General features: G+C 31.0%; 111 protein-coding genes (2 of these 111 cut by a window edge). 45 read left to right on the forward strand and 66 right to left on the reverse strand.

Going from position 1 to position 115,343, the window contains the following annotated elements:
- The 3 genes from DK442_RS18075 to DK442_RS18085 all read left to right on the forward strand — a co-directional run.
- Window positions 1-474, forward strand: the 3' portion of a protein-coding gene (locus DK442_RS18075; RefSeq protein WP_109437304.1) for a LytTR family DNA-binding domain-containing protein. The gene continues 222 nt to the left of window position 1, outside the view; 474 of the gene's 696 nt are visible here — the last part of the coding sequence; its start codon lies beyond the left edge, outside the window; its stop codon occupies window positions 472-474.
- 188 nt (window positions 475-662) lie between these two features.
- Window positions 663-1,583: an ABC transporter ATP-binding protein gene (locus DK442_RS18080; RefSeq protein ID WP_109437305.1), complete on the forward strand. Its 921-nt coding sequence runs from the start codon at window positions 663-665 to the stop codon at window positions 1,581-1,583.
- Between the two features lie 31 nt (window positions 1,584-1,614).
- On the forward strand, window positions 1,615-2,730 hold the full coding sequence (locus DK442_RS18085) for an ABC transporter permease (protein ID WP_109437306.1): 1,116 nt from the start codon (window positions 1,615-1,617) through the stop codon (window positions 2,728-2,730).
- A gap of 212 nt (window positions 2,731-2,942) precedes the next feature.
- Here DK442_RS18085 and DK442_RS18090 read toward each other — a convergent pair whose 3' ends face one another.
- The 9 genes from DK442_RS18090 to DK442_RS18130 all read right to left on the reverse strand — a co-directional run bounded on the left by DK442_RS18090 (window position 2,943) and on the right by DK442_RS18130 (window position 14,849).
- Entirely contained in the window at window positions 2,943-4,076 is a 1,134-nt protein-coding gene (locus tag DK442_RS18090) for an alpha/beta hydrolase-fold protein (RefSeq protein WP_109437307.1), read from the reverse strand.
- 125 nt (window positions 4,077-4,201) lie between these two features.
- Window positions 4,202-5,062, reverse strand: a complete 861-nt coding sequence (locus tag DK442_RS18095; RefSeq protein ID WP_109437308.1) for a hypothetical protein — start codon at window positions 5,060-5,062, stop codon at window positions 4,202-4,204.
- Window positions 5,063-5,091: 29 nt separating this feature from the next.
- Entirely contained in the window at window positions 5,092-6,810 is a 1,719-nt protein-coding gene (locus DK442_RS18100) for a PD40 domain-containing protein (protein ID WP_160114251.1), read from the reverse strand.
- Window positions 6,811-6,841: 31 nt separating this feature from the next.
- A complete protein-coding gene (locus DK442_RS18105) occupies window positions 6,842-7,747 on the reverse strand; it encodes a PD40 domain-containing protein (RefSeq protein WP_109437844.1) in 906 nt (301 codons plus the stop codon).
- 31 nt (window positions 7,748-7,778) lie between these two features.
- On the reverse strand, window positions 7,779-8,708 hold the full coding sequence (locus DK442_RS18110; RefSeq protein ID WP_109437845.1) for a PD40 domain-containing protein: 930 nt from the start codon (window positions 8,706-8,708) through the stop codon (window positions 7,779-7,781).
- Window positions 8,709-8,850: 142 nt separating this feature from the next.
- A complete protein-coding gene (locus DK442_RS18115) occupies window positions 8,851-10,683 on the reverse strand; it encodes a serine hydrolase (protein ID WP_109437310.1) in 1,833 nt (610 codons plus the stop codon).
- Window positions 10,684-10,874: 191 nt separating this feature from the next.
- The gene (locus DK442_RS18120; RefSeq protein ID WP_109437311.1) at window positions 10,875-12,695 is read right to left on the reverse strand and encodes a serine hydrolase; all 1,821 of its coding nucleotides are present in this window, start codon (window positions 12,693-12,695) and stop codon (window positions 10,875-10,877) included.
- A gap of 37 nt (window positions 12,696-12,732) precedes the next feature.
- Complete coding sequence (locus tag DK442_RS18125) at window positions 12,733-13,923, reverse strand: serine hydrolase (RefSeq protein WP_109437312.1); 1,191 nt, start codon at window positions 13,921-13,923, stop codon at window positions 12,733-12,735.
- A gap of 8 nt (window positions 13,924-13,931) precedes the next feature.
- Window positions 13,932-14,849, reverse strand: a complete 918-nt coding sequence (locus tag DK442_RS18130; RefSeq protein WP_109437313.1) for a DUF5050 domain-containing protein — start codon at window positions 14,847-14,849, stop codon at window positions 13,932-13,934.
- 250 nt (window positions 14,850-15,099) lie between these two features.
- Between DK442_RS18130 and DK442_RS18135 the strand changes: the two genes are divergently transcribed.
- A complete protein-coding gene (locus DK442_RS18135) occupies window positions 15,100-16,788 on the forward strand; it encodes a histidine kinase (protein WP_109437314.1) in 1,689 nt (562 codons plus the stop codon).
- A 4-nt stretch (window positions 16,789-16,792) separates the two neighbouring features.
- The gene (locus DK442_RS18140; RefSeq protein WP_109437315.1) at window positions 16,793-17,491 is read left to right on the forward strand and encodes a LytTR family DNA-binding domain-containing protein; all 699 of its coding nucleotides are present in this window, start codon (window positions 16,793-16,795) and stop codon (window positions 17,489-17,491) included.
- Between the two features lie 93 nt (window positions 17,492-17,584).
- Here the strand turns inward: DK442_RS18140 and DK442_RS18145 are convergent, their stop codons facing one another.
- The 3 genes from DK442_RS18145 to DK442_RS18155 form a co-directional block, all read right to left on the reverse strand.
- Entirely contained in the window at window positions 17,585-18,439 is an 855-nt protein-coding gene (locus DK442_RS18145) for a LamG-like jellyroll fold domain-containing protein (protein ID WP_109437316.1), read from the reverse strand.
- 195 nt (window positions 18,440-18,634) lie between these two features.
- Window positions 18,635-19,531 (reverse strand): PD40 domain-containing protein, encoded by an 897-nt coding sequence (locus DK442_RS18150; RefSeq protein ID WP_109437317.1) that lies wholly within the window; start codon window positions 19,529-19,531, stop codon window positions 18,635-18,637.
- A complete protein-coding gene (locus DK442_RS18155) occupies window positions 19,528-20,427 on the reverse strand; it encodes a DUF5050 domain-containing protein (protein WP_160114252.1) in 900 nt (299 codons plus the stop codon). The genes DK442_RS18150 and DK442_RS18155 overlap by 4 nt, the downstream gene beginning before the upstream one ends.
- A gap of 227 nt (window positions 20,428-20,654) precedes the next feature.
- Between DK442_RS18155 and DK442_RS18165 the strand changes: the two genes are divergently transcribed.
- The 7 genes from DK442_RS18165 to DK442_RS18195 all read left to right on the forward strand — a co-directional run bounded on the left by DK442_RS18165 (window position 20,655) and on the right by DK442_RS18195 (window position 28,214).
- Window positions 20,655-21,713, forward strand: a complete 1,059-nt coding sequence (locus DK442_RS18165) for a sensor histidine kinase (RefSeq protein WP_160114253.1) — start codon at window positions 20,655-20,657, stop codon at window positions 21,711-21,713.
- A gap of 1 nt (window position 21,714) precedes the next feature.
- Entirely contained in the window at window positions 21,715-22,422 is a 708-nt protein-coding gene (locus DK442_RS18170; protein ID WP_109437321.1) for a LytTR family DNA-binding domain-containing protein, read from the forward strand.
- A 305-nt stretch (window positions 22,423-22,727) separates the two neighbouring features.
- Window positions 22,728-23,279, forward strand: coding sequence for a toxin-antitoxin system YwqK family antitoxin (locus DK442_RS18175; protein WP_109437322.1), 552 nt, complete (start codon window positions 22,728-22,730; stop codon window positions 23,277-23,279).
- Complete coding sequence (locus DK442_RS18180; RefSeq protein ID WP_109437323.1) at window positions 23,269-23,964, forward strand: SCO family protein; 696 nt, start codon at window positions 23,269-23,271, stop codon at window positions 23,962-23,964. Before DK442_RS18175 ends, DK442_RS18180 begins: the two co-directional genes overlap by 11 nt.
- A gap of 384 nt (window positions 23,965-24,348) precedes the next feature.
- Window positions 24,349-26,631 (forward strand): lytic polysaccharide monooxygenase, encoded by a 2,283-nt coding sequence (locus tag DK442_RS18185; protein ID WP_109437324.1) that lies wholly within the window; start codon window positions 24,349-24,351, stop codon window positions 26,629-26,631.
- Window positions 26,632-26,931: 300 nt separating this feature from the next.
- Window positions 26,932-27,543: a DEAD/DEAH box helicase gene (locus DK442_RS18190; RefSeq protein WP_109437325.1), complete on the forward strand. Its 612-nt coding sequence runs from the start codon at window positions 26,932-26,934 to the stop codon at window positions 27,541-27,543.
- Between the two features lie 26 nt (window positions 27,544-27,569).
- The gene (locus tag DK442_RS18195; RefSeq protein WP_109437326.1) at window positions 27,570-28,214 is read left to right on the forward strand and encodes a thiamine phosphate synthase; all 645 of its coding nucleotides are present in this window, start codon (window positions 27,570-27,572) and stop codon (window positions 28,212-28,214) included.
- Between the two features lie 324 nt (window positions 28,215-28,538).
- Here the strand turns inward: DK442_RS18195 and DK442_RS18200 are convergent, their stop codons facing one another.
- Window positions 28,539-30,746: a T9SS type A sorting domain-containing protein gene (locus DK442_RS18200; RefSeq protein WP_109437327.1), complete on the reverse strand. Its 2,208-nt coding sequence runs from the start codon at window positions 30,744-30,746 to the stop codon at window positions 28,539-28,541.
- 253 nt (window positions 30,747-30,999) lie between these two features.
- Between DK442_RS18200 and DK442_RS18205 the strand changes: the two genes are divergently transcribed.
- Window positions 31,000-31,899 carry an EamA family transporter gene (locus DK442_RS18205; RefSeq protein ID WP_109437328.1) on the forward strand — a complete coding sequence of 300 codons (900 nt, stop codon included), beginning with the start codon at window positions 31,000-31,002 and terminating at the stop codon, window positions 31,897-31,899.
- A 91-nt stretch (window positions 31,900-31,990) separates the two neighbouring features.
- On the opposite strand, the gene DK442_RS18210 is transcribed toward DK442_RS18205, so the two are convergent.
- From DK442_RS18210 to DK442_RS18230, 5 genes are all read right to left on the reverse strand, one after another.
- Window positions 31,991-33,121, reverse strand: a complete 1,131-nt coding sequence (locus DK442_RS18210; RefSeq protein ID WP_235010987.1) for an MBL fold metallo-hydrolase — start codon at window positions 33,119-33,121, stop codon at window positions 31,991-31,993.
- A 114-nt stretch (window positions 33,122-33,235) separates the two neighbouring features.
- On the reverse strand, window positions 33,236-33,811 hold the full coding sequence (locus tag DK442_RS18215) for a TetR/AcrR family transcriptional regulator (protein WP_109437329.1): 576 nt from the start codon (window positions 33,809-33,811) through the stop codon (window positions 33,236-33,238).
- A gap of 197 nt (window positions 33,812-34,008) precedes the next feature.
- Window positions 34,009-35,181, reverse strand: a complete 1,173-nt coding sequence (locus tag DK442_RS18220) for a serine hydrolase (protein ID WP_109437330.1) — start codon at window positions 35,179-35,181, stop codon at window positions 34,009-34,011.
- Window positions 35,182-35,284: 103 nt separating this feature from the next.
- Window positions 35,285-36,424 (reverse strand): AraC family transcriptional regulator, encoded by a 1,140-nt coding sequence (locus tag DK442_RS18225; RefSeq protein ID WP_109437331.1) that lies wholly within the window; start codon window positions 36,422-36,424, stop codon window positions 35,285-35,287.
- A gap of 139 nt (window positions 36,425-36,563) precedes the next feature.
- Entirely contained in the window at window positions 36,564-37,310 is a 747-nt protein-coding gene (locus tag DK442_RS18230) for a trypsin-like peptidase domain-containing protein (protein WP_109437332.1), read from the reverse strand.
- Window positions 37,311-37,518: 208 nt separating this feature from the next.
- Here DK442_RS18230 and DK442_RS18235 point away from each other — a divergent pair, with 208 nt between their 5' ends.
- The 3 genes from DK442_RS18235 to DK442_RS18245 all read left to right on the forward strand — a co-directional run bounded on the left by DK442_RS18235 (window position 37,519) and on the right by DK442_RS18245 (window position 40,266).
- A complete protein-coding gene (locus tag DK442_RS18235) occupies window positions 37,519-38,547 on the forward strand; it encodes a sensor histidine kinase (protein ID WP_109437333.1) in 1,029 nt (342 codons plus the stop codon).
- A gap of 1 nt (window position 38,548) precedes the next feature.
- Window positions 38,549-39,250 (forward strand): LytTR family DNA-binding domain-containing protein, encoded by a 702-nt coding sequence (locus DK442_RS18240; RefSeq protein WP_109437334.1) that lies wholly within the window; start codon window positions 38,549-38,551, stop codon window positions 39,248-39,250.
- Between the two features lie 146 nt (window positions 39,251-39,396).
- On the forward strand, window positions 39,397-40,266 hold the full coding sequence (locus DK442_RS18245; RefSeq protein ID WP_109437335.1) for a M48 family metallopeptidase: 870 nt from the start codon (window positions 39,397-39,399) through the stop codon (window positions 40,264-40,266).
- A 215-nt stretch (window positions 40,267-40,481) separates the two neighbouring features.
- On the opposite strand, the gene DK442_RS18250 is transcribed toward DK442_RS18245, so the two are convergent.
- The 3 genes from DK442_RS18250 to DK442_RS18260 all read right to left on the reverse strand — a co-directional run bounded on the left by DK442_RS18250 (window position 40,482) and on the right by DK442_RS18260 (window position 43,873).
- Complete coding sequence (locus DK442_RS18250) at window positions 40,482-40,673, reverse strand: cold-shock protein (protein ID WP_109437336.1); 192 nt, start codon at window positions 40,671-40,673, stop codon at window positions 40,482-40,484.
- A gap of 228 nt (window positions 40,674-40,901) precedes the next feature.
- On the reverse strand, window positions 40,902-43,259 hold the full coding sequence (locus DK442_RS18255; protein ID WP_109437337.1) for a TonB-dependent receptor domain-containing protein: 2,358 nt from the start codon (window positions 43,257-43,259) through the stop codon (window positions 40,902-40,904).
- Between the two features lie 2 nt (window positions 43,260-43,261).
- The gene (locus DK442_RS18260) at window positions 43,262-43,873 is read right to left on the reverse strand and encodes a YceI family protein (protein ID WP_109437338.1); all 612 of its coding nucleotides are present in this window, start codon (window positions 43,871-43,873) and stop codon (window positions 43,262-43,264) included.
- Window positions 43,874-44,093: 220 nt separating this feature from the next.
- On the opposite strand from DK442_RS18260, the gene DK442_RS18265 reads away from it, so the two are divergent.
- Window positions 44,094-45,161 carry a sensor histidine kinase gene (locus DK442_RS18265; protein WP_109437339.1) on the forward strand — a complete coding sequence of 356 codons (1,068 nt, stop codon included), beginning with the start codon at window positions 44,094-44,096 and terminating at the stop codon, window positions 45,159-45,161.
- A complete protein-coding gene (locus DK442_RS18270; RefSeq protein ID WP_109437340.1) occupies window positions 45,151-45,849 on the forward strand; it encodes a LytTR family DNA-binding domain-containing protein in 699 nt (232 codons plus the stop codon). The genes DK442_RS18265 and DK442_RS18270 overlap by 11 nt, the downstream gene beginning before the upstream one ends.
- 60 nt (window positions 45,850-45,909) lie before the next feature.
- Here DK442_RS18270 and DK442_RS18275 read toward each other — a convergent pair whose 3' ends face one another.
- From DK442_RS18275 to DK442_RS18315, 9 genes are all read right to left on the reverse strand, one after another.
- A complete protein-coding gene (locus tag DK442_RS18275; RefSeq protein ID WP_109437341.1) occupies window positions 45,910-46,560 on the reverse strand; it encodes a ubiquinol cytochrome C oxidoreductase in 651 nt (216 codons plus the stop codon).
- An 85-nt stretch (window positions 46,561-46,645) separates the two neighbouring features.
- Window positions 46,646-47,512: a LytTR family DNA-binding domain-containing protein gene (locus DK442_RS18280; RefSeq protein ID WP_109437342.1), complete on the reverse strand. Its 867-nt coding sequence runs from the start codon at window positions 47,510-47,512 to the stop codon at window positions 46,646-46,648.
- A 113-nt stretch (window positions 47,513-47,625) separates the two neighbouring features.
- A complete protein-coding gene (locus tag DK442_RS18285; RefSeq protein WP_200825133.1) occupies window positions 47,626-48,516 on the reverse strand; it encodes a DUF5694 domain-containing protein in 891 nt (296 codons plus the stop codon).
- Window positions 48,517-48,611: 95 nt separating this feature from the next.
- Window positions 48,612-49,658, reverse strand: coding sequence for an AraC family transcriptional regulator (locus DK442_RS18290; protein ID WP_160114254.1), 1,047 nt, complete (start codon window positions 49,656-49,658; stop codon window positions 48,612-48,614).
- A 109-nt stretch (window positions 49,659-49,767) separates the two neighbouring features.
- Window positions 49,768-50,871, reverse strand: a complete 1,104-nt coding sequence (locus tag DK442_RS18295; protein ID WP_109437344.1) for a type 1 glutamine amidotransferase domain-containing protein — start codon at window positions 50,869-50,871, stop codon at window positions 49,768-49,770.
- A gap of 204 nt (window positions 50,872-51,075) precedes the next feature.
- On the reverse strand, window positions 51,076-51,780 hold the full coding sequence (locus DK442_RS18300; protein WP_160114255.1) for a LytTR family DNA-binding domain-containing protein: 705 nt from the start codon (window positions 51,778-51,780) through the stop codon (window positions 51,076-51,078).
- A complete protein-coding gene (locus DK442_RS18305) occupies window positions 51,758-52,609 on the reverse strand; it encodes a sensor histidine kinase (RefSeq protein ID WP_160114256.1) in 852 nt (283 codons plus the stop codon). Before DK442_RS18305 ends, DK442_RS18300 begins: the two co-directional genes overlap by 23 nt.
- Window positions 52,610-52,964: 355 nt before the next feature.
- Complete coding sequence (locus DK442_RS18310) at window positions 52,965-54,233, reverse strand: amidohydrolase family protein (RefSeq protein WP_109437347.1); 1,269 nt, start codon at window positions 54,231-54,233, stop codon at window positions 52,965-52,967.
- Between the two features lie 149 nt (window positions 54,234-54,382).
- Entirely contained in the window at window positions 54,383-55,345 is a 963-nt protein-coding gene (locus DK442_RS18315; protein ID WP_109437348.1) for a hypothetical protein, read from the reverse strand.
- A gap of 90 nt (window positions 55,346-55,435) precedes the next feature.
- On the opposite strand from DK442_RS18315, the gene DK442_RS18320 reads away from it, so the two are divergent.
- Complete coding sequence (locus DK442_RS18320) at window positions 55,436-56,269, forward strand: type II toxin-antitoxin system RatA family toxin (protein WP_109437349.1); 834 nt, start codon at window positions 55,436-55,438, stop codon at window positions 56,267-56,269.
- Window positions 56,270-56,338: 69 nt separating this feature from the next.
- Here DK442_RS18320 and DK442_RS28290 read toward each other — a convergent pair whose 3' ends face one another.
- The 4 genes from DK442_RS28290 to DK442_RS18335 all read right to left on the reverse strand — a co-directional run bounded on the left by DK442_RS28290 (window position 56,339) and on the right by DK442_RS18335 (window position 59,105).
- Entirely contained in the window at window positions 56,339-56,554 is a 216-nt protein-coding gene (locus DK442_RS28290; RefSeq protein WP_143918500.1) for a hypothetical protein, read from the reverse strand.
- 136 nt (window positions 56,555-56,690) lie between these two features.
- Complete coding sequence (locus DK442_RS18325; RefSeq protein WP_109437350.1) at window positions 56,691-57,929, reverse strand: NADH:flavin oxidoreductase/NADH oxidase family protein; 1,239 nt, start codon at window positions 57,927-57,929, stop codon at window positions 56,691-56,693.
- A gap of 47 nt (window positions 57,930-57,976) precedes the next feature.
- Window positions 57,977-58,459 (reverse strand): DUF962 domain-containing protein, encoded by a 483-nt coding sequence (locus tag DK442_RS18330; protein ID WP_109437351.1) that lies wholly within the window; start codon window positions 58,457-58,459, stop codon window positions 57,977-57,979.
- Window positions 58,460-58,484: 25 nt separating this feature from the next.
- Window positions 58,485-59,105: a TetR/AcrR family transcriptional regulator gene (locus DK442_RS18335; protein WP_167571954.1), complete on the reverse strand. Its 621-nt coding sequence runs from the start codon at window positions 59,103-59,105 to the stop codon at window positions 58,485-58,487.
- Window positions 59,106-59,314: 209 nt separating this feature from the next.
- On the opposite strand from DK442_RS18335, the gene DK442_RS18340 reads away from it, so the two are divergent.
- Window positions 59,315-60,706, forward strand: a complete 1,392-nt coding sequence (locus tag DK442_RS18340; RefSeq protein WP_109437352.1) for a right-handed parallel beta-helix repeat-containing protein — start codon at window positions 59,315-59,317, stop codon at window positions 60,704-60,706.
- A gap of 3 nt (window positions 60,707-60,709) precedes the next feature.
- On the opposite strand, the gene DK442_RS18345 is transcribed toward DK442_RS18340, so the two are convergent.
- From DK442_RS18345 to DK442_RS18370, 6 genes are all read right to left on the reverse strand, one after another.
- Complete coding sequence (locus DK442_RS18345; protein WP_109437353.1) at window positions 60,710-61,057, reverse strand: DoxX family protein; 348 nt, start codon at window positions 61,055-61,057, stop codon at window positions 60,710-60,712.
- A gap of 9 nt (window positions 61,058-61,066) precedes the next feature.
- Window positions 61,067-61,927, reverse strand: a complete 861-nt coding sequence (locus tag DK442_RS18350) for an SDR family oxidoreductase (RefSeq protein WP_109437354.1) — start codon at window positions 61,925-61,927, stop codon at window positions 61,067-61,069.
- 53 nt (window positions 61,928-61,980) lie between these two features.
- Complete coding sequence (locus DK442_RS28800) at window positions 61,981-62,532, reverse strand: TetR/AcrR family transcriptional regulator (protein WP_109437355.1); 552 nt, start codon at window positions 62,530-62,532, stop codon at window positions 61,981-61,983.
- Between the two features lie 106 nt (window positions 62,533-62,638).
- Window positions 62,639-63,142, reverse strand: a complete 504-nt coding sequence (locus DK442_RS18360; RefSeq protein WP_109437356.1) for a hypothetical protein — start codon at window positions 63,140-63,142, stop codon at window positions 62,639-62,641.
- An 84-nt stretch (window positions 63,143-63,226) separates the two neighbouring features.
- A complete protein-coding gene (locus DK442_RS18365) occupies window positions 63,227-63,787 on the reverse strand; it encodes a TetR/AcrR family transcriptional regulator (RefSeq protein ID WP_109437357.1) in 561 nt (186 codons plus the stop codon).
- A 324-nt stretch (window positions 63,788-64,111) separates the two neighbouring features.
- Window positions 64,112-64,834 (reverse strand): aspartate/glutamate racemase family protein, encoded by a 723-nt coding sequence (locus DK442_RS18370; RefSeq protein WP_109437358.1) that lies wholly within the window; start codon window positions 64,832-64,834, stop codon window positions 64,112-64,114.
- A gap of 130 nt (window positions 64,835-64,964) precedes the next feature.
- On the opposite strand from DK442_RS18370, the gene DK442_RS18375 reads away from it, so the two are divergent.
- Complete coding sequence (locus DK442_RS18375) at window positions 64,965-65,855, forward strand: LysR family transcriptional regulator (protein ID WP_109437359.1); 891 nt, start codon at window positions 64,965-64,967, stop codon at window positions 65,853-65,855.
- Between the two features lie 114 nt (window positions 65,856-65,969).
- On the opposite strand, the gene DK442_RS18380 is transcribed toward DK442_RS18375, so the two are convergent.
- The 7 genes from DK442_RS18380 to DK442_RS18410 form a co-directional block, all read right to left on the reverse strand.
- Window positions 65,970-66,341 carry a DoxX family protein gene (locus tag DK442_RS18380; protein ID WP_109437360.1) on the reverse strand — a complete coding sequence of 124 codons (372 nt, stop codon included), beginning with the start codon at window positions 66,339-66,341 and terminating at the stop codon, window positions 65,970-65,972.
- 27 nt (window positions 66,342-66,368) lie between these two features.
- Entirely contained in the window at window positions 66,369-66,812 is a 444-nt protein-coding gene (locus tag DK442_RS18385; protein ID WP_109437361.1) for a nuclear transport factor 2 family protein, read from the reverse strand.
- Window positions 66,784-67,452 carry a peroxiredoxin-like family protein gene (locus DK442_RS18390; RefSeq protein ID WP_109437362.1) on the reverse strand — a complete coding sequence of 223 codons (669 nt, stop codon included), beginning with the start codon at window positions 67,450-67,452 and terminating at the stop codon, window positions 66,784-66,786. Before DK442_RS18390 ends, DK442_RS18385 begins: the two co-directional genes overlap by 29 nt.
- A gap of 92 nt (window positions 67,453-67,544) precedes the next feature.
- Window positions 67,545-68,411 carry an AraC family transcriptional regulator gene (locus DK442_RS18395; protein WP_109437363.1) on the reverse strand — a complete coding sequence of 289 codons (867 nt, stop codon included), beginning with the start codon at window positions 68,409-68,411 and terminating at the stop codon, window positions 67,545-67,547.
- Between the two features lie 190 nt (window positions 68,412-68,601).
- The gene (locus tag DK442_RS18400) at window positions 68,602-70,779 is read right to left on the reverse strand and encodes a S9 family peptidase (protein ID WP_109437364.1); all 2,178 of its coding nucleotides are present in this window, start codon (window positions 70,777-70,779) and stop codon (window positions 68,602-68,604) included.
- A gap of 78 nt (window positions 70,780-70,857) precedes the next feature.
- The gene (locus tag DK442_RS18405; RefSeq protein ID WP_235010988.1) at window positions 70,858-74,493 is read right to left on the reverse strand and encodes a M1 family aminopeptidase; all 3,636 of its coding nucleotides are present in this window, start codon (window positions 74,491-74,493) and stop codon (window positions 70,858-70,860) included.
- A gap of 33 nt (window positions 74,494-74,526) precedes the next feature.
- On the reverse strand, window positions 74,527-75,396 hold the full coding sequence (locus DK442_RS18410) for an ABC transporter ATP-binding protein (protein ID WP_109437365.1): 870 nt from the start codon (window positions 75,394-75,396) through the stop codon (window positions 74,527-74,529).
- 210 nt (window positions 75,397-75,606) lie between these two features.
- On the opposite strand from DK442_RS18410, the gene DK442_RS18415 reads away from it, so the two are divergent.
- Window positions 75,607-76,623, forward strand: coding sequence for a sensor histidine kinase (locus DK442_RS18415; RefSeq protein WP_109437366.1), 1,017 nt, complete (start codon window positions 75,607-75,609; stop codon window positions 76,621-76,623).
- Window positions 76,620-77,345 (forward strand): LytTR family DNA-binding domain-containing protein, encoded by a 726-nt coding sequence (locus DK442_RS18420; protein WP_109437367.1) that lies wholly within the window; start codon window positions 76,620-76,622, stop codon window positions 77,343-77,345. The genes DK442_RS18415 and DK442_RS18420 overlap by 4 nt, the downstream gene beginning before the upstream one ends.
- A 114-nt stretch (window positions 77,346-77,459) precedes the next feature.
- On the opposite strand, the gene DK442_RS18425 is transcribed toward DK442_RS18420, so the two are convergent.
- From DK442_RS18425 to DK442_RS18435, 3 genes are all read right to left on the reverse strand, one after another.
- A complete protein-coding gene (locus tag DK442_RS18425; protein ID WP_109437368.1) occupies window positions 77,460-77,684 on the reverse strand; it encodes a hypothetical protein in 225 nt (74 codons plus the stop codon).
- Window positions 77,685-77,766: 82 nt separating this feature from the next.
- Window positions 77,767-81,387 (reverse strand): M1 family aminopeptidase, encoded by a 3,621-nt coding sequence (locus DK442_RS18430; protein WP_109437369.1) that lies wholly within the window; start codon window positions 81,385-81,387, stop codon window positions 77,767-77,769.
- A 70-nt stretch (window positions 81,388-81,457) separates the two neighbouring features.
- Window positions 81,458-82,327 carry an ABC transporter ATP-binding protein gene (locus tag DK442_RS18435; RefSeq protein WP_109437370.1) on the reverse strand — a complete coding sequence of 290 codons (870 nt, stop codon included), beginning with the start codon at window positions 82,325-82,327 and terminating at the stop codon, window positions 81,458-81,460.
- 200 nt (window positions 82,328-82,527) lie between these two features.
- Between DK442_RS18435 and DK442_RS28655 the strand changes: the two genes are divergently transcribed.
- Both DK442_RS28655 and DK442_RS18445 read left to right on the forward strand, forming a co-directional pair.
- Entirely contained in the window at window positions 82,528-83,715 is a 1,188-nt protein-coding gene (locus DK442_RS28655; RefSeq protein ID WP_235010989.1) for a sensor histidine kinase, read from the forward strand.
- Complete coding sequence (locus DK442_RS18445) at window positions 83,708-84,412, forward strand: LytTR family DNA-binding domain-containing protein (protein WP_109437371.1); 705 nt, start codon at window positions 83,708-83,710, stop codon at window positions 84,410-84,412. Before DK442_RS28655 ends, DK442_RS18445 begins: the two co-directional genes overlap by 8 nt.
- A gap of 45 nt (window positions 84,413-84,457) precedes the next feature.
- Here DK442_RS18445 and DK442_RS18450 read toward each other — a convergent pair whose 3' ends face one another.
- The 3 genes from DK442_RS18450 to DK442_RS18460 are packed head-to-tail and all read right to left on the reverse strand — an operon-like array spanning window position 84,458 to window position 86,340.
- A complete protein-coding gene (locus DK442_RS18450) occupies window positions 84,458-85,372 on the reverse strand; it encodes a DUF5777 family beta-barrel protein (protein ID WP_109437372.1) in 915 nt (304 codons plus the stop codon).
- Window positions 85,362-85,910 carry a YceI family protein gene (locus tag DK442_RS18455; RefSeq protein ID WP_109437373.1) on the reverse strand — a complete coding sequence of 183 codons (549 nt, stop codon included), beginning with the start codon at window positions 85,908-85,910 and terminating at the stop codon, window positions 85,362-85,364. Before DK442_RS18455 ends, DK442_RS18450 begins: the two co-directional genes overlap by 11 nt.
- The gene (locus tag DK442_RS18460; protein WP_109437374.1) at window positions 85,903-86,340 is read right to left on the reverse strand and encodes a hypothetical protein; all 438 of its coding nucleotides are present in this window, start codon (window positions 86,338-86,340) and stop codon (window positions 85,903-85,905) included. Before DK442_RS18460 ends, DK442_RS18455 begins: the two co-directional genes overlap by 8 nt.
- Before the next feature lie 439 nt (window positions 86,341-86,779).
- Between DK442_RS18460 and DK442_RS18465 the strand changes: the two genes are divergently transcribed.
- From DK442_RS18465 to DK442_RS18515, 11 genes are all read left to right on the forward strand, one after another.
- On the forward strand, window positions 86,780-87,886 hold the full coding sequence (locus DK442_RS18465) for a LytTR family DNA-binding domain-containing protein (RefSeq protein ID WP_109437375.1): 1,107 nt from the start codon (window positions 86,780-86,782) through the stop codon (window positions 87,884-87,886).
- A 290-nt stretch (window positions 87,887-88,176) separates the two neighbouring features.
- Window positions 88,177-88,869 (forward strand): hypothetical protein, encoded by a 693-nt coding sequence (locus DK442_RS18470; RefSeq protein ID WP_109437376.1) that lies wholly within the window; start codon window positions 88,177-88,179, stop codon window positions 88,867-88,869.
- 24 nt (window positions 88,870-88,893) lie between these two features.
- A complete protein-coding gene (locus DK442_RS18475; protein ID WP_109437377.1) occupies window positions 88,894-89,598 on the forward strand; it encodes a hypothetical protein in 705 nt (234 codons plus the stop codon).
- Window positions 89,599-89,634: 36 nt separating this feature from the next.
- Window positions 89,635-90,354: a collagen-like protein gene (locus tag DK442_RS18480; RefSeq protein WP_109437378.1), complete on the forward strand. Its 720-nt coding sequence runs from the start codon at window positions 89,635-89,637 to the stop codon at window positions 90,352-90,354.
- A 528-nt stretch (window positions 90,355-90,882) separates the two neighbouring features.
- Entirely contained in the window at window positions 90,883-91,734 is an 852-nt protein-coding gene (locus tag DK442_RS18485) for a hypothetical protein (RefSeq protein WP_109437379.1), read from the forward strand.
- A gap of 84 nt (window positions 91,735-91,818) precedes the next feature.
- Complete coding sequence (locus tag DK442_RS18490) at window positions 91,819-92,187, forward strand: hypothetical protein (RefSeq protein ID WP_109437380.1); 369 nt, start codon at window positions 91,819-91,821, stop codon at window positions 92,185-92,187.
- A gap of 4 nt (window positions 92,188-92,191) precedes the next feature.
- Window positions 92,192-92,614 (forward strand): hypothetical protein, encoded by a 423-nt coding sequence (locus tag DK442_RS18495; RefSeq protein ID WP_109437381.1) that lies wholly within the window; start codon window positions 92,192-92,194, stop codon window positions 92,612-92,614.
- A 19-nt stretch (window positions 92,615-92,633) separates the two neighbouring features.
- Complete coding sequence (locus DK442_RS18500; protein ID WP_109437382.1) at window positions 92,634-93,179, forward strand: YceI family protein; 546 nt, start codon at window positions 92,634-92,636, stop codon at window positions 93,177-93,179.
- A 1-nt stretch (window position 93,180) separates the two neighbouring features.
- Complete coding sequence (locus tag DK442_RS18505) at window positions 93,181-94,095, forward strand: DUF5777 family beta-barrel protein (RefSeq protein WP_109437383.1); 915 nt, start codon at window positions 93,181-93,183, stop codon at window positions 94,093-94,095.
- 32 nt (window positions 94,096-94,127) lie between these two features.
- A complete protein-coding gene (locus tag DK442_RS18510) occupies window positions 94,128-94,526 on the forward strand; it encodes a hypothetical protein (RefSeq protein ID WP_109437384.1) in 399 nt (132 codons plus the stop codon).
- Between the two features lie 157 nt (window positions 94,527-94,683).
- A complete protein-coding gene (locus DK442_RS18515; protein ID WP_109437385.1) occupies window positions 94,684-96,249 on the forward strand; it encodes a M28 family peptidase in 1,566 nt (521 codons plus the stop codon).
- Between the two features lie 115 nt (window positions 96,250-96,364).
- Here the strand turns inward: DK442_RS18515 and DK442_RS18520 are convergent, their stop codons facing one another.
- Both DK442_RS18520 and DK442_RS18525 read right to left on the reverse strand, forming a co-directional pair.
- A complete protein-coding gene (locus tag DK442_RS18520; RefSeq protein WP_109437386.1) occupies window positions 96,365-97,063 on the reverse strand; it encodes a LytTR family DNA-binding domain-containing protein in 699 nt (232 codons plus the stop codon).
- Window positions 97,064-97,071: 8 nt separating this feature from the next.
- Window positions 97,072-98,739, reverse strand: coding sequence for a histidine kinase (locus DK442_RS18525; protein WP_109437387.1), 1,668 nt, complete (start codon window positions 98,737-98,739; stop codon window positions 97,072-97,074).
- A 176-nt stretch (window positions 98,740-98,915) separates the two neighbouring features.
- On the opposite strand from DK442_RS18525, the gene DK442_RS18530 reads away from it, so the two are divergent.
- Both DK442_RS18530 and DK442_RS18535 read left to right on the forward strand, forming a co-directional pair.
- A complete protein-coding gene (locus DK442_RS18530) occupies window positions 98,916-101,291 on the forward strand; it encodes a TonB-dependent receptor domain-containing protein (RefSeq protein WP_109437388.1) in 2,376 nt (791 codons plus the stop codon).
- A 20-nt stretch (window positions 101,292-101,311) separates the two neighbouring features.
- Window positions 101,312-101,863, forward strand: coding sequence for a GIN domain-containing protein (locus DK442_RS18535; protein WP_160114258.1), 552 nt, complete (start codon window positions 101,312-101,314; stop codon window positions 101,861-101,863).
- Window positions 101,864-101,944: 81 nt separating this feature from the next.
- Here the strand turns inward: DK442_RS18535 and DK442_RS18540 are convergent, their stop codons facing one another.
- Together DK442_RS18540 and DK442_RS18545 are read right to left on the reverse strand one after the other, a co-directional pair.
- The gene (locus tag DK442_RS18540) at window positions 101,945-102,790 is read right to left on the reverse strand and encodes a DUF4440 domain-containing protein (protein ID WP_200825134.1); all 846 of its coding nucleotides are present in this window, start codon (window positions 102,788-102,790) and stop codon (window positions 101,945-101,947) included.
- A 30-nt stretch (window positions 102,791-102,820) separates the two neighbouring features.
- Window positions 102,821-103,156: a DUF6249 domain-containing protein gene (locus DK442_RS18545; protein WP_160114259.1), complete on the reverse strand. Its 336-nt coding sequence runs from the start codon at window positions 103,154-103,156 to the stop codon at window positions 102,821-102,823.
- Between the two features lie 135 nt (window positions 103,157-103,291).
- On the opposite strand from DK442_RS18545, the gene DK442_RS18550 reads away from it, so the two are divergent.
- The gene (locus DK442_RS18550; protein WP_109437391.1) at window positions 103,292-103,852 is read left to right on the forward strand and encodes an RNA polymerase sigma factor; all 561 of its coding nucleotides are present in this window, start codon (window positions 103,292-103,294) and stop codon (window positions 103,850-103,852) included.
- 1 nt (window position 103,853) lies between these two features.
- A complete protein-coding gene (locus DK442_RS18555; RefSeq protein WP_109437392.1) occupies window positions 103,854-104,336 on the forward strand; it encodes a hypothetical protein in 483 nt (160 codons plus the stop codon).
- 12 nt (window positions 104,337-104,348) lie between these two features.
- Here DK442_RS18555 and DK442_RS18560 read toward each other — a convergent pair whose 3' ends face one another.
- Together DK442_RS18560 and DK442_RS18565 are read right to left on the reverse strand one after the other, a co-directional pair.
- Window positions 104,349-105,455, reverse strand: coding sequence for a D-TA family PLP-dependent enzyme (locus DK442_RS18560; RefSeq protein ID WP_109437393.1), 1,107 nt, complete (start codon window positions 105,453-105,455; stop codon window positions 104,349-104,351).
- An 11-nt stretch (window positions 105,456-105,466) separates the two neighbouring features.
- Window positions 105,467-106,969, reverse strand: coding sequence for a serine hydrolase (locus tag DK442_RS18565; RefSeq protein WP_160114260.1), 1,503 nt, complete (start codon window positions 106,967-106,969; stop codon window positions 105,467-105,469).
- 131 nt (window positions 106,970-107,100) lie between these two features.
- On the opposite strand from DK442_RS18565, the gene DK442_RS18570 reads away from it, so the two are divergent.
- A complete protein-coding gene (locus tag DK442_RS18570) occupies window positions 107,101-107,607 on the forward strand; it encodes a MarR family winged helix-turn-helix transcriptional regulator (RefSeq protein ID WP_109437395.1) in 507 nt (168 codons plus the stop codon).
- 29 nt (window positions 107,608-107,636) lie between these two features.
- Here DK442_RS18570 and DK442_RS18575 read toward each other — a convergent pair whose 3' ends face one another.
- Complete coding sequence (locus DK442_RS18575; RefSeq protein WP_109437396.1) at window positions 107,637-108,797, reverse strand: MFS transporter; 1,161 nt, start codon at window positions 108,795-108,797, stop codon at window positions 107,637-107,639.
- A 2-nt stretch (window positions 108,798-108,799) separates the two neighbouring features.
- On the reverse strand, window positions 108,800-109,378 hold the full coding sequence (locus tag DK442_RS18580; protein ID WP_109437397.1) for an HD family hydrolase: 579 nt from the start codon (window positions 109,376-109,378) through the stop codon (window positions 108,800-108,802).
- Between the two features lie 90 nt (window positions 109,379-109,468).
- Between DK442_RS18580 and DK442_RS18585 the strand changes: the two genes are divergently transcribed.
- Entirely contained in the window at window positions 109,469-110,041 is a 573-nt protein-coding gene (locus DK442_RS18585; protein ID WP_109437398.1) for a Crp/Fnr family transcriptional regulator, read from the forward strand.
- A 71-nt stretch (window positions 110,042-110,112) separates the two neighbouring features.
- Here DK442_RS18585 and DK442_RS18590 read toward each other — a convergent pair whose 3' ends face one another.
- The 5 genes from DK442_RS18590 to DK442_RS18610 form a co-directional block, all read right to left on the reverse strand.
- Complete coding sequence (locus DK442_RS18590; RefSeq protein ID WP_109437399.1) at window positions 110,113-110,319, reverse strand: hypothetical protein; 207 nt, start codon at window positions 110,317-110,319, stop codon at window positions 110,113-110,115.
- 126 nt (window positions 110,320-110,445) lie between these two features.
- Window positions 110,446-111,138, reverse strand: coding sequence for an SCO family protein (locus tag DK442_RS18595; protein ID WP_109437400.1), 693 nt, complete (start codon window positions 111,136-111,138; stop codon window positions 110,446-110,448).
- Window positions 111,104-111,715 carry a toxin-antitoxin system YwqK family antitoxin gene (locus DK442_RS18600; protein ID WP_109437401.1) on the reverse strand — a complete coding sequence of 204 codons (612 nt, stop codon included), beginning with the start codon at window positions 111,713-111,715 and terminating at the stop codon, window positions 111,104-111,106. Before DK442_RS18600 ends, DK442_RS18595 begins: the two co-directional genes overlap by 35 nt.
- Window positions 111,702-112,484: a YHYH protein gene (locus DK442_RS18605; RefSeq protein WP_370444668.1), complete on the reverse strand. Its 783-nt coding sequence runs from the start codon at window positions 112,482-112,484 to the stop codon at window positions 111,702-111,704. The genes DK442_RS18600 and DK442_RS18605 overlap by 14 nt, the downstream gene beginning before the upstream one ends.
- Before the next feature lie 53 nt (window positions 112,485-112,537).
- Window positions 112,538-112,843 (reverse strand): EF-hand domain-containing protein, encoded by a 306-nt coding sequence (locus DK442_RS18610; protein ID WP_109437403.1) that lies wholly within the window; start codon window positions 112,841-112,843, stop codon window positions 112,538-112,540.
- Between the two features lie 191 nt (window positions 112,844-113,034).
- On the opposite strand from DK442_RS18610, the gene DK442_RS18615 reads away from it, so the two are divergent.
- From DK442_RS18615 to rlmF, 3 genes are all read left to right on the forward strand, one after another.
- Window positions 113,035-114,060, forward strand: a complete 1,026-nt coding sequence (locus DK442_RS18615; protein WP_109437404.1) for a sensor histidine kinase — start codon at window positions 113,035-113,037, stop codon at window positions 114,058-114,060.
- Entirely contained in the window at window positions 114,053-114,724 is a 672-nt protein-coding gene (locus DK442_RS18620) for a LytTR family DNA-binding domain-containing protein (RefSeq protein WP_109437405.1), read from the forward strand. Before DK442_RS18615 ends, DK442_RS18620 begins: the two co-directional genes overlap by 8 nt.
- 191 nt (window positions 114,725-114,915) lie before the next feature.
- Window positions 114,916-115,343 carry the 5' portion of a 23S rRNA (adenine(1618)-N(6))-methyltransferase RlmF gene (gene rlmF, locus DK442_RS18625; protein WP_109437406.1) on the forward strand. It continues 427 nt past the right edge of the window, so 428 of the gene's 855 nt are visible here — the first part of the coding sequence; the start codon lies at window positions 114,916-114,918; its stop codon lies beyond the right edge, outside the window.

Here is a 115,343-nt window from a genome sequence, read left to right on the forward strand (position 1 = left end):
GTGATTTTAACTACGGCCTATTCTGAGTATGCATTAGAAAGTTATAATTATGGTGTTGTAGATTATTTGTTAAAACCGATAAAACTTGAACGCTTTTTAAAAGCCATAAATAAAGTTTCGGTTTCAAAAATAAAAGACCCTAAAAAAAATAGTGTAAGTGAAGAACTTCAAATAAAACATGATGGTATGCCTGTAAATATTTCATTTACATCAATTCTATACATTCAGAGTTTTGGAAATTATTTAAAAATATTTACAGATTCAAGAATGTACCTTATCTCTGAAACGCTTATTAATATTACTACATTATTATCTGAAAATTTCCAACGCACACATAAATCATATATTTCCAATTTGGATAGAGTTACAAAGGCAACCAAAACATATGTGTTAATCGAAAATAATAAAGTCCCTGTGAGCGCTATGTATAAAGTTATTGTTTTTAAAAAATTGGAAGTTTTAGCAAAATTATAACGTAATTACTTTTTATTTCATACACATCATACTTGCCTCCTGTCTTATATCATTGAAATTAATTAAGATACAATTCATTTTTTTATCTAACATACAATTCATCCTTAAAAAAATACAATTCAGTAAGATGATTTCAATAGATAGTAATGCGTTCACGACATTTGAGTAATCAATAAGCGTAACTATCTATGATCCAAGTACAAAATCTTTCCAAATCATTTCAAAACGTACAAGCGGTAAACGATATTAGTTTTACCATTAAAAAAGGAGAAATCTTCGGATTCTTAGGCCCCAATGGTGCTGGAAAATCTACCACGCTCAATATGATGAGTACTATTTTAAAAAGTGATACAGGAACTATTCATATCGATGGTAAAAATAGTATAGAGAATTCTAAAGAATGTAAACATTTGATTGGTGTCGTACCTCAGGAAATATCTTTATACGAAGATCTTTCTGCATATGAAAACTTACTGTTCTGGGGTAATTTGTATGGAATTCCTTCCAAAGTATTAAAAGAAAGAATTCATACAACCCTAGAATTAATCGGATTGTTAGATCGGAAAAAAGATTTGATCAAAACCTATTCAGGGGGAATGAAACGCAGAATAAATATTGCCGCGGCGTTATTACATAATCCTAAAGTATTGTTTATGGACGAGCCGACTGTGGGCATCGATCCCCAAAGTAGAAATCACATTTTTGAGGTCATTGAAACCTTAAACAAGCAGGGAATAACCATTGTCTATACAACACATTATATGGAAGAAGTAGAGCGTTTGTGTGATCGTATTGCCATTATAGATTCTGGAGAAATCATCGCACAAGGAACTCAATCTCAATTGAAAGAATTGGTGCAGACAAAAGAAAACATTCTGTTCGAGTTTGATTTCCTTTCTGAAAGCAATTTAAATCAACTAAGAAAATTACTTTCTTATACCATGACACAAAATAAAAATAAGTTATTAGTAGAAAGTACCGTGAAAGAACTTTCTAATGTGATCACAGCATGTAATGAATTACAATTAAGCATCAAAGACATACAACTAAACAAAGTAAACTTAGAAGCGATCTTTTTAAACCTCACAGGAAAACAATTAAGAGATTAACAAGCATCAATCCATTACAAAACCAACCATCATGATCATTACTATTTTAAAAAAAGACCTTAGACTGTATTTCTCAGATAAAAAGGGAATTCTAATTACCTTTTTATTGCCTATTATTATGATTACGTTATTTGCATTTGCATTTGGCGGTGTTGGAAAAAAGAAAAGCGCTCCAAAACCTTTAGGGGTTTTAGTTGTGGATAAAGATGCCACAACAGCTTCTCAAGAATTGATTGCAAAATTGAATACTATGCAAACCATTCGTTTGATTCCTTCAGAAGAAGAGAAAGCTTTAGATCTTGTCAGGAAAGGAAAAAATGTAGCTGTTTTAATTTTTGAAAAAGGATTTTCTGATGCTGTCGTTGCTGATGTAGCTTTACCCATCGAATTAAAGTATGACGCAGCAAGAGATATACAAATGCGAATTGTGCATACAGTGTTAAAAGAAGGGTTCAGATACCATTTAGGAAAAATAAATGTGATTAACAATGTAAAGTTAAAAACTACTTCGTTAATAAAAGAGAGTTCTACCAAAGCGCATCCTGGTTTAGTACAAGCCGTAGGAGGAACAGCAATTATGATGTTGTTATTTAGTATAGCCGCTATTGGCGGTGGATTGTTAGATGAAAAAGATGCAGGGACTTTAAAACGTTTGTTAATTGCTCCTGTAAAACCATTACATATTTTATTAGCAAAAATGGGAACGGCCATGGTGGTTTCTATTTTACAGTTAACTACCATGTTTGTTTTTTCTTGGCTGGCATTTGGATTACCAATTTTTATGGATACATTCTCATTGATAGTGTTGATTTTATGTATCTCGTTTGCAGTGTCTAGTTTTGGAGTTTTCTTAGTATCTACAGTAAAAACACGTCAACAATTACAAGGAATGAGTACCATTATTATCATTCTGATGTCTGCTATTGGAGGAAGCATGATTCCGATTAGTATGATGCCGGTATTCATGCAAAACATTGCAGTAATTAGCGTAAATTATTGGGGAATTGAAGGTTTCTTTGATATTTTTTGGAGACAATTACCATTGATAGCCATTCTTCCTAAAATGGGAATTCTACTAGCCATTGGTCTTGGAATGACTTTGGTTTCCACAGTATTATTTAAGAAAAATATTATTGCGATAGAATAGCCTGTCCAAAATGCATTGTCAGATACACCTCTATAGTTAGGGTGTTACCCTTCGGGTCGGGCTATCACTTATACTCCTCGCTTCGCTGTGGGGTATCCGTTCTATCCCTAACACGGGCTTCAATCGATGCTTTCTTTTAGAGGATAAGATAAGGTTGCTATAGCACCAATGTTATTATTTAATTTATAAGTAGTTTATCTATTTGCAATTGCTTATTTGATTTTAATGACTGTTCTTGTCCTTGAAGGATCAGTATCAAACTGGCTAGAGAAACTAATCACATTACCCTTTTCATCTCTATTAAAATGAAAATCAAAATACCTTCCTAAAATCGCAAATTCAGTCTCGTTAATCACTTGAATTTTCGCTCCCTGGACATCTCCTGTACGAATTAAGGTCAATTCTCCATCTCTAATGATGATCTCACGAACATAAGCCCCATCTTGATAGGTGCCGCAATATTGTTTTAATACTTTTTCTGGTACTTTAATAGCAGGTCGCTTATAAGCAAACCTCATGCCTTGATTCATAGCCTCTGCTTCTCCTCCCAAATGCCCCATATTTTCAATCATTCGGAAATCTAAAGTTAAATGATTATAGTTATGCCTTTTTATTTGATCAAACATCTTAATCGCCTTTGGCATATCATTATATTCACTGTTTAAAAATATTACGTTGGCGTGTAGACTTTTATTTTTTTGATAAAACGTTTCTTCCAATTGGTATGGATAGTCATCATCCCACCATAAAGTAGGGTTATTAATAATATAATTAATAAATAAGGAAGGTTGTGTAAACAGTGTATAATGAGTAAATAATCCAGCAAATGAAGTTCCTGCCAACGTTCGATTTGTTTTGTCTGATCTATAATTACGATCTATTAGCGGGATAATTTCATCACTCAATACCTTTAAAAATGTTGATGCTCCACCAGAAGTACTTATTCTCTCTATCGCTGTAGGGGTTAAATCTCTTGTTCTATGTAAGGTTGGGCTTGTCTTTGATCCACTATTAGTAATTCCAACGATAATTATTTCGGGGGCGAAACCATCATCCCAAATACCTTTATAAATGTGTGTAGTAATGCCAAATATGCGGTAGCCGTCCAGTGCATAAAATACAGGATATGTTTTTGTTGGATCATTAATATAGTTTTCAGGAAGATTAATATGTAATGTATAATCACTATTGTTAATTTCAGATCGAAAACGAATAGATTCGGTACCAACTATAAACAAATCTTCTGGTTCTTTTGAAATTACTTGAGCATTACTTAATTGAGAAAGCAAGAATACAAAAAGAATGAGTGTATAAATTATATGGACGTGATTTTTGAGAATTTTCATTTTTTAATTTAGAGTATTTATTGCAGGGTTTATCATTGCTTTGGAATATGTATTCGCAAAGGCGTATAAAATGCCTTAGTTTTTATCTTAACTATTTTGTAATGTTAATATTTTAACTTGGTATGTTACTGAGGTCTAAGTGTTTCAATAATTTTAGTATCTACCCAATAGATATCTGCTTTATCACCACCATATGATCGAACAAAGAAAAAGTACTTTCCATCTGGTGTTATAGTGCCATAGGCATCTTCATATTTTGTGTTTATCTGATCTCCTAGATTGATGGCAGTTCCCCAAGAACCATCTTGCTGTCTGAAACTAATATATAAATCGCTATCCCCAAATCCGCCTTCTTTTTTATCATCCCAAATCAAATAGGACTCATCTGGTGCAATAAAAGGATGAGCATTCCAATTTCCCATGTCAATATCTACTACTTTAGGTTTTTGATATATACCATCTATGAGTCGTGAATAACGAATTGGGGCTGTTTCGGTTGCTTCATCAAAGTAAGCAGTTCCTTTATCAGAAGTAGTAAAGCGCATAATAGGGATATCTTGAAAAGGAGCTCCAAGTTTTTTTGTTTCAGACCAACCAGATTTAGTACGTTCTTTATATTTTCTTCCTAGATGCATAATGGTACCATTAGAAGAAATAAATGGTTCACCTCCTCCAGGCTCTACAATAGATTCAGTCCATTCGTTGTTCTTGTATTGAATGACAACTAATGTATTATTTTTATAGACTCCACCTCTTCTACGAAAATAGAATTCCTTTAAATCAGGAGTAAAAGCATAAGCGCCTTCTCTAAACTCAGTTCGGATAATATCAGGTGCAAAAAGTTCGGGTATTATACCTGGTGACTTTTGGCCAAGATAGCGATTTTCTAAGGCTGGAAAATCAGGGTTGCTTACATTATTCTGTTGAGCGCAGACAGGGTTTAGGGATATTGCCCATATTAATACTAATAATTTCGTTATTTTCATCTTTCTTCCTATTATTATATAAGTTGTTATTAAGGCCTGAGTGTATCAATAATTGCTGTGCTCACCCAAAACTTTTTTGATAGACCTGTTGCTTCGTCATATCTACCAAAAATTAAAAACTTGCCATCGGGAGAAACGGTAGGGCCACCTTCGCACAATTCTGTATTTATTTCGGACCCCAGGTTTTGAGCTTCAGTCCAAGTACCATTTTTATTGAAGCTGATGTATAGGTCACAAGCCCCAAAACCAGAGTCACTTTCACTATCATATATAATATAGCTTTCATCCGGTGAAATATATGGGTGAGCGGTCCATTTACCAATACTGTTTATTTCATCACTCAATCTTTCAACATGTACATATTTACCTTCCTGATTGATTGCGACATAAATACCTTCATTCTCAGGCTTATCTATATTCTCCCGGGAAGTGAAATAAAGATTTCCATTATTTGCAGCCGTGCTGCGCATGATAAACCTGCCTTCAAATGGTTCTTTCATTGGGATGGGTTGTCCCCAACCGTCGGCATTTTTTTCTATGTACCATTGACGTAATGTTGGAGATTCTGTAGTTTCGTTAAGTGGTCTTGTGCTTCCAAAATAGAGTCGGTCTCCTTTTGGGTTAATGTGAGGATGGAAATCTAAAATTTCTTCGTTGGTTGAAAAAAATGCTGGTCTGGGTTCTGACCACTTACCATCAACTAATTTTGAAGTATAGATGTTATGACTTCCTTCTTGTTTTCTGCGTGCGAAAAATAATTCTGTCATTTCCTGATTAAAAGTGATTGTGCCTTGAAGAAGGGAGTCAACCGTGATAATACCTTCTCCAAATACCAAAGGGGTATCAGAGGGGATTTGAGGGCTTAGTAAAGCGAGGTTCGACCTTTCATTGTTATTAGGTCTGAGATTCTCAATAATCTGAGCATCTACCCAAAATATATCCCCATCTCTGTCTCCCCTATTAAAGAAAAAATATTTTCTGTCTGGTGTTACATATCCTCCGGATTCCCAGGAATCGGTATTTATTTTATCTCCCATATTAATAGCAGTTCCCCATGAACCGTCTTGCTGTCGAAAACTGATATACAGATCAGAATCACCATATCCATTGTCTTTTTCACTATCCCAGATTAAATAGGACTCATCTGGTGCAATGAAGGGATGAGCGGTCCATTTACCTGTGTTAATCTCCTTACCGAGAAGTTTGGGTTCTTCACGCTTACAGTCCTTGAGCGTTGATATGCGGATTACATCGTTGCTTTTATAATCATCAAAAACATAGGTACCCTTGGTGGATGCCGATAAGCGCATAATACCCCAATCTTCTCTGTCAAACATGGGGCCAAGACTTTTCACCTCTGACCAACCAGTCTCGGTACGTTCCATATATTTGCTACCCAAGTGCATGATCTTACCATTCGGAGCAATGATGGGTCGACCTACTCTGGGGCCTACCACAGATTTTTGCCATTGATTGTCTTCTAATTTATAAACAACTAAGGACCAGTTTTCCGTTTTGACGTCTTTTCTGGTAAAATAAAATTCTTTCATGTCAGGTGTGAAGAAAGCACTTAGGTCGCGATGCTCTGTCGAAACAATTCCAGGAGCGAATACTTCAGGTGTTAAACCAGGTGGTTTTTGCCCAAGATAAGGTCCCTCCAAGAGTGGAAAACTAGGTTCACTTTCCATATTTTCTTGAGCAAAGACAATATGAAGCGATATAGCATATATCAATAGTAGTAATTTCATTGTTTTCATGTTTCCTTCTTTTTATTATGGATCATTCTTTGGGGCTAAGATTCTCAATAACTTCTGTGCTCACCCAATAAATGTTTGCCAGTCCAGGTTCTATATCTCGTTCATCCCTACCAAAAAACAAATACTTACCATCTGGAGTGATTCTTGGCCCTTTTTCATTAAAACTAGTGTTTATGGTATTCCCAAGATTTATGGGTTTTGTCCACGTTCCGTTTTTCTTTTTAAAATAGACATACATATCATTATCCTTTCTTCCTTCTTCATCTTTCTGTGCGGTTACTATCAAGTAATCTTGAGATGGCGAAATGAAAGCATGATGACCAAATTCCAATGCAACTTCATGGATTTCAGGAAACTCACCATTTTTATTAGGTGCATAATATGTTTTGAGTTTTGATAGATTGAAATAATAAAGATCACCGTTTTTAGCCTGATTAGGAAAAAACACCAGATCGTCATTTATAGGAGAATCAAGCAGAATTGCATCACTCCAGAAATCTCCTAAACGGTTTACATACCAAATTTTCTCATCCTTAAAAACAGAGTCTAAAGCTGTGAAATAGATCCTTTTGCCATCAGGACTAACGAATGGATGCATTTCTTCATTTTTTTTCCCTTTAGTAAAATTTGCTCTTTTTATTGGAGCCCAATTTTTGTCTTCGAGTTTTGAGAAATAGATAGATGTTTCGTCGTCGTCATTATCAGCTGCAAAATACATTTCAGTCAACTCCGAAGAAAACGAAACGGTCCCTTCAAACCTTCCATTAATTGAAACAATACCTGGAGCAAAAATTTCTGGAGTTAAACCTGGTGGTTTTTGGCCAAAATAAGGTCCCTCTAAGAGTAGAAAACTAGGATCGTTTTCGATATTTTCTTGAGCAAAGGCAGTATGAAGCGATATAGTTAATATCAATAGTAATAATTTCATTGTTTTCATGTTTTCTTCTTTTTATTATGGATCATTCTTTGGGCCTAAGATTCTCAATAACCTCGCTATCTACCCAATAAAAATTTGATAATCCACCTTCTTCGTTATATCTCCCAAAGAATAAATAGTTACCATCAGGAGTTATACTTGGGCATGTTTCATCGAAATCAGAATTTACGGTATTCCCAAGATTCATTGGTTTTGACCAGGTTCCATCTTTCTTCTTAAAATAGACATAGATTTCACTGTCTTTTCTTTGATCATCTTCTCTGTTTTGCCCATTTACCACTAAATAATCTTGAGATGGGGAAATAAAACCGTGAAAACCAAATTCAATTCCAACTTCGTGTACTTTGGGGAATTTATCATTTATTTTAGGTGCATAATACATTTTTCGTTTTGACAAATTTGTATAAAAAATATCTCCGTTTTTCGCTTCATTCGAATAAAAAACTAAATCATTATTTATAGGGGAGTCAAGTTCTCTGGCATCACTCCAGGAATTCTCGGAACGCTTTACATACCAAGTTTTAACTGAAGATTCATGGTGAGGAGATGTAAATGAATCATGAGCTGCAAAATGAATCATTGTACCATTAGGACTCACAAATGGATGCATTTCACCCACTTTTTTGCCTTTTGTAAAATTTACTTTTTTAGGACTTGTCCATTTTTTGTCTTCGAGTTTTGAGAAATATATACTTGGATCTTGGTCTTCATAATTAGCTCCAAAATATAATTCTTCTAAATCAGGAGAAAACGAAATACCATGTTCATATCTTCCATTAAGTGAAATAATTCCAGGAGCAAAAATTTCTGGAGTTAAACCTGGCGGTTTTTGGCCAAAATAAAGGTTTTGTACAATTGATGAATCATTATCTTCAGAGTCTTGTTTTTTACTATTGCAGGCATTTAAAAATAGTGCCCCTACAAGCAGCAAAATAGAATACGTTTTTCTCATTGTATAAATTTTTAAAATGCTTTGCGGTCTTTCAGATAAAATGTGAATGTTTTCCAACTGCCAGAATGAATGATTTTTAATATTTGATGCATTTTTAATCACTAAACATTTTACCATATATCATTTCAGATTCAATTTTGTTTCATTTACTTTTTTGTAATTCCGTAAGTTTATGTTTAGCACCATTATTTTGGGGGTTTAATTCAAGGGATTTCGTGTAATTTAAAATTGCCAGGTCAATTTTTCCTGCTTTCATACAGGCTTCTGCATAACTATCGTATACTTTATAACTATCAGGATAAAGCATGATATTTACTTTGAAAACATCTTGTGATAATTTCATTCTATCTGCATGGAAAAAATCATAACCTATATCATTTAAATAATCTTCAGTTACAGTAAGATAGGTTGAGTCATGTTCTTTTAAGACCATATATGCATTAAGTGCTTTGTCAAAGTCACCTTCAAGAAGGAATTCTATAGGTTCTTTTTTATCAGTATCCATCTTAACAAAAGTTGAAGCTATTGTTCCATCGTTTCTATTCAGGTAAATTAAATTGAGTGTTTGGTTTTCAGAATCTGGCTTGAATTGGATAAGTCGACTAGAATTTCTTTTAACAAAACTACTATCCGAGACTTTGACTAATTCTTCCGCTTCTAGGTCAAGTATATTTTTATAGAGCAGTTGATTGTCTTTTTGAAAAACTTCAACAATCCTACCATTGGCGTTATATCTACCAGTAATTTCATCGACTAAAGACTGTTCAACTTCTATTTTTTTATGTATTGGAACAAACTTATCCCACTCATAAGCCATAGCAACAGCGCGAATCACTTCAGCATTAAAAGCTGGAAACGTAGAATTGGTCATCACAACCACACCATAACCTTTGTCCCTATGAGCCATAATCTCAGCATAAAAACCTCTATTCCATCCGTGATGCCTTAAGTAGATTTCATCATTTCTATTAAAAAGCTGAAAACCTAAGCCTAGTGTAAATGACCAACCAGGATTATTACCCACTCCATATGGTGTGCCCATTAATGCTGTCAGACCTTTTGATAATCCTTTAGTACGCTTATCGTTTAGGGTTTGCTGTACGTTAGCTATAAATTTTGCATAGTCCTCGGCAGTTGTCCATAATCCATTTGAAGCCATTGAAGGATAGATGTTTCTCCTTCCTTTTACCATAGAACCATTTTTTAAATACCCTGTAGCCGCCTTTGCTAATTGTGCTATTGTTAGCGATTGATTAAACGTACTATTGTTCATTTCTAAAGGTTGTAATACGAGTTTATCCATGATTTCTGGGAATGTTTTCCCCTCCACATCCAGCATCAATTGCTGAATAGGCACATAGCTGGTATACGCAAAACGAACACTTTCTTCAGGTTCTTTATTTGTAGTGACTGGCTCGTTTTTAGCTGGAGAAGTTCCGTTTAAGATCTCTACAAGTGTTGGAATTTTTTCATCAATACTATATCGTCCTGTTCCACGAGGATATATTCCGGCAGAGTGATTCAAAAGATTTTTGATAGTAACTTTCTTGTCTTTGGTAAATTTATTTTCTGGTATTTTCCAGGATTTTAAATAACTGTTAACATCTTCATCTAAGTCTAATTTATTTTCTTCTACAAGACGTAATGCACCATAGGCTGTTACAGGCATACTAGTTGCTGCTGCCTGGAAAAGAGTTTGTTTTGTTACAGGAGTGTTACTTTCTTTATCAGTTACACCATAGCCTTTTGACCAAGCAATTTCACCATTATATATGACTGCAATACTCACACCTGGAATTCCGTAATGTTTCATACGTTCTTCTATAGACCATGTTGAATCGCCTTCTATATGTACCCGAGTTGTAAGACCTGTTTCTACCTTTTTAACTAAATCAATGGTAGTATCAGTATTTGATTCTTTCGTACATGATTGAAAAAGAATAATAATGAAGAGGACTGAGATAATATTTTTCATTGTTTAAGTTTTTTAAAATGTTTGGTAATGATTCAACTAAATCAGTTACCAAAATGAATAATTTTTAATTTTTGCAGGTATGTTTCAAAATGCCCAATTCACATTTTCACTATAATTACTGTTTATTTAGTTATTTTTTACCATGCAGATTATCATCCATAAACCAGTATTAAGTTTGATGGACGTTCATCTTATTGACTTTTTTGTAATTCCTTAAGCGTATGCTCTGTACGGTTATTTTGAGGGTTTAATTCAAGTGATTTCGTATAATTTTTAATTGCCAGATCAATTTCTCCAATTTTCACACAGGCTTCTGCATAACTTTCGTATACTTTGAAACTATCAGGGTAGAGCATCATATTCACTTTGAAAACATCTTGTGATAATTTCATTCTATCCTCACGAAAAAAACGATAACCAAGATCATTTAAGTAATCTTCGGTGACTGTAGGATGAATAGGGTCATGTTCTTTTAAGGCTATATATGCATTAAGTGTTTTGTCAAAGTCACCTTCAAGAAGGAATTCTACAGGTTCTTTTTTATCAACATCCATCTTAACAAAAGTTGAAACTGTTGTTCCATCATTACTATTAACATAAAGTAAATTGAGCGTTTCATTTTCAGAATTTGGTTTGAATTGCATAAGTCGACTAGCATTTCTTCTAACAAAACTACTATCTGAGACTTTGATGAGTTCTTCCGCTTTTAGGTCTAGTATATTTTTATATAACAGTTGATTGTCTTTTTGAAAAACTTCTACAATTCTACCATTGGCCAGATATCTACCAGTAATTTTATCAACTAAAGATTGTTCAATTTCCATTTTTTTATGTACAGGAAAATAATTATCCCATTCATAAGCAAGAGCAACAGAACGAAATACTTCAAAAACAAAAGCTGGAAGAGGAGTATTGGTCAACACAACCACACCATAGCCTTTGTCCCTATGAGCTGTCATTCTACTATAAAATCCTGTACTCCATCCGTGGTGTTCAAAATAGACTTCATCTTTCTTATTATAAATTGAAAAGCCTAGTCCATATTGTCCATAACGATTTTTTGAAGATGGTGTAAGCATTAATTCCGTCATATCTTTTGATAATCCTTTATTATGATTATTATCTTTTAGGATTTGCTGTATGTTGATTACAAATTTTGCAAGATCCTCTGCAGTTGTCCATAATCCGTTTGAAGCCAATTCCGGATAGATATGCCTTTTACCTTTTACCATCGAACCGTCTCGTAAATAACCTGTTGCTGCTACCTTTAATTGCTCTGTGCTAAGAGATTGATTAAACCTACTGTTGTTCATTTCTAAAGGATGAAGCACTAATTCATTCATTAGTTCTGGGAATTTTTTACCTTGAACATCCATCATCATTTGTTGAATAATCGTATAGCCACCAGCTGAAATCCAAAGATTTTCATTAGGTACTTTATCTACGATGATTGGATTTGAATTGGCTGGGTGAGTTCCATTTAATATCTCTATAAGCGTAGGTACAGGTACATCTGTACTATACCCCTGAAAATCGTGCACGTTTACTCCGGCAGAATGACTCAAAAGATTTTTTATGGTGACTTTCTCTTCTTTGGTAAATTCACTATCAGGCAATTTCCAGGATTTTAAATAACTGTTAATGTCTTCACTTAAAGTCACTTTATTTTGGTCTACAAGACGTAATGCACCATATGCGGTTAAAGACATACCAATCGTTGATACTTGGAAAAGTGTTTTATCAGTCACAGGAACTTTACTTTTGGTATCCATTACACCGTATCCTTTTGCCCATGCAATTTTACCATTATTGATGACAGCAATACTAACACCTGGAATTCCATAGTGTTTCATTCGTTCTTCTATAGACCATGTAAAATCGCCTTCTATGTGTACCCGAGTTGTGAGACTGGTTTCTACCTTTTTAATTAAATCAATGGTAGTATCAGTATTTGATTCTTCTGTGCATGAAAAAAGAATTATGATCAAAAACACTGAGGTAATATTTTTCATATTTAGGTTTTTATATTGATTGATGCTCCTCTCACTATTACTTAATAAAAGCAGGTAAAACCCTTGTTGCTGTTACAGATACAGGATCATCAACATTTCTATGGGTAGTGGTCACAACAACAAGATCAAGCTCATCAATGACAATGATAGTTTGCCCGCTACCACCCCTTGCCGCTTTGCTCAAGTAGTTTTTATTTCCTATGAGCATATCGGCTTGCCACCAGAAATAGCCATAAGCCGTACCAGAAACACCACTAGGAATGTCGTCATATTCTTCACTTTGATCGACAATTTTACTAGTAGATCTTGCAATAAAAGCTTCTGGTATCAGTTGTTCGCCATGCCATTTGCCTTTGTTTGCAGTTAATATGCCCCACTTGACCATTTCGCGCGATGTCATGCTAGAGCCACTTCCCGATCTTGGCAGGCCGCTTACATCAGTTAGCCAATGATAATTTGTGATATTCATTTTATTGAGGAGTTCGTTTTTGATAAAATCTTTGGCAGATCCAGGTACAACTGCATCGATGACTTGCATGACTAACCTTGGGTCGTCTTTATATTTAAAAATCTGAGAATCTGAAGTAATAGGTGCAGTGTGTTCAAGAAAAACCTGAACATGTTTCTGGCCTTTTATAAGGTCTGAATTTTCCTCAAGTTCTTTCCTTTTATCTTTATTGATATCGATACCAGATCGCATCGTCAAAGCCTGATGTAGTGTTATCTTCTCTACACCTTTAACAAATTTTGATGAATCTAAGTCTTTGAGAAAGCTTATCAATGGTTTGTCTAAATCGGCCATGGTCAAATACCCCAACTGGATAGCACGACCTAGTGCCAAGCTGGTGTAGGTTTTAGTTGCTGATGCTTGTGGATGTGGTAGATTGATACGTCCACGTAAATAATAGGATTCAAAAATCAGCTTCTTTTTGTGGGCAATAAGAAAACTATCAAAATTGCCATATTTGTTGTCGGCGATCTCCTGTGCTAACTTAAGAATAACTTCTTTATTACCTCCGTTGACACCCAATTTGCCAACGGGGATACCGTCTTTCCTATGGGTTGGTGTGGTTGTGATAAAGGCTTTTTTAAGGTAAGGAATATCTTTGAATGAAAGCTTGGCTTCGGCAACTGTAGCCTCTGGTGGGTTATTATCACTTCGTTGGGAAAAGCTACTATTTGCTAGTATAAGAAAAATTAAAAGTAGTAATCCAGCTTTGTTTATCATGACTTTTATTATTTAATTGTTTTTAACCATGCAGCTTGTGAACCATGGGCTATAATTTTTCTTATAGAAGAACCATCCTTGTTCATGATATAAATAGTTCTATCTTCTCTTCCTTCACCGGTAGCAGTTGAAAAAATTAGTTGAGAACCATCTGGCGACCAGGATGGGTACCAGTCATCAACATCATTATATGTTAATCTTTTTTGATTGGAGCCATCTATGTTCATTACATAAACTTCAAAATTTCCATCTCTATTAGACATAAAGGCAATTTGATCGCCATCAGGAGAAACCTCAGGATGCCATTCTTTAGCATTATTATGTGTCAACTGAATGATGTTTTTTCCATCAATATCAGCTATACTTATTGCACTGCTCTTGTCTTCGAATTCTCGAGAAAAGACAATTCTACCATCTGGAGTAAAATAAGGGTTACTTCCTTTTAGGGACTTTATCTGGGTCTGTTTGCTACCATCTGAATTCATAATCCAAATTTCTGGATGCCAAACTCCTTCAGAATCTTTGTACTCTCTAGCAAAAACAATTTTTTTTCCATCTGGAGACCAATCAGGTGCATTATCCCATTTATTTTTTGCATGTGTCATTCGTTTTCTATTCGTACCATCAATATTCATAGTATGAATAGACCAGGTTTTTTTGTCATCGTATTTACCATAAAATGCAAATTGCTTTCCGTCAGGAGACCAAGCTACATAACCACCGTTCTCATTTGTACTTTTAATAGTTGATTTACCTTTTACGCTACCTGAATAAATTTCTATGTTCCCTGTTTTTACTGAACTATAGGCAATTGTATAGAATGTTAATTTAGATTTGTCACTTTTTTGACATGAAGCAATAAAACCAAGTAATAAGAAGATTATAATGTATAACTCTCTTACTTGTTTCAAATTTGTAACTTTCATATTCTTTTCCTTTATATATTTAAAGTGTTCCTTCTGGTTGTCTCATTTTTTACAAACATGAATACTCAAAGCGATTCGTAATCGGTTATTATACCCTTAATTGTATTTTTTTGATATTTTGTACCTTGCAAAAGATGTTTTTTTCTCTCGAGTATACAATTTAAATTTTACCAACTGCTCTATACCCTAATGAACAACTCTAAAAACAATTACATAATGGTTAGCTTGCATTTGTAAAACTGCATTAAAAATGAACTTGAAATCTTTGCCCAATTTCCTTTTAATATGCTTGGTACTACTTGTAACTTCTTGTTCTCAACCCCCGGTATTTATAGAACACCAAACCCTATCTCGAATAGGTGATCGACCAGAATGGGCAGCTAAAGACTGGAACGATGAGGACTGGGATGAAAGAAAGGCGGTATTAGAGTCTGGTGAGGTGTATTGGACCCGAACTCCCATTGATATTCTAAAAGTATCAAAGCCGTTGCATCCGTACGCAATTCGCCCTTATATTTATGGGGAGTATGAAGTCTTTTGGGATGGGGTTATGATTGGAAAAAATGGAAATCCCGGACAAGAGGAAGCACTTGGTCCAGAAGGTGAAATGTTGACTACATTTATCATTCCTTCTCATTTGACTGAAGTGGGTAAACATATGTTAGCCATACGGTCAAGTATCTATTATTTCCCGGATCATGTGGGTATGAGTGTAGATATAGCTAACTATGATGATTTATTAACCGAGAGACTCATCGAGACTTCTTACATGCACATTTTTGCGGGTGCATTTCTAATCGCTTCGATCTACTTTCTTTTCTTATTCCTAAGTAATAAAAAAGAGTACCCCATGCTTATTTTTAGTATTAGTTGCTTTCTCTTTTTTGTCTTAAATCTTGCAGAATTCATTACAACCTATGTTCCTATCCATTATGCATATCATCATATACGCTTAGAGACCAAGGCTGCTCTGATGTTTGGTATCTCTTTTTTGATTCCACTCTATTTCTCTATGCAATTTCCTTATCCCAAACGAAAATTTTCCTTGCTTGTTTATGCAGGAGTTCTATTTTTTATTTTTTTTATCAAACATAATTTCCTTGATTTTACTACCCGTAACATGGCTATAAGCATGTGGGTGTTTTCTTTTGTGATTGTGGTTTATGCCGTTTATAAAAGAAAAAAGGGGGCTAGTCTTGTAGTAATGTCATTGTTACTATCCTTGCTGATAAATTTTGTTACTTCCTTTAACATAGGCCTTTTTGTAGGTTTTAGTCTTATTCTTCTTGGAATGTTTTATTTACTTTCTCACAGGATTAAAGAACAACGGCTTGCGTATGAAACTTCTCTGGTTCAATCTACACGTTTGCGTCTGGAATTACTCAAAAAAAATATTCAACCTCATTTTCTAATGAATACCTTGACTTCACTAATAGATTGGATAGAAGAGGCACCTAAGAAAGGAGTTTTGTTTATAGAAGCCTTAGCCAAAGAATTTGATCTCTTTAATCAAATTGAAAATCAAACATTGATCCCTATTGCTCAGGAAATAGAACTTTGTCGTACACATCTTGAAATTATGAAGTACAGAAAAGAAATCAACTATTCTTGGGAAGAAGAAGGTATAGATATCGCGCAAAAAATACCTCCAGGAATTCTTCACACACTATTAGAAAATGGAATTACGCATAGCTTACCTCTGGATGATAATAGTATTAAATTTAAGCTTGTTTTTGAGTCGAATAATGATTATATATGTTACACATTTTTAACGTTTGCAGCTAATGAGAATGAGAAACAAGAAATAAATAATAGAAAAGAAGGTACAGGTCTTAAATACATAAAAGCTCGGTTAACAGAAAGTTATCAAGAACAATGGGACTTAACTTCTGTACCAACAAATCATGGTTGGAAAAACACCATAAAAATATATTCCTAAGGAGATGAACATTTTAATCGTTGAAGATGAATCAAGAATCGCCAAGAGAATCGAACGAATGACTCGTTCTATTTTTGGGAATACTTTACAATCGCTAACGCATATAAGCACACTTCATAGAGCCTTGCAGTTTATTGAAAATAATACATTGGATCTTGTTCTATTAGATTTGAACCTTAACGGACATAATGGTTTTGATCTGCTAACTACCGCGGTTTCTGGATCGTTTCATACTATAATTATTTCTGCATACAAAGACCAGGCAATTACAGCTTTTGAATATGGGGTTTTAGATTTTGTATCTAAACCTTTTAACAGAGAACGGTTGGAACAAGCCTTAAATAAAGCCATCACAAAAGAAAAAATAGAAACAAATGAGGTTAAATTTTTAGCTGTAAAAAAAAGACACAGGATACAGCTAATACCCATTGAAGATTTACTTTATGTAAAAGGAGCTGGCCCCTATACTGAACTCTTTTTAACTGAAGAAAAAAAAGAATTACATGATAAATCACTCGAAAAGCTAGAACAGCTGTTATCCTACTCTTTTGAACGAATCCACAAGTCATATTTAGTAAAAATGTCTGAGATAAAGGAAATTATTGTAGAGTCGGGAAGCAAATATATAGCTGAGTTAAAAAATGGTGAACGTATCCCTATCGGAAGAACTAAATATAAAGACATAAAAGCAAAATGGCTTTAAGATATCTTTGATGATACTCCTAAAAAGGTTTTCTCTATAATGTTATTTTTGGAAAATTATAAAATAGTTAATGCTTATTTCATACACCTTCTATTATTTGAATAACGTTTTTATACTATTTTTTAGTTCGAAAACAAATTTTACTTCTTTAAGATCTAATGGCTTATCAAAAACAGTAAGTTCATCCATCATGCCAATATAACCTAAGCCTAGCATGATTTTTGCCTTTTCTTCTTCCCAGGTAAAAGGGTCATTTACATCTTTTATAACACCTTTGAGTTGACCGTCTAGGTATAATTTGCACGTAGATTTATTTGTATTCACTTCAGAATATGTGATGACAATGTGTGTCCATTTTCCGCTTTTAAAAGGAGGTTGTTTTACCGTAACGGTACGTTTTTTCACCTTGGTTTCGTCATTTTTATTCTCTGGATTCCATACTTCTAAATCACCCATAACACCTAATCTAAATTCTCTTGGTTTGTCATCTGTAAAATCTACCCATAAAGCAGCATCATTGAACTTATGATCAGTGATGTTAATTGGATCACAATACCCTGGAGCTAAATCTACCTCAGGGTCTAATTGTAACCAAAACGAGACGGAGCCACTCCAAGATGTTGGACTATAATTTAAATTTTTAGAACCGTTATAATAAATAGCAGCTGTATTTTTCTTTTTAAAATGAAGCGCATCACCTGTAAGACCTCTATTCTTTGCTAAAACCACATTAGTGTTGTGTAAGCCAGGTCTTGCTTTATCTGTTTTATTATAATTTTCTGCTGTATATATCTTTGCATCCCCAACAGATACATCTGCGGATAGTTTTCCGTCAAAAGAACTGTAAAAAAGCACATGATCTTTTAATTGTTTGTTTTGCGAAAAAGAAATACTTGTAATGAGAAAAAAGAATACTGTAGATATTGATAAAAGCACAGTTGTTTTCATAGTTTTTAGCTTTTAAACCCTATTTATTTGATTTCAGTTGCTACAAAATTATGATGAAGAATTAGATTTAAATCGTTTTGAAGTTGATATAAATAAAATTGTAACTGAAATAATTTCAGCTACAGGGTTATATTTATAACTACTAAGGGTAAAAAAGCAAAGACTTTAAGTTTACATATTCTACTTGAGCAATTATTATAACTCATGTTTAGGTCTCAGTGTTTCAATAATTTGAGCATCTACCCAAAATATATCTACATTATCATAGTTCTCTGGATTCATATTTCTATTGAAGAAAAGGTATTTACCATCTGGTGTTACACAGGCAACCGCTTCCCAACCCTCAGTATTGACTTTGTCTCCCAAGTTAATAGCGGCACCCCATGAACCATCTTGCTGTTTAAAGCTAATATAGATATCAGAATCACCATATCCACTATCTCTTTCACCATCCCATATCAAATAAGATTCATCTGGTGCAATAAAAGGGTGAGCATTCATTCTGCCGGTATTAATCTCTTTACCAAATGGTTTTGGTTTTTCACGTTTCCCGTCTATTAATCTCGAATACCGAATAACGCCATCTCCATTTGGCATGCCTATCTCATCAAAAACATAAGTACCTTTTGATGATGCCGTAAGACGCATAATTTGTATCTCTTCGAAAGATGGGTCAAGTTTCTTTAACTCTGACCAATCTCCAGTCTCAGTACGTTCCCTATATTTTCTTCCTAAATGCATGGTCATACCATCAGGAGCGATAAAGGGAGTTCCAACCCTTGGTGATACAACCGATTCTTGCCACTCATTATTTTGATATTGAAAAACAACAAGTTCTTGTTTTTTAGTTTCCTTACTTTCTCTAATAAAATAGAATTCCCTTATATCTGGTGTAAATACACCGCTGACTTCCCAATCTGCTGTGGTAACTATCCCTGGAGCAAAAGGTTCAGGTGTTAAACCCGGTGGTTTTTGACCAAGATAAGGTCTTTCTATAATTGATGAATCATGATCTTTTGAATGTTGTTTTTTAGTACAGCCATCTAAAAATATAACTGATATAAGTATTAGAATAGAATATGTTTTTTTCATGGTTTACGAATTTTTAGCCAGGCCTGACCACCAGCATTCTGTATAAATTTCTTTACTGAAGAACCATCGCTATTCATTATATAAATATGAGCGTTTTCTTCTTTATCATGTGAGGTGTATAGTATTTGAGAACCATCTGGAGACCAAGTGGGTGTAGAATCACGAACATCATTAAAGGTTAATCGCTTCTGATGAGAACCATCTATATTCATTACGTAAATTTCATGATTTTCATCTCTATTCGACATAAATGCTATTTGCTTACCATCTGGAGAAACCTCGGGATGCCAATCTTCAGCGTCATTATTAGTTAATGTAGTCATAGCACTACCATCAGCGTTTGCGATACAAATTTCACTAGTATTTGTTTGAGAATGAAAGACAATCTTTCCATCTAGAGTAAAGTAAGGCCCTCCCCCATTTAATGATTTTATTTTGGTTTGTTTATTACCATCTGAATTCATGATCCAAATTTCTTCTGTCCAAACCCCTTTATCATTTTTATAACTTCTTGAAAAAGCAATCCTTTTTCCATCGGGAGACCAGGCAGGAGAACTATCCCATTTGTTTTTAGCATAAGTCAATCTCTTCCTACGAGTACCATCAATATTCATTGTATGTATAGACCATGTTTTTCTTCCATCATGATAAGCATAAGAAGCTATACGTTTACCATCAGGTGACCACGCCGCATATCCATCATTCCCTGGTCGATTGGTAATTTTTATTTTTGATGTAACTTGACTATTGGTCAAATAAATTTCTCCATCACCAGATTTTTTTGAGGAGTAAGCAATTGTATATTGCGTTGATTCAGGTTTTTCATTACTCTGACTAGAAGTAATCTGGGCAAAAAGGAAAATGGATAACGTATATATGATTTTCACACATCTCATATTCTTATTTTTGATATTTATACACAAACTTATCTAATAGTATAAATGAAAAATTAAAAAGTAGACTAATGATATTTTCTAGCATATATATATTCATCATTAACAGAAAATTTGATACATCCGTAAGAAGTGTAAATTGAGCAAGAGATGATTGAGATTCGTCTTTTTTTGAAGAGATTCTAGATTCATATTTTATATATTTATGAACTATGGTCAAAAAAAAGAACTTGATCGATTGGATCATTCAGAATAGAGTTGTTTCACACCTTATATTTTGGGTTTTATTGTTTATAAGTTTACCCATATTGGCTGCATTAAATGATGGAAGTGTTAAAAAAACTGTGATTAGTGGTTTAAGTTTTTTACCTGCCCAATTATTAGCGAGTTATTTTTTAGTCTATTATCAGGTCCCTAAACTTTTATTTAAAAAGAAATACCTCAAGTTTGGCGTGTCTTTTTTGATATCGGTATATGTACTTTTAGTACTATCAAAGCTTTTGAACATGTATCTGACCGAAATTTTTGCTCCTAAATATTTTGAATATAAAAGTTTATTCGAAATCATAACAGCACCATTTCACCTGGCTGTTGTTTATTTTCCATCCGTTTATGTATTCGTTTTTTTAATGTTTACAACTAAGGCATTTAAGGACCGTTTTGAAGAACGTCATCAACTTGAAGTTTTACAAAAGGAAAAGGCGAATACCGAGCTCAAATTTTTAAAAGCACAAACAAACCCGCATTTTTTGTTCAATACGTTAAATAATTTATATTCACTAACATTAGAACGATCAGAAAAAGCACCTGAAGTCGTTTTAAAACTGTCAGACATGTTAGATTATATGCTATATCAATGTAAAGATGCTGAAGTTCCGTTAAAAAAAGAAATTGATTTCATACAGGATTACATCGATTTGGAATCACTACGTTATGGCAATAAGTTGACATTGGACTTCACACACCACCTTCATTCCCCTAACGTAATGATTGCTCCTTTGATCCTTATATCATTTGTAGAAAACGCTTTTAAACACGGCGCGAGTAATAATCTCAATAATTCAGTAATTAAAATTGAATTAACAACTAACCAGGATCAACTTTGTTTTAAGGTTTTTAATACCTTACCTCTGAACAAACAAAACGATATAGAAAATGAATCACATTCTGGAATTGGGTTTTCCAATTCTCAAAGACAACTAGAACTTAATTATAAGAATAATTATAATCTGAAAAGTACCAAAACAGATATTGATTTTCAGATAATATTAAACATTAACTTAAAGTAATATGGGAATAAAATGTATGGTTGTAGACGATGAACCACTAGCCATTAAGGTACTTGAAAAACACATAATGCAAGTACCAGACCTTGAACTTGTATCAACATTTGATAATCCTATAACTGCCGGAGATTTTCTTCAAAACACTGCTATTGATCTTTTGTTTTTAGATATCCAAATGCCTGTAGTTACAGGTATTGACTTTATAAAAAATACGACTATACAACCAAAAATCATATTAACAACTGCTTACAGAGAGTATGCTCTGGAAGGTTATGAATTGGATATCATTGATTATTTATTAAAACCAATATCTTTTATTCGGTTTTATAAATCTATTAATAAATACAAGGCTCTGAATACAAATATTGAACCCATCGCTCACAAATCCTCTGAAATAGATACAATATCAGATCACATCTTTGTTAATTCAAACAAAAGAATGATTAGAGTAGAGTTTAACAACATTTTATTTATTGATAGTATTAAAGATTATGTAAGAATACATACTGCAGACGATACCATAATTACAAAAGATAAAATAAGTTCTTTTGTAGAAAAACTACCTTCCTATTTTTTAAGAGTTCATCGTTCTTATATCATTAATACTGGAAAAATTGCTTCTTTGACCTCAAAAGATGTAGTCTTACTTGGGGGTATGGAAATTCCGATTGGTGCCTCCTATAAAGAAATTGTCAACCTAATTAAGAATTGATAAGGCTCCATTGTAATTCTTAAAGCTCTGCCCTGTTCTGGTCCAAGTTTTTTGAGATCATTTTTTTGATGTTATATCTGGGTAAAACCCTACACGCCAGCTGACTCTTTTACTAAAAAAGTCTGTTAATTCTTTTCTATACGTTGTGCCATATTGTTTTAAGAAATCGTGTACCAAAATGGGTTTTGCTTCCCTTCTGTTATTTCAATTATACTCAGCATCATGATTCCAAAAAAACTACAAAACATTATAATATAAAAATGTATTTTTAGTTTACTAAACTGATAAAACAATTCAATATTTTAATGTCTGCTATTCTAAAAACAAGATATTTATTTCTGATTTTTTTGCTTTATGCTTGTAATTCTGAGGTTAATGATTTGAATATAAATGATAGAAATTTAACTCTAGATAATGGATACATATATTATAAAGACAAGCTCTATTCTGGAACACTTTTTTCTAAAATTGATACACTTACGGTAAATGAAATAACATATTTAGAAGGAAAGAAACATGGTAAAGAACAAAAGTTTTTTTTTAATGGTAAGTTAGCAGTATTAAGATTTTATACTCACGGTAAAAAATCTGGAACCCATAAGGCTTGGTGGAATAACGGCCAACTGAAATTTGTAAATCATTTTGATATTAATGGAAATCCAATAGGAACACAGCGTGCATGGTATAGTAATGGAAAACTTGCTGAAGAATTAAACTATACCAATGGTAAAGAAGATGGTACACAAAAATTATGGGATTTTAATGGCAAGATCAAAGCAAATTATCAGGTATTAAACGGTGAACGCTTTGGGTTAATTGGTTCTTTAAATTGTAAATCTGATAATTATGTTGATTAAAAGAATAGGTATAGTTGTATTTTTTTTTGGTAGTTTTTTGATTTCGTGTAAACAGGAAACAGCAAAAAAAGAAATTGAAAATAGCCATGAAAGAATCAAAATTGCATCAAAAAAAGTAGATAAATTGCCCTATTATAATACTCCTGATTTTGCTCCTTCTTGGTTGCCTAGCGAAGATGAACTAAAAAAGTTTCATAAAATTCCGGATTTCAAATTTAAGAATCAACTGGGTAACGAGATCACTAACGATAATTTAAAAGGCTATATTTATATAGCCAATTTCTTCTTTACCACGTGCCCAAGTATTTGTGTAAAACTTACTAATAATATGCGCAAGTTACAAAAGATATATAAGGGTGATGATGAGATCAAATTTATTTCTCATACGGTTTTTCCAAGTTATGATACTGTAGAGGTTCTTAAAAAATACGGTGAGCGCGAAGACGTAAATTCGGAAAAATGGTATTTAGTAACTGGGGAAAGAGAAAAGATCTATAAATTGGCGAGAGAATCCTATTTTGCGGATGAAACATATAAACAAACCAATGATAAAAATGGTTTTATTCATACCGAAAATTTAATACTTGTAGACAAACATGGTCATATTCGAGGGGTTTATAAAGGCACCTTACCAGAAGAAGTTGAACGTATTAAAAGACATATTGAAATTTTGAAAAAAGAATGATTATCCCTAAAACGTTATTAGTTATAATATATCTTATCAAAATACACTGAGCATCTATTTAATTTCTATAAACTGTAAAAGAAAAGTAGTGTGTTACAATCTCTTTTCCTCTCATAACAAGAAGACAGATATAAAAATTAATATTAAGATAAGAAAATACTATTTTAAAAATCTGATAGTTTTTTAATTATTATTTTAAAGTTTAACTATGTTTATAAAGGAGTTTGTACTTTTAAGTTGTTAAATTATAATAGGAGCTCGTGAATCTCTTATCCTCCTAGAAAATTTTGTATAAAATGGATAACCAATTAAATAATCAATGTTCTTGTATTGTTTATAGTCTTAATTTTTACACATAAATTTTTAACTTAAAACCTTAGTAGTATGATAAAACATGAACTAACTAACAAAACTCGCTTTGGGATTAATATTCCGTTTAAAAGGTGGTTTTCGCATACTTTGATTTGCGCCACTTTTTTATTAGCCCCGATTCAATCCATCCTTACTCATGGCACCGTAACAAATCCACCAAGTCGTGTCTGGATTTGTTTTCAGGAAGATCCACAAAGTCCAGATTCTCCTGCCTGTGAAGCATCGATTATTGGTTGGGGAACGCAAGCATTTTATGACTGGAATGAAGTTGCACGAATGGATGCCGGTGGCATGCATAGAGAAATTATAGCTGATGGTAACCTGGCCAGTGCCGGACGACCAGATAAGTATGGTGGATTAGATCAGGTAAGAAATGATTGGGTCACAACATCGGTTACTCCAGGTCCATATACTGTAACCTGGACCAATACAGCTCCTCATCAAACCTTGTATTATGAAGTATATATAACAAAAGCAGATTGGACCCCTGATCAACCTCTTACTTGGGACAGTCTGGAACTTCTAACACGCACAGATCCAAGACCGGCTTCAGCTACCGATAATATAGATGTAGTGTTGCCACAAAGAACAGGTAAACATGTGATTTATAGTATTTGGCAGCGTTCACTTACTCCAGAAGCATTTTATTCTACCAGTGATGTTGATTTTGGAACTGCATCATTACCAAATAAACCACCAGAAGCTAAATTTACTAGTGATAATGGTCGTTGTGGAGGTCCTGATGTTACTTTTGATGCATCTGATTCTACTGATCCTAATGGCGATACATTAACATATACATGGGACTTTGGAGATGGAACTACTGCCCAGGGTGTTAACGTTTCTCATACTTATACTGGTTTGGATAACGCTACCGTAACATTGACAGTTAGTGACGGTGAATTTAGTAGTGGTTCTGTAGAAACTATTGGTTTAGTTGTAGATCCAGATTGTAAGGAAATTCCTTGTCCTTTTGACACACCTATACAAACAGCGTTACCATCAATAAATGCATCATTTAATAACGTATTTATTTTAGGTGATGAAGGCCCTGATTTAAGCACCTTAACTGATTTTACTATTAATTGGGATGCTATTAATAATGGATTATATCAATTATCTATGAATACTAATAATGGTATCCCTAGTTGGTGGAATAATTTGTTAGAAAGTGCTACTCATACTTTTAATACAGCTAATCCAGAAATCACACTTACAAATACTGGTTTTGCAGGCTTAGATGGTTCTTATTATGTAACTATCGATCAAGGTAATTTTGTCATGGTTTCGCAAACCGATGGGTTTACTATTTATTTCAGTTCATCTAGCACAGCTCCTGATTGTGAAAGTGTAGTAACTACACCAACAAATAATGCTCCAGTGGCTTCATTTATAGCTTCTGTCTTAACAGGAACTGATCCATTAGAAGTAAATTTTGATGCCTCAGGATCCACTGATGCCGATGGAGACGCACTAACATTTAATATTGATTATGGCGATGGGACTTTTGGTAGAGAACCAATATCTACTCATACATATTCAGCAGGAGAATATACCGCTACTCTTACAATAAGTGACGGAAAAGGTGGTGCAGCTACGGCTTCAGTTTCATTAGTAGTTGATGGAGATATTATAGTAAACCCTCCAAGTAGTGATTGTGCCTTCGAAACGCCATTAAGTACTCCTTTGGAAACTATATTCACATCATTCAATAATGTTCACGTTTTAGGTACCGGTGGTCCTAATATGGAAAATGTCACCAAGTTTACAGTAAATTGGGATTTAGCAAACAATGGTTTGTATCAATTTTCATTTGACCTAAATATCACTCCATGGTATATTAATTTTTCTGAAAATGTTCAAAACTTTAATCAACCAAATCCAGCAATTTCTATAACTGGTACAGGTATACCTGGATTAGATGGAGATTATTTTGCAGCCATTGATAACGGAAACTTTGTGTTAGTTGCAGATGGTTATAGTATTTACTTTAGCAATACAGAAGCAGTTCCTAATTGCGATCCTAAAGTAACGACAACGAAAGATGATGAACTTTCTTTTATATTGTCCCCTAATCCGGCAGTTGAAAAAATTTCAATACTAAACAAAACAGATCTAAAGGGTAATGTAATCACTATCCTTGATATTACTGGAAAGAAAATAAAGTCTTTATTGGTAAGTGAAAGTACTAAGAGTATGACTATTGATATTCCCGGACTTAAATCGGGATTATATGTAGTAAGAATTTCTGACCGTTCAGGTTCCAGTCGTACACTAAATTTAATAGTGGACTAAGGTCTTGTTTGAAAAGAATTCAAACTGATTTAAAAAGGTGATGAGAGTATACTACTCTCCATCTTTCAACAAAGACAACCTTTTAATTTTTAAAAGGTTGTCTTTATTTATATAATTTATCTCTAATCCACTTATGTAATTATTTTATTAGACAATTATCTTTTTATATAATATTTAAAAGCTTTATCAATAGTTACGTCTGGTAAATTAGGAATTAAGCCCATCTATTTCGTTTCTAGGTAGTATATTTGTCTCGATTATTATAAATATTTACACTAAACGGTCATCTCTTTAATTCCTATGCCTTTTAAAAAATTACATTCTGATATACAAGAGAAGCTAGAGTATCTAGATATAATCAAACCTACTCCTTTTCAGAGTAGTAGTATTCCTGTAATAAAAAGTGGTGCCAATGTTTTTTGTACAGCCTCAAAAGGTAGTGGAAAAACAACTACGCTTATACTTACCACATTACAAAAATTGAAATGTGAAGCAGTTGGAAATGCTCCAAGAGCGATAGTCCTTGTTGAGAATAAGGAAAGAGCCATGGAATTATATGATGCATTTTTAATGTATACTAAACATAATTCGTTACGAGTTTATGTAGGGTATGAACAACTTCATGTTGATGTGCAAAAATCAGAAATCTTTATGGGTATAGATATTCTTATTTCTACACCTAAATCAATGAATAAGTTGTTTTTATTAAATGGAGTAAATATCTCTGAATTAAAGATATTTAGTATAGACGATGCTGAGTTTCTAATTCAGAATTTAGCATATACTGCACTTATGTCGATTACTAAAAGTATTAAAAAATGCCAGTTTGTACTATACTCAGAACAAATGCACCCAAAACTAAAACGTTTTGAGTCGTTTTTTATGGAATACTCCAAAATAGTTTCCATTTAGGTATATCCAATAACCAAAAACAAGACATGATTATACCTAAACTACATTATATATCCCAGGGAAACTCTCCAAAAGAACATCTGGAAAATATTCAAAAAGCTTGTACATCTGGTATAGAATTAGTGCAATTACATTTAAAAAATGCTTCAGAAAAAAAAGTTTTAAAGCTAGCCAAAGAAGCAAGAGAAATCACATCTCATTTTCAAACCAGATTAATTATTAATGATCATTATACAATAGCAAAAGAGATTAAAGCTGATGGTGTCCATTTAGAAAAAATAGATTCCTGCCCTACTATTGTCAGAAAGTATTTATACACTTGGCAAAGTATTGGCGCAACAGCAAATACTTTTCAAGATTGCAAAACATTAATTGGTAAAGAAGTTGATTATATTGGTTTAGGCCCTTTTAGAGATACAATAACCAAAGATAATTTAAATCAGGTTTTAGGTTTAAATGGTTATATTACAATTATAGAGGCCTTAAAAACAGAAACACCAATTATTGGTTTTGGAGGCATAACAACAGAAGATGTTACGTACATATTAGAAACAGGTATTTCTGGAATTGCTGTATCCGGAGAAATTACAGGTAATTTTAATACCATAAGAATATTTAACCAATTATTAAACGCATCTTCAACAGAAGAACAACGTTATACATTTAAGTAAAACTTATGCTATGCTCGATTGCTTTTTAAAATCAAATAGCTGTTGCAATATATTTTACACATCAATTTACTCATGTGGAATTGTTTCTATTAAACGTATTTAGGATACAAGTGAAATAAAATGCCCAGTAGTGGGTATTTTGGTAAGAATAAATTATCTCATTTAAAGTTTATCAAATTAAAAAACAAGAACGTAAATAACCTGAAGTCACTAAATAGTGTTTGAGGGTAGTAAATTACCAGTCACTTTACTCATAAAAATAAAAGATGCTTCAGTTTTATAATTGAAGCATCTTTTGGTGAAGAATTAAGTGTTGGTTAATTATTATTTGACAATTAGTTTTTTCACAACATCTTTGCCGCCTTCAGATTGAATTTTTACAACATAGATTCCAGAACTAAGCTCCATGTTATTAGCAGAGAAATTATTTACACCTGGATGTAATCTAGCTTCATATTTTTTCTGTCCAATTGTATTATATATACTAATTAGTATTTCACTAGTGCTTTTTGAGTTTACATGAAGAGAAAATTGATCACTTGTCGGGTTAGGCGTCATTATAATAGTATTCATACCTTCATCATCTGTACCAAGTAAAGCTTCTTTATTGTCTAATTGAGCAATAACTTCTTTGGCAGATAATGAACCGTTACAAGATCCTTCATAAATTTTAACATTAGAGAATAACGAATTGTTTCCCGATCCCCCATCGTTATCATTAATAAATACTAACCTATCCATTGCTCCTGTATAGAAATTACCGACCGGAATTACGTACGTAGTAGTACCTGATGAATAATTGTCAAAATTGGTTACTCCATAATTCTGAGTACCATGTACTTTGAAATAACGTGACGAGGTTAACGTATTGTTGTTTTCAAATCCTATGGCATGAATCTCACCTTGAGAAGTACTGCTAAAATCAAATTCGATCACTGTATTAGCTGTTACCATGTAATCAAGGCCAATGTATTTCCAGGTATTATTAGATAAGGATAAAGCAGCTCCACCACTTTCTATAGAAAAATCCCCTACATTATCTTGATTTGAGAATCCTGTGATTGTAAAATTATTGAAATCCAATGCCTCACAATCTGGCGTAGGATTTGGATTTCCAGAACCGTCCTGAATCATAATAGCATCAATAGCAATATCACTCTGCCATCCATTATTACCAGAACCTGTTATAACATTAAATCGTAACTGAACATTAGCGTTACCGGCAAAATTGGATAGATTTACACTAGTAGAATTCCAAGTATCTCCTTGATTTCCTGATTCACTAAATACATTTGACCAATTTCCTGAATTATCAGTTCTTGCTTCAACCGTTAAACTATTAATCGCACTACCAAACATATGATATTGAAAGGTAAGCGTAGGAGTAGTTAAACTACTAAAGTTAAGGCAAGGGGAATTAAGTATTGCTCTTTTATTTGGGAAACCGGCATTATTACCAGAAGCCTCTACGTAAAGGTAGAAACTACCGTCTGCTCCATTAGATGGCCCTGTACTATTTGAAGGTGTACCCCCAGAGTCTCTTGTCCAATCAAGATCATCGCTACTTGACTGTGACCACTGTCCCAAATCACTTTCAAAACTTTCACTATAAGGGAAAGAAGATACATCTCCAGAACACGTTTCACCTGTAGGGGGTGTAGTAGTTGGATCTATTTCTCCATCGATATCAAATCGAGAAAAGAACTTCCATATTTCTTGAGAAGTGTTTACATTTCCACCATTCCAGCTGTGTCCTTTTCCTTGAACTTTAATAAATTCTGCTGTTGTACCATTATCGCCGTTATCCCAAATAGAACGTGTTGATCCTCCTCCTAATTGAATAACTTCTGGTGTAGCATCCCCATTGTTGACGCTTGACCAATATTCCATAACATCTTGTATAGGTTCATTGGAGCCGTTACCGTTTATCGAAATAGTACCATCATTAGTCCCCGTTATTTGTAATACCGCAGTTGGATGTTGTGGTTGACATTGGTTGTTGTCGATCCATCTTCTTGTCATACTTCCTGCTACAGAAGCTACAGCTGCGATTCTTGGACTTAATTCGCAAGCTAATCTATAACTAAAAAAGCCGCCATTTGAAAATCCAGTTGCATAAATACGTTTTTCATTAATATTAAAATCTGACTGAATTTTATTAATTAGTGCATCTGAAAATCCTAAATCATCCTCATTACCACCAAAATTGTTATTTATTGCCCATCCTGAGAAAAAACCTCCCAGACCTTGAGGTGTAACAAATATAAATTGATTGTCTTCAGCTAGCTGTCTAAAATCACTTTGGTTATATTGTGTATTGATATTGTTGGTAAAACCATGATAATTTAGAATTAATGGAACGGGTTTGGTAGCATCATAACTTTGGGGAACATAAAGACGATATTGTCTTGTCTTTCCATCATGTTGTAATGTTGCATTTATAACCTGTTGTGCGAACGCAGAGACAGTAGTTATAAATGTAATGGCTAATAGCCACAAAGATTTTTTTGTAAACGTTAGTTGAGTTTTCATTTTTAGGTTTTAAGGTTAATTGATTTGTATAAAAAATATTATGCATGGATAATACTTTTGCAATATTCGGAAAAAAATAACATAAATAATGATTATATTTAAAATAAATGTTAATTTTTTACACAATCATAATTCAAGTAGAAATCCTGTAACGGGTATTACATTGTCTTTCATAAATAAATTTATTTAGATGTTTACAAATAGTTAACCAGTATAATGATTCCAAAATATACTAAAAACCTATATTCGCGCCATGTGGATGTATTTAGGCTTATTGGCAGCACTTTTTTTGGGATTACACAATTTATGTAAAAAACATGCAGTACAGGGTAATGAGGTTTTTCCTGTACTTTTAGGAACAATTGGGTCTGGTTTTTTATTACTTCTTCCGTTTTTTATAGGTTCACTCTATTTTCCAGAATATACACAACAAATAGGATTTCATATTACATCTATTTCATGGAAAACTCATGGTTTTATTTTTATAAAATCAATGATTATGACAACATCCTGGGTTTTGGCATATCAAGCTTTAAAACATTTACCTATAACCATTGTCACTCCGATACGCTCTGCTGGTCCTTTTTTTACCTTTATTGGTGCTATTTTAATTTATCAGGAAAAGCCTAATTTTTTACAATGGATAGGTTTTTTTCTCATTATTTTTTCGGTAGTATTATATTCTAAAATTGGAAAAAAAGAAGGCATACATTTTAAAAGAAATAAATGGATATTCGCTATTATTGGTGCAACGTTTTTAGGAGCTTCCAGTGGTTTATACGATAAGTTTTTAATTCAGAGTTTGGCATTGAATCCACAAACCTTACAATTTTGGTTTTGTACTTACACGGTGTTAATTTTATTAGGGATTTTATCTATTACATGGTTCCCTCGTGCCGAAAAACGGAAAGATTTCAAGTGGCGTTGGACTATTATTGCTGTTGGTATTCTATTGCAAGCAGCTGATTATTTTTATTTTAAAGCCCTGCAAGATCCTGATGCACTAATTATGCTATTATCTGCGATAAAACGAAGTCAAATATTAATTGCCGTGGTTGTTGGAGGACTTATCTTTAAAGAAAAAAATAAGCGTAAAAAATTAATTCCATTATTTGGTATTATGATAGGTGTATTTTTGATTTTGTATTCATAAATTGATAAAACGAACAACACATTATTCCTAATACTTAGCTATTTTTTAAACCACAATCAATACAAGTTTTTTTGAATAAAAGCATAAGTTATCACCACCAGACTTGATTGACTATATTTTCGTTGTTTAATACAACAGTTTCACCAATTCTTGGGGCTACAATATCAATATTCAATTCTTTTGCTTTTTTACTAAGACGTTCAATCGGATCTGTCCAGGCATGCATTGCTAACTTAAAAGCTCCCCAATGAATTGGCATTATTTTTTTCGCTTTTACATCTAATCCAGCTTGCGCAGTTTCTTCAGGGAACATATGTACATCTGGCCACATTTCATTGTATTGACCACACTCCATCATGGCAAAATCAAAAGGACCATACTTCTTCCCTATTTCTTTAAAATGATTCCCGTAACCACTATCGCCACTAAAGAAAATATTGTCGGTTTTGGACTGTATTACCCACGAACTCCATAGTGTTTTTGTTCTGTCCGTAAGTCCTCTCCCAGAAAAATGTTGAGCAGGTGTACATATAAAATTTAACTTTTCCAACCTGATTTCTTGCCACCAATCCAATTCAATAATTCGCTCTTTTTCTACTCCCCATTTCTCCAAATGCACTCCGACGCCCAAAGGAGTATAAAACATCTTTACCTTATTTTTTAGCTTTTTAATCGAATCATAATCTAAATGATCATAATGATCATGAGAAATAAGCACAGCATCTATTTCAGGTATTTTTTCAATCTCAATAGGTAATTCTTTACTAAAACGCTTACTTCCTAACATAGGATGTGGGGCCGGAACTTCTCCAAACATTGGGTCTATTAAGATATTTTTAGTATCAATCTGTAATAAAAAGGCAGAGTGTCCAAACCAAATAAGACGCGTGTCGCCAATATATTTTACAATATCCAGAGAATCTATTTTTTGTACCGGAAGGTTTTCCTTTGGAGTAGTTTGTGATTGTGGTTTAAAATAGCCTACCAAGCTTTTTCCCATATCCCTAAAACTCATATCCAATTGTACTTTGGCTATATTTACGAATCTATCCTCTTTATAATTTTCTGATTTCTCATATATAGCTTTCTGTTCTTTGGTTGCTTTTCCTCCAAATTGAGGACTTAAATTAATAAACAATATAACGACTAATATGACGATTCCTATGAAGATTCCTATACCTATGATCATTCGCTTTATATATTTTAAAAATTTATGTTTCATTTTATTTTTTAATGTTGAAGTCTTACATGATACTTTCTCCATAGTTATGTTTATGAATATAAAGTAAAGCCGCTTATTTAAATCGAATATTTATTCTTTTTTAATTTAAAAAAATTAACTTTTAATAGCGTCCCATGCGAATGAGAACATTAAATCTATATCCTTTTTATTAAGCTTTAATTTTTTATCGATTATCAAGTTAACGGTTTCAAGCAAAATAGCTCCCATAGTAGATTCTAATATTTCATTACTCACATTTTTAATTAATCCTTCTTTTTTACCAAGCTCAAAAAGATCTGTTCCTAATCTACTTTTTGTTTCTCTAACTGCTTCTGGAACTTTGTCATAGTAAGGAGATTTTTTTACTTGCGTAATAAAATTCATCTCCTTGCTATGGTTAATACTAAAGTTAACCCAATAAACCCATATTGCTTTAATCTTCAATTTAAAAGGGAGGTCTGCCGTAATACTGTTACTGCTTCTTTTTGTCTCTCGTTCTATAAGCTCAGTTGCGATTGATATGATTAAATCTTCTTTGTTTTTATAATATACATAGAGCGTTGAAACAGAAATACCTATTTTTTTTGCTAATGTTGCCATTTTAACACCTGCAAAACCTTTTTCGAAAACAATATCCAAAGTGCTTTCTACAATAGCTAACCGTTTTGTTTCATCTTTTACTCTCACCATACAAACATATGAACAAAAACGAATATTTATTCGCTTATATAGTGTTTTTGTAATTATTTAACATTTAAACATAAGCATCAAAGTATATGTATTGTACTCCCCTCCTCCACTTAACAAGAGCACAGAAGGCATAGGGAACGAGTAAATAACTTTAGTGAGAATATAATTTTAATAGGATATATTGATTCAAAATCATTCTATTTGAGTTCGTTATAGATATTATAAACTAAATTAGAAAGTTCTTGATTTACACTAATTGCAGATTCATTCGTAAAAATTGAAATGCCTATTTTCTTTTCTGGATAAATAACCAATACATTTTTTGCTCTTGAAATACCTCCATCATGTCTATAATGCACATCGTGATTTTGATTTTTGATATTCCACCAGTAATAACCAATCCAATAATCTGTATCAATTTCATACAACTTTTTATGAGATTCTTTAACGATTGCGTCATTTTTAAATTGATATCTGATATATTTTAACATATCAGTAGTTGTTGATTTTAAAGCACCTTCTGCTCCCCAAAGCGTCTTAGCCAAATTAGTTTCTGGCCTGGGTTTTCCCAATAAATAACCATTGGCGAGCCTATTTCTTTTATCCCTTGGAGTATGAAAATGCGTATCATACATGTGTTGCTTTTCAATTATTTTGGAGATAATCAGCTGTTGAAAGGGCTTTTGATAAACTTTTTCTAGAATATACCCCATTAAATTTGAACCAAAATTAGAATAATTAAATGTGTTTCCAGGTTTTTCTGTTAAGTTGATTTTAGATAAGTCTTTAAAAAACTTCTCTTTGGTCTGTTTGTTTTCAAGTTTGAGATATGTATTGTTAAATTCTATTTCGCTTAAATTTGATGATATTTCATTCATTTCTTCATAACCGCCAGGTAACCCACTGGTATGGGTTAACAGGTGTTTTATTTTTATGGGATCACCTTTATATTCTAGATTTGGGTATGTTTGAGGTAAATACCTTTGTATATCATCCTCTAAATTCAATTTTCCTTCTAGAACAGCCTTTGAAGCTAATGTACCAGTAAATGTTTTTGTAACCGAAGCGATTTCATATATTGTTTTATTTGTAGGCGTATCTCCCTTTCCTTTTGTTAACTCTCCATAGTGAAAATTGTATGAAACATTATTTATGTATAATCCAATTGATAAGGAATTTATTAAGGGATCTTTTAATGTTTTTTGAGCATTCTTATCTATAATTTGTTTTACATGTTTACCTATAGAATCATTATATATCTCTATAGATTTATTACAATTTATAACGACACTTTTAATTTTTTTGTTTTGAGATTTACAACTAAAAAAGATAAAGAATAAGATTACAGTTTTTGTAAATAAGTTTTTCATTTCGTAATAGTTTTGATTAACACAAATGAAAATATATTGTGTAAAAAAAGAGTTCGATTACATAAAGTCGAACCCTTTTTTTTAATCGAACTATCTTTATTTATTATTCAATATGGCTTCTTTTTTTATACTCAGAAGGGGTTACGCCAGTTTCTTTTTTAAAAGCCGTGTAAAAAGAAGATTTAGAATTAAATCCTACATCATACATAATTTGTTGTATGGTTAGCTTAGCGTTATTTGAATTTAAAAGCATTTTTTTTGCTTTCTCTATTCTAAATTGATTAATGAAGTCAAAAAATCGTTGATTTAGGTTATGATTAATTAATACGGATAGGGTGCGATTGGGTAATCCCAATTGTTCAGCAAGTTTTTGTAGTGTTAAAGTAGCGTCAAGATAGGGCTCTTCTTTCTTCATAAATATTAATAATCTATTGATATCGTCCTTCGCATTCTTATTTACAATATGTACTATATTATTTTCCTTTACTATTCCTTTTATCGATACATGCTTAGTATTAATATTTCTAAAAAGATTTGGGTAATACATACTTTTTAAGACAATCCAGGTTAAAAAAACAAGTAATACCAATGTGAGCATTATTCTTAAGGTATTTAAAATCTCAATATTAGTTCCATAAAATTTATAAGCTTGTTTAAAAAATGAAAAGCTGAAAATAATACTTAATATAATGAGTAATTGATACAACCATTTATAATTAAAAGCAGATTTGTTAGAATAGTTCTCTAACAATAATTGCTTATATTTTTTTAATTCTATAAACATGACTACTAAATAAAAAAAGGCTACAAGAAGACCAAAAATGATAGATAGTTTACCTTCTATGGTAGTATTCAAATTTTTAAGCAAGAAATCTCTTGTATTTTGATCAGCAAAATAAAACCTGGGAGAAAATAGTAGTATTTGAATTAAAAAAGGTAATGTATGCAATAGATATTTGGGTTTATATCTAAAATCCGAATATATCGAAGCCAGTAGATATAAAAACAATAATGGGCTGGTAAAAAATGCAATATGATCTCGAAGCATTTCTAAAACCACTGGTAGTGTAATATATTTTGAATAAAAAAATACACTAATATGAATTGCAAAGATTAAAAAATAAATACCTAAAAATGTATTCGCCTTTTTATTAGATGTTTTAACTGTTAAAACAAATAATGCCAGCAATAGAGAAATAAAAAGGATGAAAATTGTCGTTATTCCTAAAATTGAAAAGTCCATCTTAATGTATATGACAAATATAATTTAATAATGTCAATTCATTTTATATCCATTCTGCTACTCTCCTATTTTTTGTAACAACATTTCAGCAAGTTCGATCCAATACCCTCACGTAAGAAATATATCAAGTTTATAGTTCTTAATCCAAATTAGAAATGAATTTAAAAGCATTTTTTATATTGGTAGCTTGTAAAAATACCTCTTTTGTTTTTTCATCTTCACCGCCAGAAGAAACTAAACCTATGATTCTACCTTTTTTATCTACTATTGGTGCTCCACTTAGACCTCCTAAACTTTTGGGACCTTTTATTTGTATAAGATTATGGTAATCTCCTTCGGTTGTGTCAAATGTATACTGGTATACACGTTGCGCTCCAATACTATCCTTATAAGACCAACCTATAGCGTATACATACTCTCCTTTTTTAATTGGTTTTTTTCTAAATTTCAAAGGTTTATGGGATGTCTTATTTTCTTTTACAGAAAAAACTAACCAATCATTATAAGTATCCCAATTTGTATCCATATAATTCCAGGTAAGTGAATCTTTTTTATTCGTACTTAATAACTTATCTGCAATTACATATCTAGTACTATCATTTTTAGGATACATTCTCCATTCTTTTAAATTTCCCTCAAAATCAACAAATTTCATATGATCTGTCTTGGCAATCATTAGAATATGCTTTGCTGTAACAGCATAAGTATTGTTTTTGTACTGTACCAAAAATCCATTGGAAGCATTTGGATTATCAAATGATGAATCTGTATAAGCAACATTATTGATTAAGCCAATTGGAGTATTTTGTAACCTTTTTACAGATGAACAACTAATTAAAGTTATGGCGACGAGTGTCGTGATTATGATCTTCTTAAGTACTAACATGTTTTCATTGATTTTTTAGTCGAAGCTAATTTCAGAAATAATAACAGATACATTTTAAAAAATTGATGAAACAAAATTAAGTGACTATGTATAGCTATAAACTTCCTGTTTTTAGGTTTGTATACAGTTAATCAAGTTCTGTATACTAGTATTGCCCAAACAGCGGTTTATTTGATGAGAAGGTTATAATTTTATTATATTACCAGCTATGAGTTTTAATACTAAAAAAGCCCTTGGACATATTCTATTTTGGGTTGCAATTTTTCTTTTTTATATTTTTTCTGTTACTAGTTTTGAGTTGTTTGAACAATCTATAGAAACAACTTTGTTTAAACTTCCGTTATTAATCATAGCTGCTTACACGTTTAATTATTGGCAAATACCAATCTATTTAAAACAAAAAAAATATATCGCTTTTGGAGTATCCATGATTTTTGTAATTGCAGTATTAACATTACTATTTCGTCTTATTGGATATTATCATTTGGATAAATATTGCGCAGATGGTCCTTATCCACTGATTAGTTTAGAAGATTTTCCTTTTCATATGTTATCTTTTCATTTTCCAGCATTGATTATGTATTTCTACAAGACTAATAAAGAGCAAGAATTAGAAAAAGAAAAAGTATTTCAGTTGGAAAAAGAAAAAATAGCGACAGAACTTAAATACTTAAAAGCACAATTAAACCCACATTTTTTATTTAATACTCTTAATAATTTATATTCTTATGTCATTACCAAATCCCCGAAGGCCCCGGATATGATATTACAACTTTCTGAAATTTTGGATTACATTTTATATAAAAGCCAACGAATATCAGTTCCTATAATAGAAGAAATTCATGCTATAGAGAATTATATAGCGTTAGAACAAATTAAATATGAAGAAAGGTTAAAAGTTATTTTTAAAAAAGACATCATTGACCAACAACAAAAAACAACTCCTCTTTTGTTATTATCTATTATTGAAAATGCATTTAAACATGGAGTTAGGGACAATATTACCAAACCAGAAATAAGAATTGTACTTGAACAATTTGACTCACATATTGAGTTTAGCGTTTGGAATACAAAAACAGATAACCAGTACAACAATAAAACTGATGAAAATAAAAGCGGAATAGGGCTAGCTAACATTCAGCGACAATTGGATTTAATCTATCCAGGAAAACATAATTTAGAGATCGATGAATCTAATGCTTTTTTTAACTTAAAGTTGACTTTAAAAATAAATTAATATGGTACGATGCTTACTTGTTGATGATGAATCTCCAGCAATTGATTTACTAAAAAATCATATAAAAATGCTTACTGATCTAGAAATTGTTGCTAGTTGTTATAGTGCCGTTGAAGCTTTTGAAGTCATAAAAAAAGAGAAAATTGATTTATTGTTTTTGGATATTGAAATGCCTGTCTTAAAAGGTTTAGATTTTCTAAAAGCTGTAAAAAATCCCCCAAAGGTAATCATCACTACAGCATATAGAGAATATGCGATACAGGGATATGATTTGGATATCGTTGATTATTTATTAAAACCTATTTCTTTTGACAGGTTTGTAAAAGCTGTTGATCGTTATTATGAAAGAACACAATCCCCTATTTTGACTATAACTCAAGAGGAATCTAAAGATGCATTTTTCTATGTAAATGTTAATAAAAAACATATTAAGATAATATTTGAAGATATTCTATATATCGAAAGTTTAAAGGATTACGTCAAAATTCATACTGTTCATCAAAAATTAGTAGTAAAAAGTAATATTGGTAAAATAGAAACTCAACTTCCTTCAACGCTTTTTTTACGTACGCACCGTTCCTATATTGTAGCAATTAACAGAATCACTGCATATACCCAAAAAGATATAGAAATAGGTGAAATAGAAATTCCTGTTGGGTCCAGTTATTCTTCAAAAGTTTTTTCGCTATTATCACATACCTAAAGACGAATACCATTTTATAGACTATAAACATACTACTTAGATACTTTTATATCTTTTATCGTTATTTAATTTATCATGATCTATTTTTAAAAAACAGTAAGCATATCTTATATAATATTGGTTAAAATTAATTAATATATATAGATATGAATAAGGTTAAGCAATTAGTTGTTTTTTTAATTTTATTAAATTTTTTTTCCTGTCAATCTCAAAAGACAGGCCGCGAAATTGAAGATGAATTTGTTCAGAAATATGCTCCAGCTAATTTAAACACGCATGGATTCACTTTAGCTGTAGATTCAAAAGTCCCAGAAGTACATCAGCTTTTTAATGACTTAGAAGCAAATTTCTATTTTTATGGTGATAAAGAGGAATTCGAAAAAAAAGCAGCAAAAATATTAGAATTGGATCCTGATTATCCCAGTGGTGTTTTGATGAGTGGTTTTTATGTAACAGATCCAGAAGAATATAAAAAGATGGTTACCAAAGCCTATAATCTCTCTAAAAAATCAACATTAAAATCAGAGCGGGATATCATGCAGGCAGAATATTCGCTTTTGGTAGAAGAAGATTATTCAAAAGCTCAAAAATATTTTCAAAAGGTAGTAGATATGTATCCTGATAGTGCTGCAGCCATATGGTCATTGGGAATGGCTTATTATTATGCAGATGAACTGGATAAAGCTTTAGAATGCTATAAAAAGAGCACCGAATTAATTCAGGATTTACCCAAAGGATATGAATTTATGTCTGTTATATATTATCAAAAGAAGCAGTATAAGAAAGCTTTGGAATATCTAGAAATAGCAAAAAAGCATGGTGCAAAATCCGAAAATGACATCTATTTTTCAGAATACGAAAACATTGTATACTACAAAAACGGTTTTTATGATAAAACCATGAAATCTATAGAAAAAGCATACACTTATGGAGAGTATTATAAAAATAGTGAAAGCTTAAAAAAGACGTATGATGTTGCTAAAGCAAAATTAGACTCGATTCAATCTTCAAATTAACGGTTATTAGCAATAAGTAATCATCTAAATATCCCTCAAAATGAAATTCGAGGGGTATTTAATTTTATACCCTATCCCTTTTTAATCAAAGTCCTACTTATGCCATTATTAAATATATACAAATATAGTATCACATAAATGTGATTATAACATTCGGATAATAAAAAAAGCCCATCAATAGATGGACTTTTTAATTAAACTTGAAAGTATATGTATTAGATAACTTTTACGTTCACTGCATTTAATCCTTTGTTACCTTCTTTTAGATCAAACTCAACTTCATCGCCTTCACGAATTTCATCTACTAATCCAGAAATGTGTACAAAATGATCTTTGTTAGCACCTTCTTCAGTGATAAATCCAAAACCTTTGGCGTCGTTGAAGAATTTTACTGTTCCTTTACTCATTGTAATGTAATTAAAATTATTATATTATTTATTTCGCAAAGGTGGTGCTATTAATTTGATTTACAACTAATTAATTCATTAATTTTTAAATACCAGCAAAATTAGTTTATAATGCGCTAAGAGATAGGTTATAAACCTAACCTTAACTACTCCTTAAAACACAAGATGAGTTGTGCAAAAAGGAGTAGATTAGATAGCTACATCAAATAAATAGTACTTTAAAAAAGTTTATAATAGTTTATCTGCTTTTACATTTTTATCACGTTTTTTACGTTTTAAGCTCTTATTCTTACCACTTCCAAAACGATATGTAATTCCTGCATAAACAGAGCGAGTATCTCTTCTAAATTCGCCTTCCTGGATAATGGTTCTATAAGTTTCAAAAGCAAAACGTTGCGTTCTAAAAATATCATTAAAATTAAGACTTAAAGTTCCCTTGCCTTTGGCAAAATTGTAACGTGCACCTGCATTCATAAAGAAGTTTTCTTTTAGCTCATACTGCAAAATTTCTTGTCTGCCACTAAAGAATGTAAATAATTGAAACGTAAGATTTTTAGTAGCTTTAAAGCTGTTATTAAGTTTAGCGTTCAATAAAGTGTTGTTGACCTGTACACTTTCACCTTCAATAACTCCTTTTTGAGTTCTTGAATAGATATCAAAACTACTGTTAAGACTCCACCAATTAGTGAGACGATAATTCGAAGAAAATTCAAATCCATAAGCATCATTGCTATCAAAATTATCATAATCAATGATCAATAGGTTCGGATTATTTTCATCAAAAAAACCTCTTCTATTTATTTCGTCACTAATTCTCCTGTAAAAACCACCAAAGGTAAAACTACCCTTAGCTAATTTTCTACTATAGTTTAACTCTATCGAATTAGTGAACTGCGGAACAAGACTAGGGTTACCTGTTAATATAATTTGTGGGGTGTTTAATTGTCGTATTGGATTAATTTGATTTAAAGATGGACGATCTATACGTCTGCTAAAACTTAATTGATACGTGTTTTTTTGATCCTCATTAGGAGTATATTTCAAAAATCCTGAAGGGAATATATTGAACAATTTATCAGTAAAATTAAATGGGTTTTCTCCAACTTCATCAAACTGCGAATCAACATTATAATCCTCTAATCGTAAACCGATATTGTATTGCCATTTATCTAATGTTTGACCAAAAGTGGTATAAAAAGAATAGATGTCTCTATCATAAAAAAAGGTGGAATTATTAAAATTAGGATTACCTGTGATATAAGAATTGTCGGTACGGCGTAAACGTGTTTCTAAACCTAATTCTAACATGGTGTTTTCTGAAAGCGGATTTACGTAATCTAGATTTATTGTAGTGTTGGTTCTGGTGTCTTCAATTAATTCTTCATAGTTCTCTACAGGGTTGTTACCTGTAAAACTAAAATCATATTCTTTATCGCTATCTAAAGTATTATAATCTACTTCGAGCTCAATAGTATGTCCTTCTTTTGCAAATACATGCTTAAAATCGGCATTGTACGTTGCGTTGACATTGTCACTGTCAGTAATATCCCGCTGTGTGAAATTTGCAGATGGATTATCAAAAAAATTGATTATCCTGTTACCATCAATTATTGTTTCAAAGAGATTTTGATTCGTATAAATAGATAGGGTATTCTTATCATTGATCATATAATCAAAACCTAATTTGAATAGATGTGATGTATTCTCATTAATATTATCTGTTAACTGATTATTGTTTTCTACCGTTCTGGTAACTATTCCATCTGTAGTGCTTTTACCAAGTCTATTGTTATAGCTACCATAAAAATTAGTTTTACCTGCCCTGTAGTTTAGACTTAAAGAATTGTTATACCTGGCTCGTTCTCCATAAGTAATCCCAGAATTTATTGATCCATTAAATCCTAAATTGGTGTTCTTTTTTAAACTTATATTAATAATACCACTCATACCTTCAGGATTGTACTTGGCAGAGGGATTTGTTATTAATTCTATAGTTTTGATCGAAGTAGATGGAATCTGCTGTAAAAGTTCACGAGAACTTAAATTTGTTGGTTTTCCATCTACAAGGACACGAACATTTTCATTTCCACGAAACGAAATATCTCCATCTTGATTTATACTCACTGAAGGAATATTTCCCATGATATCACTAGCAGAAGCTCCAACCGTCGTTAAATCCTTACCAACATTAATTACTTTTCTATCTATTTTTTGTTCGATGGTAGAACGTTCGGTTACAATCTCAACAGATCCTAAAGCAACGGCATCTTCTTCAATGTAAAGACTTCCTAAATTTACTTTTCTATTTGATTTGTCAACATTTATGGCTTTGGTTATCGTTTTATATCCTATAAACTGAATTTCGAAATCATATGTGTTATATGGTATTTCTTTTACCGAAAAAAAACCTTGTTCATTAGTGATACCTCCTGTAGCAATATTACTACCTGATTTAAGGACTACATTGGCATATGGTACTGGTTCTTGAGTGTTCTTATCTAATACTGTTCCTGTAACAACTCCCTTTTGACCATAAAATGATATAGAAAAAAGGAAGATACATATTATGTATAAATGTTGTTTCATATTTATTTTTTCTTAGTTAATTGAATTTCTGCTATAAGGTCAACTTCACTACCAAGAGCAAATTTTGCAGGAGCATAATTGGTTCCAACATTAAAATCTTCACGTTTAATTACACCAGTGACAGTTATAAATTTATTTTCGGTTTTAAATCTTGGATGTACATAGCTACCATTATCTACAGCTTTTAAAACAATAGGTTTGGTTACTCCTGTCATGGTAAAATTTCCTTTAATTTCATATTCATTGTCTCCAGTTTTAGTAATCCCTGTACTTATAAATTTTATTTCAGGATGTTTTTCTGCGTTAAAGAAATCTTTAGTTTTTAAGTGTTTGTCTCTATCTGCTTGATTAGTGCTGATAGAAGCTGTTTGTATGGTAATGTTAATGGTAGATATTTCGTCTTTTTTTTGAATGAATGACCCCGTATATGTCTTAAACACTCCTTTGATTTCACCAACCTTGAAGTAAGAGACACCAAAATTAATGTTAGAATGGTTTGGATCTATTTGCCAAGTAGATTCTTGAGCAGTTGTAGAAAGTGATATTAAATAAAAAGTAAAGCATAAGAATACTATTTTGCTGATAGGTAAAATTGATTTTTTAATACATTTCATTTGAGTATTTTTTTTGATTTGAAAGCTAAATTAGAAGTAAGCTTTACACATTTTAAATAAGTGGTTAGAAAGGCCATAAACGATGATAAAAGACCTACAAATGATGTTCTAAGCTTTTGTCTACAGATACTGTGTTTTTGACATCACTAACCTATAGTTGGTAGGTAATTTTAAAAAAGGTATATTTAGATGTATACCTTTATAGTCTAAAGCATGTTTTATGGTACAAAAAATTCAAAGTTTCCTGGAGGTTTCAAAATTTAAATACCTTGTATTTGGATTGTTGATTTTTGCTTTTTCAGCTTCTACTTCTAGTTGGTACTATGCCACGACCAATGAATTGCTTATCACGTATAGTATACGAGTGACTTTGCAGATTGCTATGGCTTTTATAATTCTGGAGTTTTTGATTCCACAACTTTTAAATAAGGATAAAAAGTTGGCTTTCGGAATTTCAATCACAATAACGTTATTAGCCTTTTATATTATTTGCACATTGATTCATATGAATTATTTTGAAGTTACCTTTCCCAAAACTTATGTGAATTATATAAAACGTTTTAATGACCCTTCTTTTACTGGTAGATTAATGAGTATAGGAGAATTTGTATTTAAAAGCTTGTATTTACTCTATCCAACTATATTATTATTAGTTTTAAAATTATATGTAGAAAAGCAACGTTTGCTTAAATTGAATGAACAAAAGAAAACAGCAGAGCTTGTTGCACTAAAAAATCAATTAAATCCACATTTCTTGTTCAATACATTGAATAATTTATATGCGTTAACCTTAAAAAAGTCTGATGCTGCTCCTAAGGTTATTCAAAAATTATCAGAAATTCTAGATTATATTCTTTACCGATGCAATGATGAATATGTATCTCTAGATAAAGAAATAGAGCTCATTGAGAATTATTTATCTTTAGAAAAGATTCGATATGCAGATAGAGTAAAAATTTCCTTTAGTAAAAATGTAACTGGTCGGGAAAAAGTAGCTCCTTTACTATTGCTCACGTTTGTAGAAAATGCTTTTAAACATGGTGTTGCTAATGAGATTAATCAAGCCAACATCAACATCAATATATCCAAAAATAAGGAGCAACTTGTCTTTAAGGTAGAGAATAGTAAACCCGTTAATATGAAACCTGTTGTCCAGAAAGAATCAATTGGTCTTCAAAATATTAAAAAACAACTAGAGTTGCTATACCCAAAAGCATATGATTTGATTATCGAAAATAAATCGAATTCCTTTTCTGCTAATCTAAAATTAGATACATATGAAATATAGATGTCTAGTCATAGATGATGAGCCTTTAGCTAGGGAACTTGTCGAGACCTATCTAGAGAAAATCCCAAATTTTGAACTTGTGGCTTCTTGTGCAAGTGCGATTGAAGCTAGTTCTATTCTAACAGCTGAAAAAGTAGATTTACTTTTTTTGGATATTGAAATGCCCGCTTTAAAAGGCACCGATTTTTTTAAAAACCTGGTGTATAAACCACAAGTTATTTTTACAACTGCCTATAGGGATTATGCAGTAGATGGTTTTGAACTTAATGCAGTAGATTATCTTTTAAAGCCTATATTTTTTGAACGTTTTTTCTCTGCTATTCAAAAATTTCTTAAACAGCAAAAAAACTTAGAAAACACTGATAATATTGCTGTTAATGATGACAAAAGTAAATACATATTCGTTAATAAAGCCAAAAAGCAGATAAAGGTGGTTTTTGATGATATTCTCTATGCAGAAAGTTTAAAAGATTATATAAAAATTCATTTATTAGAAGAAACGCTTACCATAAAGGAGAGTATTTCTAACTTTGAAAAACGAATAGATGACCGTTTCATTCGTTTACACCGTTCTTATATTGTAAACAGTGAAAAGATCACTGCATATACCAAAAATGACGTTGAAATAGGTAGAATAGAAATCCCTATTGGTAATGGTTATAAGCATAACATGCATTATTTTAAGTAATTTCTGGTTTAAAAATCACTGTATATATAGTAATTATTATTTTACACGTATCTCTTTATTTTATGATGATTTTACTTTTGTGGGTTTAAAAATTAAATGAACTACAAAGCATTGTATAATCGTTATGATTACTGCAATGCTATCAGTAATTCCATGTGGTTCTCCGATAACAAACAATATCATTTGTAGTACTAAAGGAGACAGAACAATCAATGCTTTAATATTATTTAAGCGACTCCAGGGAATATTTGTATTCGGTAACTTCCTATCCTTATAGATTATAGTAACCAATAATAACATAGAAGCAATAGCTAATGGAATTATAATGGTAGAAATTGAAACATGAATATTTAAGGTATCCCCATGAAATACGGTATCTCCATTTTTGATAATATCATATAATAAATTTCCAAAACTATGAAACCACCACCAAATTATAAGAACATAAAATATTAAGCGATTTTTAACCCAGTTAAAGGAATAAAAGAATAAAAAATACAGAAAGGCAAAAACTATTAAAATGGTATAATCTAATGTCAATCCTTTACCAGAGAATGAAATCCCATAATAACTCATTCCCCAAGAATAAGATTTACCATCAAATAAGGCTCTTAATAAGGGAAGCCATGTGGTTATAAATGTTAATCCTACGCATAAAGATAGAATATTAACTAAATTATTTCTTGATCGTATCGCAATTGGTGTTTTCATAATAATGTAATTTAAAGCCAGTTAAAATTACATCTTTATGATTGTCAATATATCCCATTTCTACAATGCTTGTGGCAAAATTCGTCTATTTGTGGTGAGTGGCTATAATTTCTTTTAAAGGTGATATATATGATCTGGAAACAGGAATAGGCTTTTTAACATTTGGTAAAAATAATTTCATCTGATTACCATTTCCTTTTACTTTTATTATCAGATTTATATTTACCAGATAAGAACGATGACATCTCACTACGGTCATTTCTTTTAGTTTGGATTCTAATACTTTCATAGTAGTACGAAGTAATTGTTTTTTTACTTCATTATTCAATAAGTGATATACATTTACATAATTATCTTGCGCTTCGATATATAGTAATGTATCTAATCGTAAAATAATAGAATCATTTCTATTGTCAGATTCTATTGTAATCAATTGTGTTTCTTCTGAAGGATTGAACGTTGGTTTATTTAATAAAATCCTGTAAGCTTTTTTGATTTTGATATAATTATAATATATATAGATTAGGCTCATAGGGAGAATAGCCATTAAAGACACGTCTCTTATAAAGCCAAAAAAACTAGACCATTTCCAATCATGAAAATTTCCTATAACATTATAAAAAAGGTAAATCCCAAAAGGTAAGAGTATGAATGACAAACATAAACGTGTCAAAATTGTAACTCCAGTTTTTTTCTTAATACAATAAGGCATTATAATAAACTCATGTATTGATATTATAATTCCACTTATTAAGCCAAATCCAACAGATCCCAATAGAAAATCTAAACTAATATGATGAGTCGGATCATAATTATTGACTCCAAAAGGCTGAAAAATGAGTAAAAAAAATGAAACATATAAAGTAAAAAAAAGAATAACTCTCCATTTCTCATTTCTCGTTTTAATAATAGAAATAGTATCTTTAGATAAAAGCGTTACATCAGTTTTCATATCTAGAAGGGTATTTCAAAATTAAATCTTATTAATCATTCTTCATTAAGGATTTTTTTAATAATTCTCCTGTTGTCGCAATAATAGTACCTATGATTTAATCAAAAATTTCATTACAAATAATCATTTATTTTCATTAGTCGATATTCTGGTGAAGAGTCAAAGAAAATATTTAATAGGTTCATATGGCCAGAACCATAAATTACCAAGATGCGATCATCTGATTTTGCATTAATTCGTTGAATATTTCTAAAAATCCTTAAATTCCGATTAAACCACCAACTCGTTACAAAGTCCGGTCCAAACTGATCATTTTCTTCTGTTTCATATTTAAAAATACCAATTAAATAGTCTCCCAACCCTTTTTTAACATGTTCATCTGTATTGATTCTTTTCAATTCAGCTAAAATACCTTCGGTTTTAAACACTTTTTTTTCATTCAGCCATGAATTTAAAATGGTATCCGGATTATTATAAAAATAATCCATAAATCTTTTCTTGGACACTGTATCATTTTCATAGACCGCTTTTCTTACATCTTCATAATCTGTTCCCCAAGCATCTACACAATATAATTGTTTTAAACCTAGACGTTTTGATAGTCTAAATCCTATTTGCTGTTCCTCACTCCTACTTAATTTATGTGTTCCATTTACATAGGCTGTATAGAGTGAATCATATTTTTGTTGTTTTTTTGGTTGTCTCTCAATAACAATTATGGTAGGTTTAAATTTTTCTAGTTTATCTACAATTAGTTCTATTTCTTCTTGGTATTTAGGTTCTAAAACATCAATTTGATCTTCTTTTGATGTTTGATCGACGTCTAAATTTGGAAATTTAAAATGAAAAGAACCTAATGTAAGGACTTTAACTTGATTCGTTTCTATAATGTTAGCACTATGACTGTCATTAGAAATATCGTTAACCTCGGTTGATTCTTGATTATTTGCTTGACTACAAGAAAATAATGTAAACGCTATTAATAAAAGTAATATATCTTTCATTTTAGTATATTCTTGATCCTTCTAGGATAAAGATTACCAAATTTTGAAATTGTTACACTTTATAAAAAACTCTGTCAAAGACAACACTTCAAAAATTAAACTTGATTTTTTCTGTACGATGATGGTGTCATGCCTTCAAATTTCTTAAAGGCACTATTAAATGAAGAAAGACTACTAAAACCTGTATCAAAAGCAATTGACGAAATGGTGAATTTATGATTTTTTGTATTTAAAAGAAATTTCTTTGCTTCCTGGATTCGATAATAATTAATAAAATCGTTAAAATTTCTTTTGGCATATTGATTAATTATGGATGATGTAAGTTGTGTGCTCTTTCCTATCATTTTGCTTAATTTTGCAAGGGATATATCGGGTTCTAGATATACCTTAGTATCCACAATTAATTTAGACAGTTCATTAAATAAGAGATCATTATTATCCTTAAAAGCATTACCATCTAGATCAATAGCTTTCAATTTAAATGCTTTATAACTTAAAAAATAGATGATTACAGAATATACAATAGGACCAACGACATAAGGTACAGTTTCATCTAATATATTGAGTACATAAGATGCCCATATTGCTATAAAACCAATACTTAAATACCTTAGCCAGTTAAAAATAGCTTTTTGAGATTTTGTCTGTAATTCTTGTCTTTGTTTTTGCTTAGCTAATTTGAAAGTTTTCCAACCTAAAATAATATAAATGATAAAATGTAGGTAAATGAAAATAAGCCCACTAGAAAAAATAATAATAACCAATGTGCTATTTTCATACCATTGTCTATTTACAAAAAGACTAGAGGTAAAAACTGTAGCAAATGGAATGATTTCTAAAATATAAAGTTTAGGTAGCTTAAAATTAGGGCGAGTCATTCCCAAAATATACCATCTAAAAAGTGGCCCAATTAATAAAAGAAATGACAACCCTACAAAGATAAATATAGGTTCTAAATCATTCCCAAAATTCAACATCACTGATTTACCAATTCTAAATGCCATAAATACCAAAATCAATCCTAGCATAAGATTAGTTAATGTTTTTTTCTTTTTAAACACCATCAAATAAAAGGCGAATAATATCCCATGCAATAGTCCAGCACTACTAATAATAACAAGTAATATATCAGAAAAATTCAATAGACTTTTTTTTCAAATGTAGCAATATTTTAAAATTCTAAGAAGCTCATGCCAATTGATGAGTTCATGTTTAAAGATAAGATTAGCATTTACTTTATTAAACAAATTTCTAAATATTTTTTGATTTACTTTTTGCATAAGATGTTAAGCCAACAAGATTAAAAAACCTTCCAATATTACCTCTCATAGCAGCAACAACACTATGCGATGCGATAAGTTGTCTGGCCAGAGGTTTGTTTTCTGCAACACAAATTTCCTCAATTAGCTTTTTGGCTTCATGAGATCCTTTGGTATCATATATTTTCAAGACCATCATAGCATTTTCTTCTGGTGTAATTTCTCTGTGTTTTGGGGTATATCCTAATTCTTTAACCATCGTTTCGGCTAATAACCATGTAGACCAAGGATTCTGCCCTGTCACCAAATTTTTATCATGGCTAATATTCTCCAAATACATACTACCTTCGTTAAACTGTGCACCTTGTGCTACCAATTTATCTTGTAGAAGAAATGGAAATATAACCTTGGCATCCGGTATAAGCAATAATTCTTCTTCATTTGTGAAACCACTAACAGTTTTATTTTTTATTAATGGATGACCATTATCAAGAGTCACATTAACTAAAGCTGCAGGTCCATGACATACAGCACCAACAACTTTATTAGACTGATATAAGTCTCGAACAATATGTTGAATAGATTTATTTTCTGGAAAATCAAACATTGCTCCTTTTCCTCCAGCAAAAAACACACCTTCATACGTTTCTGGAATAATATCTTTTACCGGAATGGTGTGTTTTACTTTATATTGAGCTATACTATCGTTTAAGAAAGCATAATCAAACTTTCCCATATCTTCATCATCAATTACAACCGGTGGTTCGCCTCCTAACGGACTGGCTATATCAACCTCAAAACCATTCGCCTCGAATACGTAATATGCACGTGATAATTCGGTTAATTCATAACCGGTACTTTTATCAGTATTTCCCATAATATCTGTGCTCGTAACTATTGCTAGTATTTTTCCTCTTTTTGGGGTGATATCTTGAGATAAATAAGGTAAGTCAGATACTTGTGTTGTAGATACATTTTGATTCATTTCTCCAGATGGTAATAGACTAATAAACCACCATCCGAAACCAAAAAGTAAGAGAATTACACTAGTGAAGGAGATAAGTATCCATTTAAGGATTGGACGTTTTTTAAGCATAGCATTAATTTTTAGAATTATAATGCGAAGTACTATCTAAGAATTGATAAATACTGTCGAAATGATAATTCCGTCGGATTAAATTATATATTAAATACCCTATTTATGAGTCAGAATCTGGGTTATATCTTTTTTGGAAGCTTAATTGTGTAGAGACAATTGGATAAACTAATTTATAGGGGCTCCCCTTCTGGAACTGATAATCTATAAACGTTCGATTAAATTATTACCTATAATCATCTGATATACCTGACTGCGAAGAGATCTACTAATTCTTATTTTATGTTTATCAATATAAATTAAATTGCCTTCAAGTTTTTTAATATGTTTTAATCCTACTAAGTAATATCTATGAACCCGTATAAATTTTTCTTTAGGGAGTTCTTCTTCTATCTGCCTTAATGAAACCAAAGTAAGGTGTTTATCATATGTTGTGTGAATCAAAACATAATCTTTGGCTGTTTCAATAAATAATATATCATCAATAAATACCTTAATAATCATTCCATCACACTTAATGAAAATATGGTTTTTATCATCTTTATATTCAATTACTTTGTTGTTAGTTACTGTAGCTTTGTTCACCGCTTTTAAAAACCTTTGGTAAGAAAATGGTTTTAGTAAGAAATCTACAACATTAAGATCAAATCCATCTAAAGCGAATTCTCGATGTGCAGTGGTAAAGATAATTTGTGGAGGATTTGAAAGTACTTTTATAAGCTCTATCCCAGTCATATCAGGCATTTGAATATCTAAAAACATAATCTCAACAAAATTATGTTTTAAAAACTCTATAGCTTCTAAAGCTGATGATAATGATTTTGTATGTTCTAAAAATGGGGTTTGCTTTACAAAGTCCTCCAACCCTTTTCTAGCTAAATGTTCATCATCGACTATTAAACACCTCATTTTCATTTAACTGTATTTTTAATCGTACTATAAATTTAGCACTATTATGTTCAATGTTAAATTGATATCTATTTGGATAGATTAATGCTAACCTTCTTTTGACATTAGCCAATCCAATTCCATTATTTTCACCATAAGGTGTTTTTACAATTTCCTTTGAAATAGTATTTTCGACTTTAAATAGTAATGTACTATCCGATATTATTGACGATTGGATAGATATTTGATAGCCCTGGCTACTTTGTCCATGTTTAAAAGCATTTTCGACAATCGGTAACAAAAGCATAGGTGAAATTGTCAAATTGTTTTGATCATCTGGAAAATAATATTCTACCGTTACTAAATCTTCATGTCTTATCTTTTCAATATCAATATAATTTGTCAAATTATCAAACTCCTTTTTTAAATCAATACTTTTTTTATTTGCTTCATATAACTGATGACTTAATATCTCCGAAAATTGAAGTAACATTTTTTTACCATCTTCTAGATTTTTACTTAACATGATATAGATACTGTTAAGCGAGTTAAAAAGGAAATGTGGATTAATTTGATTTTTTAAAAGATTTAATTCCGTTTCTAATTGTTTTTGTTCTATTTCACGCATTGACCTCTCTTTTCGATACCATTCATCGATTAAAAACAATGTCATCGATAAACCTAATGATAAAATAATTTCGGTAACAATAGCTATTTTACCTTGTAAGCTGATAAAAAAATCTGATGTTGGTAAATAAATATTGATATACTTGAAATAAAACGAAAGATAATTAGATGTTGCCAATGTGGTAAGCGTAATAGTAAAAACCAAAAAAACTATATAATTCATTATTTTTTTACTGAATAAGAATTTAGGCATCAAAAAATAAAGATTAAAATAAACCAGAATAACATACGGAATAAAAGTAAATAGGTTAGTTTGTAGGTTTGATAATATATCTTTGTGATAATTTAGATCATGTGCACTCCATAAAACAAGAAACAATATCCAAAAAACAGTATGCTTGAGACTTTTACCGAATGTAAGATTCATTAAGGTTTATCTAAAATTAAAACATATATAGCTAGTATACTTTAAAGGTATGGAATTATAACACAATAAAAATTGTTATTAAATCCTGCATTTTCACCTTTACTTCTACTCTATTTTTTTGATTAAAAGAATACAATAAATGAAATACTCACTAATTTAGTATAACACCTTGTTTTATCCTAGTAACGATGCTCTTATTTATATTCGTAATATCATCTATGGGATTTTTGTCCAGCACCAAAAAACTGGCTTCATAACCGTGTTTAAGAAGTCCTATTTTCCGATTAGGGAAAATAGTTTTTGTAGAATTTTCAGTCCACATTTTAAGCAATTCTAAATTACTAAAAATATTTAGGTCATATAAAAATTCGAATTCTCCAACCGAATTACCATTATAGTTATCAGAACCAATAGCTATAGCTACATTTTCTTGTTGTAATAATTTTAAATTGGATGAGATATTATGCACCAGGTCTTTATAATTAGGTTTTTTCTTCTTTTTTTTGACTAAAGATACCGTGGTAACAATAATGGTTTTATTTTTTTTAGCCAAAATAATATCATCTCTTTGAATTGACTTACCATTAGATATTTCTGGAAGATGAGCAATTTCATCTACTCCGGCATTAATTGCTATATGAAAATCGTATGCAGTCTCAACATGAGCACTAACTCTTAAATTAGAAGCATGAGCTTTGCGAACAATTTCTTTAATCAATGAGGGGTTCAGCCCTTTTTTACCAAAATATAAAGTATCATTTTTCCTCTTTTCATATTCTTCAGAAAACAAAAGATTTAATTTTATGAAATTAGGAGAAAAGGATAAGATATTATCCCACTTTTTATTTAAATCTTCATGGTTATTAATAGTTACATAGCCATGAGATTCAATTTCTTCAATTGAATTAAATAAGCCTTCAAAATAACCATAACCCAGATGTCTTTTACGAACAGCAATAGGATGTCCATCGGTCGCAGTTAAGGGAGCATGTGCCATACTGATATCTATAGCATCAGGTCTGTTATAGTTGTGCATCAAAGGGTCTATACGTTTTTTGATTGATGAAAGTAATTTTACATAAAAGACCCCATTATCTAAATAAGATTTAATACGCTTATCTAATTCATAGTTGCTTTCAAGATTATGGTTATGAGCTTCTGCAAATGGAGGAATAACATATTGATTAGATAAATTAAGGACGGTATCAATTTCTTCTTTAAGATTATTAAAGTATAGGATGCCATTTTTGACCCAAACCGTTTCTTTTTTAAACGTTTTTCCATTAAACCAATATCCATCCACAAGCTTTATAGTCAAGCTATTAAAATTTTCCTTTACGTATCTTACATTATCTGTTTTTTGAGAATAACAAGATGAAAAAAATAGTAAAACCATTGCTAAAACAATACACTTCTTCATTTTTAAAAATTTAATTATAATAAAGAAATAGCAAAAGCGATTTTAATAAAAAATAAATCGCTCATTAGAATACCTCAATAGATAGAAGGTGTTTTTTGGTAGACAGGTAGATTCTTTTGCGAAATATATTAATTGAATATAAAAAAGTGTTATGAGTGCTTAATTTTCCAGGATTTTACCGCATGTAAATATGCGCTGGACTCAGAATAGCCCAAAATAAATGCAACATCTTTAGTTTTTAAATGTTTTTCATTTAATAGATAATTTGAAAGCTCTTTTTTTATTGTATTTACGATGCGTCTAAATGACATTCCCTCATCCATTAGTTTTCGTTGCATAGTTCGTTTACTGTACGGAAATTGTTTTAAAACCTGTTCAAAATTTGGGATTTCAGGAGAACACATATTTAAAGTCATATTACGTATTTGATTAGAAAAAACCTTCTCCCCTTTTTTATTCTCACTCAGTAACGCTATGAATTTTGGTAATAATAGTTCTATTTCCTTAATCTTATTCTTATTGATTTCAGTCTTAAGTACTTCTATAGGTAATACTATTAGATAGTTTCGGTCATAAACTACCATTGTATTTAGTAATTCATGATACGGTTTATCATTGATATATGGTAATTTAATATTAGGTACTAAAGTATTAGGTAGCATTAATTTTAACTCTCTGTATATTATACTTAGAACCATATCCAACAGATGTCTTTTCGACTTTGGATTTTCTACTGAGCTATCTAACAGTAAACTATAAGTTTCTTTATCCTTAATAATGGAAATTGAAACCAAAGGGAACTTACTTTTAAGAAAATTTTGAAGAATAAAAACACCTTGTTCTATACTTGATGTATTTAGTGATATCTCCAAAACTAATCCTAAAGCCTGTAAATTAAGATAACACCCAAAATTTAAACCGTAATAATCACTATCTATAACTTCAATTATCTTATTAAAAATGACTAAATATTCCTCTGCATTAATCATTTCCGGTAGATGATTAAGGTCTATGTTTTGATTTGCCAGAACTTCTTCTAGGGCATGGATATCAATCTCCTGATATGCAGCATAATCGAATAAACTGATTAAATAAGGGGCAAAAACTTTCATAGTATAAAAATACAAAGAATGGCGTAAAGTATCAACATTAGTATCAGGGAGAATAATAGTTTTGAATCATAAATAAATAATTTTATTAAGATGAATACATTACAAAAACTACTAACAGCAAATGCTATATTTTCTATTGCCAATGGAACAATATTATTACTATTTCCGAAAAAAATAGCACAAATATTTGATGTAGAACCTGGACTTTTTTTTATAATTCTTGGCATAGCCCTTTTATTCTTTGCAATGACCTTAATTATAGAAATAAAGAAACAGAGAGCAATATCTATATTATGGATAACTATTCAAGATGCACTTTGGGTGGTTGGTAGTATTATTTTGTTGGTTTCAAACCCGTTTACCATTTCAATAGAAGGAAATATAATCATAGCTATAGTTGCATTAGTTGTATTATCCCTGGGAAGTGGTCAGTTAAAAGCTTTAGCAAGAATTGATGAAGAGAATAAAAAAGGACAGAAAATACTAAAATTTAGAAGAATTGTAAAAGGTAATAAATCAAAGATTTGGGAGATTGTGTCAGATGTTTCAAATTATCATAAAGTAGCCCCTAACATTGATGTTTCCAAAGTGATTTCTGGTAACAAAAAAGGAATGATACGGTCATGCGCACACGGCAAAGATAGCTGGACAGAGACATGTACTTTATGGGAAGATGAAAAACAATACTCTTTTATGGTAGATACCAAAGCTCCCGATTATCCATATCCATTAAAATCGTTAAAAGGTACCTGGATTGTAAATGAAATAGCTAATAACGAATCAGAAATTGTAATGATTTTTGAATTTGAGTATAAAAAAACTGTACAAAATATATTAATTCACCCTATAATGAAACATAAGTTTACTAAAGTATGTAAGGAACTTCTTGATAATTGGCAAAATATGACTGAGGTGGTTTCATAAAGAATACCACTCCGTAGAGTGGTATAAAGGCATTTTACAATCATTATTAAACAATGATCTACATAACGATTATCCGCCTACTGGTAATGATATATCCACGGGAACATGGTGGCAACACGCGTTCCATGTAGTTGAATAAAAGTACCCTGTAGGGCATGTTGTGGGTGTAAATCTATCAGGATTATGACATACCAGACCATCAGAATTTGGACGAAGCCCTCCTGTAATTGATTTTTGATCTGCTTTGTTTAGCACAGAGCCTAATTTTGAAAATTTCTGTAACATATAATATGTATTTTAAATATTAATATGCATCTAATCTAATTTGAAAATTAATGTGTTAAAAAGATAATGTGTACGTATACTGTATGCGTACACTTCAACACCCAGATTGAAATAAATTACTACAATAAACAAGCATCTAATGTTTTTTTCTTCTTTTAATTCTGCGAATCATTGCTTTTCTAAACTCTCCTGCAATAATAAAAATTGAATTTCCTATAGGTGAAAAATTGAATTTAAGGTTTTTACCTTTGGCCATTCTGACTATATTTCTTCCATAGAATCCTGCTTCTGCTGATTCTTCAAGTTGATGAATTCCTGTGCGGATAGCCTTGTCTATAAGACTTTTTACTTCACCGTTTAAAAAACCTTTAATTTCGTTGATATTAACAATAAATGGCCTTGCCATTCCTATCATATCCACTTCCCCATTTTTCAAGGTCTCTTCTACAAAATCATAGGTCCTAAAACCACCAGTTACCATCAATGGAATATTACTAACCTCTCTCACTCTGTTGGCAAATTCCATAAAGTACGCTTCACGTTTCATAGTGCTCTCCCGAGCCTTTTTTCCATCTTCTCCATTAACCAAAAAGAAAACTAATTTTTCATAGGTCCCTCCAGAAATTTCTAAAAGATCTACTCCAAGAGGTTCTAACATTTTTATTACCGTTAGAGAGTCTTCTTCTGTAAATCCTCCTCGTTGAAAATCCGCAGAATTAAGTTTTAGTCCAACAGGAAATTCTGGACCAACTGCTTCTCGTACATCTTGGATTATAGTTCTTAATAATCGGCTTCTATTTTCTACCGAACCACCCCATTGATCATTTCTATGATTCGTTAATGGACTCAAAAATTGACTTATCAGATATCCATGAGCAGCATGAATTTGCACTCCGGTAAAACCACTTTTTTTAGCAATAACAGCTGCTTTTACAAAACCATTAATCACATCCAGAATATCCTTTTCTGTCATAGCTTTTGGTTTTGAGAAAAGGCCTAATTTTTTTAGCTGTACACCAGATGCAGATTTGGGTTTTAGATTCACAAATCGAGAAGTTTGCCTACCCGAATGACATATCTGTACCCAAATATGGTTTCCGTGTTTTTTTCCTGCACCTGCCCAGGCTTTCATTTCAGGAAGTGCTTCTTCGTTATCAACTACTACATTACCCGCTGATTCCAAATGATAACGATCTACCATCACATTACCCGTTATTAATAATCCGACATTGGTATCTGCCCATTGTTCATATAATCTTACTAAACGAGCATTAGGTTTGCAGTTAGAGCCACTTAATCTTTCAGTCATAGCAGCTTTAACCAATCTATTTTGTATCACAGCACCGCATGGTAATGTGAAAGGTGTATTTAGCATATTTGTATTAAAAGTATTCGTTTGTTTGAGTTTATAGTCTTAATGTATCAGTATTTTATTCCGATTTTTTTGTAGAAATGACCCAAAATCCAAGCAGGACCGACTAATAAAAATTGTAAATCCTTGGCAAAAGATGGTTTTTTGCCCTCATGGTTATGTCCTATAAATTGAAATACCCAGGATACTATAAATATGATCAAAGATATAATCCAAAGAGGAGTAGAAAAATGGAGTGCAATTTGGTAATTACCCCATAATACTAAAAGAGATACAAGAATCATCCCTAAAAATATAGGAATAGACATACGTAAATAAAAAACAAGTCCCAAAACTATCAGAATACTACCAGCATGGGCATAGGGTATTATAGATTGAGGTAATGAAGCGGTTAATGTTCCGACGGGAATAGAAGCTAGTAGCCCTATAATGCTGAAAAATATTAAAGGCACACAAAAATAATGTATGATTTTATTGAATCGTGTTTGATGGCTTTCTCCATATTCTAAAAACCATTGTTCTGCTGTTCTCATTTTTGAAATTATTTTGGGTTATGTATTACGTTTTTACAAACTTTTTTATTTGACGATATTCTTCTATACCTTTTTCGGTTAGATAAGGAAGTAGCAATTGCATCGCCATTTCAACTGGAGTAGTTTTATTTACTGTATAGTTTGATGAAGTAATTACCTGTTCCTGAGAAGACCAAAATGCACTTATCATCCATATATTGTACACCAGTTTATCATAGTCTATAAATTCAGATTCAGGTTTCATTCTCCCGCTCTCAACATAATAATCAACCAGTTTTTTACCTTGTTTAAAACGAATTAGATTTGATTCTTCATACATTTTTGCAACTTCGGGATACTGTCTGGTAATATGTACTACATCATTGAAGAAAAAATGATATCGTTTCATTAATTGATAAAACTTTTTCATCATCAATTCAAAATCATGAAGTGTTATATAACCTTCTGTAGTTATATAATCACTTGCTTCGGTATGCATATTCTTATAAATAACCTGAATCAAATCGGCCTTGGTTTTGTAATGATATGTAAGATTACCCGGACTTATTCCCAGTGATTCTGCTACTTGTCTCATAGTAACACTAGAAAAACCTTTAGCATTAAACAGTGTTAATGCCTTATTATAAATTTTATCTTTGATTTTCATTAGTACAAGTTTACTATTTTTTTTGAAAAATAAAAATACTTATACTAATTTTAGGATTAAAACATTACATATCATCTATTTGAAATTCTTTTTTGTAGTTACTATAATGAACTAAATCTCGTATGGAAGAGAATCATTACGAAATATTTTATAAATTTGATTTTAATTCGTCGCAAAACCTACAACAATCCTAATCTTAATAAAGCCCCATGAAAAACTTAACAAGCTACCTACTAATTTTTGCAATGATATTTACTATGTCATGTAGCAATGAAAAATCGGATTTAGCCGGAAATAATTCAGTATTTGAAGCAGACGCAGAGGATTTAGATGCAAATGGGTTACCAAAAATTCTTTTTGAAGTTCAAACGCCCATAATGCCAAATACTCAGGAATACACTATTGAATTAGATCGATGGGATATACCTAATAATGGAACAAATGCCATTAAAACTACAACTAATTTACAAGCAGCTATTGATTGGGCTCATCAAGAAAGCTATAGTAGAGTTATATTACCTAAAGGTGAGTATCTAGTTGGTGAAGATGTAAATGATATTTATCAAGGAGGTATTAAGATTTATGATAATACCGAATTTATCTTTAGCGAAGGAGCTATTTTAGAAATTGATACTAATGACAAATGGAACTATTGTGTCATTAGTTTAGATGGGGATAATATAATTATTCGGGATGGTATCATTAAGGGAGATCGGGATACTCATATTTTTACTCCACGTGACAGTGATGGAAAAACGGCTCATGATGAAGGTCATGGTATTTGTGTTTGGAATACAAGTAATCAGGTATTAATTGAAAATATGGAAATCCATAGTTTAACCGGAGATGGTTCTTTAGTACTGGACTCGAACGATGTTACTTTTATTAATAATAACATTTATAATAATAGACGTCAAGGTATTTCAATAGTTGGAGGTAAACGTATTGAAATAAAAGATAATGAAATACATCATATTAGTGGAACTGCTCCGCAATTTGGTATCGATATTGAAGGCGCAGGACGTGTCGATGAAGAAATATTAATCCAAAACAATTATTTCCATCATAATACTGGTGGAGATATTGTTAATACTAGTGGTGAGGATGTGTTTATCCTTGATAACGTTATGGAACAGGGAGAAGGAAGTACTTATGTTGACGGACCTATAGTTAGTTGGCATAAGACTCATAATATCATTGCAAGAAATACCATCACTATGGTTACAGGGTCAGCTAATGGAAGATTGGGATACATACAATACTCTGGAGGAGAAGATAAAGGTCATAATCGAGCCACTTATGTACACGATAATGTCTGTAATAGTTGTGGTATGTATATGTATAAAAGTTCTGATGCAGATGTTCGTCGCAACAAATTCTATGGTTACTTTTTGGCATTTTCTGAATTTGAAAATGCCATATTAATAGATAATTTAGTTACTTATTCTGAAGCACACCCTAAACTTAGATTTTGTTGGTCATACCGTTTTAATGATGTTACGGGTTTTGCTAGCGGAAATTATTTAGGAGATGATCCAGAGGAGATTCCACTTTCAAAAACTATACCTCATACACTGCAATGTGTATTAGATGGGTGGTAGGATTTATTTTTCAGGTAAATACATATTAGAGATCACTAATAATGTGATTAAGATTAGATTAATTAAAATAGTAAGCATAGAATCTTTATGCGCTAAATGTGCAACAATTGCAGTAATTAAAAAAAATCCTACTCCGGCATATGTCCATTCTTTTATTTGTAAACTAATATTTGGTATCAGTAATAGAATTGCGGCAATAGTTTTTAATGCCGCTAATTCTATTCTAAAAAAATCTGGAAAGCCTAGTGCTCTGATACCATCAATTGTACTTTTATTGAAGACATAAGTATAAGAACTAAAAAATAAAAAAGAAGAAATTAATATGGTAGATGACCAATACATTATTTTCATGCCTCCTGTTTATAAAAAGTTATTTTTTATTTGACTTACTAATTTAGTACCATCTGGATCCGCTTGTGTTTTTAGCGCAGTAATATTTTCTGCCCATTCTGAAGTACGAATTCGCAAAGGAGGATTTTCATTATTTGCCACTTTTAGCACCACCTCTGCTACTTCTTGGCCGGTTTGATATACCTGAACCTCACTTTCACTTGCTCTTTTTTGAGTACCTGCCAAGTATTTTTCGAATATAGGTAAGTATTCCCCTTTGGCTAACTGTCCTTCACTAGTTGTTTTTTCTACTGCTGATTTCATAAATTCTGTTGCAATACCACCTGGCTCTATACATGTGAATTTAATATTAAAAGGTTCGCTAACATAAGTCGCTAAACCTTCCATAAAACCTTCTGTAGCAAATTTTGCTCCACAATACAACTCATTAAAAGGTTGACCAACCAAACCACCTACAGAGGTTATACTGATGATTTGACCAGATCGTTGTTTTCTCATAAAAGGTAAGACTGCCTGCGTACAAAACACTGTACCATGGTAATTCACATCCGTTACCCATCTTATCTCTTTTTCTGTTGCCTGCTCGGTTGTTTTTGCAAAACCCGCTCCTGCATTGTTTACCAATACATCTATCTTACCATCTTTTTGTATAATAGTTTTTACAGCAGATTCTATTGAGTTAATATCGGTTACATCAAGTGGAAGTAATTCAATATTTAAATTTTCTTTTTCAATTCTTTCGTTAAGAGGAGTTGCTTTTTTTAGATTTCGCATAGTAGCATAAACCTTATATCCATTCTTAGCGAATAGAATTGAACTCTCAAACCCTACTCCTGTAGAAGTTCCTGTAATTAATACATTTTTATTCATTATAGTTGGTTTTGATTAGAATGAATATTCATTCCAAAAATTATATAAAAAATTTACTCTTTAATAGCGTCCCAAACCATTTTAGTTTGATTTAAGCATGAAATTTCTGTTGTATCTTTTTGAAGGAAATACCACCTTAAATAAGATAAAACCGCTCCACCTATAAACAAAAATAGTTCATTTATTTCTATATCTTTAATAACTCGTTCTTGCTTACCTTTTATCAATAATTGCACAACAGGATCAACCGATATCAATCCTTTTTTTTTGCTTTCTTCCGTAATAATCGGAGAAGCTTGTAGTTGCTCCATAAATAGAAAATATATTGGATTTTCTATGAAAAAGTCAATAATAGAAGTGAAATAACCTTCAAATTGTGTTTTTATAGGTTGATTTTGGTCAAAGGATAAATATACCGACTTTTCTTTTTGTTTTATGTCAACATAAATCTCATTAATTAAAATATTTTTATTAGGAAAGTAATTATAAATAGTTCCCATTCCTGTACCAGCAGCTTTTGCTATTGCAGACATTGGTGTATTATGGACTCCTTTCTCTGCTAAGAGTTGAAGTGCAGAAATTAGTATAATATCTTTTTTACTCATGAAACAAATTTATAAAAAAATGGAATAATCATTCCAAGTTTTTAACACTTATTTGATATGATTAAAAATTCTATATTTTAAATTATATGATGCTATATTTTATGGTTTATTGTGTATTTGTAAAGTTATCCTCAAAAAATTTCACCCATTTCCCTTCTGTAAGTTTTTCTCCATATTCTCTAAAACTCTTCACTCCTGTTTTTTCGAACACATATCTTGTATTCTCATTCGCTTTAACAATAAATTGTTGATTATCATATGTGGCAGGAAGTTTATTCACCCCTCTTTTAGAAAAAGGAAAATAGTAATATGTTTCATCTTTTTCATCATAGTATATAATAGTATGCAGTTGTAATAATTTTGAGTTTAACTTAATTACTAATATACTTTTGTCCAGGTCATAGCTTATTTTCTGAAAAGCTGGAGCTTGTTTTGTAATTTCTTCATTTTTATACACTGTTGAAGTGCCAATCCATTGTCCAACCATGAATTCTAAATTTCCCATCTTTTCTTGTTTTACGTTTTGTCCTAATGCTACATTAAATAGGAAAAGAAAAGCGGCTAGATAATGATATTTATAACTTAGATATAAGGTTTTTTTAAATTTCATATTTATTAGTTTTGTCGCAAACAATCTGGTGATATAAATTTATAGTGAATAAGAAGAATAATTAATATGATAGATATTTACTATTTATTGATCATATCTTTTTTTAATTCTATTTAGAGTGTCAATAAAGGGCTTAGTTAACCCCATAGACTTAGATAAAACTAAACTTCCTTGTATGTCAATAAAGGTTTGATTGGCCTTATTTATAGCTTTAGCTTCTATCATTCCTTTTTCCATTCCAAAATGTTTGAAACTTTCAATCCACAAGTTAATACCTTCTCTAATTTGTGCTCCAAACAATGCAATTCCAGAATCTAGTGATAACGACCTATACATGCACACTTCTTGTCCGTCATTATAAATAGTACGAATGCTTTTAATGGCTTCTTCCAAACGAATATTCATAGCTTTATCCTGATCAGTCAAAATTTTGTAAATATTATCTCGTATCCACTCTTCCATATATGTTAAAACAGCAGAAGTCATATCCTTTTTACCACCTGGGTATCGATGATACAAACTTGCTTTTTTTAAACCTGCGGCATTTGCAAGTTCCATTAAACTGGCTCCATCGTACCCTTTTGATCGTAATACAGACATAAGGCCTTCTAACATTTGTTCTTCTTGTACTTTTTGTGGTCTCATGTAACAAATATAAAGGTATTCATGATATTTTACCAAACGTTCGGTAATTTTTTAACATAATTTTGATATTGAAATCAAACGTTATTTTATATATAACTTTTATATGATTTTATATCTATTATAAAATCGATTTGTTACTTATAAAATACTCTATCCTTCTCACTATTATTCTTAGTACAATTACAACAGACCGAATCGGGATATAATAAAATACTTAGTAACTCTATATATTTAGTAAACCATCTGTTCAATACCTGATTTAATGTTAGTTTCTTTATTTTTGGTTTTGATTTTATACATTCTATATTATATGTTTTCATTACTTTAGTTTTTAGTGATAGTACTATGTTCACACGCCCATTCTACAGCTTTGTAGGCATGAATTTTTGCCGTATGAAATATTGGAATTTTTATATCCTGTTCTGAAAGTAGTAAAGAGAGTTCTGTACAACCAAGAATCACTCCTTCTATTCCTTTTGAATACGAATTTTTAATTATTTCTATGCTATGTTCTCTTGAGGTTGTAGTACATACTCCCTTTACCAGTTCTGTATAAATAATATCATGGATTCGTTGCCTTTCATCAGATGCCGGAATACTAATTTCTAAATCATATTGATTTTCTAAAATGTTAGTATAGAAATCCTTTTCCATTGTAAACTTTGTCCCTAAGAGCAACACTTTTTTAAGTTTTTTTTCTCTAATGGCATCTCCTGTAGCTTCAGCAATATGTAAAAAGGGAATAGACACATGCTCTTTTATAGCATCACTCACTAAATGTATTAGATTGGTACACAGCACTATGATGTCTGCTCCTGCCCTTTCTAATTGCCATGCACTTCTTGCCATAATAGCTCCAATACTATCCCAATCTCCTTCAAATGTTAGTTTTTCGATTTCTGCAAAATCAACAGATACCATGATTATTTTGGCTGAATGGGAGCCTCCTAAAACTTCATTGATTCTTTTGTTAATCAATTCATAGTAAAGTTTTGAAGATTCCCAACTCATCCCTCCTATTAATCCAATTGTTTTTGATGTTTTCATGTTGTATATTTTTTATCAAAATTATGGGTATAACCTTCTATTTATTAAAAAGTAAATTGAATCCTCATAAGTGACTAATTGATTTTTTTTCAACTACAACTCGTAGTATTGTATTGTATCTTTGTTGAGTATGGAACTTAAGTATTTCAGATTAATAAAAACTATTGCAGAAGAAGGTAGTATTGCTAATTCTTCAGAACGTTTATTTTTAACGCAATCTGCTTTAAGTCATCAATTGCGAGAGCTCGAAGAACGTTTAGGCTTTAAAGTATTTCATAGAACCAGAAATAAATGGGAATTAACCCAAGAAGGAAAAGAATTGTATCGATTAGCCAATAAACTATTTAATACTATAGATGAAGGTTTTAATACTATTAAACACATCAAAGAAGGTTCTAAAGGGGCTATTAAGTTAAGTGCAGAATGTCAATCCTTTTTTCATACTATCCCTGGATTTATTCAAAAAATGGGTATACTTTATCCAGAAATTGATATTGAATTGAGTCTTGGTGCTACCTACCAAACCATCTCACAAGTATTATCTAATGAAATTGATATTGCTATTGTAACAAACAAACCTGAAGAAGAAGAACTTACTAGTATAGAGGTATTTGAGGATGAAATATTTGCTATTATGCACAAAGAAAGTAAATTAAATGAACATGAATATCTTGAAGCTAGTCATTTTGCCAATATACATTTGTTGATTAATTCGTTTCCATTAGAAGGAGTATCTGTTTATGATCATTTTTTAAGGCCTCATAAAATAAATCCAATTAAAATCTCTGCAATTCCGTTTACCGAAATTACAATCTCGATGATTAGGGCTAATATGGGAATTATGTGTGCTCCAAAATGGCAACTAAAACCTTTTACTCTATCAGAAGATATTGTTTTTAAGCGCATAAGTAAACATGGGGTAAAAAGAAAACATTATCTGGTATTAAAGAAAGAAAACAGAAATAAGAAATATATTCATGATTTCATCTCTAATTTTGAAGAAAATTTTATGGAATTATAAATAAAAGTAATTCAGCATACACATTAGTATACTGAATTACCTGTTGCAAATAATTTTGCTTTTTCTTAGAATCGCTTAATATTTAAAGTCTTAGTTACAAAATTATACATCTCGCTATTCATTTGTTTGTGGTAAAAAAGCTTTAAACTCATAAATTCTTGATACAAGAATCGCAATAATGGCTACAATAGAAGGCATCCATTCTCCATCTCCAACCATATAGTGGGCAAAAAACGCAAGTACTGCATCAAAAAAGAAACCAGCGTATGCCCACTCTTTTAAAAATGTATTTTTTCTGTTTAAAACTGCTAACAATCCTAATATCTTAGCTATGGCTAATGGATATATTATCCAAGTCGGAAATCCAAGATTTTCAAAAAAACCAGATGCTCTTTCATAATTAAATATATACATTCCTGCAGAAAATGTGAATACCAGAGTCATAATCCCTGTAGCTATCCAATATATAATTTTATTTGTTTTCATGATAATAGTCTTTAATTGTTTATTAGTTTAATTAATAGGTTGAGAAAAAATAACCTCACGTGTTACTTGCCAACGATTATCTTCTCTAACCAAATCAATGCTTAGCACCAATTTTCTTTCTTCTTCTGTTAATTTTACTTTTCGAGTTATTAAAACATGAGCTGTTTGTTCATCTGCTTCAATATGATTGAATTCAGCCCAGGTATTCAATGGAGCTTCCCCATTATCCCGTTTCATTTGAAATAAATTTTTAAAGGTTGCTTTGTCGGCATTCATTAACTGACCTTTATCATCTATCATAATAACTTGGAGATTATCATGATAAATTGATTCTAATTCTTCTACATCAAAACTTGTTCCTGCTTCAATTAATCTTTCAATAGTTTTCTTAACCTCTATTAAAGGCTGATTTTCTGTATTCATTTTACTAATATTTATATTACTATTTAATGTAAAGGGTTGAGATCTCATCTTTTAAAACATTTAATAAATCCTTAGGCTCTAACCTTAGCATATGATTCTCTTCAAAATAATCGTAAACGATTTCCAGATCTTTATTGATGACATATATGGCCGGAACCGGAAGTTCATAATTAGAATTATCATGGATCTCGCTAAGGTTGATTCCGAAATTGGTATATTCTTCTCTTAATTTTTTATTTAACTGAAAAACAATCCCAAAGGCTTTCATCAGTTTGGCATTTTGATCACTTAATACGGGAAATGAAAGATGATTCTTATTTGAGGTTTGTATCGTTATTTCTGGAGTTTCTGCACTAATTGCTACGATACCTGCCCCTAATTCGGCAAAGTCTTCTTTTAATTTCTCATAAGCTCTTAATTCTGTATTACAATAGGGGCACCAACCACCTCTGTAAAAATTAATGATCAATAATTTATGAGTAACTAATTCTTGTATCGATGTAGATATACCAAAAGAATTTAACACTTCTAAATCTGGAACATAATCCCCTTTTTTAAGAGCATTTTTCTTTAAATTACTTAATCTAACTTCTTTTATGCCATCTAATAAAACTTGGGCAATTGCCTTAGGTATCCTTGAGAATCCAGCATCGCTTATTTGTATCAATTGTTGCTTTAGTGTCATCATTGTTTATTTTGATAACACAAAATTACTGAAGCAATAAGGCTTAAGAATAATCAATCAATTATTATAAATAGTCAATCTATAACCGAAGTTGATTAGTTGTATCGTTTGATGAATTTGTTAGGAGTTGTGCCGGTATGTTTTTTAAAAAATCGAATAAAATTTGAAGGTTCGGGAAAACCCATCTTAAAACCAATTTCTTGTGTAGTATATTTTTTTTCAGAAATATTCCGTTTAATTTCAAGAAGAAGCCAACTATCAATAAAAGCTTTGGCAGTTTTATTGGTTACTTCTTTACAGATATCATTAAGGTATTTATATGAAATAGCTAATCGGTTCGCATAATCTTTTGCATTATGACTTTCCTGATAATACTGACTAACTAATAATTTAAAGTGAATAAAATCTTTAAATCTTCGGCTTTCAAAAATTTCATGTTGATATATAGTAAGTCGCTTAATTTGAATAAGTAAAGATAAAAATATGGTTTTAACAAAGTCTGACTTTAAATTATTATTCGTACTGCTTTGTACTTGCTCTAAAAGAGCTATAAAAGGGAAAAGAAGAGCAATGTTCTCCTCACCTATCAGTAGATTAGAAGTATGATATAAATGAAGAAAGTGAAATAGATTCTTTTCACTAATATGTTCCGTAATAAAAGGTTCATTAAATGAAATAATATATCCTTTTACTAATAATTCTTTTTTGAAAAAATGTACTTGGCCTTTTACCAAAGGAATTAAGACTCCTGGAGACAATATATACTCCTTAAAATCAACATTATGAGTACTATTACCCTCTGTGATGATGATAAGTGCATTAAACTGAATTCTATGAGATGAAAATAAATCTACAGAATGGTTTTCAAAGCGCTTATAGAGATTTTCCATTGAAATTATTTCAAAAGGAATAGGTTGTTTTGCAACCTCAGAGTATATTATGTCTTCTATATTTTTGGACAATTAATTATTGATTATTAAGTCAATAAAGATACTAATGAAAATTGATAATCATTCACTCCTTTATAACTGTTCATTTACAAAGAAATCCTGGAAAGAAAAATAAGCTATTTAATACTATCACAAAATACAGAGATCGATATGAACTAATGTTCATATCGATCTCTGTATACTTATTAATACTTATATATTTCTATTTTTTCATTCCTTCCAGATCCATCATGAATGCATAACTCAAGGCAGTACGTTTATAACGCTCAAACCTACCTGACGCACCACCATGACCTGTTTTCATATCGCAATCCATGATTAAAAGATTATCATCAGTTTTTAATTCTCTAAGTTTGGCTATCCACTTAGCGGGTTCCCAATATTGTACCTGACTATCCCAATAGCCTGTTGTAATTAATGTATTTGGATAAGCTTTTGCTTCAACATTATCATATGGTGAATACGATTTCATATATTCATAATATTCTTTGTTTTTTGGGTTACCCCATTCGTCAAATTCAAATGTTGTTAAAGGTATAGTTTCATCCATCATAGTAGATATTACGTCTACAAATGGTACAGCAGCCACTACTCCATTCCATAATTCTGGTTTCATATTCATAATGGCTCCCATTAATAACCCCCCTGCACTACCTCCCATAGCATACATATGGTCTGGACTTGTATAACCTTCATTAACCAAAAAATCGCCACAATCAATAAAATCAGTAAATGTATTCTTTTTCTTAAGTAGCTTACCATCTTCATACCAATGCCTTCCCATTTCTTGTCCTCCTCTAATATGAGCCATGGCATATACAAATCCGCGATCTAGTAGGCTAAGTCTATTGGAGCTAAAAAAAGGTTCTGTGCTACTACCATAAGAACCATAAGAATATAGTAATAATGGAGTTTTACTACTTATTTCTATACCTTTTTTGTATACAATTGATATAGGTACTTTAACCCCATCTCTTACCGTTGCGTATAAACGTTCAGATGTATAATTATCTTTTGAGAAGTTAGCATCTAATACTTCTTGTTCTTTTAAAATAGTTTCTTTCTTCGTTTCCATATTATACTCTATAGTACTTGTAGGAGTAGTTAAAGAAGAATATTGGTAACGAAGAATATTAGTATCAAAATCAAGATTTGTTGTTGGATATGCAACATAAGCAGGATCCTTAAATTTGATATAATGATCATTATCACCATTCCATTTCATCACTCGAATTGTACGTAATCCATCTACTCGTTCTTGTATCACTAAATGCTCTTTGAAAATTTCAAAATTTTGAAGCAAAACATTTTCACGATGAGGAATTACATCTATCCAGTTTTCCTTTGTTGTAGAGGAAATAGGTGTTTTTACTAAACGAAAATTTTTAGCATTAAGATTTGTTCTAATGTAAAAATGGTCATCATAATGATCAACACTATATTCTAAATCTTTTTCTCTAGCTTGGATAAGTTTCCATTCGCCATTTGGAGTATCAGCATTTATATATCTATATTCTGTAGATAAGGTTTGATCACTACCAATCATAATATATTTTCGAGATTTTGATTTATATACGAAACAAAGAAAAGTTTCATCTTTCTCCTCAAAAACTAATTCATCTTGAGATTGATCAGTCCCTAAAACATGTTTATAAATTTTATCTTGTCTTAACGTTATAGAATCTTTTGTAGCATAAAAAAGAGTTTTGTTATCATTTGCCCATACTGCTCTACCACTTGTGTTTTCAAGTTTATCTGATAATAGTTCACCAGATTCTAAATTTTTAAATTGAATTACATAACGACGTCTGGAAACGGTATCTACACCAAATGCTAAAAGCTTATTATTAATACTGATCGACCTGCCTCCAATAGCAAAATAAGAATGATTTTTTGCCATTTCGGGCCCGTTGAGTATAATCTCTTCCTTATTAGTGTCATCTAATTTTTTACGGCAATACAAGGCATAATCCAAACCTTCTTCATAACGTGTATAGTAAGAGTAACCATTATCATTATAAGGAACGGAAGCATCATCTTTTTTAACACGACTAACCATTTCATCAAATAACTTCTTTTGAAGACTATCAGTGTGCTTCATTGCTATATTCTTATATTCATTTTCTGCATTTAGATAATCTAATACATCCTGAGTTTGTGCATCAGGTATTTCAGCATTTTTCTGTTTATCACTTAAACGCATCCAAAAATAATTATCAATTCGGATATCATCATGCGCTTCTAACTTCTCAGGAATTTTTTTAGCAATAGGTGGTTTAATTGATGAATGTTCTATTGATTTTGTTTTCTCTGTATCTGTTTTACAAGCAACAAAGAATATAGTGAAAATGATAAAAAAATAAACGAGTTTTGTTTTCATGATAGTGTAAGAATTAATTGATTGACAAATTTGTAATTGTAAAAATAGTTGAAAATATTCTAGTATTCTACTTAAAAATTAATTCATCAGTTCTATTACCTCTCTTACATTATCGTCAATTACACGTTCTATCAGTAGTCGTTTTGGATCAATAGCCGCTTTTATCGGAATATGATCAACTTCAAATGTAAAGCTCATATTTTGATCAGTAAACAACACTCTTTTTACATGTATCAGTTTTTTTTCGTCTGCATCGGCATATACTCCAATATCAACCCAGTCATGTTGTTGTACATTATGCTCATTACCTAAACTATCTACTTTTATTTTATAAGCTTCAATAGACATTGAAACATCATACTTCCCATTATTTTTAGCAGTATAAGTTGCTGTTTTCAAGCGATAATCATACAGTGTAATCTCTTTTAACCAATCTTTTACAAGATACTGCATTGCATCTGGTATTCGAGATTCTAAATATGATATAAAATCTAAGGTTGTTGGATAGGGAGCGGTTTTATATTTATAATCGTTTAAAAATTCTCTTAAGGACTCATTAATTACTTCCTCTCCAAGATAATCCTGTAAAGCATATAACACTAAACTCCCTTTTCCGTAATGAATATATCCTTGATCCTTTACTTTATATAAAGGATTTTCTTTTTCTGTTTCACGGCTTCTTCCTTTTAAATATTTTTCAAAATCATAAGCCAGGTATTGCTTCATTTTTATATCATCATTAAGCTCTTTTTTCATGACCATTAATGCAGAATACTCAGCAAAACTTTCTGATAGCATTGTAGCCCCCTCTACATTGGCACCCACTACCTGATGTGCCCAATATTGATGAGCCATCTCATGAGCTACTATAGAATAGATGATATTATTATAATTTTTATTTGAAAGATTAGTGATAAACCCTCCTCCTTCTGTATAAGGCATTGTTCCAGGAAATGCTTGAGCAAAATTATAATATCTCGGAATTTCAACAATTCTTGCTTGATGATGAAAATAAGGACCAAAGTTTTCAGTAAAGTACGTTAGTGATTTTTCAACTGCATTAAGCATCATATCGATATTATAATGATGCGTTTTATGATGATAAACCTCGATATCAATTCCGTTCCATTTTTTGCTGGCAACTTCATATTTGGCTGACATAAAATTGGTAAAGTTTAATGATACGTGATCACTTTTATATTTAAAAAAAGATCTTTCTTTTGTAGACCATTGTTTTATGAGTGAGCCAGGTGCAACTGCTATTTGATCATTCGCCGTAGAAATAGTAGTTTCTATTTGCACCCAATCTGATAGATTTTTAGTTATATAATTTCCTGTAGTTACATCTTTTTTAGCCTTCAAAGAATTCATTACAGCTCTCACAGGTAAACCCCTATCTATTCGATTATTAGCACCTGTTATCTCATTATTAACTTCATATCCAAAAGAAGGCAAAATATGAGATGTATCGAGAAATGTTCCGTTTTTAGCGACGCGAATATTTGATACAGAATTTTCAAAACCTTTACTGACATACTTTGTTTCGGCAACAATGTGTATCGTATCATTTGGCAATAATGAAGTATTTAATTTAAAAATCTGATAACCAAGTCTAGTATCATTATACACCAATTTTGAATTTGGAATAGCTATTGTTTTTTTCCAGTTTGAAACTCTTAATTCTAGCCTTGTATTGCTTTCTCCAACAAAATATGTAGTTGTATAATGTAGAGAATCAATTGCTTTTTTGCTTTTGTTTACTAAAGTAATGTAGGATTTAGATTTTACATTCCGCTCATTTGGGTAAATATCAACTTCATATTGTATCGAAGTTATTTTGGGCTGTATAATGTGTTCAAATTGTTTGTATTTTTTCTCATAAGACTCTTGCATATTTTCAATATCATCAGCAGATGTATAAGGATTTAATACTTGAGTATTATAGTAAACAAAGCTAGAGGTTAAGATAAACAAAACAGAAATAACAATTAGACTCAAAATATATCTCTTCGTGAAATATTTTTGTGCAGTTTTTAATCTGTTTTTGAATCCGCTAATGGTTCCTCTTACCCAAAACACACTTGTTATTATGGTAAGTAAAACACCAAATAATATCCAATATAAGTTAAACCAGTTTTTTGCGGTTAACACTGCCCCAAACGCATTTATATCAGAATACAAATAACTTGGTGTAAATCCAAGGTTAACCATATAGGATGAAATCCCTAATGTATCTACTACCAAAAATTCTATTAAGAAAATAAGTAAGATTGACACAAAGTATGCAATATATTTATGGTTTATAAGAATTTGTATCGATATCAAAATACAGGACCAAATCGCATATGTTGGTAAACCCGAATAGAGAAAATCTAAGAGATATACTCCGATTTCCGGATTTGTGTACCCGTTTAACAATTGATATCCAATAGATATAAAAATTAGAAATAGGTCAAAGATGATATTTATAACAATTAGCGATATTATTTTAGAAATGATTAAAACAAAAGAATGATGATAGGTACTATCAACTACTCCATTAATGGTATTTGTTCGCTCTCTCCATACTAACTCCCCACTAAAAAACACTAACATGATCATACCTAGAATCATACTAATGGGACGATTAAAATCAAGGATTTTATAGGTTACAGGATAGGATTGAAGACCATAGTACTCAAAACCATTGATAAGCTTATTAATTAAAGTAAGAGCCCCAAAAATGAGCATTATTTTAAAAGTATTACTTTTTAAAAGAGTATAAAAATTGATTTTAAAGAAACTAATAAACTGTATTGCTGATGTTGTATTATTGAAGTTACTTTTTATTTGAGGGAAATTAAAGCTTTTTGTTTCTGATGTTTTATGCTTTCTTTTCTTAGTAATAGTTGTTTTCTTATTTTTTCGCATAAAAGAAAAGGATATATAAGAGCCAAAAATGATAATTAGTCCAATAGAAAACCAAAGGATTCTATTGACAAGTAACCACCCTGTAAAGGACACGATTTCTATATTTTTTTGAATACCAGTTAAGTATTTGGTATCTATAGTATAAGCTCTTATCCCTAAAATATCAATAAGTGCTGCCAAATTTTCTGTACTGATATCATTTAAAAATGTTCCTGATAATAAATATCCAATTATAATAATAGTAGTAGCTATAAATGAAATAATTGTGCTTTTCCATGTATTCGCAATAGCAAAAATAATCGCACCAGAAATAAACATATTAGGCAAAATAAATAGTAAATAGTTATTTATAAAAGCACCGAAATGAAGCTCTCCTAATCTGTTTTCGCCTATTATTCCAGTTTCAAACCCCATATTAGTACCAATTAAGAAACCAAGAAGTACACCCAATAATGGAATTGTAGATAAAAAAAGAGCACCAAAAAATCGACCAAAAAAATAACCAGCTTTATGGATAGATGTACTAAAAAGAATTTCATCAAAATTATACTGATAATCCCTTAATGCGGCATTATTAAAATAGGTCGTAGCAATTAGCAATCCAAAAATTGACATATTTGCCACATATATTGTCATTACATAGGGAGCATTTCTTAATGTAGTTCCTACTGAGCCTCCAAATGTTATATCATCGTTCAGAACTCCAATGACAGCAATGATTGTAAATATGAAAAAAAATATATAGATCATGGGTTGTTTTAACCCTCTTGTGATCTCTTTTAAAAAGAATGTTTTAAACATCATGTTTTGTTTTAAGATTATACCTAATCAAGAGGCTTAAATAATATTTGTTTTTGCAAAAAAAACATCTTCTAATGTTGGTGAAACTTGAAGAAATCCTTCTCCGGGTATCTGATCACTTAACACATGAATTAGTGGCTTACCTCCTACCATTTTATTTGAAATCACCTTATACATATTTGTATAAGCTTCTAACTCATTTCGTTCTATTAATTTTTGCCAGACTTTATCTTCTAATTCATCAATTACTGATTGAGGTTTGCCCTGGCATATTAATTTTCCTTTATTCATAATGGCCATGTGTTGACATAATTCTCTCACATCTTCGACAATATGCGTAGATAAAATAATGATTACATCTTCTGCTGCATCTGCCAGGAGATTATGAAATCTATTTCTTTCTCCAGGATCCAGCCCTGCAGTGGGTTCATCTACAATTATTAATTTTGGATTACCAATAAGGGCTTGAGCAATGCCAATTCTTTGTTTCATTCCTCCTGAGAATCCTTTAACAGCTTTATTTCGTTTATCATAAAGGTTTACTTTATGGAGTAAATAACGAACTAATTCGGCCCTTTCTTTCTTATGACTTATACCTTTTAAAATGGCTAGGTGATCTAGTAATTGTTTTGCGGTTATTTTTGGGTATACACCAAATTCCTGAGGAAGGTATCCCAATACTTTTCGTAATTCGGTTGGATATTTAAGAATATCTATTTCTCCTAAAAAAACAGAACCACTATCTGCTTCTTGTAGTGTTGCTAATGTTCTCATTAAAGAAGATTTACCAGCTCCATTTGCGCCCAATAAACCAAACATTCCGTTAGAAACTTCTAAAGAAAGATGATCCAGTGCTTTTACCCCGTTTGCATATGTTTTACATAAATCTTGTATAACTAATTTCATAAGTTCGTAGTTTTAGAATCTGGAACAAAAAAAATAGAATGCGTTTGGGGAATCAATTCTTTTTAACGAACAACGCTATACCTGTTGCATATAAGTATAGTTAAACAATGAAATAAATTCATTAATAAAAAGAATCAATTCATTGATGATATAATGATATTCGTTAAATAGAATAGTCCTACTTCGATAGTTTTAGTACATTAGTTTTCTATGAAAAAAAGAATACTTATTCATATCCTCATTCTTATTAGCATATCATTTGTAATCGGATTAATGTTTGCTGTTGCAAATTGGGATACACTTACTTTTGGTTCATTAGCCATTTACTTTTTGCAAGTTGCTTCGGGTATTTTCTTAATACTTGTTCCACCTATTTATTTCAATATATACTGGCTCATCCCAAAATACCTTGTTAGAAAACAATACATTAGGTTTGGTTTAATAATGTCTGTTGTGATTATTGGTTGGGGATCTGTTATAGCTTATATAGAGCCTTGGATGGATCATTATTGGTTTAATCAACCAAAGGAAGAAAAAAACATAGAAAGTGGAATCTTGATTATGGTTTTTATAATGCTAATCACTACACTATTAAACCTCTCTTATAAATGGTTCTTTCAACTTTCTAAAATTAACAAAATCGAAAATGATCGTCTTCATCTTGAATTATCTTTATTAAAAAATCAAATCAATCCACATTTCTTTTTTAATACGCTAAATAATCTATATGCTCTTTCTCTCGAAAAGTCTGATGAAACCCCTTCTGTTATTTTAAAACTTTCTGAAATGATGCGATATACAATTTATGATTGTAAAGCTTCCAAAGTTTCAATTGCTGGCGAAGTAACATATTTAGATAATTTCATTGCTTTACAAAAGATGAGGCATCACAAGCGTGGAATAATTACATTTAAAAAAGAAATTGAAAATGAATCTATACAAATTGCTCCAATGATTCTAATTGTATTTTTAGAAAATGCATTTAAACATGGTTTTGATCTTATCGAAAAAAATGCATTCCTAAATTTTGAATTAAAAACAACAGAAAAAGAGCTATATCTCTATATTGAAAATAATTTTAATGATACAATATCCCAAAATCAATCTGGAATAGGACTTGAAAATGTAAAGAGAAGGCTATCTTTAATTTATCCAAATGCTCATTCTCTGGGTATTATCAAAAAAGACAATGAATTTATAGTAGAGCTAAAATTAAATTTAGAATGAATTGCATAACGATAGATGATGAGCCATTAGCTCACAAAGTAATCAAAAATTATTGTGAAGATCTTTCTTTTTTAACTATCGAAAAAGAATGCTATTCTGCATTTGAAGCTATGAGTTATTTAAATGAAAATCAGGTTGATTTGATTTTCCTGGATATTAATATGCCAAAACTTAAAGGACTAGATTTTTTACGTACGCTAAGTAATCCTCCACTAATTATAGTTACTACAGCATATCAGGAGTATGCTATTGAAGGTTATGAGCTTAATATTATAGATTATCTACTTAAGCCATTTAGTTTTGAACGTTTTCTAAAAGCTATTGGCAAAGCACGAGATCAAAAAAAATTAATGGAAGGAGCACAAAAAGGAAACTCTAATCAATTAACATCAGTCACCAACTCAGTTATCAATACAGATGAAAGTATATTCATAAAAGGGGATAAAAAAATTCATCAAATATCTCTAAATTCAATTTTATATTTAGAAAGTTTAGGTAGTTATGTCAAAATACATCTTGGTCATGAAACGATCACATCCTTGGATAGGTTAACAAATTTTGAAAATATGTTACCTAAAAAACAATTTTTGAGAATACACAGATCATATATCGTAGCCTTAAAAAAAATTCAAACAATAGAGGGTAACCGAATTAAAATAGAAGGTGTTCATATTCCTATTGGTAGTGTTTATAAGCATAACTTAATAGAAGCGATACGATAATTTTAATTTTTATATTACTACCATAAAATCAATACAGGAATATCTATTTTTTGTGATACTTGTTTTAAAATAGCATCAATCCTTCCCTTTTAGCTTATTTCAAGTTTTGTTGTTTTAAATCATTGATGATTTCAAACCTTTTTTGCTGTAATATCTCATTCTTTTTCCTAATAATACAGTTTCTGGTTTTACCTTATCTATATATTCTTTGATACAGTTTTTAATATTTCCGTAGGAAAACTTATACTTTATCGAAATATTATTTTGTTTTTCAATTGTTCTTATAATTTCAACTAATTTGGATTTTGTATTTCCATAATCTTCATGAATTGATCGCATTACAGAAAATTGATTTTCATTTTTTTATAACATCAGTAGGCGCCTTTATATGAAGGACTTCTACACTACTACTCGTTGTTGTTTACTCTGAAAAGGATAACACATTATTTTTTGTTTTTCTATCGATGAGTTTATATTTTGGATCTATTCCAGCTTTAGTTGGTTTTTGATTTACTGTAAGCTCTAATTGAGTAATCTGATTTGTAATTTTGTGCTTTTTTAGATAAATCAATTTATCTTTTCCATTCTTTCCATCAGCATAGATACCAATATCAACCCAATCATTAATACCAATTGATTTTTCGACGCCCAAACTATCTATCCTATATTTCACAGCATCTAAAGTTAAATTTACCCGATACTGATCTTTTGATATAGTAGTATAACGAGCTTCGGTAGTTTTGTTTTCATATAAAGTTATGGTCTCAAATAAATCCATAATAATATATTGCAAATGGTCTGGAGTAACCTCTCTAAAATATCCTAATAAATCTGAAGTAGTAGCGTATCTATCGGTTTGCAATTGCCCATTAAAACCATTCCAATCTCTAATAAATCTTCTTAAGGCAAGATTCACTTTTTCTTCAGATATATAATCTTGAAAAGCATATAGGTTTAAAGCTCCTTTTCCATAATGAATGTACTGTTGTCCTTCTACCAATGCTAATGGTAATTCTTTTTTTCTTTCTGAAGTTCTGCCACTTAGATATCGTTCTAATTCTCCTTTTAAGAATTGTTGAATTTTTTCTTCAGAATACACTTGTTTCATAACCATTAATGCAGAGTATTGTGCTAATGATTCTAATATCATATGCCTACCCTCTACATTGGCTGCCACTAATTGCAACCCCCACCATTGATGTGCCAGCTCATGTGCTGTTATATAAAAAGTCATATCTACGTCCTTTTCATCATCAATATCCATCATAAATCCTATGGCTTCAGAAAAAGGTACCGTACTTGGAAAAGACTGAGCAAAGGTTTCGTATCTGGGGAACTCCATAATTCTCATCTGATGATCCTGATATGGGCTAAAGTTTGTACTAAAATAATCAAAAGATGCTTTCATAGATTTCATCATTCTATCCAGATTGTATTCATGCCCTTTATGATAATAGATTTCCAGATCTACTGGATCTCCTAAACTATCATTTTTTGGAATCCATTGATCTTTCTTTACTTCATAACGAGCAGAAACAACAGCATAAAAATTTATCATTGGAGTATCCATTTTGTAATGAAAATATTTACGGTCTCCTTCTATCCATTCTTTTTTTAATGTACCTGATGTAATTGCGGTTTGATCAGCTTCTGTACCAATAACCATCTCAAAGTTGATTTTATATCCGTCTCCCCCAGACCTTCCATTCATTAACTCTTTGGGGTCATCTATTTTGGCCTTTGTCATTCTAGGAGATAATCCATAATCCCTACGAGTATTATTATCCTTTAGTTCATAGCTTTTATTATATCCTAATGTTGGAAAATGATCGTTATTAAAGAATGTACCATTATAAACTATTTGAGTATTTGATTGATTATCGCCTTCAAACCCTTTTGTAGTATAGGTTTGTTTAAATTCCATTTTTAAAGAATCTCCGGGAACTAAAGGCTGATCTAATGTATAAACATAATAACTGAATTCTTCGAATTCGTTACTAATACTGACTCCTCTGTTAAAGTATACATCCTCTAAAACTACATCATCATTAGCTAACTTTTGAATATGAATTTCTTTAATATTTGTATTGTGCTTGTTTTTAAGTATAAAATACCCTTCAGCAGTATAATTTCTCTCTTTTGGATATAATTCTACTTTTAAATTTACATCTACTATTTTGGGTTGTGGGAGGTATTCATACCTTTTAAGTGTTTTCTCATAATTTGCTTTATATGTTTCTTTTGTTGATGTAGAAAAGTGTGTATTAAGAATATTCGTATTATAAAAGATATAACATCCTGTAGTTATAAAAATAAACATTGCCACTGTTCCTAATTTTATCAGGGAACTATTTAATCGTAATTGACCTAATTTTAAACGCTTTTTTAATTGTGTTTCTGTACCTCTTACAGAAAAAACTACCGTTATAATGAATATAAGCATACATATTGCAATCCAATAAACTTTAAAGAGACTATATGATAATGGAAAGTGACCATATCCATTCATATCAGAATATGTTCCCAGATCACCACCTCCAAAACTATAAAGTCCGTGATTAAAACCTAGTATTAGCAAAGCCAAGGTTACAATAAAGAAAATTAAAACCATCAAATGTCCTATATACTTATGGTTACAAATGGTTTGAAAGAAAAAAGAGATAAAACTAAAGAGCATAAGAAAAGGAAAAATCTCTCCAAAGAAACCAACGGTATAATTTACAAGATCAACCTGGTAATATCCTTTTGAAATCTGAAAAACTATTCCTGATACGATTAAAACTACTATCAATATTAAGTACATAAGTAACAACCCCAGAAACTTTCCTGTTAAATTGATAAAGTCAGATATTGGTAAAGAATCATGTATTAAATTGAGTTTGACATCCCTCTCCTTCCAGATCAGTTCCCCAGAATAAAATACGAGAAGTATCAAAAAGAAAAACATCGACATTTCCTGAAGTTCTTCGATTACCAGATATGTACTTGGATAACTATTTACACCAAATATATTTCCCAAATCAATAGAATTGATAAATATGATACCTATTCCACAAAGTAGTATAGCCAAAAAGGAACCTTCCTTTAGTATAGACCTTAAATAGAAGAATGTATGATGTTTAAGCTGAATAAAATTTGCTTTAATATCATGACGTATATTCACCTTAGGAATTTCTATATCCTCTTGTAATGATTTTTTTTCTTTATTCTGAAAAGCTTTAGACTTCTTTTTTGATCCTTTATCCCGAACTACATTAAAGCTAAATTTGTAAGCACCAACAATAAAGACAACAATTCCTATAATGAGCCAAATTAATCGATTGTATAATAACAATCCATCCATAGGTACCATAGTCAAATTACGCTCTGTAGTTGTCCAAAACCTTACAATTGTATTAATGGTTTGAAAAGAAAATGGATCTAAAGCTGTCACAAAAAATGGATCATCAATCCTCCCTTTGGTTAGCATAGCTGTAATCTGATATAAAACAAAAAATATGATTCCTTGTGTGTATACTACAATGAGTTTACGACTTAGTGCGCCACTAATAAAAAAAATAACTCCTCCACAGAATAAATTTGGTATGACTAAATAAAGAAATGGTTGAAGATAATGCCACAAATTGAAGGTTAGCATATTATCTGTATCTCGCCATGGCATAAACTCTCCTAACATAATACCCAAAAGCAATCCACTATAAATAAATAGTAGGACTACAAAAGAACCCAGAAATCGGCCTAGCAAATAATCCTTTTTCTTAATCGGATTAATAAACATTAGTGATTCCATATTATGATCAAAATCCCTCAATGCTGCAACTCCCATAATCATGGACGTTATCATTGTGAAAATGGCAGTAACAACTGCCATAGTAAAAGCGATAACATAAGGAGCATTTTCTTTTACAGGGTTTAGACCTTTCTCAAATATGAAGTTAACAGCTATTAAAGAAAATAAAAAGACGATTGTAAAATAGATATAAGTATCAGGGCGTTTTGCTCTATATTTAATTTCAAATTTGAATATTTCGTACCACATCATGATTGATTTTTTATTACATTAAAAAAATTAGGGTTGAAGTATGCTAGTTTTATGGATTTAGTCTTTGAGATTAACCAAAAATCTGTGAAAAGTACACATCGTTAAGATCTGCTTCTATAGGAATAAAGTCATTACCGGGATTATGATCACTCAGAACATGAATGATTGGCTTACCTTGTAGTAATTTTTCAGCGATGACCTTATATTCTTGCTTATACATCCCCAATTCATTCTTTTTAATGGTTTTTTGATATACCTTCCCTTCTATCTTTTCAATAGTTTTTGTGGGGTTACCTTTAAGCAATACTTCTCCTTGATTTATAATGGCCATATTGGGACATAATTCTTTTACATCGTCTACAATATGAGTAGAAAGTATCACAATAGTATTCTCGCCAAGCTCACTTAATACATTATAGAATCTGTTTCTTTCAGCTGGATCAAGTCCGGCAGTGGGTTCATCTACAATAACCAATTTGGGGTTAGAAAGTAAGGCCTGTGCAATACCAAAACGTTGTTTCATTCCTCCAGAAAAACCTCCAAGATTTTTCTTTCTATGATCATATAAATTGGTTTTATGCAAAAGTGCTTTAACGATTTCTCTCCTTTCCTTTTTGTTTGTGATTCCTTTGAGAACTGCAAGGTGATTAAGTAATAATTCTGGAGAAACTTTTGGATATAACCCAAATTCTTGAGGTAGATACCCAAGAACTTTTCGAACTTCATTTTTTTGTGTAAGAACATCCAGGTCACCCAGAGTTATTGTTCCTTCATCGGCTTCTTGTAAAGTAGCAATAGTTCTCATTAAGGTAGATTTACCCGCTCCATTAGGACCAAGTAGACCAAACATTCCGGTAGGAATCTCTAGTGAAACATTATTTAGTGCTTTAACCCCATTAGAATAGGTTTTCGAAAGATTTGTTATGTTTAGACTGTTCATATTGATTGATTTTTAAACAAACTTATCAAGTATGTAGGATGCCTTTCAAACAATTGTGATGAACTTAGTTGTATAAGGGATACAAAAACCAAAAGTGTATTTAAAGAGTTTTTATCACACTTTTAGAAGATTTTAACACCGTATAGCGTTTGTTTATCAACTTCTTTGGCTGAACCATTTTATTCAATTAATATTGATCTATGATTTCAATTATTAGAAGATATAAACGTAGTATAATAGCATTAGGGTTTTCTTTATTTTTCCTAATGAATATAGCTTTTTTAGGTGTTCTAGATATATGGTTTACCAGCTCTCTATGTCTTTTTGCTGTGATTTGTATTATGGGATACTCCACTTTTTTTGAGTTCCTTAAAAACAAAATTGATATTCAATCCTGGAAACGTAAGGAATTTAGGGTAATGGCAATATTGATTGCCTTTTTATATTTAATAGGAGCAATCGAAACTGAATCTGATCATAATGCTCTTTCTTTCTTTTTTAGCTTACTATTTTTAGTCATCCTCCTACTTATCTTTATACAATACTATATGGCCAAAAAAAAAATCCGAGCAATCGGTATCTGGAGTATCTCCAAACTTGGTTTTGTAGTGTTATCAATGATCATGATGATGACACTCATTGTGTTATTTATGTATACGGTAGAAGTAGACACGAATCAAAAAGATGTGATACCCTCTGGGAGCGAAGAGTTTTTTGAATTACTCACACCTGTTTTCTTTCTCTCCCTTTTTGTTTTTCTGGCAAATTGGATAATTAGACAGATAAAATCAGTCATTAGGCTTAAAAATGAAAAGGCTCAAACAGAATTATTACATTTAAAAAGCCAGGTTAATCCTCATTTTTTCTTTAATATGCTTAACAATTTGTATGGTTGGGTAGAAAAAGACTCAAAGAAAGCTCAAGAATTAATTCTTAAGCTTTCTGACATGATGCGATATAGTATATATGAAGGAGAGAAAAATTTGGTGCCTCTGGACAAAGAAATATCATATTTAAAAAATTATATCGAATTACATAAAATGCGCTATCATAAAAAGATAGAAATACAATTTGATCTTGATATTGAAGAAGAATATAAGGTGATGCCACTATTGTTTATCATACTTCTTGAGAATGCTTTTAAACATGGTGTAGAAAATTTAAGAGAAAACGCATATGTACATATCAATATGATTGCTAAAAAAAATGAAATCCATTTTATAGTAGAAAATAACTTTGATAATACAGAACTTAATAACCAACCGGGGATCGGTCTTAAAAACCTGAAGCGTAGGCTTGAATTAATGTATCCAGAACAGCACTCCTTATCTTTTATTATAAAAGAAGATGTATATAAGGCAGAATTAACATTAAAGAAATATGATTAGATATATAATTATTGATGATGAATTTGTAGCTCATGATATAATTAAAGGATATTGTGACTTATTGCCCAATATGAGCTTGATGAAGAATTGTTATGATGCACTAGAAGCTTTTGAATATTTAAATAAGAATGAAGTAGATTTGATTTTTTTAGATTTAAATATGCCCAAATTAAAAGGTTTTGATTTTCTAAGAACACTACCATCTCCACCAAAAGTTATTGTTACTACTGCGTATAGCGAATTTGCTCTAGAAGGGTACGAACTTAATATTGCGGATTATCTGTTAAAACCCTTTGGTTTTGAACGTTTTCTAAAAGCAATAAATAAAGCAGTAAGTTCAACCAATAAAGCACAACAATCAATGTCAATAGCGAACGTCGAAAGTCCTGTTGCAAAAACTATTTTTCTGCGCTCTAATAAAAAATACACACAAGTAGGTATTGATACGATTCTTTATATTGAAGCCGCCGGTAATTATACCAAGGTTATTACTATACATGAAACCATTACTATTCGTGAAAAAATCTCTGAAATGTTAGAATTATTACCTAAAGAAGAGTTTTTACAAGTTCATAAATCCTTTGCCGTTGCTAAAAGTCATATAAAGAACATAGAAGGTAATAAAATACACATAAGAGATTATATTATTCCTATTGGGAAGATGTATAAAATAAAAATCAATGAATTACTTAAATAATTGCCTTTCTTGTTGTTAAAATATTAGAATATTCAACTTGGAATTCTATTTCTGCCTCCGTTTTTGATTTAAGTGTAATACGAAAGTTGCATTAAATCCAAAAACAAAATTTCCATCTTTAAAATTAAAATTATTTGGGGTTTGTGTAATAAAATTATCCTCTACCATACCTCTTGTATTGGTCAGCTGAAATTGTAACATTACATCACTTAGCTCCCAGTTTACACCTAATGCAAATGCATCATAGGTATCTATAGACTTTAGAGGATTGAGAACGTAATAGTATTCTGAGACTATAGATACATGGCCTCCCAATTTATATCGACCACCAATCCCAATTGCAAAATGATTATTTGGATCTTCATCAAATGCAGACGAACTCCTATGTATATATGTTGGAGAAAGTTGCATAGAAAATTGAGGCGTGAACTTGCGAGCAATTAATACCTGACTGGTAAATGCTAACTGATCTGTAAAATCCTCAAATCTATTAATATCAGTAAAAGGTCTATTACGTCTACTTCGATATGAACCATTTTGAAATAAAGTCATGCTTATAGGCGATCCTTTTTTATCACTTCGTTGTCTAAGTAACTTATATTTTAAAAATCCATCAAAAATACCATCCAATGTGCTTACTCCTGACCCAAATGTTAATCGATCACTAATACCATACTCTAAAGCCAATCTTGCATTTATCTTATCCGCTACAAACCGTTGACCTTCAAAATTGGGTATATTCCAAAATCGATTCATTGCTTTTATTTCTAACACTCCTTTTTTACGATTTTCTATCGAATGACCAATAGAAATACGTGTAGCTTTAAAAGTAGCAATTTCATATTGTGGGGTATCCGGGTATTCCTTTTCTAATGTGTCGAGTAAACCCTGGCTTTTAACAGAATTACTAAATCCCATCAATATAAAAAAGTATATAATAAAATGTACATTATTTTTCATAAGGCTGGTATTCAAATCTAAATGTTATCGATATATTCTTGGCTATATTAGGAGCCAAAATAGGTGGAATTTTGATGTCAAAATCTTTAACAGCAACTTCAAAATCGCCGGTAAATAAATATTTCCCCTCTGTGTTTTCTATTGTCGCTTTTATTTCTACTTCTTTGGTAATACCATGAATGGTAAGCTCTCCGGCAATCATTCGAGTTTGTACTCCATCCATAAGTGGATCAAAATCTTTAATTTTACCTTCAAAAGTAGCCTTAGGATGTAGATCAGACTCTATATAACTCTCATTAAAGTGCTCATGCATCAACGACTTTTTAAATATAAAAGCGTTCATGAGCATACTTATCGCAATTTCATTTTTTGATAAATCTATGATACTTAAAACCTGATTATTTTTTGCTTCTATATTTTCGACAGAAGTATAAGAAAAGAAAGAAATCTGTCCCTGTCGTGCTATAAATTGATCTGGTTTTGTTTCAAAATCAGCAAAATTTATCAAAAGAAATATCAGAATAATAACTTTATTCATTGATTGGTGTATTAATCAGTATACAATGTAATATAATAGCATCTTTTAGAAACCCTTTACAAACTCCTTTAATCCTTACTTTTTGACCCTTCTTGAGTTTTTTTATTTCTTCAACTTGATCATCTTTCATATCACACAATACACTAGAATATTTATTATTGCCATGCAATAATACAGTATTTCGATTATTTAAAAAAGTAACCTCTTTTACAATACCTTCTACTTCTATAACTTTATTTCTATATACAGAATTTGCTGAATTTTCGTTCAACATAAATAATGATATTAACTCTGAAGAATTAACAGAAGTATCTGTAGACATTGCATCTATATTCTTATAAGAACTTTTGTGAAATTCAAAATATGCATACCCCCCTATAATCAGTAGAGCGGAAAAAAAAAGGAATATTATTTTATTTCTGTTATTCATTTATAGTTCTTAAACAACATAATTAGATTGGTATAGTAAAGCTTTGATTTTATAAATTATATTTTTTACAATATATAGATAATACATCGCTTATAAAACATTGTGTTTTTTCTATACTTTATTTAAAATATGAAATAATAGAGATATATGGTTTTAAAAAAAAGTATTTACGTAAATAGATTTGAATTGTTTTCATCCTATGATTATTTTATATGTTAGTGTTCAACAAATAAACAATGATTGATGTATTTTATAATACAAAACCTCTCTCAAGAAGAAAAAATAACCTTAAAAAGGAAAAAAAACCATTAAAGTGATTGGTAATTATTTCTTGAATTAAAAAAAATAGCTATAAAAATATATTATTTTCGTCTTCATAATCATAATTATAGTATACTTGATTGTTTAAAATGAGTAATGATATTGTATCAATAGTATAATGAGAAAAGATAAATTATATTTTTTAACCTTTATTTCTATATCAGTTATTTTTTTAATCATCGCTTCTTTTGGGGTGAAATACTTTATTAAGGTTAGTGCTAATCAACTTATCGAAATACAGTTAGAATCGAGTAAAAGAGAAGCAAATGAAATAGCAAAACTCATCAATTATCAACTTACTGCTAACATTGATAAAAAGACTACAATACAAAATATTCAAAATACGATTGAAAACACAAATACAGATGCTTCATTTATTTGTGTGTTTGATTGGTCTGGAAAAGAAGTTTGTAATCCTGATATTACAAAAGTTGGACAAAAAGTAAACTCTAATCAATCTTTATTAGAATCGTTAAGCAAAGAAAATAGTGCTGATAAGCTATATGACTTATTAATGAACCAAAAGCGACAAAAAGAAAAAGATAGCATTACTATAGCATCAGAAATTGTGTATATATCACCGGTTAAAGATTCTGATTTAATCGTAGCTGCAAATGTCAATCTGGATAAAGTAGCTACACAAATAAGAAAATTAAAAACAAGTTTTTATACCATATTTATATTAATGGGAGGATTAATCATTTTATCTTCTTTTTTTGCTGTTCGTATTATAGGTAGTTATTATGAGAAACAATTAGAGCTTAAAAACACAAACCTAGAAAGTGAACTGATAAGTCTCTCTAAGCTAAACACTGATCTTGTAGCTTATCAACAAAAGGTTGTCGTAGAAAATACAAATGAAGAACAATCAGAATCAACATCAGATCATGGTAAAAAACGAATTCTTACGTATATAAGAAATGAGCTTATTCCAATTTCTATTGATGAAATTTCTTATATCTATACCGAAAATACGATTACCTATGTGAATTGTTTTAATGGAAAAAAATCCACTAGTAATATAAGTTTAGATGATATGTATATAAGCTTAGATTCTTCCCTATTTTTTAGAGCGAATAGACAATTTATTATTAGTATTACTTCGATAGAAAAAATAATCAAATATGGTAATAGTCAGCTTAAAATTTTGGTTCGTAATGCTGATGTAGAAATTATTATCAGTAAAAATAAAGCTGCAGAATTTAGACAATGGTTAAACACTTAGCTTATCTATTAACTTTTTTTATCATATTTAATAACTTCACGCGCTATATTCAAGACATATAATTCATTCTTATAGTTAACTCTCTCTTTTCTTACCTCTCAATTATCCGTGCTGGTATTGACATCTAATATTTTATCCATAAAACAAAAAAATGGGTTTTTGTTCAAGTCTATTTTTTCCTTTTTAACCTCTTTTTTTCCGTTTCATAAATTTTAATTTCATTGGAAAGCCTATAGATATGGTTATTTGCGTTTTCACTCAAATAGTAAATAATTTTTAAAAAGAAAACCATGAAAAACTTTTTTTTGCGAACAATTGTAATTTGTGCATTGGGGCTTTTATCCGCCAATTGCGAGGACGGTGATATCGGTCCAGCAGGACAAGATGGCATTGTTGGGATTGATGGCGTTGATGGAACAGACGGTATCAATGGAACAAATGGTCAAAACGGTGTTGGTTTTGATGAACTAACCAAATTTGGAAGTATCACACTTACGCTAGAAGGAACACGACCAGATAATATTCCTTTTACCAAGACCGATGAATTTAAATTTACCAGTGTAGAAGATATCGACCGTGACAACAATGTAGAAATAGGAGAAAACACTTTAGACTTTAAGATAGAACGAAATCTAAGTGTGCCGGATAGCGATTTTGTAGGCTCACGAATTAAAATTTTTCTCGAATTTACTGACCCGGGAGAAGTTGATGAAATTATTGAATTCGAACTAAGCGTAGATGATTATACGATGATTTTTGATGATCTCACCTACTTTGGGTTTAATGGCGATTTTAATAACAATCGAACAGAGATTACAAACTTTAGTGTAACCAACTTCAATTTTATTAATGAAACCAATACGGTTACATTTTCATTTTCTTTTGATGTTGATGCTGCAAATAATGATACAGGTAATGATTTAGCCATTTCTGGAGAAGTAAATGTCATAGTCGTAGAAGATATAGATGACATAGAACTTTAAATAATAACAAAAAAACAAAAATAAATGAAACGATTTAATCATATAAATATATATAAAGCAATTTTTATTTGCTGCTTTGGGGTATTATTTGCCAATTGTGAAGGAGAAGATGGTGAAATAGGACCTGCAGGACAAGATGCAATTAACGGGATTGATGGTGCCGATGGAATTAACGGAACAGATGGAACTGATGGATTAGGTTTTGATGAACTTACACAATTTGGAAGTATAACGCTTACCTTAAAAGGGACAAGACCAGATGATGTAGCTTTTACTGATAGTAATGTATTTCGATTTACTCCATTGTCTCCAGAAATTTTACCACAATCAAATTCTGTCATTCTTGAAGAGTCTTTTTTACAGTTCGATTTTGGAAGATTTCTAAGTGCTCCCGGTGGCGAAGAATTTCAAAGCGTTGGCACAACATTTAGTTTACAAGTTACCAATCCCGAATCAGATAATCCAGAGTTTACCGAATCTCGTTTTACTATATTTCAATATCCCGTAATTTCAGACGATCTTACCATATTGGATATTACAACATTTGTTGGCAGCGATAACGATATAGAGAATTTTAGTATCACCAATTTCAATTTTAATAACGAAACGAATGTACTTACATTTTCTTTTACGTTAGATGTACCTGCAAATAGAAATACTACTGGTAATGAGTTATCGGTATCAGGAGAAGTAGATGTGATTGTATTAAGAGAGCTGCAAAGAACATAATAAGCATAGTAATAAAAACTATAAAATTTACACAAAATGAAAAATATACGTTTAGCAACAATATATAAACTCCTTTTTATTGGTTTTCTTGGGATATCCCTTGTCAATTGCGAAGGTGAAGATGGTGCAGCCGGACCTGATGGTCTAGATGGAGTTAATGGAAGTGACGGATCTAATGGTACTGATGGAATTAACGGACAAGATGGTGTTGGTTTTGAAGAATTAACACAATTTGGAAGTATCGATCTTACTCTTAATGGAAACAGAGCTGATACAGGTGAGGCGTTTACAGATACAAAAAAATTAGAATTTACAGCTATTGATGCGATATCGCTTATCAATTTTAATTCATTTACTACAAATGACACAGGGATTACTTTTAATCTTTTGAGGTTTCTAAATACTCCGGATGAAAATTCTCAAGAATTCACAGCAGGGATTATACTTAATGTTATCAACCCTGGGACTGATACTCAAGAGTTTGAATTTACATTAGATCTTAATGAATATAATATCGTTTTTGAGGATCTAGTATTGTTACAATTAAATGAACTCTTTGATAATCAAGATATAGAAACACCTTTGTCTAATTTCAGCATTACCAATTTCAATTTTAATGATGATACAAATAATCTCACTTTCTCATTTTCTTTTGATATCGATGGGGCTAATAACGGCAGTGAAAATGATTTATCTATATCCGGAGAAGTAGATGTTATTGTTTTAGAAAATATTCCCGGAGTTGACATACTCTAGAATTATAAAGATTTTTTAATTTTTCAATACCCTAAATCCTGTTGGTTACGAATGAGACCAGCAGGATTTTTTATTGAATACTTTCAACTTTAGGTAAAGAGAACTACTAAAGAAAATATATTTCTTTATAATACGAACTCAAAATAGCTATCTCCTCCCCTTTCATCTTTTAAAACTAATCCAGAACTACTTAAAAGAACAGAGTGATTTTGATTTGAAAATAAAGAAACATAAACATACATTATTAAGTTCAAAGTAAAGTTTCGAGTTAATACTATATCATCAATATTGTTTTTATTTAGATGCAAAACTTATAAGTATTAATGAGCATCAATCTAAAATATGAGAATTTATTGTTAGGCATATGCATGAACATACTTTAAGCCTTCCAAAATCGATAAATGTCATATTTTTTCAAGTCTTTTTTTTCCTTTTCAACGGCATTTTTTCCCTCTCGCATACATTAATTTGAATGTAAAGCCCCTATTGACGGTTATTTGCCCTGTAAACCATAAATAATTTTTTAAAATGAAAAACTCAATTTTCTTACTACTTATTTCTATCACTGTATTGTATAGTTGCAGTAGTGACGACTCAGATTCACCATCAAATCCAGAACCAGAAGCTAACGCTGTACAATTGGTTAGTAATACTACATTTGGAAATATCTTAACCGATGCAGATGGTAAATCTCTTTATTTCTTTTCTAGAGATTCTAAAGGGACTTCTGCTTGTAGTGATGGATGTATTGCTAATTGGCCTGTATTTTATGCTAATAATTTAACGCTTGACACAGGATTAGAAACATCTGATTTTGGTGAAATCACCCGAGAAGATGGTGAAAAACAAACAACCTACAAAGGATGGCCATTATATTACTTTATAAATGATAATGCCGCTGGAGATACAAATGGAGATCAAGTTGGTAATAATTGGTATATCGCAAAACCAGATTATTCTTTGATGTATGCAGAAGCACAATTAGTTGGAAAAGATACAGATGGAAACAATGTGAATTTTAAAAGTGACTATACGCCAGGTGATGAGCTTACTTTTTACATCGTAAATGCAACAACAGGAAGAACCCTGTATACTTTTATGAATGATAAAAAAGACACTAATAATTACACCGCTGCTGATTTTTCTAATAATGCTATATGGCCCGTTTTTCATATAGATATCGATAAACTCCCAAGTATTCTTAACCCTGATGACTTTGGAACCATAGATGTATTTGGAACCTCGCAGTTAACGTATAAAGGTTGGCCTTTATACTATTTTGGGCAAGATACAGAAAGAGGAGATAATTTAGGAATTAATGTTCCTAATCCAGGGGTTTGGCCAATTGCCAATACCGACACTCCTGGAGCACCTGAATAATAAGAATTGATTTCATGTTTAAGTAGTTAGTTGATAAGAGGGAGAAAATAATTCTTTCTTCCTCTTTTTTTAAATCCGTAACCAATGAATTTACCATCAAAAATTAAAAGCATTTTATTAATAACAATATGCTTAACCATACTTTCTTGTGAAACTAATGTTGAAGAAGAAACTCCAATAGATGAAAATGGAAATCCTATAAGTGAAAATGAATCATGCGATCCAGATATTTCATTTAGCACCAGTATAAAAGCTATCATAGATACTAATTGTATTAGTTGTCATGGTGGAAATCAATTTCCTGATTTAAGAACATATGAAGGAATCAGTGCTAATGCCTCTAATGTTAAGGGACAAGTTGTAAGTAGAAGAATGCCTCTTAATGGTTCTTTAACAAGTGAAGAAATAGAACTAATTCGCTGCTGGATAGATAATGGGGCTTTAAACAATTAATGTTATGAGTAAAAAAATCAAAAACATAATACTTGCTATTATTTTGGGAATTACCGGCATAATCATAATAGTGAATATAGTATATAACAAACCACATATTAGTGTGTCAGAAGCATCACCAGATATCACTTTAGTATCTCAAAAATTATTGAATGATTTTGAAAATAATGAATTTGAGTCAAACTCAAAATATTTAGATAAGATCATTGAAGTAAATGGTACTATATCAGAGATTAATGTCAGTGAAAACAAAGGAATAATAACACTTAGCGATGAAGATTCTATGGGAGGGGTAATATGTCATTTATCTCCCGAAGAACACACAAAGATTGCAAGTTTAAAAAAAGGGCAAAACATTAAAATAAAAGGTATCTGTACAGGATATCTCATGGATGTTATACTTGTAAAATGCATAATCATTAACTAATCAAAAATTTAACTGAAATATGAAAACTACACATATACTACTACTCTGTTTTTTCTTGACCAATTTTTTGCAAGGACAAGAAAGGTTTTTAACCAAGCAAGGATATACTTCATTCTTTTCAAGTTCACCTGTAGAAGATATTAAAGCTGATAATAATCAAGTCTTAAGCATCATAGATACATCAACCGGCGCCATCGCAATTTCCATTTTAATGAAATCATTTCAGTTTGAAAAATCATTAATGCAGGAACATTTTAATGAAAATTATGTAGAATCTGACACATATCCAAAAGCTAAATTTAAAGGTAAGATACCTAACATCAATGGATTGAGTAATAGCGAAGAAACAGTTACTATAACAGGTGATTTAACAATACATGGAGTAACTAAAAATATAAAGACACAGGCCAAAATAATTAAAACACAAGATAATATATCACTTAAAGGGAGTTTCCCGGTCAATGTAGCAGATTATAACATTGAGATTCCGGCAGTGGTAATAAATAATATTGCCAAAACAATAGAAGTAACATTTGAATTAGATCATAAACCTTATAAGAAGTAACATGAAGAATTTTTTAATCGTTTTTGCCGTAATGGCAATTCATTTACAAGCATCTTCTCAAGATCTTTTTGATATTTTAGATGAAGAAGCTCCTCAAACCAAAAATTATGTTTCTTCTACCTTTAAAGGAACACGAATTCTTAATGGGCATTCTATAGAAAATCGTAAAAAAGGAACATTAGAATTTGTGATTTCTCACCGTTTTGGAAGAGTTAACCTAGGAGCTGATGAGTTATATGGTTTAGATCAATCAAATATTCGATTTGCTTTTGAATATGGTTTATCTGATAATATAATGTTAGGTGTTGGAAGAAGTAGCTTTGATAAAACTTATGATGGTTTTGTAAAATATAAGTTACTAAAGCAAAGTTCGGGTAAAAAATCTTTTCCATTTTCCACTTCATTTTTTGGAAGTATTGCCTATAGAACAATTGATGATTTTGAACCCGGTAATGAACCTACCACAAGTCAACGCTTATCTTACACTTCACAAGTGTTAATTGCCAGAAAGTTTAGTCCCGGATTCTCTTTGCAGGTAATGCCAACATACATACATAGAAATTCGGTAAAAACAGAAGAAGACCCGCATGGTATTTTTGCTGTAGGTATCGGAAGTCGAGTAAAATTGACTAAAAGAATTTCTATAAATGGAGAATATTACTATACCGTAAATCCATTAGAATCAATCAACACTACAAATTCATTAGCATTTGGAATCGATATTGAAACAGGAGGGCATGTATTTCAGATTATTTTATCCAACTCTATTACAATGATTGAAAAAAGCTTTATCACAGAAAGTACAGATGACTTTTTTGAAGGAGATGTACACTTAGGTTTTAATATTTCCAGAGCTTTTCAGTTCGGAAAACATAAAAAAAAGAAGCTGAAAAAATTACAAGAATCCAATCAATAAAAATTTGAAATAAAACATAAATCAATATCCACATGTTTAGAAAAATATATAAAGTGAAAGGAGAAGATGTAAATGATTTTATGGTAATGCAAGACATCGCTTATCATAAATATGCCTCCTCAATATTAGAAACTTTTTTGTTTGAAATTGGGTATTCAAAACAAAAACTAAATACATTAAAAATAGGTTTGCAAAAATGTCAAGAAGAATTAGTACATCATAAACCGTTAATGTTTATGCAGAATTTTTTTCTAAATCTTGAATTGCTGGATTCAAATAATAATGAAAGAGAAATAAGTATAAGGACTCGTTTTTTTGATACAAATAATGGATTATGCGCAATAAGTTTTATCAAATTCAATTGGTATGACCATTATAATAAGAAAATGATTGCCCCTCCAAAGAGAATGATCAAACATTTGTTAGCTTAGTTTTTTTCATTTTCTTATAAAAAGCCACGATAATTTCATCGTGGCTTTTTTTATACCTAATAATTTTGTTTTTGAGCATTAACAATACCTACAGAAAATATAAACTAATTTTCTCGTATTTTTACCCCACACACATAATTAATTATCTACACATTTCATGAAAAGAATACTTTCAATAGCAATACTACTCTTTTGTATTATAGCTTGTAATTCAACAAAAACTACCACAACTCAAACCTCAAGTACTAACAAGAAGGCAAGTAATTCTCAAGACTATGCTAATACAATAACGGCCGAAGATCTAAAAACTGCTTTATATACATATGCGTCAGATGAATTTGAAGGAAGAGAAACGGGCAAACCAGGACAAAAAAAAGCGATTAATTTTTTAAAGGATCATTATATAAAGTATGGCGTTCCAGCAGCAAAAACTGATGGGAATTACTTTCAAAATGTACCTTTGGATTTGATCGATGTGCCTGGAGTGCAATTAACTATTGATGGTAAGTCCTTTGTTTATGTTGAAGATTTAGTGTCTGTTTCTACTAGCAAAACAGATCAATTATCAACAGATGAAATTATCTATGCTGGTTTTGGTATAGAAGATGAAAACGTATCTAGCTATTCTGATATTGATGTACAAGGTAAAGTTGTTCTTATCAAATCAGGAGAACCTAAAAATACCGACGGAACCTACCTTATTTCTGGTACTACCGAGGCATCTAAATGGTCCAATATGCGTCAGCAATTTGCTGCAAAACATGATATAGCTAAAGAAAAAGGAGCCAAAGCAATACTTTTTTATTATCCAGAAATATACCAAATGGTCGCTCCTCGTTTTGGAAAAGCCTCTGGTAATATGCAACTTTCTGGAAAAACAGAAAACACTTATTTCTTTTTGATAAATGATAATTTGGCGAAAAGTCTGGTTAATGATATATCAACAAACGATAAAACTAGTGTTGTCAAAACAAAATTGACATTAGATTATAAAAATAATGTAACACAAATAGCTTCAGAAAATGTAGCAGCATTTATAAAAGGTTCTGAAAAACCAGATGAAATTATTGTAATTTCTGCGCATCTTGATCATGAAGGAATTAAAGATGGAAAAGTATACAATGGAGCTGATGATGATGGTTCTGGTACAGTAGCCGTCATTGAAATCGCTGAGGCTTTTGCAAAGGCTGTAAAAGATGGTAATGGACCTAAACGATCTATATTGTTTTTAAATGTAACCGGCGAAGAAAAAGGTCTTTTAGGTTCTCGTCATTATACAGATGTTGATCCAATATTCCCTTTAGAAAACACGGTAGCCGATCTTAATATTGATATGATCGGACGAATAGATCCAAAACGCAAAAGCGAAAATCGCAATTATGTATACCTTATCGGAAGTGATAAATTAAGTACAGAATTGCACACAATTTCAGAAGAAATGAATACAAAGTATATGAATATTGAACTCGATTATACGTATAACGACGATAATGATCCTAATCGATTTTATTATCGCTCTGATCATTACAATTTTGCAAAAAACAATATTCCGGTTATTTTTTATTTTAATGGGACACACGATGATTACCATCAGCCAAGTGACACTCCTGATAAAATTCAATATGATTTACTAGAAAATCGCGCACGATTGGTATTTTATACAGCATGGGAACTTGCCAATCGAGATAAACGTATTACGGTAGATAAACCTGTATCAAATTAATAAAAAAACATCCCTTTCTCTTCAATACCACAGAGGAGAAAGGGTAGTCATGTTTATCTCTTCTACTCTACTTCTTTGGGTATTTTAACGCATTTCTAGGGTATAATTTATAGAACTATTCAAACCATTTGGATTTAATTTCTTTATACTTTGTTCTCCCAATTGGTAAAAACTCGCCACTATTTAATTCTAAGGAGTATTTACTTCCAGGTTCAATACTGATACCTTTTACTTCAGTCATATTGACAATATAAGATTTATGAATTCTTTCGAAATCACTTGACAAAATTTGCACCAGAGACTCTAAAGTTTTATTGTGTAATGCTGTAATCCCATTTTTCAATACTAACTCTGCATAAACATCTGCTCCTTTAATATATAAAACATCCTCAGTTTTGATAAGATGTATCCCCCCTTTTCTTTTTATGGCAAGATAACGGGTAGATAAATGTGCACTTTTCTCATTTATAATTCTGTGAAATGCCTGATCTATTCGTTCCTGAGTAAATGGTTTTGGAACAAAATCCAGAACTCCATATTCAAACGCTTCAATAGCTCTTTCTCGATATGCAGAAATAATTATAGTTTGAAATGAACCTGCAACGGCTTGCTTAAGCATTTCAAAACCGTTTTCACCATTAAGATTTAAATCCAGACACAAAAGATCAATTTTATGATCAGCAATAAACTGTAAACCTTCATCTAGTGTATCCACATGATGTACCTCACAAAGAAGACTCCTGAAAAAAGTCTGAATCATTCTTTTTAATCGCTTTGCGATTCGTAATTCGTCTTCAATTATTAATATCTGCATAATCTAGTTTAACGATATATTCGTATTTCATTTTTCCATCCTTTTTCAGTAGCCTCAGATATGAATTGCCACTGATCTCTATAGCTTTCTTGAAGCCTTGATTTTATATACTTTGTGCCTGTTCTTTCTACTACTGGTTTGTTGGGTTTCCTTATTGTTCCTATGGTAATAAGTTCGTAACCATTAAACCTCTCCTCTTCATAATACATAAGTTCAAAAACAATGGCTCCTTTAGAAGAAGGAGAACAATGTGTTATACCATTTTCGACAAGTGTATGTATCACTGCTGGTGGAATTTTTTTGGTAACATCAATATTAAAATCATTCCAAATGTATTTTGTTTCCTTACGGTAAGACATTATTTTCAATAAACTTTTACATAGTGCAATTTCTTGTGTAATGGGAATAAGTGTCTGATCTTCAATTTGATTAAGCATATTAAATTCTTCTGCCAGTGCTTCTATAAATTGTACACTTTTTTTAGGTGATTCTTCGACCCAATCCATAAGCGAAGTAAGTGTATTCATTAAAAAATGAGGTTGAATTTTCTTTTTTAGCAATTCATTTTTTAATCGTTCTGATCGTATCAAAGATTGCTCATATACGAATTTTTCTTCTTTCATTTTCGCAGAAAGCATATATAGCATGCATAAAAGAATGATGGTAAAACTTAAAAATAAACTTACATCATAATATAAAAAATAATCCACCAGAGCACTGGCAATTAATCCAATTAAAACAATTACGGCCCCTTTATTTCTATAAAATGCAGCAATAGAAACCATAACAATAGAGATCAGCCACATAGATTGTGCTAAACTACGTGCTGTAAAGTCATAAGATCCTCTAAATTTTATAAATATAAATAATAATAATCCCCCATATAGTACAAAAACCAACTTGCGCCATGGAATTGAAAATTGTATAGAAAAATAAAACGGAATTAGAAACGATATCAATAATGTTAAAACACCAATAGTTTCTAATCGAACCAAGAAATTAGAATAATGTATAGGAACATAAAACTTGAGATATTCCATGATGATCAACATAAAAAACAGTAAACAACTTATACTAAATAATAGTGCCGGGATATTTTTTCTATCATTTATAAAAAGTAATAAATAGTATAAAAAAGTTATTAAAAAAGCTCCCGCAAGAATATGTATCAGAGCCGTAAGTTCTAAAGGGTTTCTTATAATTTGTTCATGATTACCAAAATAAATCCCTATATATCGATCATAACCAGGGAAATAATATTGAGATATTCGCATTGTAAGATGGTGCTTTCCTACTGTAGCTAATTCATTAGGGATATAAAAATATCGATCTGTTTCCCCCACTTTTCCTGTTAATAATTCTTGCCCTGGAGTTCCATTAGTTCCTAGTAATACATCATCCCAATACATTTCATAAGCACCAAAGCTATTTACTGCAATCCCAAGTGGTTTTTTATCTAGAATATTATCTTTTAGTATAATTTCAGTCTTAGCCCAAAAAATAGAATCTCTCATATTATTCCCCTCTATTTCCCATTCTGCAAATGCAAAATCTGGAGTGCTCCAGAATGATTTACCACTGGATTTATCTTCTTTTATCTTTATGGCATAATCTCCAGGGGGATCGCAAGAAGCCAGTACTATTAGAAGAATTAGAAAGCTCAACTTTTTATACATAAATAACCTTTTAAACTATAGGTTAAAATTAAATGAAATAAGTGGTTCTCATTTGTTTTTCACAAATGTATATAGCAGTTCACAATATTATTCTACGTCATTCTGCAATACTTATTGATTTTTGTCGGACATCAATCAATCAGATGCCATGATGCATCATAAAATTATATGACAATATGAAAAACAAAACACTATTATTATCTATTGTATTCCTATGCTATTCATTTGTAGTATTTGCTCAAAAGAATGTAGAGGGTAAGGTTGTAGAATCAAAAGGGGAAACACCCCTCCCTTTTGCTTCGGTTATCATAAAGGATACACAAAACACCATTGTAGAAGGTGTAATTACTACCGAAAATGGAGTTTTTAAAATTACAGATTTAAAAAACGGAGTATTTACCTTAGAAGTTCAATATACAGGATTCTCCAAATATTCCATACCTCTTTCTATTACTGATACCACCCAAAAACGTCTGGATTTGGGAATAATCCAAATGAATGAAGATCCTACTCAATTAGAAGAAGTAGTTATTACTGGTGAGCAAGCTCAGGTTTCCCTTCGTTTGGATAAGAAAGTATTCAATGTAAGTAAAGATTTGATTTCTCAAGCTGGAGCAGCAACAGATGTGTTGGACAACATACCTTCTGTTACGGTTAGTCCATCGGGAGGAATAAGTTTACGTGGAAATAGTAATGTTAATATTTTAATTAATGGTAGACGAAGCGGTCTCACCGAAGCGCAAGCATTAGAGCAATTACCAGCTGATACTATTGATCGTGTCGAAGTGATCACCAATCCTTCAGCCAGATATGATGCTGCTGGTGCAGCAGGTATAATCAATATTGTTTTGAAAAAAAACAAAGCCAATGGAATAAACGGACAAGTAAGATTAGTATCTGGAACTCCAGATGACTATAGAGCTATTGGTAGTCTTAATTATAAGGCCAATAAATTTAATGTTTTCGCAAATCTTGGTATTCGTTATACAGATTATGAAGGCCTGTACACTCGTAATCAGGAAACTCAAAATAATGGGATCACCAATATACTTAATCAACGTCAGAATGAAGATCGTCATGATGATGGGCGCTTGATATATCTCGGAGCTGACTACTATCTAAATGATAAAAATACTTTTACAATAGCTTTTTACAGGAATGAAACCAAAGACACTGACAAAACTGATTATGTTTATGACTATTTTACTGAGAATTTAAGAGATAGTACACTTGTTACCATTGGGAATTCTCGTGAAAAACGTAATTACAATCAATTTGAATTTAATTATACAAAAACCTTTGCCAAAGAGAGGCAAAAACTAACTTTTGATATTCAATACGATTTTTGGGAAAGCACTAAACGATGGAAAATTGATATTGATAAAATCTTACCTGAGATCACATCGATATTAGACCAAAGAACTACTACAACCAATGATAATAATGATTTTGCTGCGCAGATAGATTTTATAAATCCCATTAAGGAAAAGAAACAGTTCGAAACTGGTGTTAAATATGAAACCCGTACAGTATCAAATTCCTTTTTTGCAGAAGAATTGATCGATACAAATTTTGTGAGTATTGATCCCTTAGATAACAGCATAGACTATGACGAGCAAATATTTAGCACCTATGCCCAATTTGGTAACACATCTGGTAAATTAAGTTACTTAGGAGGAGTTAGAATGGAATATACTCGTGTAAATATAGAAGATGAAAACAGTGCATTTAGTCAAACCTATGATTATAATCGATTCTTTCCTTCGGTCAATCTTAAGTATGCTTTTAATGAAGAAAATACATTACAGCTTAACTATAGTAAACGAATTAACCGACCAAGATTGTGGCAGCTTAATCCATTTTTTGAACTCATAGATTTTAATAGACAATCACAAGGGAATCCAGATTTACGTCCTGTATTTACCGATGGAATTGAACTATCATTCCTTAAAACAGGAAAAGGCTTCTCTATTAACCCTTCTATTTATTTTTCTAATAGTGAAAATACAATACAAAGATTAACCGTACAAAATGAGGAAAGCATATTTGTATCTACACTGTTTAACCTGGATTCTGAAACAAGATATGGTTTTGAGTTTGTAGCCTCTTATTCTCCTTTTAAATGGCTTAAAATGAATGGGGAATTCAACTATTTTGCTTTTGAAGAAAAAGGAATGGCAGCATCCCGTAGTTTTGACTTTTCTGACGACACCTGGTTCTCCAGTCTTGATGTTAGAGCCACATTACCAGAAGGTTTTAGATTGCAAGGTAGGTTTTTACATGAAGGACAACGCAATAATGCTCAAACCAAAACCAAATCCATATCCTACTTAAATCTTGGACTTAGTAAATCACTTTTTAATAAAAGAGCTTCTGTTGTATTAAATGTAAGTAATGTTTTTAATACCAGAAAAACTCGTGAAACCATATCAGGAAATGATTTTACTGTAAATCGTGTCCTCAATAGAAATGCGGCTCGATGGACATTGAGTTTTTCATATAAGTTTGGAAATGCTCAAAATAGAAATGCAAAAAGAAGTAATAGAAATTAATAATCAAAATGATAAAAACAATGAAATTTTCAATCGTAATTAAACTATGTATTATCGCAATACTGGTATCCAAAACCACAATATTGTTTGGACAAGACACTAATAATCAAAAAAAAGAGATTAATCTAACCGATTTTAAAGCTTTAGATATATCTGGCTTAGCACAGGTATATATTAAACAAGGAACAGAAAATAAGGTCGATATGAAAGTTAGTGGTGTTGCTATCAAAAAAATTAAAGTTTTTGTGGATAACGAAACATTATTTATAGATACTCCACGAAGTATTAGTGGAGAGTCTATAAAAATCACAGTAACCTATAAAAAAATAGTTGACATAAAAGTGAAAGATGCTGCTGAGTTAACTGCATTAAATACTATTAAAGGAGATGTTCTTAAGATTACGGTTACTCAAGCCAGCGGTACAGCTATATCAGTTGATCTTAAACATTTAGAAATCTCAATGAAAAACAATGCAGACCTTAAAATTAAAGGAATAACAGACAATCAAAGAGTAAAATCTGCCAGCTCTGGTGGAACATTTGATAATTCTGGGTTAACTATTCGAGATTAATTTTTGAATACCACTAAACAATTAATAATTCTTATAAGCACTCAATTTATTAATAAATTGAGTGCTTTAATTTTCTAATAGTTATATCTTTTTTGCTTCTTCAACAATGTTTCCATGTTCTCGAATAAGCATTTTTATAGTATTTCCATTTGTATTCTTAACGAATTCAAAACTAAGCGGGGCTTGTTTATTAAAAAACAATGTCTTCGTTTCTGGAAAAACAACTAGAACCATTTCCCCTGCTTTTATTTCTAATCCCATTTCTTTTTTAATAATACTAATATTACCCGTATTAGGTGCCTTGTATTGTCCTACAAATAAATCAAGTTCTTTATCAGATAATATCAATGAGTTCTTTACAGGTAGTTTTACTGCTTTATGGTTATAACTAAGTACTCTTTTTAGGACCCAATTATTATTTTCTTTGATCCACACATGAGAAAATTTTGCTATTCCTGTTTTTTGAGGAGTTTTATTTGATAGTATAGTATAGAATTCATGATACCCATTTTGTATCGCACCATACAAAGTACCATTTTCATATAAAGGATATACTTCCAAGCTATTATCAACTAATTTTCGAAGGAATTTATTTTTGGTTTCCAAACAAATATTCTTTTTCATTTCTGTTATGAACTGTGCTCTTGTTTTACTAACTCCGCTTTGATCATGATAAAACTCGAGATCTTTACTGATAAATGATTCTATAGTAGATAACTTACACTGATTGAATCCATTTTCAAATAAAAGACTGTCCATTTTTTTAATGGTTTGAAAAAGTTGAGATGACTGAGTTACTTGTGATTTTATATGCTGTAGCGGTAAAAATATAACTACAAAAAGAAGTGTTAATTTGAATCTGGATAAGCACAAGTTTTGGTTACATAAAAGCATAGGTTTTCCTATTGAAAAAGTTTGTTTTTTCATGATAAATTGATTTAAATAAGTAATTATGATTTATTTTCTGTATTTCGTTTCTATTAAGAAATAACCAACTAGGCTGATACCTCCGAATAAGAAGCTCATTGATGAAAAAGATATGATATCATTCATATCAAAATATTCGTACAAAATGTTTCCAACAAGAAAACCAATTGCTAATCCAATACCAAACATGCCATATTTTAAAGCAATCCATCCTTTTTTGGCAGATATAATTTCTGATAAATCAATTCCTTGCTCCATCATTTTCATACGTTCCCTATGTCGTGTAAGAAAATACACATAAACAATTCCGAATATTGCTGCGACAATTATAAATGTTACTAAAAAATCCCTAAATATTTCATCCATCATATTCAATTTTGAAGGTTCACTCGTATGATGCTCAAAATTATATTTGGTTACACTTTTAAAAAAAATAATAGTAGTTAAAGACAAATAATCTTAAAACTGTAACCTTTAAAAAAACGTGCATCTCATAATAGGATGACACAAACAGAGGACCATTTATATATTGATAGAATTCTACAGGGAGACCATGAAGCTTATGCTTTTCTTGTAAACAAATATCAAAGAATGGCATATACTGTTGCTTTAAAAATAATGAGGAATGTAGAAGATGCTGAGGATACTGCACAAGAAAGTTTTATCAAGGCTTTTCAGAAAATACATTCTTTTAAAAAAGATTCAAAATTTTCTACTTGGTTATATACTATTGTTTACCGAACTGCAGTCTACAACTTAAGAAAGAATAGAATTTCAACAGAGCAAATCGACGAAGACATTACCCAGAATCGTAGTATTGACAATGAAAACCCTTTTGAAAAAGAATTAAATCAAGAAGCACAAATAATACATATAAAAAAGGCAATAGATAGTTTACCTAAATTAGATTCTCTTTTAGTAACACTATTTTACATCAATGAAAATTCGATTACAGAAATTCAAGAAATAACAGGTCTTTCAGTATCTAATATAAAGGTGAAGTTATACAGGGCTCGTAAAAAAATAAAAAAACAACTGATAACGATTGTAGCATCTAAGTAATATGGAAAATAAAATAATCAAATTAATAAAGAAAGTTGATCTTGATTCTCCAAGTATGGAATTCACAGATGCTGTAATGGAACAATTATCAATGGATATTGAAAGTAAATTACGTTCTGACAACTTATTTGTTAGTGTTAGAGAGGAGATGAAAAAAACTGATCTCAAGGAAGAGTTTACAAATTCAGTTTTATTAAATATTAACTTATCTCAGTCTAAAATAAAATTAAGGCCTATTATTAAAAAAAGCTCTGGGATGATTTTTGCTGTTGTAATAATGGTATTAATTATACTATCATTCCTAGTGAAAGGAGAAACTTCTAATACTATTTATACAAAAACAAATGATTTATATTTCATATCAGACTTAATAAACAATTCTCCAAAAAATATATCAATACTGTTTATTTGTATAATAACCGTAAGTATTCTTTTATGGATAGATTTTATGATTAATCATAAAATCTTTAAAGGGAATTTCTGATGGATTTTATAATTATACTGAAATTTTCCTTTTCCTTGCTATAATATCCCACTGTGTTATTTTTCTATTATTTACAACAACAGAAACATCATCATGAAGGTTAATGGTCGGACATATATGATACGGAATTCCGTATACCACATCCCCTACTGCTATGCTATCCCAGTTGTCTACCTTCACCACTCCATGTTCTTCACTTTGCGAGAGCAATTCATAATTTTTTAGATTTAGGAACTTTACTCTGTGATGAATTGGATTTTCGGCAGCTACAGATTTATGTCCAAGATCAAGAGTAATAATATTCTTTTTGGGTTTTGAAATCACTCTACTCACTAATACGGCTGCATATTTAAACTCCTGTTCTACTAATTTCTCACTATATCCCCAATCCCAAAGCAGACAAGTTCCCGGACTACAGAGACGATCTTTTTGTAACAAATGGGTGGTAAATGATGGGGTTCCTCCGCAAATTAAACGTATATCAGTAGTATTCTTTTTTAGTATATCAAACAAGATATTTATTTCTTTTAACCCTTCTTCTATTTTATCTTTTCTAAGTTGAGAGTCATTATCCCTAAGATGACCATCATAAACATGTAAACCTTTAAATTGAAGATGTTCATAAGCAGGAATGCTTTCTATAAGCTCATCTAAGTCTTTACCCAATTCAATTCCAGAACGATTCATTCCATTATTAATATCAATAAAAAAATCTATTCTCAAATTCTTAGTAGAAGCTTTTTGCTGTAGTAATTTTGTAGAACCTATATTATCGATTATAGTTAAAAAATTAGTTTGGGGAAATGTTGTTATAAGTGAAAGAAAACGATCTATTTTTGGACCAACCAACTGATGTGCTACTAAAACAGAATCAGCTCCTGCTACCGCAGCTATTTCTGCTTCTGATATCGTTGAAGCCTTGAAATTTTTAATACCAGAGGATATCATTTTTTTAATTACCTCGGGCATTTTATTAGTCTTAACATGCGGCATTAATCGCCACATATCACCTTTTACCATACCAATCATTTTATCTATATTGTATAGTAAACGATCTTTATATAAAGCAATTGATGGAGAATCAACTTCATCTATGTTTTCTATTTCATACCAATTCATATCATACAGGTTTATTCGTTCACAAAATCTCCTTCAAAAATAATAAACGGATTTTCAAAAGTTGATGGCGATTTCTGTGGACTTCTAGCATATTTTATTGATTTACCTACCAAATGGTTATCGCTTAAATTTATTGATGTAAATAATATTCCATAAGGTGTTACCATTCCATATAAATTCTCTCTTTGTAAATAAATCATATTAAATGTGTTTGTTTTACCATCTTCACCTTCTAAAACAAGTCTGTCATTTATACCATCCAGGTAAATTTTCCCTTTCTTAGTCACCTTATCTTCATCATTTACCGTACTAAAAAGAACGTCTGCATTACCTCTTGGCTGTTTTTTAGGAGAGCTATTCATCATATATGGCAATGCAAAAATATGAGACATCTCTTCTATTTCATAAGGTCTTTGCGTATTACACATAATTGCAATCGAGAGTTTTTGTTCAGGAAAAACACTAAGTATACTCCTTGCTCCTTGCATCCAACCTGCATGCTCAAAGACCTCTCTGCCTTGTGGGTCCCAGTTTCTACGCCAGGCAATACCTACTCCGGTATCTTCTCCAGATTTTAGTTTCTGAGTTTTAAACATTTCTTTTACAATTTCAGGTTTTAAAAAACCATTGTAATAAATATCTCCCATGCGTACCAGATCAGATGGTGTTGATATCATTCCTCCTCCTCCCCACTTGTAACTTGAGTCATCTGGATTTTCTACCATCGAAACATTACCAGATCGGTCCATTGCATATAGTTTTGTCATGTTGGTAACTTTATCACCTCCCAAATCTGGTCCTGTAGAAGTCATTTTTAAAGGTTTAAATATTTCATTATCTATATATTCTAAAAAAGGTGTTCCCGTTATGCCTTCTACTACACCAGAAAGTAATGTAAAACCATGAGTCGAATATTTATAATCTGTCTTAGGCTCAAAAAGGAGTTTTTTATGGGCAAATACGGTTAATGATTCATCAATTGAATTATAAAAGTCTTTTTTAAAACGATCTTCATCAGAGTAATGCGCAATACCAGATATATGAGCTGCAATATCTCTTGAAGTAATTGTATGTGATTTTTCTGGGAATGCAGGTACATAGCTTTGTACAGCTTGGTCGAGATCTATCTTATTTTCCTGAAGCAGTGTAGCAATAGCCGTAGCTGTAATTAATTTTGAAACTGAAGCCGCACGAAATTTTGTAGAGCTATCCACGAGGTCTTTTGATTGAGTATTTGAGTATCCAAAACCTTCTGCAAATACAATAGTATCATTCATACTAACGGCAATTGAAATCCCTGGTGGGCTATTTTTAGAATCCAAAAATACCTTTGCCATTGTCCTAATTAGATTTTTATTATCCTCTATTGCTTTTGTGGGTATAGTATCGGTTTGATTTTTATCTTTTGTTTTTTTATTGACAGAAGACTGTGCACATCCTTGTACGGTGAAAACTGTCACTAATAAAGTGATGAGAACAAACAGATATTTAAGATTGGATTTGAATATATTCATACATTGATTTTTTAATTGATGTTCAAAATTTATCTTTATGTCAAGATAAATCATACAATTATACAATATTTATCTTTATATGAAGGTATTTTTTTGTAGTTTCAACATTCAAAATTGAGATTTACACCAAAATGAACGATAATCATCAGGATATTATTGATACTTTAATTACCGATTGGAAACAAGAAAGGCCAGATCTTGATGCTTCTGCAATGTTAATTGTCGGTAGAGTTTTAAAATTGGGGAAGACATTAGAAAAAAGAGCTAGTAAGGCTTTACGGAGCAGTGATATTCATTATACTGATTTAGATGTATTGGCGACATTAAGACGCTCGGGCAAACCATTTGAACTTACTCCAACTCAACTCATGCAATCTGTTTTAATTACCTCTGGTGCTATGACAGCCTTACTTGATAGATTGGTGCGATTACATTTGATTTATCGTTCTCCTGATCAAAAGGATGGACGTGTCAAACTGGCTGGTTTAACAAAAAAAGGAATAAAAACAATTGATAAAGCCATAGAAACGAGATTTGAAGAAGCAAATGAAGCTGTTCATATTTTTGATGCTTCAGAAAAAGACACTTTATCTTTATTATTAAAAAAAATGATTATACACTTAGAAAATGAATCATAGTAGCAATTATTAAACAAATTGAATAAACTTCATGATTTCTTTCTAAATAACATATATAGCAACCCTACAGCTGCCATTGCTGCACAAATGTACATGATTAGAGGTATCTTAGAAATTATATCCTGATAATATACTCCAGAAAAAAAAGCTCCTAACCCTATACCAGCTTCGAGAGCAATATACATTGTAGCCATAGCCTTACCTTTATGGTTTGGATCACTCATATCTACGGTCCATGCGTTTAGCGCTGGAGATAATATTCCCATAGCTAATCCATAAAAAACCGCTCCGGTTAACAACCCTTTAATCGTATTAAGATAACCAATTAGTATTAATGCTATAAACAATATAACAAGACCTATATTGATAACTGGAATTCTTCCATAAGCATCGGATATTTTTCCTGCAATAACTCTGATTAGCAAAGAAGAAGCTGTAAAAACAATAAAAAAAGTTCCCTTATTTATAATTCCCAAATGATCACTCCAATCGGGAATCAAAGTTAAGATTACTCCAAAACCGATATATGTCAAAAAAGTGATTAGTGCAGAAGGTAAAACCTCTCTTGCTATAATATCGTTCTTTGAAATTCTGAGATCAGAAAAAGAAAATGTTTTTTTATGAACAAGGGTTTCTTTAATACCTACCACCATAATAATAGATATTAATGCAATACATGAAGAAGTATAAAATAATATATCAAATGAGTAGTGTAATCTAATAAAACTACCTAATGCAGGCCCCAAAGCCAAACCTGTACTAAAACATAATCCTTGTATACCTAGTGCTTCGCCCCAACGTTCTCTAGGAATAATATCTGACACATATGCAGATATTGCTGTTGGACTAAAACCTGTAGAAAAACCATGCAATAAACGTAAGAATAAAAACCCAGACACCGTAGTGAGTATAGGGTATAAAAATCCAGATACCAAACATACCATTGCTCCAATTACAATTACTGGTTTCCTTCCTATCGTATCTGTTAATTTTCCGCTAAATGGTCTAGATAAACCTGCAGTAAGTGTAAATAAAGAAATGATTAATCCTTTGTACTCAGCTCCATTAATACTACTTAAATATGCAGGCAATTCTGGTATAAGCATATTATAACTTGCTGAAAACAATAAAGAACTTAAAGAAATTAGAGCAAAATTGATGGTGTATATAGAGCCTTTTTTATCCTTCATTCCTATCTCTTTTTATAATAAGAATGAATTAGTTCTTTAGCATAATTCCATAAATTAAAAGAACCATATTGTATAGATTTTGTTTTGTTTTCTACTTTTTCATAATCAATATTATATTCATTCCAAGTACCTCCATTATTCGAACTGTTTTGAAGTATTGGTTCGAATCTATCCATTGCTTTGGCAAATTTTGATTCTTTAGTTTTACCTTCTTCAAATTCTAACCAAATATCTATAAATTCTTTAGCTTGTTCTTCAGGTAATAAGCCAAAAATTCTTTTTGCCGCTATTAGTTCTTCATCGGTATTGATGTGGTTTTTTACAGGATCATGAAGAAAAACGTCACCAGTGTCAATTTCTACAATATCATGTATTAATACCATTTTTAAGACTTTAATCAAATCAATAGATTCATTGGAATGTTCTCCCAAAACTAAGGTCATCATCGCCAGATGCCAGCTATGTTCTGCATCATTCTCTGGTCTATCACTATCAAACAATTTAGTTTTTCTTTGGATGTATTTAATTTTATCTATTTCCTTAATAAATTCTATTTGTTTGGATAATCTTTCTGATAGCATCCTCTTATTTTTTTTAATTGTATAATTTTATAGTTTTCAAAGAAATGGTTTCTTGAACTTTTATAAAAGGACATTTGTCCCAACACAAAAATGATACGTACAAATCCAGAATTATTAACTTATATTAATGAACTTTATAATAAGAAAAACAATGGTATAACCGAAGAAAAACACAATCCAAAACAACGTGTCATCGAACAAAATAAGAGATATAATTGGGTATATATCATTAAGAAAGGTATTACAAAATGTTATTTATCTGATGAAAATGGAAAAGATTTTATTCAGGAATTTTTGGGAGAAGGAATGGAGTTTGGTGAAATTGAAGTATTTAGTGGTAATCCTAGTTTTTGTTGTATAGAAGCTATAACAGAACTAGTGGTATATAAAATTTCATATATAGATTTTAATACGCTATTAGAAAACGATAAGAAGTTTAACAGACTTGTTATCAAGGCAATGGCTGCAAAAATAAGTTATAAAGCTCCCAGACATTCTTATCAGCAATCTTACCCTATTGAAGACAATATTCTAAGGCTTCAACAGCTTTTTCCTAAACTTACCGAGGTAATTTCAAAAAGTGATATTGCTAATTATCTGGGTGTTACCTTAAGAAGTTTGAACAGAACATTAAATCAATTAAAACACAGAAATGAAAATTAAAAACGGACTACCTTTTGTAGTCCGCCTTCTAAATTGTATGTGAATAAATTAAAGTATCACAATACTATATTTTATATACAGCATTGGTTATTTTGAATTGTACCAAAACAAACTGCACCTGATGGACTCGGAACAGCGCAGAAATCGCCATTAACATCAGATAAATAAAAACGATAACATCCAGAAACGCAATCTGATAACATTCCTCCATTAATTTGTTTTTGAGAAGTCTTGGTGAGTTTTTGAACTCCATCGATCTTCAGAATTGATTTTTTCATAATATTTAGGATTTAAGAATAATAATAACCTAAACGTTTTTACGTCATTTAGGCTTCTGACAGTTTTTATATAACATGTAATTTAATCCTTTTATTACTAAATCATTCTTAAATTTTTCTAAAGAATTAAAGTTCTGATTTTAAAGCCTTAACATCTATAATCAATTGTGCTATTGAAGCTTTATTTAGACCATTATAAATTCCTCTAATATGTTTGTTATTATCAATAAGTACGAAGTTTTCTGTGTGTAAAAAATCATCTTCATCCTTTTCGACTCCCAAATCTTCTTCAACAAAATAATAGTTTCTACCTAAATCATATATCTGTTTTCTATCTCCTGTTACCAGGTGCCATTTATGTTCTAGAATTCCTTTTGCTTTAGCATATTTTTGTAAAACAGGCACCGAATCATACTCTGGAGTAACCGAATGTGATAATAACAATATATCGCTATCGTTTATAAACTCCTCTTGCAACATTGTCATATTCGAGGTCATTTTTGGGCAAATTCCAGGACATGAAGTAAAAAAGAAATCTGCTATATATATTTTATTGTCAAAAGTTCTTTGAGTAATTGTATCTCCTTTTTGATTAATTAAAGTAAAATCAGGAATAATATGAAATGTTTTTTCATCTTCGGTATTTGGTATCAGCCAATTTGGAGTAAATGACGCTTCATTATAATATGGAAGCGATTCTACTCTGCTAGTCTCTTGATTTCTTCCAATATCTTTACAACTTGTTATCAATAGTATTGATATCAATAATGAATAATATATGTGTTTATTGATATTGTACAGTTTCTTTTTCCAATGCATAACATAAATTTGAACGTCTTAAACCAAAAACACGTCCGTTCTTAGCCTCGTAATTAACATATATCTTACCATTTTCTAACCAAGCTCTTTGCATACCTTCTTCTTTTCCTTGATTAATATGCTTTTGTTTGGATAGTTGTCCATTAGAATACCATTTTTGTTGTATTCCATGTTTTACCCCATTCTCATAATTAGATTCTGCAGCCAAAACACCATTAGCCCACCAAATTTTTACGACACCATCAAGATGATTTCTAATATAATAAGATTGTTTTCTGAGCGTACCATCAGAAAACCATTTCTGAGCTATTCCTTCTTTTTTTCCATTATAATATCCCATCTTCTCGGCTAGTACATTATTTGGATGATAATTCACTGCATATCCAGAAAAAGGTTGATTCTTATAATACCATTTCCCTTCAGTAGCATTAAGAATTAAAAGATCTTTTGCTACTTCTGTATTCTCAATATCTTTTTTTTCGGGGGTAGCTACGTTATTTTGATTTTCAACAACAACCTTTTTACAATTGATAATGATTAACAAAGGGATAATACAAAATAGTTTAGTTAATTGCATTTGGAGTTCCTTTATATGGTCCAACAAATACAATGTATCTTCCCGTAGTTGCGTATATTTCATTAATAATATGGTAATGATATTCTGTTTCATCAGTATGTTGTGTAATACTTGCATGACCTCCAGATGCATCTAAATCTGTAGGGTATGTCCCTGTCGAATTACATTTCCTTCCATATATAAAAAATCCATCAGATATTATTCCAATTAACTTGTCGTCATCGTCAGACCAGGCTTTTGGTTCTAGGTGATAATGATATTCTGCTGGTCCGATGTGTCCTCCAGAATAATCCAGGCTTACTACAGCTTGATCTAACGCTCCATTTCCTTCCTGATCATTAAAAATAGCCGCTCCACTAACAGAAATACCTATAGCTCCAAGTGAAGTCGCTGTACTGCTACTTGCCAATTGAGGATCTGAAGAAACGGTTAAAGTGGCCGCTCCATCATAACCGGGAATTAGACTTGGTGTCATATTAGTAGCTATTGTAGGTGCAACATATAACGCATTGCCTACTCCCCAATACGGAGTGGTATGATTTGGATTTCCAGTAGTCTCAATAACAACATTGGACCCTTCGAGATAAATATCTGTTTCATTAGTATCAAATTCGGCAAAAGCAGCGTGTAATTCTCCCGAAACCTCTCCTCCTGTTTCTGTTTCTGTAGTATCTCCATCATCACTGCTACAAGCAATGAACGTCATTAATACGAGACTTATTCCTAAGGTTAATGTCCAGATACTTTTGTTTTTTCTTTTTTGTTTCATTTTCATACGATTTGGTTATTATCTTTTCCATTTCTAAGCCATTTTCTAATAGTTTAATCGTGTGTTTGTTTTGGTCCTCTTTTATGATTTGGTTTCGGAGCCTTTTCTAATTCTTCTTTGGTAATAAAACCATCTTCATCTGTATCTATTTTTGAAAAATCTCTTTTTAATGGCCCTCTCACCTCTTCTTTAGCAAGTTTATTATCATTATTATCATCCATCATTTTAAAAATTTCCTCTATGCTTGGAGGTTGATGATGTTCTTTTTCCTCAGTATCAGATTGTGCATTTGACTTACAAGACATCATTAATGCTATAAAACTTAATACTAATCCTAATTTTATAGTTTTACTTTTCATTTTACAAATGTTATTGTTTCCTATATAGGACTATAAATTTCTATAAAAGTTTAGAAGTAAAAGACCGTTTTCTGTAGATCTTGGGAAGTTTTAAGCGAATTCAACACTAAATTCAGTGAACGGTATAATTCTTTGTTTTCAAAAGAGTAATTTCATCAATTGATTGATTTTTATTTCCTTTAATTTGCATTATGAATGCATTAAAAAGGTTTTTTTATCAAACACTTTTATGGTTAATTATTTGGTCCGTATTGTGGTTTGGAAGAGGTTTTAATTCACAATTTTTAGCAGAAAATTCTTTTGCTTTTGCATTTCAGGCTCTACTCATTGGTGCTCTCATATATTATATTGCTCCAATGTTTTTATTTAAGAAGAAGTATGTTTTATTTCTTATTATTTCAATTCTTGGAATAACTACACTTGCATTTATTTCTATAAACTTATTTACAGTTCCTAAAATACCACCACCATTTGGAGGAGGACCCAAAAACATAAATCCAAAACCTCCTTCTCGATTTTTTATTCATTTTTTATTATTATCAATTTCTTATGTGATTGCAGTATTTATAGAAACATTTGTATTTGCACAAAAAAAAGAGCAAGAAACCATTAAGAATAAGAACGAAAATCTTCAAACAGAACTTAAACTTCTAAAATCTCAAATTAATCCGCACTTTTTATTTAATTCTCTTAATAATATCTATGCTCTTTCTGTTATAGACTCTAATAAAACTCAACAAAGTATTGGTTATTTATCAGATATGCTCCGATATGTTTTATATGAATGTGAACGTCCTTTAGTCCCTTTAAAAAAGGAAGTTTCTTATATAAAAGATTATATTAAATTATTTTCTTTAAAAAGTAGTAAAGCTTATGCAATAACAACTGATTTTAGTATTTTGGATGGTAATACATGGATCGCACCTATGTTACTTATTCCTTTCGTAGAAAATGCATTTAAACATAGTAATATCGAAAAGCCAAAAGATTCTTTTATAAAAATACAAATCCAATCTACTCCTAATTATATTAATTTTAAAATAGAAAATAGTATTCCGAAGAAAAGGATTAATAAAGATATCATTGGAGGAATTGGCCTAGAAAATGTTAAGAAAAGATTAGCTATATTATATCCAGAAAATCATCAGTTAGATATTATTGAAAATAATGAGGTTTTTAAGGTAAAACTAAATATAAAACAGACTAATAATGCTTAAATGCTTGGTAATAGATGATGAAGAATTGGCAAGAACACTTCTGAAAACATATATAGACAGGTTAAATTTTTTAGAAATGGTTAGTGCAGTCGAGAATCCTCTTGAAGCTTTACAAATACTTAAAACTACTGATATAGATGTTGTATTTCTAGATATTCAAATGCCCGATTTAAAAGGGACAGATTTTGCTAAAATGATTCCTGAAACCACACAAATAATATTTACAACTGCATATTCTGAATATGCATTAGAAGGATTTGAATTAAATGCATTGGATTATTTGCTTAAGCCCATCACATTTGAACGCTTTTTGATTGCCGTAAATAAAATTAAACGAGATTCTGGGGATACAATATCTCAAAATACAATGACTATTAAGTCTGGTTATGATTTATATAAATTAAAATACAATGATATTCTTTATATAGAAAGCGATAGCGAATATGTTATTTTTTATACTGCTGAAAAAAAGATAATGAGTCATCTGGCTTTAAAATCATTAGAAGCAACATTACCAAAATCAATATTCATGAGGGTACATAGATCTTATATCGTTAATAAAAACAAAGTAACTTCATTAAAAGGAAAAGAGGTTCTGATCTCAGAAATTAAGATTCCTGTAAGTTCAAGTTATTATGACTTGGTTAAAGATCAGATATTTTAAAAGACAAAGTACTCATTAAAAGAAATTTAAGTATTCTTTATTCAATAATAAGATTAACTGAATCAAAATAAATTATCACTATACTATTTACGGTTTTTGCAATGTAAACATCTCAATCATTTTCTCTTTCTTACAAATCATAAAAAAGAGTCATACAATTAAATATATCTTTGTTTAAAAACTAAACCAAAGTGCACCCAAAAAACATTCACAATCAGCCTTATGATTTTCCGTCATTGATTCATACACATCCTATACTAAAACCGTATGTTTTCACGAATACATTTGGAAATATGACCATTGATTTTTCAGATTCTGGAGCAGTTTTAGAATTAAACAGAGCTATTCTAAAACATGATTATGGATTAACAGATTGGAGTATTCCCAAGAATTTTCTCTGTCCTCCAATTCCGGGAAGAGCTGATTATATTCACCACTTAGCAGATATATTGAAACAAAATGGAGTAAATCCCAATATAAAAGGTTTAGATATTGGTGTAGGAGCTAATTGTATCTATCCGATTTTAGGTGTTCAAATTTATGGCTGGCAAATGGTAGGAGCAGATATTAATGAAACTGCCATTGCATCTGCAAACAAAAATGTAGAAATTAATCCTCA

The organism is Aquimarina sp. AU119 (genome assembly GCF_900312735.1).
Taxonomy (GTDB): domain Bacteria; phylum Bacteroidota; class Bacteroidia; order Flavobacteriales; family Flavobacteriaceae; genus Aquimarina; species Aquimarina algiphila.

What these genes read in the sequence shown, in the direction of transcription:
- DK442_RS18080 (WP_109437305.1), top strand. Translation starts at nt 663, where the DNA reads ATGATCCAAGTACAAAATCTTTCCAAATCATTTCAAAACGTACAAGCG.
- DK442_RS18085 (WP_109437306.1), top strand. Translation starts at nt 1,615, where the DNA reads ATGATCATTACTATTTTAAAAAAAGACCTTAGACTGTATTTCTCAGAT.
- DK442_RS18090 (WP_109437307.1), bottom strand. Translation starts at nt 4,076, where the DNA reads ATGAAAATTCTCAAAAATCACGTCCATATAATTTATACACTCATTCTT.
- DK442_RS18095 (WP_109437308.1), bottom strand. Translation starts at nt 5,062, where the DNA reads ATGAAAATAACGAAATTATTAGTATTAATATGGGCAATATCCCTAAAC.
- DK442_RS18100 (WP_160114251.1), bottom strand. Translation starts at nt 6,810, where the DNA reads ATGAAATTACTACTATTGATATATGCTATATCGCTTCATATTGTCTTT.
- DK442_RS18105 (WP_109437844.1), bottom strand. Translation starts at nt 7,747, where the DNA reads ATGAAATTATTACTATTGATATTAACTATATCGCTTCATACTGCCTTT.
- DK442_RS18110 (WP_109437845.1), bottom strand. Translation starts at nt 8,708, where the DNA reads ATGAGAAAAACGTATTCTATTTTGCTGCTTGTAGGGGCACTATTTTTA.
- DK442_RS18115 (WP_109437310.1), bottom strand. Translation starts at nt 10,683, where the DNA reads ATGAAAAATATTATCTCAGTCCTCTTCATTATTATTCTTTTTCAATCA.
- DK442_RS18120 (WP_109437311.1), bottom strand. Translation starts at nt 12,695, where the DNA reads ATGAAAAATATTACCTCAGTGTTTTTGATCATAATTCTTTTTTCATGC.
- DK442_RS18125 (WP_109437312.1), bottom strand. Translation starts at nt 13,923, where the DNA reads ATGATAAACAAAGCTGGATTACTACTTTTAATTTTTCTTATACTAGCA.
- DK442_RS18130 (WP_109437313.1), bottom strand. Translation starts at nt 14,849, where the DNA reads ATGAAAGTTACAAATTTGAAACAAGTAAGAGAGTTATACATTATAATC.
- DK442_RS18135 (WP_109437314.1), top strand. Translation starts at nt 15,100, where the DNA reads ATGAACTTGAAATCTTTGCCCAATTTCCTTTTAATATGCTTGGTACTA.
- DK442_RS18140 (WP_109437315.1), top strand. Translation starts at nt 16,793, where the DNA reads ATGAACATTTTAATCGTTGAAGATGAATCAAGAATCGCCAAGAGAATC.
- DK442_RS18145 (WP_109437316.1), bottom strand. Translation starts at nt 18,439, where the DNA reads ATGAAAACAACTGTGCTTTTATCAATATCTACAGTATTCTTTTTTCTC.
- DK442_RS18150 (WP_109437317.1), bottom strand. Translation starts at nt 19,531, where the DNA reads ATGAAAAAAACATATTCTATTCTAATACTTATATCAGTTATATTTTTA.
- DK442_RS18155 (WP_160114252.1), bottom strand. Translation starts at nt 20,427, where the DNA reads ATGAGATGTGTGAAAATCATATATACGTTATCCATTTTCCTTTTTGCC.
- DK442_RS18170 (WP_109437321.1), top strand. Translation starts at nt 21,715, where the DNA reads ATGGGAATAAAATGTATGGTTGTAGACGATGAACCACTAGCCATTAAG.
- DK442_RS18175 (WP_109437322.1), top strand. Translation starts at nt 22,728, where the DNA reads ATGTCTGCTATTCTAAAAACAAGATATTTATTTCTGATTTTTTTGCTT.
- DK442_RS18180 (WP_109437323.1), top strand. Translation starts at nt 23,269, where the DNA reads ATGTTGATTAAAAGAATAGGTATAGTTGTATTTTTTTTTGGTAGTTTT.
- DK442_RS18185 (WP_109437324.1), top strand. Translation starts at nt 24,349, where the DNA reads ATGATAAAACATGAACTAACTAACAAAACTCGCTTTGGGATTAATATT.
- DK442_RS18190 (WP_109437325.1), top strand. Translation starts at nt 26,932, where the DNA reads ATGCCTTTTAAAAAATTACATTCTGATATACAAGAGAAGCTAGAGTAT.
- DK442_RS18195 (WP_109437326.1), top strand. Translation starts at nt 27,570, where the DNA reads ATGATTATACCTAAACTACATTATATATCCCAGGGAAACTCTCCAAAA.
- DK442_RS18200 (WP_109437327.1), bottom strand. Translation starts at nt 30,746, where the DNA reads ATGAAAACTCAACTAACGTTTACAAAAAAATCTTTGTGGCTATTAGCC.
- DK442_RS18205 (WP_109437328.1), top strand. Translation starts at nt 31,000, where the DNA reads ATGTGGATGTATTTAGGCTTATTGGCAGCACTTTTTTTGGGATTACAC.
- DK442_RS18210 (WP_235010987.1), bottom strand. Translation starts at nt 33,121, where the DNA reads ATGAAACATAAATTTTTAAAATATATAAAGCGAATGATCATAGGTATA.
- DK442_RS18215 (WP_109437329.1), bottom strand. Translation starts at nt 33,811, where the DNA reads ATGGTGAGAGTAAAAGATGAAACAAAACGGTTAGCTATTGTAGAAAGC.
- DK442_RS18220 (WP_109437330.1), bottom strand. Translation starts at nt 35,181, where the DNA reads ATGAAAAACTTATTTACAAAAACTGTAATCTTATTCTTTATCTTTTTT.
- DK442_RS18225 (WP_109437331.1), bottom strand. Translation starts at nt 36,424, where the DNA reads ATGGACTTTTCAATTTTAGGAATAACGACAATTTTCATCCTTTTTATT.
- DK442_RS18230 (WP_109437332.1), bottom strand. Translation starts at nt 37,310, where the DNA reads ATGTTAGTACTTAAGAAGATCATAATCACGACACTCGTCGCCATAACT.
- DK442_RS18235 (WP_109437333.1), top strand. Translation starts at nt 37,519, where the DNA reads ATGAGTTTTAATACTAAAAAAGCCCTTGGACATATTCTATTTTGGGTT.
- DK442_RS18240 (WP_109437334.1), top strand. Translation starts at nt 38,549, where the DNA reads ATGGTACGATGCTTACTTGTTGATGATGAATCTCCAGCAATTGATTTA.
- DK442_RS18245 (WP_109437335.1), top strand. Translation starts at nt 39,397, where the DNA reads ATGAATAAGGTTAAGCAATTAGTTGTTTTTTTAATTTTATTAAATTTT.
- DK442_RS18250 (WP_109437336.1), bottom strand. Translation starts at nt 40,673, where the DNA reads ATGAGTAAAGGAACAGTAAAATTCTTCAACGACGCCAAAGGTTTTGGA.
- DK442_RS18255 (WP_109437337.1), bottom strand. Translation starts at nt 43,259, where the DNA reads ATGAAACAACATTTATACATAATATGTATCTTCCTTTTTTCTATATCA.
- DK442_RS18260 (WP_109437338.1), bottom strand. Translation starts at nt 43,873, where the DNA reads ATGAAATGTATTAAAAAATCAATTTTACCTATCAGCAAAATAGTATTC.
- DK442_RS18265 (WP_109437339.1), top strand. Translation starts at nt 44,094, where the DNA reads ATGGTACAAAAAATTCAAAGTTTCCTGGAGGTTTCAAAATTTAAATAC.
- DK442_RS18270 (WP_109437340.1), top strand. Translation starts at nt 45,151, where the DNA reads ATGAAATATAGATGTCTAGTCATAGATGATGAGCCTTTAGCTAGGGAA.
- DK442_RS18275 (WP_109437341.1), bottom strand. Translation starts at nt 46,560, where the DNA reads ATGAAAACACCAATTGCGATACGATCAAGAAATAATTTAGTTAATATT.
- DK442_RS18280 (WP_109437342.1), bottom strand. Translation starts at nt 47,512, where the DNA reads ATGAAAACTGATGTAACGCTTTTATCTAAAGATACTATTTCTATTATT.
- DK442_RS18285 (WP_200825133.1), bottom strand. Translation starts at nt 48,516, where the DNA reads ATGAAAGATATATTACTTTTATTAATAGCGTTTACATTATTTTCTTGT.
- DK442_RS18295 (WP_109437344.1), bottom strand. Translation starts at nt 50,871, where the DNA reads ATGCTTAAAAAACGTCCAATCCTTAAATGGATACTTATCTCCTTCACT.
- DK442_RS18300 (WP_160114255.1), bottom strand. Translation starts at nt 51,780, where the DNA reads ATGAGGTGTTTAATAGTCGATGATGAACATTTAGCTAGAAAAGGGTTG.
- DK442_RS18305 (WP_160114256.1), bottom strand. Translation starts at nt 52,609, where the DNA reads ATGAATTATATAGTTTTTTTGGTTTTTACTATTACGCTTACCACATTG.
- DK442_RS18310 (WP_109437347.1), bottom strand. Translation starts at nt 54,233, where the DNA reads ATGAAGAAGTGTATTGTTTTAGCAATGGTTTTACTATTTTTTTCATCT.
- DK442_RS18315 (WP_109437348.1), bottom strand. Translation starts at nt 55,345, where the DNA reads ATGAAAGTTTTTGCCCCTTATTTAATCAGTTTATTCGATTATGCTGCA.
- DK442_RS18320 (WP_109437349.1), top strand. Translation starts at nt 55,436, where the DNA reads ATGAATACATTACAAAAACTACTAACAGCAAATGCTATATTTTCTATT.
- DK442_RS28290 (WP_143918500.1), bottom strand. Translation starts at nt 56,554, where the DNA reads ATGTTACAGAAATTTTCAAAATTAGGCTCTGTGCTAAACAAAGCAGAT.
- DK442_RS18325 (WP_109437350.1), bottom strand. Translation starts at nt 57,929, where the DNA reads ATGCTAAATACACCTTTCACATTACCATGCGGTGCTGTGATACAAAAT.
- DK442_RS18330 (WP_109437351.1), bottom strand. Translation starts at nt 58,459, where the DNA reads ATGAGAACAGCAGAACAATGGTTTTTAGAATATGGAGAAAGCCATCAA.
- DK442_RS18335 (WP_167571954.1), bottom strand. Translation starts at nt 59,105, where the DNA reads ATGAAAATCAAAGATAAAATTTATAATAAGGCATTAACACTGTTTAAT.
- DK442_RS18340 (WP_109437352.1), top strand. Translation starts at nt 59,315, where the DNA reads ATGAAAAACTTAACAAGCTACCTACTAATTTTTGCAATGATATTTACT.
- DK442_RS18345 (WP_109437353.1), bottom strand. Translation starts at nt 61,057, where the DNA reads ATGAAAATAATGTATTGGTCATCTACCATATTAATTTCTTCTTTTTTA.
- DK442_RS18350 (WP_109437354.1), bottom strand. Translation starts at nt 61,927, where the DNA reads ATGAATAAAAATGTATTAATTACAGGAACTTCTACAGGAGTAGGGTTT.
- DK442_RS28800 (WP_109437355.1), bottom strand. Translation starts at nt 62,532, where the DNA reads ATGAGTAAAAAAGATATTATACTAATTTCTGCACTTCAACTCTTAGCA.
- DK442_RS18360 (WP_109437356.1), bottom strand. Translation starts at nt 63,142, where the DNA reads ATGAAATTTAAAAAAACCTTATATCTAAGTTATAAATATCATTATCTA.
- DK442_RS18365 (WP_109437357.1), bottom strand. Translation starts at nt 63,787, where the DNA reads ATGAGACCACAAAAAGTACAAGAAGAACAAATGTTAGAAGGCCTTATG.
- DK442_RS18370 (WP_109437358.1), bottom strand. Translation starts at nt 64,834, where the DNA reads ATGAAAACATCAAAAACAATTGGATTAATAGGAGGGATGAGTTGGGAA.
- DK442_RS18375 (WP_109437359.1), top strand. Translation starts at nt 64,965, where the DNA reads ATGGAACTTAAGTATTTCAGATTAATAAAAACTATTGCAGAAGAAGGT.
- DK442_RS18380 (WP_109437360.1), bottom strand. Translation starts at nt 66,341, where the DNA reads ATGAAAACAAATAAAATTATATATTGGATAGCTACAGGGATTATGACT.
- DK442_RS18385 (WP_109437361.1), bottom strand. Translation starts at nt 66,812, where the DNA reads ATGAGATCTCAACCCTTTACATTAAATAGTAATATAAATATTAGTAAA.
- DK442_RS18390 (WP_109437362.1), bottom strand. Translation starts at nt 67,452, where the DNA reads ATGATGACACTAAAGCAACAATTGATACAAATAAGCGATGCTGGATTC.
- DK442_RS18400 (WP_109437364.1), bottom strand. Translation starts at nt 70,779, where the DNA reads ATGAAAACAAAACTCGTTTATTTTTTTATCATTTTCACTATATTCTTT.
- DK442_RS18405 (WP_235010988.1), bottom strand. Translation starts at nt 74,493, where the DNA reads ATGATGTTTAAAACATTCTTTTTAAAAGAGATCACAAGAGGGTTAAAA.
- DK442_RS18410 (WP_109437365.1), bottom strand. Translation starts at nt 75,396, where the DNA reads ATGAAATTAGTTATACAAGATTTATGTAAAACATATGCAAACGGGGTA.
- DK442_RS18415 (WP_109437366.1), top strand. Translation starts at nt 75,607, where the DNA reads ATGAAAAAAAGAATACTTATTCATATCCTCATTCTTATTAGCATATCA.
- DK442_RS18420 (WP_109437367.1), top strand. Translation starts at nt 76,620, where the DNA reads ATGAATTGCATAACGATAGATGATGAGCCATTAGCTCACAAAGTAATC.
- DK442_RS18425 (WP_109437368.1), bottom strand. Translation starts at nt 77,684, where the DNA reads ATGCGATCAATTCATGAAGATTATGGAAATACAAAATCCAAATTAGTT.
- DK442_RS18430 (WP_109437369.1), bottom strand. Translation starts at nt 81,387, where the DNA reads ATGATGTGGTACGAAATATTCAAATTTGAAATTAAATATAGAGCAAAA.
- DK442_RS18435 (WP_109437370.1), bottom strand. Translation starts at nt 82,327, where the DNA reads ATGAACAGTCTAAACATAACAAATCTTTCGAAAACCTATTCTAATGGG.
- DK442_RS28655 (WP_235010989.1), top strand. Translation starts at nt 82,528, where the DNA reads ATGATTTCAATTATTAGAAGATATAAACGTAGTATAATAGCATTAGGG.
- DK442_RS18445 (WP_109437371.1), top strand. Translation starts at nt 83,708, where the DNA reads ATGATTAGATATATAATTATTGATGATGAATTTGTAGCTCATGATATA.
- DK442_RS18450 (WP_109437372.1), bottom strand. Translation starts at nt 85,372, where the DNA reads ATGAAAAATAATGTACATTTTATTATATACTTTTTTATATTGATGGGA.
- DK442_RS18455 (WP_109437373.1), bottom strand. Translation starts at nt 85,910, where the DNA reads ATGAATAAAGTTATTATTCTGATATTTCTTTTGATAAATTTTGCTGAT.
- DK442_RS18460 (WP_109437374.1), bottom strand. Translation starts at nt 86,340, where the DNA reads ATGAATAACAGAAATAAAATAATATTCCTTTTTTTTTCCGCTCTACTG.
- DK442_RS18465 (WP_109437375.1), top strand. Translation starts at nt 86,780, where the DNA reads ATGAGAAAAGATAAATTATATTTTTTAACCTTTATTTCTATATCAGTT.
- DK442_RS18470 (WP_109437376.1), top strand. Translation starts at nt 88,177, where the DNA reads ATGAAAAACTTTTTTTTGCGAACAATTGTAATTTGTGCATTGGGGCTT.
- DK442_RS18475 (WP_109437377.1), top strand. Translation starts at nt 88,894, where the DNA reads ATGAAACGATTTAATCATATAAATATATATAAAGCAATTTTTATTTGC.
- DK442_RS18480 (WP_109437378.1), top strand. Translation starts at nt 89,635, where the DNA reads ATGAAAAATATACGTTTAGCAACAATATATAAACTCCTTTTTATTGGT.
- DK442_RS18485 (WP_109437379.1), top strand. Translation starts at nt 90,883, where the DNA reads ATGAAAAACTCAATTTTCTTACTACTTATTTCTATCACTGTATTGTAT.
- DK442_RS18490 (WP_109437380.1), top strand. Translation starts at nt 91,819, where the DNA reads ATGAATTTACCATCAAAAATTAAAAGCATTTTATTAATAACAATATGC.
- DK442_RS18495 (WP_109437381.1), top strand. Translation starts at nt 92,192, where the DNA reads ATGAGTAAAAAAATCAAAAACATAATACTTGCTATTATTTTGGGAATT.
- DK442_RS18500 (WP_109437382.1), top strand. Translation starts at nt 92,634, where the DNA reads ATGAAAACTACACATATACTACTACTCTGTTTTTTCTTGACCAATTTT.
- DK442_RS18505 (WP_109437383.1), top strand. Translation starts at nt 93,181, where the DNA reads ATGAAGAATTTTTTAATCGTTTTTGCCGTAATGGCAATTCATTTACAA.
- DK442_RS18510 (WP_109437384.1), top strand. Translation starts at nt 94,128, where the DNA reads ATGTTTAGAAAAATATATAAAGTGAAAGGAGAAGATGTAAATGATTTT.
- DK442_RS18515 (WP_109437385.1), top strand. Translation starts at nt 94,684, where the DNA reads ATGAAAAGAATACTTTCAATAGCAATACTACTCTTTTGTATTATAGCT.
- DK442_RS18520 (WP_109437386.1), bottom strand. Translation starts at nt 97,063, where the DNA reads ATGCAGATATTAATAATTGAAGACGAATTACGAATCGCAAAGCGATTA.
- DK442_RS18525 (WP_109437387.1), bottom strand. Translation starts at nt 98,739, where the DNA reads ATGTATAAAAAGTTGAGCTTTCTAATTCTTCTAATAGTACTGGCTTCT.
- DK442_RS18530 (WP_109437388.1), top strand. Translation starts at nt 98,916, where the DNA reads ATGAAAAACAAAACACTATTATTATCTATTGTATTCCTATGCTATTCA.
- DK442_RS18535 (WP_160114258.1), top strand. Translation starts at nt 101,312, where the DNA reads ATGAAATTTTCAATCGTAATTAAACTATGTATTATCGCAATACTGGTA.
- DK442_RS18540 (WP_200825134.1), bottom strand. Translation starts at nt 102,790, where the DNA reads ATGAAAAAACAAACTTTTTCAATAGGAAAACCTATGCTTTTATGTAAC.
- DK442_RS18545 (WP_160114259.1), bottom strand. Translation starts at nt 103,156, where the DNA reads ATGGATGAAATATTTAGGGATTTTTTAGTAACATTTATAATTGTCGCA.
- DK442_RS18550 (WP_109437391.1), top strand. Translation starts at nt 103,292, where the DNA reads ATGACACAAACAGAGGACCATTTATATATTGATAGAATTCTACAGGGA.
- DK442_RS18555 (WP_109437392.1), top strand. Translation starts at nt 103,854, where the DNA reads ATGGAAAATAAAATAATCAAATTAATAAAGAAAGTTGATCTTGATTCT.
- DK442_RS18560 (WP_109437393.1), bottom strand. Translation starts at nt 105,455, where the DNA reads ATGAATTGGTATGAAATAGAAAACATAGATGAAGTTGATTCTCCATCA.
- DK442_RS18565 (WP_160114260.1), bottom strand. Translation starts at nt 106,969, where the DNA reads ATGAATATATTCAAATCCAATCTTAAATATCTGTTTGTTCTCATCACT.
- DK442_RS18570 (WP_109437395.1), top strand. Translation starts at nt 107,101, where the DNA reads ATGAACGATAATCATCAGGATATTATTGATACTTTAATTACCGATTGG.
- DK442_RS18575 (WP_109437396.1), bottom strand. Translation starts at nt 108,797, where the DNA reads ATGAAGGATAAAAAAGGCTCTATATACACCATCAATTTTGCTCTAATT.
- DK442_RS18580 (WP_109437397.1), bottom strand. Translation starts at nt 109,378, where the DNA reads ATGCTATCAGAAAGATTATCCAAACAAATAGAATTTATTAAGGAAATA.
- DK442_RS18585 (WP_109437398.1), top strand. Translation starts at nt 109,469, where the DNA reads ATGATACGTACAAATCCAGAATTATTAACTTATATTAATGAACTTTAT.
- DK442_RS18590 (WP_109437399.1), bottom strand. Translation starts at nt 110,319, where the DNA reads ATGAAAAAATCAATTCTGAAGATCGATGGAGTTCAAAAACTCACCAAG.
- DK442_RS18595 (WP_109437400.1), bottom strand. Translation starts at nt 111,138, where the DNA reads ATGCATTGGAAAAAGAAACTGTACAATATCAATAAACACATATATTAT.
- DK442_RS18600 (WP_109437401.1), bottom strand. Translation starts at nt 111,715, where the DNA reads ATGCAATTAACTAAACTATTTTGTATTATCCCTTTGTTAATCATTATC.
- DK442_RS18605 (WP_370444668.1), bottom strand. Translation starts at nt 112,484, where the DNA reads ATGAAACAAAAAAGAAAAAACAAAAGTATCTGGACATTAACCTTAGGA.
- DK442_RS18610 (WP_109437403.1), bottom strand. Translation starts at nt 112,843, where the DNA reads ATGAAAAGTAAAACTATAAAATTAGGATTAGTATTAAGTTTTATAGCA.
- DK442_RS18615 (WP_109437404.1), top strand. Translation starts at nt 113,035, where the DNA reads ATGAATGCATTAAAAAGGTTTTTTTATCAAACACTTTTATGGTTAATT.
- DK442_RS18620 (WP_109437405.1), top strand. Translation starts at nt 114,053, where the DNA reads ATGCTTAAATGCTTGGTAATAGATGATGAAGAATTGGCAAGAACACTT.